This window comes from Pseudooceanicola sp. (genome assembly GCF_041987405.1).
In the GTDB taxonomy this organism is placed as follows: domain Bacteria; phylum Pseudomonadota; class Alphaproteobacteria; order Rhodobacterales; family Rhodobacteraceae; genus Pseudooceanicola.
Genome location: NZ_JBHIWR010000006.1, coordinates 55,199 through 165,416 on the forward strand (window position 1 = coordinate 55,199; position 110,218 = coordinate 165,416).

Annotated in this window: 110 protein-coding genes and 2 tRNA genes (2 of these 112 cut by a window edge); 45 read left to right on the forward strand and 67 right to left on the reverse strand. The window is 65.2% G+C overall.

Annotation, left to right across the window (positions count from 1 at the left end):
• A protein-coding gene (locus ACFC2Y_RS14935) for a DUF1045 domain-containing protein (RefSeq protein WP_375176107.1) crosses the window boundary here: on the forward strand, positions 1-162 show its final stretch. The gene continues 525 nt to the left of window position 1, outside the view; 162 of the gene's 687 nt are visible here — the last part of the coding sequence; its start codon lies off the left edge, out of view; it ends in the stop codon at positions 160-162.
• Positions 163-385: 223 nt separating this feature from the next.
• On the opposite strand, the gene ACFC2Y_RS14940 is transcribed toward ACFC2Y_RS14935, so the two are convergent.
• Complete coding sequence (locus ACFC2Y_RS14940; RefSeq protein ID WP_375176108.1) at positions 386-1,219, reverse strand: SDR family NAD(P)-dependent oxidoreductase; 834 nt, start codon at positions 1,217-1,219, stop codon at positions 386-388.
• 139 nt (positions 1,220-1,358) lie between these two features.
• Here ACFC2Y_RS14940 and ACFC2Y_RS14945 point away from each other — a divergent pair, with 139 nt between their 5' ends.
• A complete protein-coding gene (locus ACFC2Y_RS14945) occupies positions 1,359-2,621 on the forward strand; it encodes a TetR/AcrR family transcriptional regulator (RefSeq protein ID WP_375176109.1) in 1,263 nt (420 codons plus the stop codon).
• Here ACFC2Y_RS14945 and ACFC2Y_RS14950 read toward each other — a convergent pair whose 3' ends face one another.
• Positions 2,622-4,139 carry a flavin-containing monooxygenase gene (locus tag ACFC2Y_RS14950; protein ID WP_375176110.1) on the reverse strand — a complete coding sequence of 506 codons (1,518 nt, stop codon included), beginning with the start codon at positions 4,137-4,139 and terminating at the stop codon, positions 2,622-2,624. It lies immediately after the preceding gene.
• 183 nt (positions 4,140-4,322) lie between these two features.
• Between ACFC2Y_RS14950 and ACFC2Y_RS14955 the strand changes: the two genes are divergently transcribed.
• Positions 4,323-5,216 carry an alpha/beta fold hydrolase gene (locus ACFC2Y_RS14955; protein ID WP_375176111.1) on the forward strand — a complete coding sequence of 298 codons (894 nt, stop codon included), beginning with the start codon at positions 4,323-4,325 and terminating at the stop codon, positions 5,214-5,216.
• Between the two features lie 98 nt (positions 5,217-5,314).
• Here the strand turns inward: ACFC2Y_RS14955 and ACFC2Y_RS14960 are convergent, their stop codons facing one another.
• The 9 genes from ACFC2Y_RS14960 to ACFC2Y_RS15000 all read right to left on the reverse strand — a co-directional run bounded on the left by ACFC2Y_RS14960 (position 5,315) and on the right by ACFC2Y_RS15000 (position 14,196).
• On the reverse strand, positions 5,315-6,205 hold the full coding sequence (locus ACFC2Y_RS14960) for an acyl-CoA thioesterase (RefSeq protein ID WP_375176112.1): 891 nt from the start codon (positions 6,203-6,205) through the stop codon (positions 5,315-5,317).
• Positions 6,206-6,355: 150 nt separating this feature from the next.
• Positions 6,356-7,336: an ABC transporter ATP-binding protein gene (locus tag ACFC2Y_RS14965; protein ID WP_375176113.1), complete on the reverse strand. Its 981-nt coding sequence runs from the start codon at positions 7,334-7,336 to the stop codon at positions 6,356-6,358.
• Entirely contained in the window at positions 7,333-8,319 is a 987-nt protein-coding gene (locus tag ACFC2Y_RS14970) for an ABC transporter ATP-binding protein (RefSeq protein WP_375176114.1), read from the reverse strand. The genes ACFC2Y_RS14965 and ACFC2Y_RS14970 overlap by 4 nt, the downstream gene beginning before the upstream one ends.
• A gap of 11 nt (positions 8,320-8,330) precedes the next feature.
• Positions 8,331-9,242: an ABC transporter permease gene (locus ACFC2Y_RS14975; RefSeq protein WP_375176115.1), complete on the reverse strand. Its 912-nt coding sequence runs from the start codon at positions 9,240-9,242 to the stop codon at positions 8,331-8,333.
• Positions 9,235-10,188, reverse strand: a complete 954-nt coding sequence (locus ACFC2Y_RS14980; RefSeq protein ID WP_375176116.1) for an ABC transporter permease — start codon at positions 10,186-10,188, stop codon at positions 9,235-9,237. The genes ACFC2Y_RS14975 and ACFC2Y_RS14980 overlap by 8 nt, the downstream gene beginning before the upstream one ends.
• Before the next feature lie 94 nt (positions 10,189-10,282).
• Positions 10,283-11,839, reverse strand: a complete 1,557-nt coding sequence (locus ACFC2Y_RS14985; protein ID WP_375176117.1) for an ABC transporter substrate-binding protein — start codon at positions 11,837-11,839, stop codon at positions 10,283-10,285.
• Between the two features lie 435 nt (positions 11,840-12,274).
• Positions 12,275-12,742 carry a DUF2948 family protein gene (locus ACFC2Y_RS14990; protein ID WP_375176118.1) on the reverse strand — a complete coding sequence of 156 codons (468 nt, stop codon included), beginning with the start codon at positions 12,740-12,742 and terminating at the stop codon, positions 12,275-12,277.
• Entirely contained in the window at positions 12,739-14,007 is a 1,269-nt protein-coding gene (gene murA / locus ACFC2Y_RS14995) for a UDP-N-acetylglucosamine 1-carboxyvinyltransferase (RefSeq protein ID WP_375176119.1), read from the reverse strand. The genes ACFC2Y_RS14990 and murA overlap by 4 nt, the downstream gene beginning before the upstream one ends.
• Positions 14,008-14,043: 36 nt before the next feature.
• Complete coding sequence (locus ACFC2Y_RS15000; RefSeq protein ID WP_375176120.1) at positions 14,044-14,196, reverse strand: hypothetical protein; 153 nt, start codon at positions 14,194-14,196, stop codon at positions 14,044-14,046.
• 105 nt (positions 14,197-14,301) lie between these two features.
• On the opposite strand from ACFC2Y_RS15000, the gene ACFC2Y_RS15005 reads away from it, so the two are divergent.
• Positions 14,302-14,376: transfer RNA gene (locus tag ACFC2Y_RS15005), tRNA-Thr, on the forward strand.
• Between the two features lie 190 nt (positions 14,377-14,566).
• Here ACFC2Y_RS15005 and ACFC2Y_RS15010 read toward each other — a convergent pair.
• The 4 genes from ACFC2Y_RS15010 to ACFC2Y_RS15025 all read right to left on the reverse strand — a co-directional run bounded on the left by ACFC2Y_RS15010 (position 14,567) and on the right by ACFC2Y_RS15025 (position 18,626).
• Positions 14,567-15,331: an ABC transporter permease gene (locus tag ACFC2Y_RS15010; protein WP_375176121.1), complete on the reverse strand. Its 765-nt coding sequence runs from the start codon at positions 15,329-15,331 to the stop codon at positions 14,567-14,569.
• Positions 15,331-16,131 (reverse strand): ABC transporter ATP-binding protein, encoded by an 801-nt coding sequence (locus ACFC2Y_RS15015; protein ID WP_375176122.1) that lies wholly within the window; start codon positions 16,129-16,131, stop codon positions 15,331-15,333. The genes ACFC2Y_RS15010 and ACFC2Y_RS15015 overlap by 1 nt, the downstream gene beginning before the upstream one ends.
• Positions 16,132-16,171: 40 nt before the next feature.
• Positions 16,172-17,176, reverse strand: a complete 1,005-nt coding sequence (locus ACFC2Y_RS15020) for an ABC transporter substrate-binding protein (protein WP_375176132.1) — start codon at positions 17,174-17,176, stop codon at positions 16,172-16,174.
• A 178-nt stretch (positions 17,177-17,354) separates the two neighbouring features.
• Positions 17,355-18,626 (reverse strand): cytochrome P450, encoded by a 1,272-nt coding sequence (locus tag ACFC2Y_RS15025; RefSeq protein WP_375176123.1) that lies wholly within the window; start codon positions 18,624-18,626, stop codon positions 17,355-17,357.
• Between the two features lie 141 nt (positions 18,627-18,767).
• Between ACFC2Y_RS15025 and ACFC2Y_RS15030 the strand changes: the two genes are divergently transcribed.
• Positions 18,768-19,406: a glutathione S-transferase family protein gene (locus tag ACFC2Y_RS15030; RefSeq protein WP_375176124.1), complete on the forward strand. Its 639-nt coding sequence runs from the start codon at positions 18,768-18,770 to the stop codon at positions 19,404-19,406.
• A 35-nt stretch (positions 19,407-19,441) separates the two neighbouring features.
• On the opposite strand, the gene ACFC2Y_RS15035 is transcribed toward ACFC2Y_RS15030, so the two are convergent.
• The 5 genes from ACFC2Y_RS15035 to ACFC2Y_RS15055 form a co-directional block, all read right to left on the reverse strand.
• Positions 19,442-21,343, reverse strand: a complete 1,902-nt coding sequence (locus tag ACFC2Y_RS15035) for an acyl-CoA synthetase (RefSeq protein WP_375176125.1) — start codon at positions 21,341-21,343, stop codon at positions 19,442-19,444.
• Between the two features lie 215 nt (positions 21,344-21,558).
• Entirely contained in the window at positions 21,559-23,370 is a 1,812-nt protein-coding gene (locus ACFC2Y_RS15040; RefSeq protein WP_375176126.1) for an ABC transporter transmembrane domain-containing protein, read from the reverse strand.
• Positions 23,371-23,885: 515 nt separating this feature from the next.
• Positions 23,886-24,695, reverse strand: a complete 810-nt coding sequence (locus ACFC2Y_RS15045) for an SDR family NAD(P)-dependent oxidoreductase (protein WP_375176127.1) — start codon at positions 24,693-24,695, stop codon at positions 23,886-23,888.
• Positions 24,696-24,864: 169 nt separating this feature from the next.
• Positions 24,865-24,938: transfer RNA gene (locus ACFC2Y_RS15050), tRNA-Gly, on the reverse strand.
• Between the two features lie 59 nt (positions 24,939-24,997).
• Positions 24,998-25,654, reverse strand: a complete 657-nt coding sequence (locus tag ACFC2Y_RS15055; protein WP_375176128.1) for a glutathione S-transferase family protein — start codon at positions 25,652-25,654, stop codon at positions 24,998-25,000.
• Positions 25,655-25,755: 101 nt separating this feature from the next.
• Between ACFC2Y_RS15055 and ACFC2Y_RS15060 the strand changes: the two genes are divergently transcribed.
• On the forward strand, positions 25,756-26,970 hold the full coding sequence (locus tag ACFC2Y_RS15060; RefSeq protein ID WP_375186452.1) for a polyhydroxyalkanoate depolymerase: 1,215 nt from the start codon (positions 25,756-25,758) through the stop codon (positions 26,968-26,970).
• An 83-nt stretch (positions 26,971-27,053) separates the two neighbouring features.
• Here the strand turns inward: ACFC2Y_RS15060 and ACFC2Y_RS15065 are convergent, their stop codons facing one another.
• From ACFC2Y_RS15065 to ACFC2Y_RS15075, 3 genes are all read right to left on the reverse strand, one after another.
• Positions 27,054-27,863 (reverse strand): DUF1963 domain-containing protein, encoded by an 810-nt coding sequence (locus ACFC2Y_RS15065; RefSeq protein ID WP_375186155.1) that lies wholly within the window; start codon positions 27,861-27,863, stop codon positions 27,054-27,056.
• 123 nt (positions 27,864-27,986) lie between these two features.
• Complete coding sequence (locus tag ACFC2Y_RS15070) at positions 27,987-28,883, reverse strand: AEC family transporter (protein ID WP_375175396.1); 897 nt, start codon at positions 28,881-28,883, stop codon at positions 27,987-27,989.
• Positions 28,884-28,951: 68 nt separating this feature from the next.
• Positions 28,952-30,025 carry a DUF475 domain-containing protein gene (locus ACFC2Y_RS15075; protein ID WP_375186453.1) on the reverse strand — a complete coding sequence of 358 codons (1,074 nt, stop codon included), beginning with the start codon at positions 30,023-30,025 and terminating at the stop codon, positions 28,952-28,954.
• A 283-nt stretch (positions 30,026-30,308) separates the two neighbouring features.
• Here ACFC2Y_RS15075 and ACFC2Y_RS15080 point away from each other — a divergent pair, with 283 nt between their 5' ends.
• Positions 30,309-30,920 carry a hypothetical protein gene (locus ACFC2Y_RS15080; RefSeq protein WP_375175398.1) on the forward strand — a complete coding sequence of 204 codons (612 nt, stop codon included), beginning with the start codon at positions 30,309-30,311 and terminating at the stop codon, positions 30,918-30,920.
• A 50-nt stretch (positions 30,921-30,970) separates the two neighbouring features.
• Here the strand turns inward: ACFC2Y_RS15080 and ACFC2Y_RS15085 are convergent, their stop codons facing one another.
• Positions 30,971-31,633, reverse strand: coding sequence for an SOS response-associated peptidase (locus ACFC2Y_RS15085; RefSeq protein WP_375175399.1), 663 nt, complete (start codon positions 31,631-31,633; stop codon positions 30,971-30,973).
• Positions 31,633-31,941 (reverse strand): DUF1992 domain-containing protein, encoded by a 309-nt coding sequence (locus tag ACFC2Y_RS15090; RefSeq protein WP_375175400.1) that lies wholly within the window; start codon positions 31,939-31,941, stop codon positions 31,633-31,635. Before ACFC2Y_RS15090 ends, ACFC2Y_RS15085 begins: the two co-directional genes overlap by 1 nt.
• 161 nt (positions 31,942-32,102) lie before the next feature.
• On the opposite strand from ACFC2Y_RS15090, the gene ACFC2Y_RS15095 reads away from it, so the two are divergent.
• Entirely contained in the window at positions 32,103-32,390 is a 288-nt protein-coding gene (locus tag ACFC2Y_RS15095) for a GNAT family N-acetyltransferase (RefSeq protein WP_375175401.1), read from the forward strand.
• A 21-nt stretch (positions 32,391-32,411) separates the two neighbouring features.
• The gene (locus ACFC2Y_RS15100) at positions 32,412-33,374 is read left to right on the forward strand and encodes a pirin family protein (protein WP_375175402.1); all 963 of its coding nucleotides are present in this window, start codon (positions 32,412-32,414) and stop codon (positions 33,372-33,374) included.
• Between the two features lie 63 nt (positions 33,375-33,437).
• On the opposite strand, the gene ACFC2Y_RS15105 is transcribed toward ACFC2Y_RS15100, so the two are convergent.
• Positions 33,438-35,009 carry a bifunctional metallophosphatase/5'-nucleotidase gene (locus ACFC2Y_RS15105; protein ID WP_375175403.1) on the reverse strand — a complete coding sequence of 524 codons (1,572 nt, stop codon included), beginning with the start codon at positions 35,007-35,009 and terminating at the stop codon, positions 33,438-33,440.
• Positions 35,010-35,181: 172 nt separating this feature from the next.
• On the opposite strand from ACFC2Y_RS15105, the gene ACFC2Y_RS15110 reads away from it, so the two are divergent.
• From ACFC2Y_RS15110 to arsC, 3 genes are read left to right on the forward strand one after another with little or no spacing between them, the layout of a single operon-like run.
• A complete protein-coding gene (locus ACFC2Y_RS15110; protein ID WP_375175404.1) occupies positions 35,182-35,520 on the forward strand; it encodes a DUF952 domain-containing protein in 339 nt (112 codons plus the stop codon).
• The gene (locus ACFC2Y_RS15115; protein ID WP_375175405.1) at positions 35,517-36,575 is read left to right on the forward strand and encodes a quinone-dependent dihydroorotate dehydrogenase; all 1,059 of its coding nucleotides are present in this window, start codon (positions 35,517-35,519) and stop codon (positions 36,573-36,575) included. Before ACFC2Y_RS15110 ends, ACFC2Y_RS15115 begins: the two co-directional genes overlap by 4 nt.
• Positions 36,572-36,916: an arsenate reductase (glutaredoxin) gene (gene arsC, locus ACFC2Y_RS15120; RefSeq protein WP_375175406.1), complete on the forward strand. Its 345-nt coding sequence runs from the start codon at positions 36,572-36,574 to the stop codon at positions 36,914-36,916. Before ACFC2Y_RS15115 ends, arsC begins: the two co-directional genes overlap by 4 nt.
• Before the next feature lie 79 nt (positions 36,917-36,995).
• Here arsC and ACFC2Y_RS15125 read toward each other — a convergent pair whose 3' ends face one another.
• The 3 genes from ACFC2Y_RS15125 to ACFC2Y_RS15135 are packed head-to-tail and all read right to left on the reverse strand — an operon-like array spanning position 36,996 to position 39,305.
• Positions 36,996-38,321, reverse strand: coding sequence for an MATE family efflux transporter (locus tag ACFC2Y_RS15125; protein ID WP_375175407.1), 1,326 nt, complete (start codon positions 38,319-38,321; stop codon positions 36,996-36,998).
• Positions 38,314-38,844 (reverse strand): PaaI family thioesterase, encoded by a 531-nt coding sequence (locus ACFC2Y_RS15130; RefSeq protein WP_375175408.1) that lies wholly within the window; start codon positions 38,842-38,844, stop codon positions 38,314-38,316. The genes ACFC2Y_RS15125 and ACFC2Y_RS15130 overlap by 8 nt, the downstream gene beginning before the upstream one ends.
• On the reverse strand, positions 38,841-39,305 hold the full coding sequence (locus ACFC2Y_RS15135; RefSeq protein ID WP_375175409.1) for a PaaI family thioesterase: 465 nt from the start codon (positions 39,303-39,305) through the stop codon (positions 38,841-38,843). The genes ACFC2Y_RS15130 and ACFC2Y_RS15135 overlap by 4 nt, the downstream gene beginning before the upstream one ends.
• Before the next feature lie 143 nt (positions 39,306-39,448).
• On the opposite strand from ACFC2Y_RS15135, the gene ACFC2Y_RS15140 reads away from it, so the two are divergent.
• From ACFC2Y_RS15140 to ACFC2Y_RS15170, 7 genes are all read left to right on the forward strand, one after another.
• Positions 39,449-39,862: a MerR family DNA-binding transcriptional regulator gene (locus tag ACFC2Y_RS15140; protein WP_375175410.1), complete on the forward strand. Its 414-nt coding sequence runs from the start codon at positions 39,449-39,451 to the stop codon at positions 39,860-39,862.
• Positions 39,863-40,081: 219 nt separating this feature from the next.
• Positions 40,082-40,486, forward strand: a complete 405-nt coding sequence (locus tag ACFC2Y_RS15145; protein WP_375175411.1) for a MerR family DNA-binding transcriptional regulator — start codon at positions 40,082-40,084, stop codon at positions 40,484-40,486.
• Between the two features lie 24 nt (positions 40,487-40,510).
• Positions 40,511-42,289, forward strand: a complete 1,779-nt coding sequence (locus ACFC2Y_RS15150; protein ID WP_375175412.1) for an acyl-CoA dehydrogenase C-terminal domain-containing protein — start codon at positions 40,511-40,513, stop codon at positions 42,287-42,289.
• A gap of 148 nt (positions 42,290-42,437) precedes the next feature.
• Positions 42,438-42,650, forward strand: a complete 213-nt coding sequence (locus tag ACFC2Y_RS15155; protein ID WP_043748131.1) for a hypothetical protein — start codon at positions 42,438-42,440, stop codon at positions 42,648-42,650.
• A 301-nt stretch (positions 42,651-42,951) separates the two neighbouring features.
• On the forward strand, positions 42,952-43,587 hold the full coding sequence (locus ACFC2Y_RS15160) for a glutathione S-transferase family protein (protein WP_375175413.1): 636 nt from the start codon (positions 42,952-42,954) through the stop codon (positions 43,585-43,587).
• Between the two features lie 38 nt (positions 43,588-43,625).
• Positions 43,626-44,837 carry an acetyl-CoA C-acetyltransferase gene (locus tag ACFC2Y_RS15165; RefSeq protein ID WP_375175414.1) on the forward strand — a complete coding sequence of 404 codons (1,212 nt, stop codon included), beginning with the start codon at positions 43,626-43,628 and terminating at the stop codon, positions 44,835-44,837.
• A 14-nt stretch (positions 44,838-44,851) separates the two neighbouring features.
• Positions 44,852-47,035: a 3-hydroxyacyl-CoA dehydrogenase NAD-binding domain-containing protein gene (locus ACFC2Y_RS15170; RefSeq protein ID WP_375175415.1), complete on the forward strand. Its 2,184-nt coding sequence runs from the start codon at positions 44,852-44,854 to the stop codon at positions 47,033-47,035.
• 669 nt (positions 47,036-47,704) lie between these two features.
• Here ACFC2Y_RS15170 and ACFC2Y_RS15175 read toward each other — a convergent pair.
• The gene (locus ACFC2Y_RS15175; RefSeq protein WP_375175416.1) at positions 47,705-48,724 is read right to left on the reverse strand and encodes a hypothetical protein; all 1,020 of its coding nucleotides are present in this window, start codon (positions 48,722-48,724) and stop codon (positions 47,705-47,707) included.
• Positions 48,725-48,901: 177 nt separating this feature from the next.
• Here ACFC2Y_RS15175 and ACFC2Y_RS15180 point away from each other — a divergent pair, with 177 nt between their 5' ends.
• Positions 48,902-49,186 (forward strand): SH3 domain-containing protein, encoded by a 285-nt coding sequence (locus ACFC2Y_RS15180; protein ID WP_375175417.1) that lies wholly within the window; start codon positions 48,902-48,904, stop codon positions 49,184-49,186.
• A gap of 180 nt (positions 49,187-49,366) precedes the next feature.
• On the opposite strand, the gene ACFC2Y_RS15185 is transcribed toward ACFC2Y_RS15180, so the two are convergent.
• On the reverse strand, positions 49,367-49,654 hold the full coding sequence (locus ACFC2Y_RS15185) for an NfeD family protein (RefSeq protein ID WP_375175418.1): 288 nt from the start codon (positions 49,652-49,654) through the stop codon (positions 49,367-49,369).
• A complete protein-coding gene (locus ACFC2Y_RS15190; protein ID WP_375175574.1) occupies positions 49,654-50,529 on the reverse strand; it encodes an SPFH domain-containing protein in 876 nt (291 codons plus the stop codon). Before ACFC2Y_RS15190 ends, ACFC2Y_RS15185 begins: the two co-directional genes overlap by 1 nt.
• 270 nt (positions 50,530-50,799) lie before the next feature.
• On the opposite strand from ACFC2Y_RS15190, the gene rpiB reads away from it, so the two are divergent.
• The gene (gene rpiB / locus ACFC2Y_RS15195; protein WP_375175419.1) at positions 50,800-51,249 is read left to right on the forward strand and encodes a ribose 5-phosphate isomerase B; all 450 of its coding nucleotides are present in this window, start codon (positions 50,800-50,802) and stop codon (positions 51,247-51,249) included.
• A 114-nt stretch (positions 51,250-51,363) separates the two neighbouring features.
• Here rpiB and ACFC2Y_RS15200 read toward each other — a convergent pair whose 3' ends face one another.
• Together ACFC2Y_RS15200 and ACFC2Y_RS15205 are read right to left on the reverse strand one after the other, a co-directional pair.
• Positions 51,364-52,017 carry a Hint domain-containing protein gene (locus ACFC2Y_RS15200; RefSeq protein WP_375175420.1) on the reverse strand — a complete coding sequence of 218 codons (654 nt, stop codon included), beginning with the start codon at positions 52,015-52,017 and terminating at the stop codon, positions 51,364-51,366.
• A 157-nt stretch (positions 52,018-52,174) separates the two neighbouring features.
• The gene (locus ACFC2Y_RS15205) at positions 52,175-52,828 is read right to left on the reverse strand and encodes a Type II secretory pathway, pullulanase PulA (protein WP_375175575.1); all 654 of its coding nucleotides are present in this window, start codon (positions 52,826-52,828) and stop codon (positions 52,175-52,177) included.
• A gap of 453 nt (positions 52,829-53,281) precedes the next feature.
• Between ACFC2Y_RS15205 and ACFC2Y_RS15210 the strand changes: the two genes are divergently transcribed.
• The 4 genes from ACFC2Y_RS15210 to ACFC2Y_RS15225 all read left to right on the forward strand — a co-directional run bounded on the left by ACFC2Y_RS15210 (position 53,282) and on the right by ACFC2Y_RS15225 (position 58,411).
• Positions 53,282-54,022: a sulfite exporter TauE/SafE family protein gene (locus ACFC2Y_RS15210; protein WP_375175421.1), complete on the forward strand. Its 741-nt coding sequence runs from the start codon at positions 53,282-53,284 to the stop codon at positions 54,020-54,022.
• A 65-nt stretch (positions 54,023-54,087) separates the two neighbouring features.
• Positions 54,088-55,716 (forward strand): AMP-binding protein, encoded by a 1,629-nt coding sequence (locus ACFC2Y_RS15215; RefSeq protein ID WP_375175422.1) that lies wholly within the window; start codon positions 54,088-54,090, stop codon positions 55,714-55,716.
• Positions 55,717-56,235: 519 nt separating this feature from the next.
• Positions 56,236-57,261, forward strand: coding sequence for a hypothetical protein (locus ACFC2Y_RS15220; RefSeq protein WP_375175423.1), 1,026 nt, complete (start codon positions 56,236-56,238; stop codon positions 57,259-57,261).
• A 64-nt stretch (positions 57,262-57,325) separates the two neighbouring features.
• Complete coding sequence (locus ACFC2Y_RS15225; RefSeq protein WP_375175424.1) at positions 57,326-58,411, forward strand: bifunctional transcriptional activator/DNA repair enzyme AdaA; 1,086 nt, start codon at positions 57,326-57,328, stop codon at positions 58,409-58,411.
• Between the two features lie 95 nt (positions 58,412-58,506).
• Here ACFC2Y_RS15225 and ACFC2Y_RS15230 read toward each other — a convergent pair whose 3' ends face one another.
• From ACFC2Y_RS15230 to ACFC2Y_RS15255, 6 genes are all read right to left on the reverse strand, one after another.
• Positions 58,507-59,877 carry an SPOR domain-containing protein gene (locus tag ACFC2Y_RS15230; protein ID WP_375175425.1) on the reverse strand — a complete coding sequence of 457 codons (1,371 nt, stop codon included), beginning with the start codon at positions 59,875-59,877 and terminating at the stop codon, positions 58,507-58,509.
• An 88-nt stretch (positions 59,878-59,965) separates the two neighbouring features.
• On the reverse strand, positions 59,966-60,598 hold the full coding sequence (gene upp, locus ACFC2Y_RS15235) for a uracil phosphoribosyltransferase (protein WP_375175426.1): 633 nt from the start codon (positions 60,596-60,598) through the stop codon (positions 59,966-59,968).
• Entirely contained in the window at positions 60,595-61,587 is a 993-nt protein-coding gene (locus ACFC2Y_RS15240) for an adenosine deaminase (RefSeq protein ID WP_375175427.1), read from the reverse strand. The genes upp and ACFC2Y_RS15240 overlap by 4 nt, the downstream gene beginning before the upstream one ends.
• A 158-nt stretch (positions 61,588-61,745) precedes the next feature.
• Positions 61,746-62,936 (reverse strand): phosphopentomutase, encoded by a 1,191-nt coding sequence (locus ACFC2Y_RS15245; protein WP_375175428.1) that lies wholly within the window; start codon positions 62,934-62,936, stop codon positions 61,746-61,748.
• The gene (locus ACFC2Y_RS15250; RefSeq protein WP_375175429.1) at positions 62,936-64,240 is read right to left on the reverse strand and encodes a thymidine phosphorylase; all 1,305 of its coding nucleotides are present in this window, start codon (positions 64,238-64,240) and stop codon (positions 62,936-62,938) included. The genes ACFC2Y_RS15245 and ACFC2Y_RS15250 overlap by 1 nt, the downstream gene beginning before the upstream one ends.
• Entirely contained in the window at positions 64,240-64,632 is a 393-nt protein-coding gene (locus ACFC2Y_RS15255) for a cytidine deaminase (RefSeq protein WP_375175430.1), read from the reverse strand. The genes ACFC2Y_RS15250 and ACFC2Y_RS15255 overlap by 1 nt, the downstream gene beginning before the upstream one ends.
• Positions 64,633-64,833: 201 nt before the next feature.
• On the opposite strand from ACFC2Y_RS15255, the gene ACFC2Y_RS15260 reads away from it, so the two are divergent.
• Positions 64,834-67,125, forward strand: a complete 2,292-nt coding sequence (locus tag ACFC2Y_RS15260) for an NADP-dependent malic enzyme (RefSeq protein WP_375175431.1) — start codon at positions 64,834-64,836, stop codon at positions 67,123-67,125.
• 237 nt (positions 67,126-67,362) lie between these two features.
• Positions 67,363-69,252 (forward strand): propionate-CoA ligase PrpE, encoded by a 1,890-nt coding sequence (prpE, locus tag ACFC2Y_RS15265; RefSeq protein ID WP_375175432.1) that lies wholly within the window; start codon positions 67,363-67,365, stop codon positions 69,250-69,252.
• An 89-nt stretch (positions 69,253-69,341) separates the two neighbouring features.
• Here prpE and ACFC2Y_RS15270 read toward each other — a convergent pair whose 3' ends face one another.
• Positions 69,342-69,539, reverse strand: coding sequence for a CsbD family protein (locus ACFC2Y_RS15270; protein WP_375175433.1), 198 nt, complete (start codon positions 69,537-69,539; stop codon positions 69,342-69,344).
• A 99-nt stretch (positions 69,540-69,638) separates the two neighbouring features.
• A complete protein-coding gene (locus tag ACFC2Y_RS15275; protein ID WP_375175434.1) occupies positions 69,639-70,400 on the reverse strand; it encodes an NAD kinase in 762 nt (253 codons plus the stop codon).
• A 190-nt stretch (positions 70,401-70,590) separates the two neighbouring features.
• On the opposite strand from ACFC2Y_RS15275, the gene glyA reads away from it, so the two are divergent.
• Complete coding sequence (gene glyA, locus ACFC2Y_RS15280) at positions 70,591-71,883, forward strand: serine hydroxymethyltransferase (RefSeq protein WP_375175435.1); 1,293 nt, start codon at positions 70,591-70,593, stop codon at positions 71,881-71,883.
• A 206-nt stretch (positions 71,884-72,089) separates the two neighbouring features.
• Here glyA and ACFC2Y_RS15285 read toward each other — a convergent pair whose 3' ends face one another.
• Positions 72,090-72,464, reverse strand: a complete 375-nt coding sequence (locus tag ACFC2Y_RS15285; protein WP_375175436.1) for a hypothetical protein — start codon at positions 72,462-72,464, stop codon at positions 72,090-72,092.
• Positions 72,465-72,554: 90 nt separating this feature from the next.
• Here ACFC2Y_RS15285 and ACFC2Y_RS15290 point away from each other — a divergent pair, with 90 nt between their 5' ends.
• Positions 72,555-73,319 carry an alpha/beta fold hydrolase gene (locus ACFC2Y_RS15290; RefSeq protein ID WP_375175437.1) on the forward strand — a complete coding sequence of 255 codons (765 nt, stop codon included), beginning with the start codon at positions 72,555-72,557 and terminating at the stop codon, positions 73,317-73,319.
• On the opposite strand, the gene ACFC2Y_RS15295 is transcribed toward ACFC2Y_RS15290, so the two are convergent.
• Together ACFC2Y_RS15295 and ACFC2Y_RS15300 are read right to left on the reverse strand one after the other, a co-directional pair.
• On the reverse strand, positions 73,316-73,498 hold the full coding sequence (locus tag ACFC2Y_RS15295; protein ID WP_375175438.1) for a CTP synthetase: 183 nt from the start codon (positions 73,496-73,498) through the stop codon (positions 73,316-73,318). The two genes, ACFC2Y_RS15290 and ACFC2Y_RS15295, sit on opposite strands and share 4 nt — an antisense overlap.
• A 71-nt stretch (positions 73,499-73,569) precedes the next feature.
• Positions 73,570-74,445, reverse strand: a complete 876-nt coding sequence (locus ACFC2Y_RS15300; protein WP_375175439.1) for a DUF1353 domain-containing protein — start codon at positions 74,443-74,445, stop codon at positions 73,570-73,572.
• A gap of 314 nt (positions 74,446-74,759) precedes the next feature.
• Between ACFC2Y_RS15300 and ACFC2Y_RS15305 the strand changes: the two genes are divergently transcribed.
• Positions 74,760-75,236, forward strand: coding sequence for a transposase (locus tag ACFC2Y_RS15305; RefSeq protein ID WP_375175440.1), 477 nt, complete (start codon positions 74,760-74,762; stop codon positions 75,234-75,236).
• A gap of 80 nt (positions 75,237-75,316) precedes the next feature.
• Here ACFC2Y_RS15305 and ACFC2Y_RS15310 read toward each other — a convergent pair whose 3' ends face one another.
• Together ACFC2Y_RS15310 and lepA are read right to left on the reverse strand one after the other, a co-directional pair.
• Positions 75,317-75,811, reverse strand: a complete 495-nt coding sequence (locus tag ACFC2Y_RS15310; RefSeq protein ID WP_375175441.1) for a hypothetical protein — start codon at positions 75,809-75,811, stop codon at positions 75,317-75,319.
• Between the two features lie 26 nt (positions 75,812-75,837).
• Positions 75,838-77,637, reverse strand: coding sequence for a translation elongation factor 4 (lepA, locus tag ACFC2Y_RS15315; RefSeq protein WP_375175442.1), 1,800 nt, complete (start codon positions 77,635-77,637; stop codon positions 75,838-75,840).
• Between the two features lie 108 nt (positions 77,638-77,745).
• Here lepA and ACFC2Y_RS15320 point away from each other — a divergent pair, with 108 nt between their 5' ends.
• The 3 genes from ACFC2Y_RS15320 (at position 77,746) to ACFC2Y_RS15330 (ending at position 79,418) form a co-directional block, all read left to right on the forward strand.
• Positions 77,746-77,898, forward strand: a complete 153-nt coding sequence (locus tag ACFC2Y_RS15320) for a hypothetical protein (RefSeq protein ID WP_375175443.1) — start codon at positions 77,746-77,748, stop codon at positions 77,896-77,898.
• A gap of 84 nt (positions 77,899-77,982) precedes the next feature.
• Positions 77,983-78,777 carry an MBL fold metallo-hydrolase gene (locus ACFC2Y_RS15325; protein ID WP_375186454.1) on the forward strand — a complete coding sequence of 265 codons (795 nt, stop codon included), beginning with the start codon at positions 77,983-77,985 and terminating at the stop codon, positions 78,775-78,777.
• Positions 78,778-79,112: 335 nt separating this feature from the next.
• Entirely contained in the window at positions 79,113-79,418 is a 306-nt protein-coding gene (locus ACFC2Y_RS15330) for a hypothetical protein (protein ID WP_375175445.1), read from the forward strand.
• 4 nt (positions 79,419-79,422) lie between these two features.
• Here ACFC2Y_RS15330 and ACFC2Y_RS15335 read toward each other — a convergent pair whose 3' ends face one another.
• Positions 79,423-79,869, reverse strand: coding sequence for a low molecular weight protein-tyrosine-phosphatase (locus ACFC2Y_RS15335; protein ID WP_375175576.1), 447 nt, complete (start codon positions 79,867-79,869; stop codon positions 79,423-79,425).
• Between the two features lie 43 nt (positions 79,870-79,912).
• Here ACFC2Y_RS15335 and ACFC2Y_RS15340 point away from each other — a divergent pair, with 43 nt between their 5' ends.
• Positions 79,913-80,605 (forward strand): NAD-dependent deacylase, encoded by a 693-nt coding sequence (locus tag ACFC2Y_RS15340; RefSeq protein WP_375175446.1) that lies wholly within the window; start codon positions 79,913-79,915, stop codon positions 80,603-80,605.
• A gap of 101 nt (positions 80,606-80,706) precedes the next feature.
• Here ACFC2Y_RS15340 and ACFC2Y_RS15345 read toward each other — a convergent pair whose 3' ends face one another.
• The 4 genes from ACFC2Y_RS15345 to meaB all read right to left on the reverse strand — a co-directional run bounded on the left by ACFC2Y_RS15345 (position 80,707) and on the right by meaB (position 83,162).
• A complete protein-coding gene (locus tag ACFC2Y_RS15345) occupies positions 80,707-81,195 on the reverse strand; it encodes a copper chaperone PCu(A)C (protein WP_375175447.1) in 489 nt (162 codons plus the stop codon).
• Between the two features lie 35 nt (positions 81,196-81,230).
• Entirely contained in the window at positions 81,231-81,584 is a 354-nt protein-coding gene (locus ACFC2Y_RS15350; RefSeq protein ID WP_375175448.1) for a hypothetical protein, read from the reverse strand.
• A gap of 101 nt (positions 81,585-81,685) precedes the next feature.
• Complete coding sequence (gene rpmB / locus ACFC2Y_RS15355; protein WP_375175449.1) at positions 81,686-81,973, reverse strand: 50S ribosomal protein L28; 288 nt, start codon at positions 81,971-81,973, stop codon at positions 81,686-81,688.
• Between the two features lie 211 nt (positions 81,974-82,184).
• On the reverse strand, positions 82,185-83,162 hold the full coding sequence (gene meaB / locus ACFC2Y_RS15360) for a methylmalonyl Co-A mutase-associated GTPase MeaB (RefSeq protein ID WP_375175450.1): 978 nt from the start codon (positions 83,160-83,162) through the stop codon (positions 82,185-82,187).
• Between the two features lie 433 nt (positions 83,163-83,595).
• Here meaB and hrpB point away from each other — a divergent pair, with 433 nt between their 5' ends.
• The gene (gene hrpB, locus ACFC2Y_RS15365) at positions 83,596-86,037 is read left to right on the forward strand and encodes an ATP-dependent helicase HrpB (RefSeq protein WP_375175451.1); all 2,442 of its coding nucleotides are present in this window, start codon (positions 83,596-83,598) and stop codon (positions 86,035-86,037) included.
• 268 nt (positions 86,038-86,305) lie between these two features.
• Here the strand turns inward: hrpB and argF are convergent, their stop codons facing one another.
• From argF to ACFC2Y_RS15380, 3 genes are all read right to left on the reverse strand, one after another.
• Entirely contained in the window at positions 86,306-87,232 is a 927-nt protein-coding gene (argF, locus tag ACFC2Y_RS15370) for an ornithine carbamoyltransferase (RefSeq protein WP_375175452.1), read from the reverse strand.
• Positions 87,233-87,329: 97 nt separating this feature from the next.
• Positions 87,330-88,505 (reverse strand): aspartate aminotransferase family protein, encoded by a 1,176-nt coding sequence (locus ACFC2Y_RS15375; RefSeq protein WP_375175453.1) that lies wholly within the window; start codon positions 88,503-88,505, stop codon positions 87,330-87,332.
• Positions 88,506-88,901: 396 nt separating this feature from the next.
• On the reverse strand, positions 88,902-90,368 hold the full coding sequence (locus tag ACFC2Y_RS15380) for an MORN repeat-containing protein (protein ID WP_375175454.1): 1,467 nt from the start codon (positions 90,366-90,368) through the stop codon (positions 88,902-88,904).
• Positions 90,369-90,517: 149 nt separating this feature from the next.
• Here ACFC2Y_RS15380 and ACFC2Y_RS15385 point away from each other — a divergent pair, with 149 nt between their 5' ends.
• Both ACFC2Y_RS15385 and ACFC2Y_RS15390 read left to right on the forward strand, forming a co-directional pair.
• Positions 90,518-92,173 (forward strand): NAD+ synthase, encoded by a 1,656-nt coding sequence (locus ACFC2Y_RS15385; protein ID WP_375175455.1) that lies wholly within the window; start codon positions 90,518-90,520, stop codon positions 92,171-92,173.
• 125 nt (positions 92,174-92,298) lie between these two features.
• The gene (locus ACFC2Y_RS15390; RefSeq protein WP_375175456.1) at positions 92,299-92,784 is read left to right on the forward strand and encodes a flavodoxin family protein; all 486 of its coding nucleotides are present in this window, start codon (positions 92,299-92,301) and stop codon (positions 92,782-92,784) included.
• Between the two features lie 280 nt (positions 92,785-93,064).
• Here the strand turns inward: ACFC2Y_RS15390 and ACFC2Y_RS15395 are convergent, their stop codons facing one another.
• Together ACFC2Y_RS15395 and ACFC2Y_RS15400 are read right to left on the reverse strand one after the other, a co-directional pair.
• Positions 93,065-93,454 carry a metallopeptidase family protein gene (locus tag ACFC2Y_RS15395; RefSeq protein WP_375175457.1) on the reverse strand — a complete coding sequence of 130 codons (390 nt, stop codon included), beginning with the start codon at positions 93,452-93,454 and terminating at the stop codon, positions 93,065-93,067.
• 161 nt (positions 93,455-93,615) lie between these two features.
• Positions 93,616-94,332, reverse strand: a complete 717-nt coding sequence (locus ACFC2Y_RS15400) for a response regulator (protein WP_375175458.1) — start codon at positions 94,330-94,332, stop codon at positions 93,616-93,618.
• A 147-nt stretch (positions 94,333-94,479) separates the two neighbouring features.
• Here ACFC2Y_RS15400 and mce point away from each other — a divergent pair, with 147 nt between their 5' ends.
• Together mce and ACFC2Y_RS15410 are read left to right on the forward strand one after the other, a co-directional pair.
• Positions 94,480-94,884: a methylmalonyl-CoA epimerase gene (mce, locus tag ACFC2Y_RS15405; protein WP_375175459.1), complete on the forward strand. Its 405-nt coding sequence runs from the start codon at positions 94,480-94,482 to the stop codon at positions 94,882-94,884.
• Positions 94,884-95,168 (forward strand): DUF1467 family protein, encoded by a 285-nt coding sequence (locus ACFC2Y_RS15410; protein ID WP_375175460.1) that lies wholly within the window; start codon positions 94,884-94,886, stop codon positions 95,166-95,168. The genes mce and ACFC2Y_RS15410 overlap by 1 nt, the downstream gene beginning before the upstream one ends.
• A 178-nt stretch (positions 95,169-95,346) precedes the next feature.
• On the opposite strand, the gene ACFC2Y_RS15415 is transcribed toward ACFC2Y_RS15410, so the two are convergent.
• The 3 genes from ACFC2Y_RS15415 to ACFC2Y_RS15425 all read right to left on the reverse strand — a co-directional run bounded on the left by ACFC2Y_RS15415 (position 95,347) and on the right by ACFC2Y_RS15425 (position 98,086).
• Positions 95,347-96,048 (reverse strand): EI24 domain-containing protein, encoded by a 702-nt coding sequence (locus tag ACFC2Y_RS15415; protein WP_375175461.1) that lies wholly within the window; start codon positions 96,046-96,048, stop codon positions 95,347-95,349.
• Positions 96,033-96,611 carry a nitroreductase gene (locus tag ACFC2Y_RS15420; RefSeq protein WP_375175462.1) on the reverse strand — a complete coding sequence of 193 codons (579 nt, stop codon included), beginning with the start codon at positions 96,609-96,611 and terminating at the stop codon, positions 96,033-96,035. Before ACFC2Y_RS15420 ends, ACFC2Y_RS15415 begins: the two co-directional genes overlap by 16 nt.
• A 356-nt stretch (positions 96,612-96,967) precedes the next feature.
• Entirely contained in the window at positions 96,968-98,086 is a 1,119-nt protein-coding gene (locus ACFC2Y_RS15425) for a class II histone deacetylase (protein ID WP_375175463.1), read from the reverse strand.
• 63 nt (positions 98,087-98,149) lie between these two features.
• Here ACFC2Y_RS15425 and ACFC2Y_RS15430 point away from each other — a divergent pair, with 63 nt between their 5' ends.
• Positions 98,150-98,413, forward strand: coding sequence for a DUF167 domain-containing protein (locus ACFC2Y_RS15430; protein ID WP_375175464.1), 264 nt, complete (start codon positions 98,150-98,152; stop codon positions 98,411-98,413).
• 6 nt (positions 98,414-98,419) lie between these two features.
• On the opposite strand, the gene ACFC2Y_RS15435 is transcribed toward ACFC2Y_RS15430, so the two are convergent.
• Positions 98,420-98,662 (reverse strand): hypothetical protein, encoded by a 243-nt coding sequence (locus ACFC2Y_RS15435; protein ID WP_375175465.1) that lies wholly within the window; start codon positions 98,660-98,662, stop codon positions 98,420-98,422.
• Positions 98,663-98,785: 123 nt separating this feature from the next.
• Between ACFC2Y_RS15435 and ACFC2Y_RS15440 the strand changes: the two genes are divergently transcribed.
• The 3 genes from ACFC2Y_RS15440 (at position 98,786) to ACFC2Y_RS15450 (ending at position 100,186) form a co-directional block, all read left to right on the forward strand.
• Positions 98,786-99,499, forward strand: a complete 714-nt coding sequence (locus tag ACFC2Y_RS15440; protein ID WP_375175466.1) for a M48 family metallopeptidase — start codon at positions 98,786-98,788, stop codon at positions 99,497-99,499.
• A gap of 135 nt (positions 99,500-99,634) precedes the next feature.
• Positions 99,635-99,916 carry a DUF6455 family protein gene (locus tag ACFC2Y_RS15445; protein WP_375175467.1) on the forward strand — a complete coding sequence of 94 codons (282 nt, stop codon included), beginning with the start codon at positions 99,635-99,637 and terminating at the stop codon, positions 99,914-99,916.
• Positions 99,917-99,931: 15 nt separating this feature from the next.
• Positions 99,932-100,186: a DUF6455 family protein gene (locus tag ACFC2Y_RS15450; RefSeq protein WP_375175468.1), complete on the forward strand. Its 255-nt coding sequence runs from the start codon at positions 99,932-99,934 to the stop codon at positions 100,184-100,186.
• 344 nt (positions 100,187-100,530) lie between these two features.
• On the opposite strand, the gene rimO is transcribed toward ACFC2Y_RS15450, so the two are convergent.
• Complete coding sequence (rimO, locus tag ACFC2Y_RS15455; protein ID WP_375175469.1) at positions 100,531-101,916, reverse strand: 30S ribosomal protein S12 methylthiotransferase RimO; 1,386 nt, start codon at positions 101,914-101,916, stop codon at positions 100,531-100,533.
• A gap of 142 nt (positions 101,917-102,058) precedes the next feature.
• On the opposite strand from rimO, the gene ACFC2Y_RS15460 reads away from it, so the two are divergent.
• Complete coding sequence (locus ACFC2Y_RS15460) at positions 102,059-103,999, forward strand: AsmA family protein (protein ID WP_375175470.1); 1,941 nt, start codon at positions 102,059-102,061, stop codon at positions 103,997-103,999.
• 21 nt (positions 104,000-104,020) lie between these two features.
• On the opposite strand, the gene ACFC2Y_RS15465 is transcribed toward ACFC2Y_RS15460, so the two are convergent.
• From ACFC2Y_RS15465 to modA, 4 genes are all read right to left on the reverse strand, one after another.
• Positions 104,021-104,782, reverse strand: coding sequence for a tyrosine-protein phosphatase (locus tag ACFC2Y_RS15465; protein ID WP_375175471.1), 762 nt, complete (start codon positions 104,780-104,782; stop codon positions 104,021-104,023).
• A gap of 77 nt (positions 104,783-104,859) precedes the next feature.
• Positions 104,860-105,930, reverse strand: coding sequence for a molybdenum ABC transporter ATP-binding protein (gene modC, locus ACFC2Y_RS15470; protein ID WP_375175472.1), 1,071 nt, complete (start codon positions 105,928-105,930; stop codon positions 104,860-104,862).
• Positions 105,927-106,616: a molybdate ABC transporter permease subunit gene (gene modB, locus ACFC2Y_RS15475; protein WP_375175473.1), complete on the reverse strand. Its 690-nt coding sequence runs from the start codon at positions 106,614-106,616 to the stop codon at positions 105,927-105,929. The genes modC and modB overlap by 4 nt, the downstream gene beginning before the upstream one ends.
• The gene (gene modA, locus ACFC2Y_RS15480) at positions 106,616-107,380 is read right to left on the reverse strand and encodes a molybdate ABC transporter substrate-binding protein (protein ID WP_375175474.1); all 765 of its coding nucleotides are present in this window, start codon (positions 107,378-107,380) and stop codon (positions 106,616-106,618) included. Before modA ends, modB begins: the two co-directional genes overlap by 1 nt.
• 111 nt (positions 107,381-107,491) lie before the next feature.
• Here modA and mnmH point away from each other — a divergent pair, with 111 nt between their 5' ends.
• Positions 107,492-108,538: a tRNA 2-selenouridine(34) synthase MnmH gene (gene mnmH / locus ACFC2Y_RS15485; protein WP_375175475.1), complete on the forward strand. Its 1,047-nt coding sequence runs from the start codon at positions 107,492-107,494 to the stop codon at positions 108,536-108,538.
• Between the two features lie 4 nt (positions 108,539-108,542).
• On the opposite strand, the gene selD is transcribed toward mnmH, so the two are convergent.
• On the reverse strand, positions 108,543-110,218 hold the 3' portion of the coding sequence (gene selD, locus ACFC2Y_RS15490) for a selenide, water dikinase SelD (RefSeq protein ID WP_375175476.1). The gene runs 472 nt beyond the window's last position; the window shows 1,676 of its 2,148 coding nt (coding positions 473-2,148); the start codon falls outside the window, past its right edge; its stop codon occupies positions 108,543-108,545.

A 110,218-nucleotide genomic window follows, 5' to 3' on the forward strand; every position in this document is an offset into this window, starting at 1 on the left:
GGGTCGCTGGACGGGTCGGTGGTGGAGCCGATCCAGGCGCGACTCATGGATGCAATTGCGCCTTTGCTGGACGGGCCGGTCGACATATCCAACCTGAGTCTCGTCGGAGAGCTGCCGGACGGGCGCCTAAGAAGCCTGCAGAGGCTGCCTCTGGGAGCCTGAATTTTTGGCGCCGCCCAAGTGGGTTAGCCCCTCTTTGGACCAGAAAGTCAAAAAAAACGCCCCAAAAACGTTAAGAATCGGTTAAAGTGCACATATAGGAATCGGCAAGCACTTTTTGACATCATGCTCCGCGGCGGCCATTGGCCGCCGCAATTCGTTTCCGGGGCGGCGATTGCCCGCCGCATCGCATTCCAGGACAGACGATTGCCCGCCGCCATGCGTCTCAGGGTCGGCCCTGTTCCGCTCGATACTTCGCAATGACCCTGGCCGCCTCCTCCGGGTCCGGGCGCGGGCCGAAGGGATGCGAGGCCGACATGCCCCCACAGACCGGCACCGCCTGCCCCGTCATGTAGGACGACATCGGCGAGGCGAGGAAGAGCGCCACCGACGCGATCTCCTCTGGCTCGCCCCCACGCTCCAGCGGCACGCGCCCGCCGATCCCCGGCACCCCGCCCACGGCGCGGTGATAGTCGTAGATCGGCCGCGTCATCTCTGTCTCGATCAGGCCCGGGCAGATGGCATTGATCCGGACCCCGGTCCCCGCCAGCGCGTAGGAGGCATTCCGCACCAGGTTGATCACCCCGGCCTTGGAGGCGCTGTAGGCCATCGGCCCCGCATTGGCCCGCATCCCCGCGACCGAGGCCGTGGCGATGATTGCCCCGCCGCCACCTTCGGCCATCTTCGGCGCGGCATGTTTCACCGCCAGGAACGGGCCGATCAGATTGACGCGCAGCACCTCGGCCCAGATCTCTGGCGTATGCTCCTCGGTGCCCCGCACGCCGCCGGTGATCCCGGCATTGGCGAAATAGACATCCAGCCGCCCGCCGATCTCCTCCGCCCGGGCAATCGCGGCGAGGACATCCTCTTCCCGTCCCGCGTCCATCTCCATCGGCGTGATCCGGTCATCCGCCACTTCCGCCACGCCGGGACTGCGGTCGCAGGCCAGGACCTGGGCCCCCGCCTCTGCAAACATCCGCGCCGAGGCCCGCCCGATCCCCGAGGCCGCGCCGGTGACGATGGCCACCTTGCCCGTCATATCCGTTGTTGGAATGGTCATGCTGTTTCCTCCTTCATGCCGAAACCATAATCGCTCGCGCACACCCCGTGAATCCGGGTCGCACCCGGCCCGGCCATGTTGCCGCGATGCGGCGGTTGTGCCGCGTGACACCGTGCCAGCCGCTTGCTATTGCTAGAAAATGACGACGCCGACTGCCTCCGCGCCCATATCGCCGCCCCCGGCCCAGACCGAACGGACCGCCCCGTCGGACCGCTTCCGCGCGAAACGGGACCGCATCCTCGACGCGGCCTCGCAGGTGATCAACGAACGCGGGCTGCGGGGTCTGACCTTCGTCAGCGTGGCCGAGGCGGTGAATATGAACACCACCTCCATCACCTACTACTTCAAGCGCAAGGAACTCCTGGCCGCCGCAACGCTGCAACGGACCATCGACAAGATGCAGGTCGGCGCCGAAATGGCCCTGCGCGAACCGACGCCGGAGGCACGGGTCAAACGGCTGCTGACCTACGTCATGGAAGAAAGTGCCGAGGAACGCATCGGCCACCGCCGCCCCCTGGCGCGCCTGTCGGATATCCGCTCGCTTCAGGAACCCCTGCGGACGGAGCTGAACAACCGCTATATGGATCTCTTCCGCATGGTGGTGAAGTTCTTTGACGATCTGCCCTCCTCGCGGCGCGATCTGAACTGGGCCCGCACCTATGTCCTGTTGGACTCCCTGCACTGGGCCCGTGTCTGGCTGAACAAATATTCCGTCGGCGACTACGAACGCGTCCACGCCCGCCTGATGGAGCTTTACCGCCACGGCTATGCCGGGGAAGGGCAGACCTGGGATCCCGCCCGACTGGACGTGCCCAACAGCGACACCGAAAGCACCGAGGTCAACCGCGAGACCTATCTGCGCGCCGCCACGATCATGATGAACGAGCGCGGCTACCGCGGCGCTTCCGTCGAACGGATTGCCGGGGCGCTGAACCTCTCCAAGGGGTCCTTCTATCATCACCTCGATGGCAAGGACGGGCTGGTCACCGACTGCTTTGATCGCTCCTATACCCGGGTCAGCCTGACACAGCGCGCCGCCATGGCGCTGGAGGGCAGCTGGTTCGACCGGCTGACCGCCGCCACCGCCGCCCTGACCGATGTGCAGTTCGAGGCGACCTTCCCCCTGCTCCGCGTCACCGCGCTCAGCGCCCTGCCGCGCGAATTGCGCCTGCCGATCCTCGAACGATCCGACCGCATTTCGCAGCGTTTCGCGGGCATGATGATCGACGGGATCACCGAAGGCTCCATTCGTGCGATTGACCCGCTGATTGCCTCTCAATGCCTGATCGCCTCGCTCAATTCGGCCTTCGATTTCCGGCTCTGGGCCGAGCATCGTCAGGACCGCGACACCGCCGTCCGGCTCTATTCCAGCGTCCTCGCCTTCGGCATGCTGGATCGCTGATTACTCCGCCGCCATCTCTACCGCATCCGGGGCGCGCTGCTCTGGCGGAAACTCCACCGCCTCGCCCTTGGAGAAGCTGAGCGAGCCGTCATCCACCGCCCCGCGTTTCAGCGTCTTGCGGTCCCAGAAATACTCCTGCTCGTGCACCCAGGGAAAGGCCGTGCCGTGTTTCGGCAGTCGGTCCCGCACCCGCAGGAAATAGCCGCTGGTGAACTTGATCGCATTGGAGATCGTGCCGAAATCCTCGGACGAGGCGCGCGGCACAACCTGGGTGTAGCCCTTGGCATCCATATGCTTGATGAGCCGCATCGCATATTCCGCCACAAGATCGACCTTCAGCGTCCAGGAGGCATTGGTGTAGCCGGTCACGTAGATTAGGTTGGGCATGTTGGAATACATGAACCCCTTGTAGACCAGCAGCTTGCCCGGGCTTACCGCCTGCCCGTCGACGCTGAAATCTGCGCCACCAAGCGTCTCCAGAACCAGCCCCGTCGCCGTCACGATGATATCCGCCTCCAGCTCCGGTCCGTCGGCCATGCGCAGCCCTGTCTCGGTGAAGGTCTCGATTTCGCCGGTGACCATGGTGGCCTTCTTCTGACGCAGCACCTCGAAGAGGTCGCCGTCCGGCACCGCACATATCCGCTGCTGTCCGGGCCAATAGGGAGGCGTGAAATGATCCTGCCAGTCCGGCAGTGCATCCTTGAGCTCCTTGCCGACCATGCCGACAAGAAGTTTCTTCATCCCCTTGATGTCACTGATGAACTTCTTGCGCCGCAGCCGCCCGGTCCAGATCACCTTCCACCGGGTCAACCAATAGCCCAGCTTGCCCGGGAACAAGGTCTTGAGGACGTTACCGACCTTGTCCTTCGAGGGTCTATTTACAACGTAAGTCGGGGTGCGCTGCACCTGCCAGACATGTTCGGCCTCCTGCGCCAGCGTCGGGGTCAGCGTGACCGCCGTGGCGCCGGAGCCGATGATGACGATCTTCTTGCCCGCGTAGTCCAGGTCTTCGGGCCAGAACTGCGGATGCACCAGCGTTCCCTTGTAGCTGTCATAGCCCGGAAACTCCGGCAGATACCCTTCGTGATGGCGGTAATAGCCCGCGCAGGACAGCACGAAGCGCGCGGTCATGGTGATCTCTTCCCCCGCGTGATCGACCGTCAGAACCCACATCTGATCGGCGGTCGAATAGTCGGCGCGCAGCACCTTGTGCTCGTACCGGACATGCGGGTCGATCCCGTAGTCGCGCGCGGTTTCCTTCACATAGTCGAGGATCGCCGGGCCGTCCGCGATCGCCTTGGCATCCTTCCACGGCTTAAAGGCGTAACCCATGGTGTGCATGTCGCTGTCCGACCGGATACCGGGATACCGAAACAGGTCCCAGGTCCCGCCCATGCGCGGCTTGGTCTCCAGCACGACAAAGCTCTTCTCCGGGCAATCGGTCTTGAGATAACGGGCCACGCCGATCCCCGACAGCCCGGCCCCGATGATGATGACGTCCCGATCCGGCTTTGCCATGTCACATACCCATTCTTCAAACTTTCACCTGTATAGCCACAGACCCCCGCCGGTTCCAATGCGAAACTTTATTTCGCGATGTGAATTTTCCCCATGTTTTCCTCTTCCGGCCCTCATCAATTCCCCCTACTCTCCGCGCCAAGGACCAGACCGGTCCCATTGGCGGCAGGAGGAGACCCAGGAATGCCCACAGCACAGGTGAACGGAATCGAGATCTGGTATGACGTGATCGGACCGGACGACGGCAAACCGATCCTTCTGATTTCCGGTGTCGGCACCCAGAGCACCCGCTGGAAGGACGATTTTGTGGCCGAGCTGACGGCCCGTGGCTATCGCGTCATCAAGATGGACAACCGCGACATCGGGCTGAGCCAGAAGTTCACAGATCACGGCATCCCGGATTTCAAGAAGGTCCTCACCGACAAGGCTATGGGCCGGACGCCCGACCTGCCTTACACCCTGTCGGACATGGCGGCCGATGGCGCGGCCCTGCTGGACCATCTGGAGATCGACAAGGCGCATATCTGCGGTTTTTCCATGGGCGGCATGATCGTGCAGCTGATGGCGATCGAACACCCCGACAAGGTCCTGTCGATGACCTCCGTCATGTCGAACACCGGCAACCCCGACCTGCCCCGCGCCACCGATGCCGCCATGGCCGCCCTCACCCGGCCCCGCCCTGATGCGCTGGTCGACCGCGAACGCGCCATCCAGTCGCGGATCGAGACCGACAGGGTCATCGGCTCCCCCGCCTATCCGATCCCGGAGGAGGAGCTGCGCGCCCATGCCGAGGCCGACCTCGACCGGTCGATCCACCCCACGGGCTTCTCCCGCCAGTATGCCGCGATCCTCGCCACCCGCGACCGCCGGGCGGAACTGCAGAAACTGACCATGCCCGTCTCGGTCATCCACGGCGTCGCCGACCCGCTGGTCCCGGTCGAGGGCGGGCGCGACACCGCCGCCAACTGCCCGACCGCCGAGCTGATCGAGATCGAGGGCATGGGCCACAACTTCCCGCGCGAGGTTTACGAACAGGTGCTGGACGGGATCGACCGCGCGGTGAATCGGGCGGGGTGATCACCGCGCTCCAAAGCGCAGAGACGCAAAAGGCGGGGTGAAACCCCGCCCTACAAATATTGTCACGTGGCTGTAGGGTGGGGTTTCACCCCACCACATCACTTCGGCAGTTTCTGCCGCGTCATGCCTTCCTGTGCCAGGGTCGCCACCAGCCGTCCGTCGCGGGTAAAGAACCGCCCGCGCGTCAAACCGCGGCCGCCCCCGGTCCATGGGCTTTCCATGCAGAAGAGCAGCCAGTCATCCACGCGGAAGTCACCGTGGATCCACATCGAATGGTCCAGCGAGGCAACGCGCATCCCGACCGTGTGGAAGTTGATCCCATGCACCGCCAGCGCCGCCCCGATCAACCCCATGTCCGAGGCATAGACCAGCGCCCCGCGATGCAGGTTCGGATCATCGGGCAGCGGCGCCTTGGTCTTGATCCAGCGGTAGGTTTCTCCCTTCACCGGCGTGTCGATGAAGGGCGGCAACGGCTGGCAGGGGCGCATTTCCACCGGGCGGTTCCAGCGCATGAAGCGGCGGAAGCTGTCCGGCAGCTCCCCCTCATAGGTCTCGACCATCTCCTTTTCGCTCATGCAGTCCTCGGGCATGGGCACATCGGCGGGCATTTCGGTCGCATGGCTGAACCCCTCTTCCTGCACCTGGAAGGAGGCCGCGAGGTTGAGGATCGGTTGTCCGTTCTGGATCGCGATGACCCGGCGGGTGGCAAAGGAATTGCCATCCATGTCCCGCTCTACCCGGTAGAGCACCGGCTTGGTCGCATCGCCCGGGCGCATGAAATAGGCGTGCAGCGAATGGTTGACCTTGCCCCCGTCGACCGTCTGGATCGCCGACATCAGCGCCTGGCCCAGCACCTGCCCGCCGAACATCCGCCCCTCGCCATTCGGGGTCTCGATCCCGCGGAAGAAATTGTCCTCGATCCGCTCGACATTGAGGATCTGGACAAGCTGGTCTGGCATCGGATGCTGGGTTTCTGCTGTGTCGGTCATCTTGGTCTCTTTGATCTGGCTCCCCGATAGGTCCCGCCAAATCGTCAGGAATGCAAGGCCATTCTGCACCTGCAAAAACCCCGACACAGGATCGCGGGCAGGCCCGCGATGGCCTTCGGCGAGGATATTTGCGGCAAAAAGAAGAGGCCCTCAGGCCTCCTCTAGATGCGGATGATGACAGGCCACAACCTGCCCGGCGGCGGCGGGCCGAAGGTCCGGCATCTCCTGCGCGCAGATCTCGCTCGCCCGAGGGCAGCGGGTGCGGAACGGGCAGCCCGAAGGCGGGTTCACCGGCGAGGGCAACTCCCCCGGGACCAGGTCCATGTGATGCGCGGGGGCATCGGGATCAGGTTCCGGCACCGCCGAGAGCAGCGTGCGGGTATAGGGATGCACCGGGTTGCGATATATCGTCTCCGCATCCGCCAACTCGCACAACCGCCCCAGATACATGACCGCCACCCGGTCGGAGACATGTTTCACCACGGCCAGATCATGGCTGATGAACAGCATCGTCAGCCCAAGCTCTTTCTTGAGCTTTTCCAGAAGGTTGAGAACCTGAGCCTGGACCGAGACATCCAGAGCCGAGACCGCCTCGTCACAGACCAGAAGATCAGGCTGCAAGACCAGCGCCCGCGCGATGGAGATCCGCTGGCATTGCCCGCCGGAGAATTCGTGCGGGCGTCGGTCCATCGCCTGTTCGGCGTTGATCCCGACCGTCTCCAGCATCTCCGCCACCCGCGCCTCGCGCTCGGCCTTGGTCCCGATCCCGGCGATTTCCAGCGGGGCGGAGACGATCTCGCGGATGGTCATGCGCGGATTGAGCGAGGCGATCGGATCCTGAAAGATCATCTGGAACCGCCGCCGCGCCTTCTGCAGGGACTTGCCCCGCAATCCGGTCAACTCCTCCCCATCCAGGTAGACCTTGCCACCTGTCGGGCGCGGCAGCTGCATCACCGCCCGCGCGGCCGAGGATTTGCCGCAGCCGGATTCCCCGACGAGACCCAGGGTTTCGCCCTTGCGCACATGGGCGGTGAACTGGGTCACCGCATGGACCTTCTTGCCGCCCCGCAGCGGGTATTCGACGGTCAGCTCTTCGATGGACAGGAAGTTGTCCGGGGCCTGCACGTTCATGCCGCGACCTCCTCGCCCAGGGGCTTGATACAGGCCCATTGATGATGCTCGCTGCCTTCGAGCATCGGTTTGCCCGCATCGCAGGCGGCCTCCGCATATTTGCAGCGCGGCGCAAAGGGGCAGCCCGGCGGCGGGTTGATGATGTCCGGCGGCCGCCCCTCGATCGCGTCGAGCTTGCGGTGCGGCGGGTCGGTGATCTTGGGGATCGAAGACAGCAGCGCGGCGGTATAGGGCATCCGCGTCTTGTGGAAGAGATCGCGCACCGGCGCCTTTTCAACGATCCGGCCCGCATACATCACGGCCACATCGTCACAGCGCCCCGCCACCACGCCCATGTCGTGGGTGATCAGGATCATGGCCATGTTCCGCTCGCGCACCATCCGGCCGAGCAGGTCCAGGATCTCCGCCTGCACCGTCACATCCAGCGCCGTGGTCGGTTCATCCGCGATCAGCAGGTCGGGCTCGCAGGCGATGGCGATGGCGATGGCCACGCGCTGGCGCATGCCGCCCGACAGCTGGTGCGGATACTGGTCCACCCGCACATCCGGCTGCGGCAGGCCAACGGCGGTCAGCAGCTCCACCGCCTTTGCCCGCGCCGGGCCGCGCTTCATGCCCATGTGGAACATGAGCACTTCCATGATCTGCTTGCCGATCGTCAGCACCGGGTTGAGCGAGGTCATCGGGTCCTGAAAGATGATCGCCACCTCCGGCCCGCGCAGCCGCCGCAACTCCTTTTCCGACATCCGGGTCAGGTCGCGGCCGTTGAGGATCACCTTGCTCTCCTCCGGCACCACGGCATTGCCCGGCAGGAGCCGCATGATCGAGCGGGACAGGACGGATTTGCCCGACCCGGATTCGCCCACGACGCCAAGCGTCTTGCCCCGTTCCAGCGTGAAGCTCACGCCATCCACCGCCTGCGCCATGCCGCGTCCTGTGAAGAAGGCGGTCTTCTGGTTGCGCACGTCGAGAATGATTTCTCCCATCTGACCCTCCCTCAGATCGCGCCTTCGCGGACATCCGCGAGACGGCGGCGGATCGCATCGCCGACAAGGTTGAAGCTGAGCACCGTCATGAACATGACGATGGTCGGATACATCGCGATATGCGGCATGGTCGACAGGACCTCCCGCCCCTCCGCGATGATCCCGCCCCAGCTAGGCGTCGGCGCCTTGACCGACAGACCGAGGAACGACAGCGAGCCTTCGATCACGATGGCGATCGGGATGTCGATCAGGATGAAGGCGATGAGCGGCCAGATGATGTTCGGAAAGACCTCCTTGCGCAGGATGCGGAAATCGGACGCGCCCATGGCCTTGGCCGCCAGCACGAACTCCCGCCCGGCATAGTTCAGCGTTGCCGCCCGGGTGATCCGCGCCGCCGTCGGAATAAAGAGCAGCCCGAGCGAGACGCAGACCATGAAAAGCGAGCCGCCGAAAACGACCGAGAATAGGAGCAGGATGACGAGGCCCGGGATAGCCAGCCAGGCATCGATCAGGATGCCGATCACCTCGTCCGCCCAACCGCGGTAATAGCCCGCGATCATGCCCAGGATCATCCCCAGACCGACCCCGATGAAGGGGGCGGCAAAGCCCACGGTCAGCGACACGCGGCCGCCGTAGATGATCCGGCTCAGCAGGTCACGGCCCAGGTTGTCGGTGCCCAGGGGATGCCCCTCCACCGGGGGCGACTGGATATAGGCCCAGTCGATTTCGTCCGCCGGTGGCAGCCCCCAGAGCGGCGCGAAGATACAGGCGATGGCCACGATGATCAGCCAGACCATGGGCACCCAGAAATAAGCCCCGAAGCGACGCGATTTCTTGTGCAGCGCAATGGCCAGCGCATTGCGGTCGATCTCGGGCTTGTCGCCCTTCTCCGACCGCTGTCCCGAAGAGGTCACGTCAGCCATGGGCGCCTCCTGTTCTCACACGCGGGTCGAGGTAGGCATAGGCGATATCGACCAGGAAGTTGGCGGTCACGAAGGCCAGCGCAAAGAAGGTCACGCAGCCCTGGATGACGATGAAGTCGCGGGTGTAGACCGCGTGGATCAACAGCCGTCCGACACCGGGAATACCGAAGATCTGCTCGATGATGATCGTGCCGCCCAGAAGGCGCGCGACCTGAAGGCCAAGCAGCGTGATCATCGAAAAGGACGAGGGCCGCAGCGCATGCACGATCAGGATGCGCAGGTTCGACATGCCCTTGGCCCGGGCCAGCGCGATGTAGTTTTCCTGCAGGACCGAAATCATCTCGGCCCGCAGTGTTCGCATCAGGATGGTCCATTCGACGAGGGCCAGCGACAGCGCCGGCAGGATCATCGGTTTGAGATTGGCCCAGAGCCCTTCTGACAGGGGTTCATATCCCGTCGCCGGCAGCCAGCCGAGGCCAAGCGCCATGACAAAGATCAGCAGGATCGCCGTCATGAAGGACGGCATGGAGACCGAAGCAAAAGCCAGGGACCCGATGATCTGATCCGCCCGCCCGTTTGGCCGGAAGGCCGATATCACCCCCGCCGGGATCGCGAGGCAAAGCGCGATGAGTTGTGCCAGCAGCATCAGTTCGAAGGACACCGGGAAACGGTCGGTCACGGCCTCCCAGACGTCTTCGTCGCTGATGAAGGACCGGCCCCAGTCGCCGACAAAGACCCCGCCAACCCATTCGAAGTACCGCAGCACCACGGGTCGGTCGAGGCCGAGGTCTTCCCGGATGGCCTGAACCTGCTCTTCCGACGAGTCCATGCCCGCCATTTCATAAGCCACATCGCCCGGCAAAACATTGACGAGCAGGAAGGTAATAAACGTCACGACCCCGAGCACGATGGCCAGACGCCTGAGCCTGTAAAGTAGATAGCGCATTGCGATCCCCGGTTGCGGACAGTGAGTGTGCCCGCCAGAAGTCAGAAGCCCCGCCGATGCACCCTCATGCACCGGCGGGGCGATGTCCGCTGGATCAGGACTGTTCGTCGATCCAGGCGCGGGTCACGTCCACGGCACCGCGGTAAGGTGCCGGGACACCTTTCACACGCGGCGTGGTAAAGGCGTAGTACTGCCCGCCGCCACGATAGAGGACGCCGCCATCGTCGTTCATCATCGAGACCATTTCACACTGCATGTTCAGACGATCCTCCATCGAGGTCGCAACACGCATCTTCTTGGCCAGCTCCGCCAGTTCCGGATTGTCGAACCCGGTCAGGTTGTAGGAGCTTCCCGGCGTGACATAGGCAAAAAGCTGCGGACCCATGTCGGCCCCGTCAGCGATCCGCCAGCCGGTGATGTCGAACTCACCCTTGAAGGTGCGCGCCACCAGGGTGGACTGGTCCACCGGTGCCAGTTCGATATTGATACCGGCCGCTTTTGCGGTCTGCTGATAGATCTCGCCCAGTTCACGCCCGCGCGGGGTGGTAGTGTGGATCATGGTCAGCGTCGGGATCTCCGTCGCGCCTGTCTCGGCCTTGTAGGCCTCAAGATACTCCTTGGCTTTTTCAATGTTGAACTCGCGGTAGTTCGCGTCACCGCAATCCTTGATCGGACCAAGCGGATGGGTCACCGCCGGACGCGTGTTCTGCCAGGAGATCTTCACCAGAGCATCCTGGTTCCACGCATGGGCCAGTGCCTTGCGCAGGTTCGCGTTCGACAGCGGTTCCTTGCGACCGTTCAGCAGGTTGATCGCCGCCCCTGCCCCGACCGTGGTCAGGGTGACAAGCTTGTCATCCTTCTGCGCCTCGACGATCGACGGGCCGCGGTCCGTCCACATCACGTCCACTTCACCGGAACGCAGCGATGCGAAACGGGTCTGGGTGTCCGGCAGGATGCGGAATGTGATCTTGTCGAGGTTGATCTCGTCCGCGTTCCAGTAATCCGGGTTGCGTTCGACGATGATCCGGTCGCCCGAGGCCCATTCGACGAACTTGAACGGCCCGGTGCCGACGGGGCTGCGGTTCTGCGTATCCGCCTCGACCGCCTCTTTCGCCGGGATCGGCCCGGACATGGAGGTCGTGGCCAGATAGGGCAGCAGCGCCATCCACGGATGCGCCAGATGGAATTCGACGGTCAGCGGGTCGACGGCGACGACCTTCTCGATGGACGCGATGAAGGACCGCGAGGCGGACTTCATCTCGGGATCGAGGATACGATTGTAATGCGCGGCCACGTCTTCGGCATCGAAATCGCTGCCGTCATGGAACTTCACGCCTTCGCGCAGCTTCAGCGTCCAGACGGTCTGGCTGTCATCGACCGACCACTCTGTCGCCAGCAGCGGCTCGAACTCGCCGGTGTCCGGATTGTAGTCGAGCAGCGGCTCCTGCATGGAGCGCATCACGATTTCACCGGTCTGGCCAAGCACGCCGCCCTTGACGGTGTCGAAGCCCCGCACATCGGTTTCGATAGCGACGGTCAGTTCACCGCCCTTCTTGGCCATTCCATGGGACTCGGCAAAAGCCGCCGTCCCCGCCAGCATGGCGAGCGCCGTCGTCGCGGCAAGTTTAAAAGGCAGACGGGTGGTCCGCATCCTGAATTCCTCCCTGAGATTTTCTCGAACCGCTCTCCAGGCGGTTGAAGGAATATTGATCGTGATTTGCCCCCCTGTGAATACCCTATCTTCAAATTTTTCCCTTTTTGCGGGGATTTGCATGACAGTGTCAGCTTTTGGCCTGCTAAACTGCGGAACTATATTGCGCTGTGCGGACATTCAGGAGAATTGCACAAAGTCGTTATTTTATATGACCTTAAAGAGATCACATTTGATCGGAACGGACCCTCAGCCCCCTACCATTCCGCATGACGGAAGGCCCGGAAATCCCGCTGCAACGCAGCGTAAACTGAATGCATACGCAGCAGAATAGCACCATACCCGATATTGGAATCCGAAATCTTGCCAGGCCGAGTCGGCCCGTGGGCGTCCCGCAAAGCGGAATGCCGGTACGATTCCAAAGGTGTTTCCAGCTCAATCGTGCTGCGGCGTCCGCCCCGACACGGCCCCATAGGGCCGGGTCACATCGCGCAACCGCGCTTGCGGCGCCTCCACCGTGATCCGGATCGCGCCATCCCCCGCAAGGGTCAGCAGCACCGCCCCGCCCGGGGCCTCCTCCGCCGCCTCGAAACTCACCGACAGCAGCGACAGAACCAGATCCTTGTCCGAACGGTCCAGGCCCAGGCTGGCCACGGACACCACATTCTCGATTGCCAGGATCGCGCGCACCCGCTCCGGCCCGTGGCGCTCGGCCCCCGCATCTTCCCATCTGAACCGGTTCAGCAGGATCGAGAACCGCCGCGCCCCCCGCTCCCAGCTCATATCGCCGACACCAAAGACCGCGTCCTGCGCCAGCGCCGAGAGGACCGTCAGATCCTCCGCATCCTCGGCCCCGAGGTTCAGGGGCGCCTCGCGCCCGTCGTCAAATCTGGCGTCGCTCATGCCCCGGTCACCCGTTCGATCTTGGCCCCGCAGGCCGAGAGTTTCTCTTCCACGCGCTCATACCCACGGTCCAGGTGATAGACACGGCTCACCACCGTCTCTCCCTCCGCCGCCAGCCCGGCCAGGATCAGGCTGACCGAGGCCCGCAGGTCCGTTGCCATCACCGGCGCGCCCTTGAGCCGCCCGACACCGGTCACCGTCGCCGTTCCGCCATGAACGTCGATCTGCGCGCCCATCCGGATCAGTTCCGGCGCATGCATGAACCGGTTCTCGAATATCTTTTCTTCCAGCACCGACACCCCGTCCGCCGTACACAGCAGCGCCATCATCTGCGCCTGCAGGTCGGTCGGAAAGCCCGGGAACGGCTCCGTCGTGACATCCACCGCCCGCACCCGGTCGCCCCGACGCTTCACCTTCAGCCCCCCGGGCGTTTCGGTCACCTCGACATCCGCCGCGTCCAGCTTCTCGGCAAAGGCCGCCACCAGATCCATCCGGCCGCCGAGGCATTCCACCTCACCACCACAGATCGCCGGGGCCAGCATATATGTCCCCAGCTCGATCCGATCGGTCACCACCGGATGGGTCGCCCCGCCCAGGCGGTCGACGCCCTGCACCGTGATCTCCGACGTGCCGTCGCCCTCGATCTGCGCGCCCATGCGGCGCAGGCAATCCGCCAGGTCGACGATTTCCGGCTCCCGCGCGGCATTCTTGATGACCGTGGTCCCTTTGGCCAGCGTCGCCGCCATCAGCGCGTTCTCCGTCGCCCCGACCGAGACAAAGGGGAACTCGACCACCCCACCCTTCAGACCGCCGGGGGCCTTGGCGTGGACGTAGCCTTCCTTCAGCTCCAGCTCCGCCCCCAGGGCCTCCAGCGCCTTGAGATGCAGATCCACCGGCCGCGCACCGATGGCACAGCCGCCGGGCAGCGACACCACCGCATGACCGAACCGCGCCAGCATCGGCCCCAGTACAAGGATCGAGGCCCGCATCTTTCGTACGATGTCATAATCGGCCTTGTGGTTGTCGATCCCATGCGACGACATCGCCAGCACCCGCCCATCGTTCAGCGCCGTCACCTCCGCCCCAAGCGACTGCAGCAGCGTCGACATGGTGCGGATATCCGACAGGCGCGGCGCATTGGTCAGCGTCAACGGCTCTTCCGATAACAAGGTCGCCGGCATCAGCGTGAGGCAGGCATTCTTCGCCCCCGCAATGGGAATGGCGCCGTTGAGCGGGCCGTTGCCCGTGACGATGATCTGATCCATGTGACTGCCTTTCGCCTCGCCGCCCCGTCAGGGCCGCTATTTATCTGCTTTCCCCTCGCTCCCGGCGGCCCGGGCTTTCGCCTGCGCCTTGCGCCGCGCCAGGTTCGCCTTGAGCGCCGCTTTCAGCCTGTCATCGCGGCTTGCAGCAGGCTTGGCACCGGCTTTGGAGGGGGTGTTTTTCTCACTCATGGCCCCTGTGTAAATCAGTCCGGAAAAAGCGTCCAGATTGCGCTTGCATCAGGTCGCGATACCCACTAATCACCCGCCACGGCCCGGACGCCTCCGGTCAAACGGGCTGCTGTAGCTCAGAGGTAGAGCACTCCCTTGGTAAGGGAGAGGTCGAGAGTTCAATTCTCTCCAGCAGCACCATCTCTTTTTGCCAAAGGCAAAAAGCGAACGACATCAACGACAGCGCAACGTCCAGCGGCACGTGGTTCGCAGAACCACTGAGTTCCCGCGCCAAAACATTTACCCCAGGAACGCCCGGAACGAAAAAGGGCCAGCTCCCGCCAGCCCCTTCACCTTACCAGAAATACTCCCGCCGGAGGCATCGGCCCCGTTACCCCTGCGGCCGCTCCGCCCATCCGGCAAAGATCTTCTCCAGCGCAACCACGGCGTAGTAGAGAACGATCCCCAGCACCGCCAGCGCGATCAGCACCGCGAACATCAGCGGGTAGTTGGAGTTCGTCTGACCCGACAGGAACAGCGCCCCCAGCCCCCGCCCGTGGGGCGAGATAATTTCGACCAGGTTCGTACCGATAAAGGCAAGTGTGACCGAGACCTTCAGCGCTCCGAAGAATTCCGGCAGGGTCTTTGGCAGGGCGATCTTGCGGAAGATCGTCACCCGCGACGCGCCGAGGGAGCGCAGGATGTCGCGGTATTCCGGCTCCAGCGTCGACAGCCCGATCCCGACCGACACCGCGATCGGGAAGAAGGAGATCAGAAAGGCCATCAGCACCGTGTTGAAATTGTGCTGCCCGATGAAGAGTAGCGCCAGCACCGGCACCAGGGTCGCCTTAGGGATGGCGTTGAAGCCGACCAGCAGCGGATAAAGCGCATCTCGTGCGATCCGGCTGAAGCCCATGATCATGCCCAGAAGCGTGCCAAAGATCACCGCCAGCAACAGCCCCGCCACCGTGCGCCAGAGGGTTTGCCAGCTCCCTTCGAGGAACAGCCCCCAGAACCGGGTATAGGCCTGCGGCAGGTCCGAGGGTGAGGCCATGACGTAATCCGGCCAGCCGTTCACCCAGACGATGAACTCCCAGAAGGCGACGAAGGCCGCGATGGCCAGGATCGGCACCCCGATTTTCTGCAGGTTCTGCATCACTGCGCCTCCGCCGGTTGCCGCCCCTGAGCGATCTGGATCTGTTCGCGCAGCACGGCCAGCATCTCGGCGCATTCGGGGGTATAGAGCCCTTCCAGCTGCCGCAGCCCGCCGTCGCCGGGATACTTCACATCCAGCACATATTGCGTTGTGGCCGGGCGGCCCGACAGCACGATCACCTGGTCGCCCAGATAGACGCTTTCGCGCAGGTCATGGGTGATCAGCACCGCGGTAAACGGCTCCTGCGCGCGCAGGGCGTGCATGGTCTGCCACAGATCCTCGCGCGTGAAGGCATCCAGCGCGCCAAAGGGTTCATCCATGATCAGCACATCCGGCTTGTGCACGATCGACCGGCAGAGCGAGGCACGCTGGCGCATACCGCCCGACAGCTCCGACGGCCGCTTGTTCTCGAACCCATCCAGACCGACCAGCTTCAGCAGCTCCATGGCCCGGGCCGTCCGGTCCCCGCGTGGCATCGAGGGCGCGACGATTTCCAGCGGCAGGATCACGTTGTCGAGGATCGTTCGCCATTCCAGCAGCACCGGGTTCTGAAAGGCCATGCCCACGGTTTTGCGCGGGGATTTGACCAGCTCGCCATGCAGCCAGACCTCGCCGGTGTCGGGCTTCATCAGCCCCGCCACCAGCCGCGTCAGGGTGGATTTGCCACAACCCGAGGGGCCGACCACGGCGGCAAACTCGCCTTCGGGCACGTCGATGTTCAGATTGTCCAGAACCGGCAGCGGGCCGTTCGGGGTCTTGTAGGCGTGGGTCACGCCCTTGATCTCGATGAGGTTCGTCATGATGAAACGGGGGCGGCACCCTGGCGCCGCCCCCCTGCCCTTACTTCAGCATCCGGCTGCCGGCATCCGGCAGATAGCTGCTGTCGAAGTATTTGGAGGCATCCGGTTCCGACTGGAACTCGTAGACCGATTTGGTCTGTTCGATGGCCGAAGCCATCCGGTCCGCGTCGATCCCGCCCATGCCGTTCTCGGCGACGTAATCGGTCAGCACATTGGCGTCGATGGACATTTGCAGACGCTCTGTCTCCAGCCCGGCATCCGCCGCCGGGTTCCGCTTGATCAGCGCATCCACCGCCTTGGCCGGATCGGCAATGGCGGATTTCCAGCCCATGGCGACGGCCTTGAGGAAGCCGGTGACCGCCTCGGGGTTGGCTTCGGCGAAGTCGGTGTTGACGATGATCGCGTTGCCATAGAGGTCGACGCCATGGTCGGCCATCAGGATCACGCTCTGATCTTCCATCGGCACGCCGAGCCGCTTGAGATTCAGCGTGGAGGAGAAGGAGAAGCCGGTCACGGCCGCCACCTTGCCCTCGGCCAGCATCGGCTCGCGCGTCGGGAAGCCGACCGGCTCCACCGTGATCGCGCCGACATCCAGGTCGTTCTCGGCGGCAAAGATCGGGAACTGCGCCCAGGCCCCATCCGGCGGCGGGGCGCCCAGCACCTTGCCTTCCAAGTCCTTCGGTGCTTCGACGCCAAGCGACTTGCGGCCCACGACGGCGAAGGGCGGCTTGTCATAGACCATCATGACGGCCGTCACCGGCGCATCGGGGTTCTGGTCGAGGAAGCGCATCAGGCTGTTGATATCGGCAAAGCCGATCGGATAGGCACCTGTCGCGACCTTGGGAATGGCGTCGAGCGAGCCCTTGCCCTCGGAAATTTCGACCGTCAGGCCCTCGGCGGCGAAGAACCCTTCGTCAATGGCCGTGAAATAGGGGGCGGCGGGGCCTTCGAACTTCCAATCCAGCGCGAAGGGCATATCGGTCTCGGCGGCGGCCGCCCCGGCCATCCCCATGACCGAAACGGAGGCAGCAAAGGCTGCGGACATCAGTCTGTTGAACAATTCTCTCTCCTGTCTTTGAACCGCGTATATTTGCGCTGACTCATGGGGGTTGGGGAACGTGGATCACCACGCGCCCCGCCCCTTCATCGCCTAAAGAGGATGCGCTGCCTATTTAAGTAGCAGATAGCCCCGTTTTTGACCAAACGATCAATAGCCGGAACGATCAGATTTTTCGCGGTATCCGCACCATCAGGTTTTCGTACCCACGCACAAAGACGGAGAAGGTTCGCTTGGGCTCCTCCAGCACCTCGATCACCGGGAAGCGCTGCAGGATTTCCTCCCACAGGATCTGCAGCTGCATCTCCGCCACACGGTTGCCGAAGCACCGGTGGATGCCGAAGCCGAAGCTGAGATGCGACCGCACGTTCTTGCGCGTGATGTCATAGGCGTTCGGGTTCTCGAAATGCCGCTCGTCCCGGTTGCCCGACAGATACCACATTGCCACCCGGTCTCCCTTGCGGATCACCTTGTCGCGCAGTTCCACGTCCTCTTTCGCCGTCCGCGCCATATGGGCCAGCGGCGTCTGCCAACGGATGGTTTCCGACACCATCCCCGGCACCAGACCATGATCACCGCGCAGAAGGTCATACTGATCCGGATTCTGGTTCAGCGCATAGACCGACCCCGACAGCGTGTTGCGCGTCGTGTCATTGCCGCCGACGATCAGCAGGATGACATTGCCGTAGAAGATATGACGCGGCATGGAGGAGGTTTCCTCCCCCTGCGCCAGAAGCGAGATCAGGTCGAACCCGTCCTCCCGCGTCTCCCGCTCGCGCCAGAGCGCGTCGAAGGCGGCGAAACAGGCGTCCATCTCCTCCTTCTTGTGCTCCCAGCTTTTGACCGGGCCATTGCCGGGCGAGCCGGTGATCATGTCGGACCAATGGGTCAGCTGCCGACGGTCTTCGAACGGGTAGTTGAAGAGCGTGGCCAGCGTCATCGCCGTGAATTCCTTGCTGACCAGATCGACCCAGTCGAAGGGCTCACCGACCGGAAGGCTGTCCAGCAATTTGCCCGCCCGCTCGCGTAGCAGAACGGACAGTTTTTTCAGGTTCGGCGGCTGAACGACCGGCCCCACGGCCTTGCGCTGCGGGCCGTGATCGGGCTGATCCATGGTGATGAAACCGGCCCCGTCGTTGGATTGGTATCGGTTGAACTCGATCGCCTCCGCCGTGCGCAGCGTGATCGCCTCGGCCGAGGAAAACCGTTTGTGATCAAGGTCCACGGCCGCGATATCCTCGTAGCGGGTGATAGACCAATGCGGTTCGTAATTGCCGGTCTCGCACCAGTGCACCGGGTCCTCGTTGCGCAGCCGCTCAAAGAACGGGAGTTCTGCGCCGGTGGCAAACAGGGAGGCCCGGGCCGCCGTGAACTCCGCCAAAGGCGCGGCCAGCGCTTCCGCCTGGCTTTCCGACAATTGTGCGATGACATTATCCATGGCTCGACCTCCCTCCGATACGTGACGTGCGCGTAAACCATAGGAGCGTGAAGACCCGTCCCGATCAAGCCCCCCGGCAAAAGAGCGCCACGTCAATTTAACATATTTGCTAAATATCTCATTTCGGGCTAAGCAGGCCCCATGACCGATTTGACCCTTGTTACCTTCGACTGGGTCCCCGATCTGCCGCGCGGGTATGTGCGCGACCTGCGGATCAGATGGGCCCTCAATGAAGCCAACCTACCATATACCGTGGCCTCCGTCCCATTCCGCGACAGGACAGACCCCGCCTTTGAGGCCCACCCCTTTGACCAGGTCCCCTGGATCGAGGATGCGGGACGGCCCATCTTCGAAAGCGGCGCGATCCTGCTTTACCTCGGTCGCAAGAGTACCGCCCTGATGCCCGAGGATCAGGCGGGCCGCGACGCGGTCACGCAATGGGTCCTGGCCGCGCTGAATTCGGTCGAAATGGCCGTGCTGCCCTGGACCCTCTATCGCTTCGTCGGCGACAAAGAGGACACCCCGGGCCGCGCCATGCTGGAACAGTTCCTGACCGGGCGACTGACCCACATGGAACAGGTGCTGGCACATGGCGGCTGGCTGACCGGCCAGTTTACCGTGGCCGACATTCTGATGTCGGATGTTCTGCGGCTGGCGGACAGGTTCGACGCCCTCGCCGACTTTCCCGCCTGCCGCGCCTATGTCGAGAAAGCCAAAGGCCGCCCGGCATTCCAGGCGGCCCATGATGACCAGATGGCCCATTTCGCGGCGGCGGATTGACCCGCCGCCCCTTTTGATCCCGGCCTAATCCCGGATCACTCCGCCCATTGCCAGGGCCGGGTGAACTTGCCCAGAAGGGCGGTGATGGCCATCTCGTCCACCTCACCGGTCTTCCTGACCTTGGCGGTCAGGCCCAGCTTCTTGTCGTCGACCACATCGACGACCTCGGCCTCCACCATCGCTTCGGCGAGCGCGGCATTGTAGACCCGCTTGATCGCGCTCTTGCGCAGATCCGGCTTGAAGACCTTGCCAACAGCGGTCTTGGGCAGTTCGTCCATCACCTCGACATATTTCGGGAAGGCCGCGCGTTCGTGGATGTGCTTCTCGGCAAAATCCTTCAACTCTTCCGGCGTCACGCTGGCCCCGGAGACCAGTTCGACATAGGCGCAGGGCATCTCGCCCGAATGCGCATCGGGCTGCCCGATCGCACCGGCAAAGGCCACGGCATCATGACGCAGCAGCGCCTCTTCAATCTCCGCCGGGTCGATGTTGTGACCACCCCGGATGATCAGATCCTTGGCCCGCCCGGTGATGTAGAGATACCCATCCGCATCAAACCGACCAAGGTCGCCCGTGCGCAAATACTGCCGGTTGCTGCCCGGCAGCGCATGGTAGAGGTCGCGGTTCTTCGCCTCTTCGGTATAAGTCGCGTTTTCGAAGACACCGGGGTTGGAGACACAGATTTCCCCCACCTCGTCGGTGGCACATTCCCGCACCTTGCCATCTTCGTCCGTTTCCAGAATCCGCACGTCCGTGTAGGGGAAGGGAATGCCGACGGACCCGATTTTTTTGGTCCCGTCCACCGGGTTGCAGGAGACAAGGCAGGTCGCCTCGGTCAGGCCGTAGCCCTCCACGATGGTCACGCCGGTTGCCTTCTCGAACCGGTTGAACAGCTCCTGCGGCAGAGGTGCGGAGCCGGAGAAGGAGGTCTTCACGGTTGAGATATCCGCATCCACCGGGCGCTGCATCATCGCGGAAATCGCGGTCGGCACGGTGATGATGAAGGTGATCTTCCAGCGCTCGCAGAGCTTCCAGAAGTTGTCGAACACCCCGTCCCCGCGATAGCCCGAGGGCGTCGGGAAAACCACATGCGCCCCGGATTTCACCATCGACATGAAGATCACATGGCAGGCGAAGACGTGGAAGAGCGGCAACGGACAGATCACATTGTCCTCTTCGGTATAGAGCAGCTCATGCCCGATCCAGCCGTTGTAGATGATGCCGGAATTCTTGTGCTGCGCGACCTTGGGCATCCCCGTGGTGCCGCCGGTGTGGAAATAGGCCGCGACGCGGTCTTCCTTGCGGTCCTCGAAGGTCAGCGTCTTGGGCTGCTTGGCCATCTCCGCGTTGAAATTCTTGACCCGCGCGTCGTGCTCCACCGGGTTTTTCGGCCGCACCAGCGGCACGATCCAGCTTTTCGGCGGGGACAGATAGCGGTTCAGGTCGATTTCCAGCAACGTCTTGACGTTCGGCGCGAAATCCACCGCCTTGGCGGTCTTCTGTGCCACGTCGGACTGCGGGAAGCTTTTCAGCGTCACCACCACCTTGGCATTGGTTTCGCGCAGGATCGCCGAGATTTGTTCAGCATCCAGCAGCGGGTTGATCGGGTTCACGATGCCCGCGACCATGCCGCCCAGAATGGCAATCGCCGTTTCATTGCAGTTGGGAAGGATCAGCGCGACCACATCCCCCTCTTCCACCCCGAGCGAGCGGAACAGGTTCGCCGCCTGACAGGTCTGATCGTGCAACTGCTGCCAGGTCAGCGTTTCCGCCTTGTCGGTCGGCCCCGAGGTCAGCTGAAACGAGATCGCGTTGTGCGAGGGAAACTTCGCCGTGGTTCTCGCCAGCATGTCATAGACCGTGACCGGCAGATCGCGGTCCTCCCACGGCATGGCATTCTGAATGGCCAGATTGTCGGCCAGCGACGTCATTCCCATAGGCTATCCTCCCGTTGCCTGCATCGGCGCACCGATGTTGCAAGACCATGTGCGACAATCGCCTGCAACGCAAGGTTGACGGCACGTTCAAGCCCTTTTGACGCAAAGAATTTGCCCGCCGTGACCCGGAAAGCAATGGGCCGCCCCGGCCCCCCCGGTATTGGAGGGAGGATCGCTTCCGCGCTTCCGTCGCCAGCGGCGGCCCCCGAAACCAGTCAGGAGCCGCTTTGCCCCCCCGCGCCGCCTTCGGTAAATTGCAGCCTCGCCAGCCGGGCGTAAAGCCCGTCTTGCGCCACCAGTTCATCATGTCGCCCCTCGGCGACGATCCGGCCCTTTTCCATCACGACGATACGATCGGCCTTTTTCACCGTGGACAGGCGGTGCGCGATGACGATGGTTGTCCGCCCCTCCGCGACCGTTTCCACCGCCTGCTGGACCAGCCGCTCGCTCTCCGCATCCAGGGCCGAGGTCGCCTCGTCCAGCAGCAGCACCGGCGCATCCCGCAGGATCGCGCGGGCAATCGCGATGCGCTGTTTCTGCCCGCCCGACAACATCACCCCGCGTTCGCCAAGCGGGCTGTCATAGCCATCCGGCAGGGCCATGATGAACTCATGCGCCGCCGCCGCCCGGGCCGCGGCCTCCACCTCCGCATCGGAGGCATCGGGCCAGCCGAAACGGATATTGTCCCGCGCCGTCGCGGCAAAGATCACCGGGTCCTGCGGCACCAGCGCCACCGCCCGGCGGAAGGATTTGCGCGCCAGCCCGCGCAGATCGGCCCCGTCCAGCCGCACCACCCCCGTCTCCGGATCGTAGAAGCGCAGGATCATCTGGATCACCGTCGTCTTGCCCGCGCCCGACGGCCCGACCAGCGCCACCGTCTCGCCCGGCTTCACGGTGAGCGTGACATCATCCAGCGCCGCCACCCCGGGCCGCGAGGGATAGTGGAAGGTCACCCCGTCAAAAGTGATCTCGCCCCGGATCGGCTCCGGCAGGTCACCGGGCACCTCCGGATCCGTCACCGCATCCTTGACCCCCAGCAATTCGACCAGCCGTTCCGTCGCCCCGGCGGCGCGTTGCAACTCGCCCCAGATCTCCGACAGAGCCGCGACGGAGCCCGCGACCATGACCGAATAGATCACGAACTGCACCAGCGCCCCGGTCGTCATCTCGCCCTGGCGGACATCATGCGCGCCGATCCAGAGGACCCCGACAATCCCGGTGAAGATCAGGAAGATCACGATCACCGTCATCACCGCCCGCGCCGTGATCCGGCGCAGGGCGGAGCCATAGCTTTCCTCCGTCACCTCGTCGAACTGCGCCCGAGACCGGTCCTCATGGCTGAAGGCCTGCACCGTCTGCACCGACAGCAGCGCCTCCGACGCGTTGCCGGAGGACTGCGCGATCCAGTCCTGGTTCTCCCGGCTCAGCACCCGCAGCCGCCGCCCGAGCGTCAGGATCGGCACGATCACCACCGGCACGATCAGCAGGACAAGCCCCGTCAGCTTGGCCGAGGTGAAGAGCATCAGGATGAGGCCGCCGATGAAGATCAGCATGTTGCGCAATGCGATCGAGACCGAGGACCCGATCACCGACTGGATCAGCGTGGTGTCCGTGGTGATCCGGCTCAGCACCTCGCCGGTCATCACCGTCTCGAAAAAGGCGGGCGACATGTTGATGACCCGGCCGAAGACGGCCTTGCGGATATCCGCCACGACCCGTTCGCCCAGACGGGTCACCAGTGCGTAGCGCATCCCTGTGCCCAGGGCCAGCAGCGCGGCAAAGCCCACAGCCGCCCCGAAATACTTGTCCAAGAGGCCGGAGGCATCGCCACCAAAGTTGTCCACCACCCGCCGCACGGCCAGCGGCAGCATCAGCGAAACCGAGGCCGTCAGGATCAGCGCCACCACAGAGGCCAGCATCATCAGCTTGTACGGCCGCAAATAGGGCCACAGACGTGCCAGGGCGCCGATATCGCGGCTCTTTTCGCGGTCTTCCGCGCCCGGAATGGCGGTCGGCTGTCGAGCCATGGCTGTCCTTACCCCTTGCTTGGCACCGCCGATGGCGGGCCACGGCTACATGGCCGGGGCCGACGCCCGGGTCAACCCGCAGCGGGAGGACGGGGTGTCGCGGGTCGGCCCCGCCAACGAAGTGCTTCCGAGGGGCCCGGAGATGCCCCCAACCCTCTTCAGGTCCCAGATACCCGGGGGAGGCGCCGAAGGCGACGGAGGCAGCGGCCCCAGCCGTTCTGACTAATGTGGAAGGTTCCTACGCAAGCTCTTGTGCAGTCAGACGTCTATTGGGTTCAGGCTTCGAAGTTTTTGTCGCAACACTGATCAAACGCACCGCGCGGCGGCAACGCCGGGCAGCGCGACCCGCCCCGTCGCACCGGAGGTGCGCCAAAACAGGCTGGCACGCCTCTGGCGTGACGGGCGGCGCTTTCGCGCCACCCTCGGGTCGGTCGCTGCCCTCGGCAAGGACTTGATCCCGTCGAGAACCACACTAAACAGAACGGCGGGGGCAGCGCCCCCACAACCCCGGTCCGTTAGGCCCGATGCCGCCCCGCCGTCGCCCCCGCATCCACCGGCAGCACAGCCCCGGTGATCCAGCGCGCCGCGTCTGAGGCCAGGAAGGCCACCGCATGGCCCACGTCCCAACCCGTTCCCTCGACCTGCAGAAGCGACCGGTTCTTGCGGCTCTCCCGCAGATCGTCGGACATGCCACGCGTATAGACCATTGGCGTATAGACCATCCCCGGACAGATACAGTTCACCCGCACCCCGTCGCGCCCGTGATGTGTCGCCATCGCCCGGGTCATCTGCACCACCGCGCCCTTGGAGGTCGGGTACAGCAGCTTGGGATGCCCGCCGATCAGCCCCGCGACGGAGGAGATATTGACGATCGAGCCCACCCCCTTCTCGATCATGCCGGGCAGGCAGGCCCGCGCCATCAGCACCATCGACGAGACATTGACCGCCATGGCCCGGTCCCACTCCGCCATATCCACATCCAGCGCCGTGCCATCCGGCCCGCCGATGCCGACGTTATTCACCAGAATATCCGGCACGCCCAGATCGGCGGTAATCGCCGCGACTGCCTCGGTGCAGGCGGCCTCCTCGGTGATGTCGCAGATGTAACAGCGGGCCTCGCCGCCCTCCTCCACGATCATGCGGCGGGTTTCCTCCACCCACTCCGCGTTCTCGTCGATCAGCGCCACCTTGGCCCCATGCCGTGCCAGAAGGATCGAGGCCGCGCGCCCGTTTCCGATCCCGTCCGCCCGGCTGCCCGCGCCCGTGACCACCGCCACCTTGCCCGCAACCGAAAAGGCCGACGGCACCTCCGTTCCACCTGTCATGTTCTTTCTCCGCTGTCCGACCATGTCCTGATTGCCTCCCCGCCCCATAAAACGGACAGGTCTCGCCGGAAATCTGACTTACCGTTGAGTAGAATCCAAGCGAAAACACGACAGACCAAGACCAGCCCGTAGATGGGCCCGATCAGATCACCATGTCGGAAAGAAGGTCTGGAGCGGGTAGCGGGAATCGAACCCGCACGACTAGCTTGGAAGGCTAGGGCGCTACCATTACACCATACCCGCGCACCAGTGCGTGGGATATTCCACACCCGCAGGCACAGGTCAAGCAGGTGTCATGCCCCTCAGAACTCCACCTCGAGCTCCAGGATTTCCTCCGGTTCCGCCCGGGCGCCCTCAGTCCATTCCACCATCAGCGGCCAGGACAGGATCGTCTCCACATAGGCGGTCAGAGTATCGTCCAGCGCCACCGAATAGGTGCGGAAGCGGGTGCAGACCGGGGCATACATGGCATCCGCCACCGTGGGCGTCTTGCCGAACAGGAACGGCCCGCCCGAAGCATCCAGGCACTGATGCCAGATCTCCTTCACCCGTTCGATGTCGGGCCGCGCGCCGGAAAAGATCTTGAAGCTCTCATGCCGCGCCTTGAGGTTCATCGGCAGGGCCGAGCGCAGATTGTAGAACCCCGAATGCATCTCGCCCGAGACCGACCGGCAGAGCGCCCGCTCCGCCGTCTCCTTGGGGAAGAGCCCCGCGGCGGGGAAGCATTCCTCAAGATACTGCGCGATCGCCAGCGTGTCCCAGACCGCCACATCCCCGTGTTCCAGACGCGGCACCCGGACCGAAGGCGACAACAGCAGCAACTCCTGCCGGTAGGCCGCATCTTCGGGGTCGACCATCTTTTCCGTGAAGTCGAGCCCGGACATCTTGCACATCAACCAGCCCCGCAGCGACCACGAGGAATAGTTCTTCGATGAAATCGTGAGCGTCGCGTCAGACATTGGGGCCTCCTCATGCGGCATTGCAGCATTTCTGCAAATTTTTGTCGCATGGCGATTTGGTTCTGGCTAGCCTGAAACCCGAAACAGGAGGCAAGACTGCCGTGCTTTATGCAACTTATCAGGGACTTGATGATTTTTTCGCCCCTTTGCGGACCCTGGCCCGCCTCGGGATGGCCTTCAGCCCGCTGTCTGACGGTCCCTTCGCCAGCTTGCTGCGCCGCAACACGGCCCTGCTGGAAATGATCTCGCGGTTCGAGCTGACGCATACGCGGCCCTCCTTCGGCATCAAATCCGTCCGCGTCGGCAACCGCGACCTGCCGGTGAAGGAGGAGATCGCCTTTGACCTGCCCTTCGGCCAATTGGTCAAGTTCAGCCGCGACAGCGACACCCCCCTGCCCCGCATCCTGCTGACCGCGCCGCTCTCAGGCCATTTCGCCACCCTGCTGGCGGGCACGATCAGGACGCTGCTGCGCGACCATGATGTCTATATCACCGACTGGAAGAACGCCCGCGATGTGCCCCGGGATGCCGGGATCTTTGGCGTCGAGGATTATATCGAATACCTCATCCGCTTCATGGAACACATCGGCCCCGGCGGCCATATCGTCGCCGTCTGCCAGCCCTGTGTCCAGGCCCTCGCCGCCGTTGCCGTCATGGCGGAGGAGAAGAACCCCGCCACCCCTCTGACCATGACGCTGATGGCCGGCCCGATCGACGTCCGCGAAAGCCCGACGGAGGTCAACCACCTCGCCTTCGACAACCCGCTGTCGTGGTTCCAGAACAATGTGATCCACACCGTCCCCTGGCGCTTCGCCGGCGGCGGGCGGCGGGTCTATCCCGGCTTTGTTCAGCTGACGGCCTTCATGAACATGAACATGGACCGGCACCAGGCCCAGCATCAGAAGCTGTTTGACCTGCTGGCCGAGGGGAAGACGGAGGAGGCCAGGAAGATCAAGGATTTCTACGACGAATATTTCGCCGTCCTCGACCTGACCGAGGAGTTCTACATCGAAACCATCGACCGCGTCTTCCAGAAGGCGGAACTGGCCACGGGCGACTTCATGTACCGCGGCCGCAAGGTCGACCCGGGCGCGATCCGCCACACCTCCCTCCTGACGGTCGAGGGCGGCCGCGACGACATCTGCGGCCTCGGCCAGACCTCTGCTGCACACGACCTCTGCACCTCCCTCCGCCCGCACCTGAAACGCCACCACCTCCAGGCCAACGTCGGCCACTACGGGGTGTTCAACGGGTCGAAGTGGAACAACGAGATCTATCCGGTGGTACGGAATACGATATTGGCGATGGAGGGGTAGCCGATCCGGGAGCGGTTGACGTTGTCTAATAGCCCGGTTCGAGGCCAGAGTGCCGGATGCTGCGCAATAAGCAAACGGCGGTTCTAGTAGCAATCCCCCCTGATCACCCATGAATCCAAAGTCTTGAATAAGTAGAATGAACCTGAGTCAACGAAAGACATTTTGCCCTTAAACGTCGAGTCGACTTGAAAGAGAAATTGCGCATCTTTGGGCCAGTCAGAACCCTGAATCCATGTTGGCCAACCTCCAACTTTGACTGGATACCTACTGCACAGTTCAAAATATCTGTCAGACCAGTATTTGCTCTTAGAAAACCAATCATCTGCATTCGCTTGCGCAACATTTGTGGGGACTTCATCTACCATGTCTTGCCAGACTGGTTGTTCAAGAATCGTTTCACGCCAGAATATTGGAAAGGTTGGTAGGTCAGAGCTTTCCCTGTAACCGAACCCAAGAGGAACAAGGTTCTCAAAGTCGGTGTACGCCCGAACAAGAAACCCGTTCCCGTTTTCCGCTCCCCAGAAAGAGGAAGATTGCAGGTCCATCCAGATATTAATGAGTGCAAATCCTTCAAAGGCGGGCGGAATCTCTGGCAACTCATCAACACGAATTTGCAATACAGGGTGCATAATTTTACCCGACTGGTTGCAAATAGGTACGTCTTCACCCGGGGCACCTAGAAAATTACCACCCCACCAACTCGCAGCTCGGTTATCCTGTTGGGGTTTGCCTCCACCGATCTCACCGAAAATTGCAGGCTTCGCCAGTTCATCTAACCTATGCATCGCTATATTCATTTCTTTCGACGTGGCTTCGATGACCCTTGGACGAACGACTTTCGGATCGGAAGCTGTTCGGGAGAATATTGCTTTTATGAGATTAATAATTTGCATAGCATCGTTTCATCGTTTCTTCCCTTCGAACGTATATGCACAGGTGGTGAAACGATAGCCATCATTCGAGCGCTCATCATGAATGGCAGAAAGTCCGCATAGCCACCATTCCACACCATTCCCTCACCCCAACACCATCAACCACACCGGCAGCGTAAAGCACCCCAGAAACGTCGTCTGCGCGATCAGGGTCGCCACGGCCTCCCGGTCCGCGCCGAAGACCGACGCCAGCACATGCGCCGCCGCCGCCGAGGGCAGCGCGGCGAAGATCACGAGCACCGTGCGATAGGCCTCCTCCACCCCCAGCACCCCGGTCACGGCAAAGGTCACCGCTGGCAGGATCACCAGCCGGATCGCATTGATCGCCAGCGTAAACGGATCGAGCCGCGCCAGCGCCTCCAGCCGCAGCGCCGCGCCGATGGCAATCATCGCGACCGGCAGGGCCGCCTGCGACAGCCGCTCCACCGGGGCCAGCACCAGATCGGGCGGGCGCAGCCCGAGAATCGACAGGGTGATCCCGGCGAAGGACGCAAGAAAGAACGGGTTCAGCAGGATTTGACGAACCATCTGGCCAAAGGACAACCCGTTGCCCCGCGACAGCCCCGCCACGGCGAGGATATTGGCCACCGGCACCGCCAGCCCGATGGCGATGGACAGGATCGCGCGGTACTCCTCCGGGAAGCCCTGGATAGCCACGAAACCGAGCGCGGTGTTGAACCGCCACGAACACTGCCACATGCCTGCGAAATCCAGAAACCGCTCCGGCCCCAATGGCCGCGCCAGCCATGCCAGTGTCAGCCCAAGACCCATGATCGCCCAGACCCCCGGCCCGATCAGCAGCAGATCCGCCGCGGTCGGCGTGCGCCCGAGTGTCGCCAGAAAGACCAGCGCCGGGAAGAGGACGAGGTAGTTGAGCCGGTCGATCCCCTGCCAGGCCGCGACGCTCAACTGCCGTCGCAGGGCAACCCCGAGGAGGATCAGCGCGAAATCCGGCAGCAGGGCAAGAAGGACGGGGGACAAGGGCGGCTCCGCTAGATCAGGGTAATCCCCTGATGCGCCGCCCCGCCCCCCTTGGCAAGCCCGTCAGCCTAGCCGCTGTTGCGCCGGTTCCACCGCACCGAGGACCAGAGCGACATCCCGATCAGCGCCGCGCCCCCCAGCCCGGTGACCACCTCGGGGATATGGAAGAAGGACTGCACATACATGATCACCGACAGGATCAGGATCGCGTAGAAGGCCCCGTGCTCCAGAAACCGGTACTGCGCCAGCGTGCCCTTTTCGACCAGCATGATGGTCATCGAGCGCACATACATCGCCCCGATGCCCAGCCCGATCGCGATGACGAAAAGGTTCTTGGACAGGGCAAAGGCCCCGATCACCCCGTCGAAGGAAAACGACGCATCCAGCACCTCGAGGTAAAGGAAGGCGCCCAAGCCCCCCTTGGCCCCTTCGACCAGGGTTGCCTTGCGGTCGAGGATCCCGCCCAGCACCTCCACACACAGAAAGGTCACCAGCCCCCAGATCGCTGAGGACAGGAAGACGCGCGACTCCGCGTCGTCATGCATCTTGGTAAAGGCCAGCACGATCAGAAGGACCGCCGCCACCTCGATCCCGCGCACGGCGGAATAGCTGGCCATCTTGCCCTCGATCCATTGCACCCAGTGGATGTCCTTCTCATGATCGAAGAAGAACGAGAGCCCCACCATCATCAGGAAGGTCCCCCCGAAGGCCGAAATCGACAGATGGGCGCCCTCCATGATGTGGGCGTATTGCTCCGGCTCGCTCGCCGCCAGTACCAGCGCCTCCCAGGGGGAGACCTTGGCGGCCACGACGACGATCAGCAGGGGAAACAGGATGCGCATCCCGAAGACGGCGATCAGGATGCCCCAGGTCAGGAAGCGGTGCTGCCATTCCGGCGTCATCGTCTTCAGCTTGTTGGCATTCACGATGGCATTGTCGAAAGACAGGCTGATCTCCAGCACCGCGAGCACGGTGCAGATGAAGAAGATCGTCGCCATGCCTTCCAGCGTGCCGGTCTGCTGCCAACCCAGGACACCGCCCATGAGCAGGCCTGCCGCCGTCACGATGAAGGCCCATTTGAAATAGTGCATCATGCCACGCGCAGGGCCCCGCTGCGGCTCGGATCTGGTGTCGTTTGTCATCTGAAACTGCTTGGCGGCAGGTAAGCGTTCAGTGCCGACATCGCATATACGCCGCCCGAATATGCCAGAGGGGCCCGGTCACCGGTAACTTCAGCGGCCGTAGCCGCGTCGCCAATATCGGCAACCACACCCCACAGGTCAATGGGCGGACGGAGCGGCTGTTTCGAGAATGAAAACACTCTCTTTTTCATCGAATTGCGGCAGGCTCACCCTCAATACGCCACCAGTTCGCCGTAATTTCCCCTCATGTTGACCCGGAAACTTAATCCCCGGAGGTGATTCCATGATCATCACTATGTGGCGCGAAACCCTGCGCCCCCTCTGTCTCGGCCTCATCCTGTCCGCCTTTTCCCTGGGCGCGTCGGCAACACCTGCCTCCGCCGATATTGCGCAGGCCCTGTATTGCCTGTTCTACGGGTGCGACTGGGACGACGAAGAAGAGGTCGAGCATGTCGACCCCACGGGCGTGATCCATACTGTCTTCATCGTTGGCGATGCCTTCTTCCCCGAAGAAATTCACGCCAGCCCGGGTGACGAGCTGAAGTTCTACAACCTCCGCAGCTCCTCCATCCGGGTGAAGGCCGACGACGGATCCTGGACCAGCACCAACATGAGCAAGAACCAGTCCTGGTCCCTGATCCTGCAGGCGGACACTGAACTGCAATTCCGCAAGAACGGCTACAGCTCCCCCTACATGTATGGCGAAGTCTTTCTCGAAGACCCGCCTGCATCTGTGGCCTTTGGCGATCTGATCGACCCTAGCGGCAATGTCATTGGCAAAGGTGGCGAGGTCGCCTATGTCGCATCAGGTTTGGGCCGTACGCTGGCCGGTGTCTCGGGGAACGTACAGGATGTCGGTCAGGGTCTGGGCAATCTGCTGGGTCTAGGCAACTGATCGACGGCTTCCGGCCCACTTTATCCCGGGGGGCCCGGCAAAGGTCCTGATCATGTGGCCATGGGCGCGATCAGCTCCGGCCCGCTCGCCCGATTGGAATTCACCTCGGTTCCGACGCGGTACATCGCATAGACATCATCCGGCGCGGCACGCATAAGGCGGGCCGCGCCTTTTCCGTTCTCGCCCAGCCACAACGCCCAGTCCTCGGGCTCCAGCAGCACGGGAATGCGATGGTGGATCGACGCCATCTGCCCTTCCGCCTCCGTCGTGACGATGGCACAGGCAGTCAGCGCCTCGTCATCCCGCGCCCAGTCCTGCCAGATCCCGGCCATGACCATGGGCGCCCCGTCGCGGCGATGCACGAACCAGGGCAGCTTCTGGTTTCCTGCCCGGTCCCATTCGTAGAACCCGTCCATCGCGATCAGGCAGCGCCGTTCCCGGGCGGCCGCGCGAAAGGCCGGCTTCTCGGCAATGGTTTCGGCCCGGGCATTGATCAGGAGCGGGCCGTCGGTCGGGCTCTTGTACCAATGCGGGACAAAACCCCATCTCATCGCGCTCAGCCGCCGCCCGCTTTCGCCAAGCGAACAGACATTGACCAGTACGGTCGGACAGACATTGTAATTGGGCGCGGGGGCCAGATCATTGGCGGGGGCGGCATTGAACAGCTGCGCCATCGCATCGGGGGGCAGGGTGACGGCGAACCGTCCGCACATCAGCCGGTCCAGCCCTTCCGGGCCATGGCGATCCGCGCGTCCATCATGGACATCTCTTTCATGATCTCCATGCGGCGGTCCGGGTTGCCCTCGGCCGCCAGCTCTGCCCGCAGGTCTTTCAGCTTGCGCGACAGGGTCACGAACTCTGGCTCTGCGTGGTTCTCCTCCATCACCCGGCGCAGGAGGGCGTTTTCCGGGTCATCGACACGCGGCAGAGGTTTGCCCGCCCCCGGCAGGTTGTCGAAATCGCCGTTTCTTTCCGCCTCGGCGATCTTGGCCGAGATGAGGTCGAGCAGAGGATGGTCCATGACAGCAGTATATAGGCGGCCGCGCGGAATTGAAAAGTGCGCCCGCGCACCCGACAAACCCCGGCGAAAAGCGGCCCTGCGCACCATCTGTGCGGAAATAGCGGGATGCAATCCGCGCCAAACACCTCACTTTCATGCAAGCTGACCACAGGAGGATCACCATGGGCACCATCGACGTTACGAGAGAGGATCATGACACCAAGGGTCGTTACGTTGCGACAGTGGACGGTCACGAGGCCGAACTGACCTATTCGCGGATGAGCGACACGCAGATTATCGCCGACCACACCGGCGTGCCGGAGGCCTTGAAAGGGCGCGGCGTCGGTCTGGAACTGGTCAACGCCCTGGTGGCGGATGCTCGCGCCCGCGGCTTCAAGATCGTGCCGCTGTGCCCCTTCGTGCGCGCACAGCTTGCCCGTCACCCTGAATGGTCCGACGTCTTCGTCTGACAAGGCAGAGAGGAACCACACATGAGCTGGAATCCCACCCACGCCCCGGAATGCGAAAGCGACGCCGGCCTCGACGCGCTGGAAACCGTCATCGTGCCGCGCGCCCGCGATCTCGGCGGGTTCGAGGTGCGTCGCGCCCTGCCCTCCCCGGACCGTCAGATGGTCGGGCCCTTCATCTTCTTCGACCAGATGGGCCCGGCGGAATTCATCACCCAGCAGGGCATCGACGTGCGCCCGCACCCGCATATCGGCCTCGGCACGGTCACCTATCTTTACAAGGGAGAATTCGAACACCGCGACAGCCTTGGCACCCATCAGATGATCCACCCCGGAGAGGTGAACTGGATGCTGGCCGGGCGGGGTGTCACCCATTCGGAACGCACCAGCGAGGAAACCCGCAGCCGACCGCACAGTCTGCTCGGAATTCAGACATGGGTCGCCTTGCCCGAAGATCGCGAGGACATGGAGCCGGACTTCGAACACCACGGCGCAGACGCCCTGCCCTTTCTCGAAGATGGCGGGTCTTCGGCCCGTCTGATCCTCGGCACGGCATGGGGGGCCCGTGCGCCCGTCACCATGCAGTCGGAGATCTTCTACGCCGACGTGACCCTCGCCCCCGGCGGTCACCTGCCGCTGCCGGACGAGCACGAAGACCGCGGGCTCTACGTGATCGAGGGTGAGATCGAGATCGCGGGCGACCGCTACGAGGCGGGCCGCATGATGGTGTTCCGCCCCGGCGACCGGATGTCGGTCTGGGCCGGGCCGCGCGGGGCACGGCTGATGGCGCTTGGCGGCGCGACGCTGAACGGCCCGCGCTACATGTGGTGGAACTTCGTCTCCTCCTCGCCCGACCGGATCGAAGACGCCAAGACCGCGTGGAAAGCCGCCGACTGGGACAACGGCCCCTTCCGCCTGCCGCCCGGCGACACGTCGGAGTTCATCCCGATCACCGACGACATGGACCGGATGAAGATCAAACGGTGAGACTGCAAAAAAGGAAAAGGCGCGCCGAGAACGGCGCGCCCTGTGGGCTCTTGGGAACCCGGGTTACTTCTTGGAGATCCGCCCGTCCGTGTAGGGCGTGTAGGGCGCATTCGCGGCCAGGTATTCCGCCGTCACATCTGCCAGGTCCGGACCGAAGTCATAGGCATTGGGCGAGTCCTTGAACATCGCATATCCGTCACCACCATTCCGGACATAGTTGTTGGTCACGGCGAGATAGGTCTTCTCCGGGTCGATCGGCACGAAGTCCTCGCCCTCCTTGACCATTACGTCGGAGACCCGCGACCCGGCCTCTGCCGCCGCGTCGAAGGTGAACTTGAGGCCCGCGACCTGCGGGAAGCGGCCTGCGCCATCCTCGATCTGGCTCACCCCGTTCTCCAGCGCCTCGACGATTGTGGCCCCGGTGGCCTCGAAGGTGGACAGGGTGTTCTGGAACGGCAGCACCGTCAGCACCTCTCCCATGGTCACCTCGCCCGCGTCGATGGAGGCGCGCAGACCGCCGCTGTTGGCGATGGCGATCTGAACGCCCTGGTCGGCCACCCGGTCCAGCATCGCATCGGCGACCAGGTTGCCCATGGAACATTCCTGCGCGCGGCAGACGTCACGGTTGCCTTCGATCGCGTCGGAGGTTTCGGCGACGACCTTGTTGCGGATCTCGTCCAGCGGCGCGGCGGCCTCGGCGATGCGCGACTTGGTGGGCTCGTCCTCGGTCACCGCCGCATCCAAGATGATCGGCTCACCCACGGCTTCGGTGACGACGCCCTCGTCGTTGAAGGTCACGTTCAGCTCGCCCAGGAACTTGCCATAGGCATAGGCCGAAACGATGGCGGTCTCGCCCACCATGGTCGGATAAGGCCCTTCGGCCCGGTCCGAGGTGTTGCTGAGGTAAGTGTTGGTGTGACCGCCCACGATCACGTCGACCCCGGTGGTGTTTTCGGCCACGACCTTGTCCACGCCATAGCCCGAGTGCGACAGCACGATGATCTTGTTCACGCCCTCGGCGGTCAGCTTGTCGACCTCGCCCTGCACCGCGTCGGAAGGATCGGTGAAGACGATGTTCGGACCCGGCGAGGCCAGTTCATCGGTGTCCTGCGGCGTCAGTCCGATCAGGCCGATCTTCTCGCCGCCCTGCTCGATCACCGTGGATTTCATCAGCACGTCCGCCAACTGCGGTTCGCCCGAAACGTCGGCGTTGGACATCAGCACCGGGAACTCGACCGCATCCATGAAGCCGCGCAGCACTTCTGGGCCGTCGTCGAACTCGTGGTTGCCCACGGTCATCGCGGTGTAGCCCATCTTGTTCATCATCTCGGCGGCGAGCTTGCCCTTGTAATAGGTGTAGAAGAGCGTGCCCTGAAACTGGTCGCCCCCGTCCACGAGAATGGAGTTGTTGGAGCGCGCCCGCGCCTCTTCAATCGCGGTCACCAGACGGGCCGACCCGCCAAAGCATTCGCCCGCATCATTGTCCTCCGATGAACAGCCCGAATCGTATTTCGAGATCGGTTCGAACCGCGCGTGAAAGTCGTTCGTGTGCAGAATGGTCAGCGAATAATCGGCCATCGCAGTCCCGGCGGAGAGCGCCAGTGCCGCGACGGAGGAGAGAAAACGGACAGACATCGGAAACCCCTGTTGATTGTGCATAGCCGGAATGCTGCAACGCAAATGGGATCGAGTCAAAGCCGATCTGAGCGCCTCTCCGCCGTCCGGCGGCTGACCAAGGGGCAAGCGCCCGAATAGCAGCCCGCGTCCCCCTCTTGACCGCGAGACATGGCCGGGGCATGCCACGCCCATGCTGATCTACAAGATTTTCCGCGCCGATGAATGGCAGACCCTCCGCGACGATGGCGTCACCGCTGGCGCGCCCGTAGATCTGGCGGATGGGTACATCCATTTCTCCACCGCCACCCAGGCGGCGGAAACCGCGGCCAAACATTTCGCCGACGTCGAGGGGCTGGTCCTCGCCGCGATCGAGGCCGACGATCTGGGCGACGAGCTGAAGTGGGAACTCTCCCGCGGCGGCGCGCTCTTCCCCCATCTCTACCGTCGGCTCACCCTGGCGGAGGTCCTCTGGCATGCCCCCCTGCCGCTGGTCGACGGGCAGCACCAGTTCCCGGACCGGATGACATGAGCACGCTGGAACGCCTTGGCCTCGCCGCCCTGCGCCGGATCGACCCCGAAACCGCACACCGGCTCGCCCTCAAGGCCCTGCGCAGCGGCTTTGCCCCCCTGCCCGGCCCGGTCACCTCGCCCCGGTTGCGTTGCGAGGTCGCGGGCCTTGCCCTGCCCAACCCTGTCGGTCTTGCCGCCGGGTTCGACAAGAACGCCGAATGCCTCACCCCGCTGGCCAGGGCGGGCTTCGGCTTTGTCGAGGTCGGCGCCGCCACCCCGCGCCCCCAGCACGGCAATCCCCGCCCGCGCCTATTCCGCCTGCCGGAGGACGGCGCGGTCATCAACCGCTTCGGCTTCAACAACGCCGGGATGGAAGTGATCGCTGCCCGGCTGGAACAGCGCCCCCAGGGCATGATCCTGGGCCTCAACCTCGGCGCCAACAAGGACAGCGCCGACCGGGCGGAGGATTTCGCCACGGTCCTGTCGCGCTGCGGCCCGCATATCGACTTCGCCACGGTCAACGTCAGTTCGCCCAACACCGAGAACCTGCGCGACCTGCAGGGCGCCGCGGCACTGGAGGCCCTGTTGCAGGGCGTGATCGAGGCGCGCAACTGGCTGCCCCGCCGCATCCCCGTCTTCCTCAAGATCGCGCCGGATCTGACGGACGAGGAACTGGCCGATATCGCGCGCGTTGCCCTCTACCGCGGTGTCGACGCCATCGTGGCCACCAATACCACCCTCTCCCGCGAGGGGCTGACCAGCAGGCACCGCGATGAAAAGGGCGGGCTGTCCGGCACGCCGCTCTTCGCCCGCTCGACCCGGGTACTGGCCAAGTTGCACGAGATCACCGACGGCGCGATCCCGCTGATCGGCGTCGGAGGCATCTCCACAGGGGCCGACGCCTATGCCAAGATCCGCGCCGGAGCTTCTGCCGTCCAGCTCTACACGGCGCTCGCCTATCACGGCCTCACGCGGGCCGCTGAAATCGCGCGGGAGCTTGACCGGCTCCTTGACCGCGACGGTTTCGCAAATACCTCCGAGGCGGTCGGCACCGGACGAAAGGACTTCCTGTGATACTCTGGCACAATCAGCGCTGCACCAAGTCGCGCCAGACCCTCGCCCTGATCGAGGGCCGCGGCTACCAGCCCCGCATCCGCCCCTATCTGAACGATCCTCCCTCGGCAGAGGAGATCCGCGATGTCATCGCCCGCCTCGGCGTCAAACCGATCGCCATGATGCGACGGCGCGAGAAACGCTTTGCCGAACTGGGCCTGAGCCCCGACAGCCCGGACGAGACACTGATCGCCGCCATGGCAGAAAACCCGATCCTGATCGAACGGCCCATCCTGATCTACGGCGACCGCGCCGCCATCGGCCGCCCGCCCGAAGCCGTCCTGCCGCTCCTCAGCGAGTGACGCTCAGGCGCTTTCTTTTTGCCGAAAACATCCTGGGGGACGTCGCGCAGCGGCGGGGGGGCAAAGCCCCCTCTACCCCCTACGCCGCCTCCGCCGGACTGTCTGCATCCGCCTCCAGTGAAGGATAGCGCAACGCCAGGGTGATCCCCCGCGCGGCGAAGGAGATCAGCAGGGCCATCCACAGCCCGTGGTTGCCGTAGATCGGAACCAGCGCCCAGATCGCGGCGCAATAGATGACAAAGCTCACCGCCATCATGTTGCGCATGTCACGCGACCGGGCGGCGCCGATGAAGATCCCGTCGAACATCCACGACGCGCAGCCGACAAGCGGCGCGGCCACCATCCAGGGCAGGTACTCCCGCGCGGCCAGACGGACCTCGGGCGCCTTGGTCATCAGGTCGATGATCAATCCGCCCGCCAACAGGAAGACCAGCGCCAGCACAACGCAGATCGCCACGCCCCAGATGCTGGACATGACCGCCCCGCGCCGCAACCCGGCGCGGTCGCGCCGCCCCAGGGACTGGCCGACAAAGGCCTCCGCCGCAAAGGCAAAGCCATCCATCGCATAGGCGGTGATGAAGGTGAACTGCGTCAGCACCTGGTTCGCGGCCAGCTGCACATCGCCGAAATCCGAGCCGAAATAGACGAAGGAGACGAGGATGATCTCCAGCAGCAGCGACCGGATCAGGATATCCCGGTTCACCACCGCCATCCGCACCAGCCGCACCCGGTCGAACACCCGGTCCCAGTCCCGCCAGGCCGGCACGCGAAACGCCGCCCGGCAGAGCCAGAGCCCGACCAGACAGCCCGCCCATTCCGCGATGAAGGTCGCCACCGCCACCCCCGGCACGCCCCAGTCGAAGCCCAGCACGAACAGCACATCGAGCGCCATGTTCAGCCCATTCATCACCAGCTGGATCACCAGCACCGCGCCCGTACGTTCCTGCGCGATCAGCCAGCCGGTCAGCCCGAAGACCGCAATCGCCCCCGGGGCCGACCAGATGCGGATGGACATGTATTGCCGCGACAGCTCCTCCACCTCCGCCGAGGCCGGGGACAGCGCGAAGGCCGCGCCAAAGATCGGCCATTGCAACAGGATCAGCGCCAGCCCCCCCGCCATGGCGATCAGCAGCGCGCGGGTCAGCAGCGCCGCCACCTCGCCCGCCTGACCGGCGCCCAGGGCATTCGCTGTCAGCCCGGTCGTGCCCATGCGCAGAAAGCCGAACATCCAGTAGATCGCCGTCAGTGTGATCCCGCCGATGGCCACGGCCCCGATAGGCGCCGCCTCTCCCAACTGGCCCACCACGCCGGTATCCACCGCCGACAGCAGCGGAACCGTGGCATTGGACAGGACGATCGGCAGGGCGATCTTCAGCACACGCCGGTGCGTGATCGGGTCAGCCATTCTCCGGTCCGGGTCTGCGCGCGACCAGGAAGTGCCCCATGGCATGGGCAAAGGGCCGGTCGCGATTGTCCTGCCAGGCTTCGACCTGCACACTGGCGTAACGGCGGCCAGAGCGGGTGACCCGCGCCCGCGCATAAGCGTCCCGTGGCAAACCGGACCGCAAGTAATCCACGGTGAAATCAATCGTCTTGGGCAAACGCGGCAATGGCCGGCTCACCATGTCGCCGGGGTCGCGCGCGCCGTTCTCCATCTCTTCCCAGATCATCGACCAGCCCAGGCCCACGATCGCCGTAATCTCCAGAAAGCCCGCCGTCACCCCGCCATGCAACGCAGGCAGCAGCGGGTTGCCGATCAACTCGTCCTTGAAGGGCAGCACCGCGGTCAGCTCATCCCCCCTGCGGTCGAACTGCACTCCGAGGAACTGGATATAGGGCACCCCCGCCACCAGCGATTGCAGCGCCGTGTCGCGCCGCTTCTTGACGTCCTGTACCGGTTCCGGCCGGTTCCCTCCCCCCGCGCTCATGATTTCGGCGTGAAGGTAAAGGCGCCGGTGGCCGTGGCGACAGGCCGGTCGCGGTCGTCATCCAGCGCCACCGCCCGCACGAAAGCCACGCTGCGCGTCGCCTGATAGCAATGGGCCTGCGCCACGATGGTCTGCCCCGGCGTCGCCGCGCGCATGTAGTCGATCCGCAGATCCAGCGTCGCCGTCCCCCCGCCACTGTCGGGATGGGCGATCACCGCCGCCCCGGCGGCCGAGTCCAACAGCGCCGACACCGCCCCTCCGTGCAGCACCCCGGTGTCCGGATCCCCGATCAGCCGCTCGTCATAGGGCATGGAGAATTCGGCCCGCCCGCCCCCGATGGAGTTCAGCGCGATATTCAACGCCTTGGCATGGGGCAGCGCCTCCATGAACTGACGCGCGATGCGCAGCATGTCCTCGGGGCTGGTACTGGCGGATGGATCTGGGGGGGATGTCGTCGCCATGGCGTCTCCTTTTGCTCCATATGATCGGCAATATTGCCGCAGGGCAACCCGATAGCCGACGCCACGCTTGCGGTTCCCCCTCCGCCCCGCCAGAATGACCCCGCGTCACAATTGAACAGCTGAACACCACGACGGAGGTCGGCATGAGCGAGAGCCGTCTCAGTTTCAAGGAGATGTGCGAAAGGTTCGACGTAACCCCGCGCACCCTACGGTATTACGAGTATATCGAGTTGCTGAGCCCGGAACGCGAGGGCCGGTCGCGTTTCTACCATCCCCGCGATTGCGCGCGGATGAAGCTGATCCTGCGCGGCCGCAAATACGGGTTCTCCCTCGAAGCGATCCGGCAATGGCTGGACATCTACGACGAGGAAGGCTCCGACGCGCAGATGCAGACCTGGGTCGAAAGCGCAGATGCGCAACTGCTGGAACTGGAAAGCCAGCGCAGGCAGATCGACGAAACCATAGCGGAGCTGCGCGCCCTGCGCGACCGCACCGCCGCGTCCCTGGAGGCCTATGGCGAATCAACCGACGCGGTCAGTGACATCGTCGAGAAATAGCCATGCGGGTGCCCCCACGGCAGTCTACCTCGCCCGAAACGGCCGGATTTGGCGCAGCCGGCCTTTAGAAAAGTTTCACAAAACACGGCTCCGAATTGGCTGATCTTACGTCAACCTGAAAATGACGCGACGTATCGCTTACGTTAACGTCAACCTGCGTTGTAATGAGGGCCAGGATCTGATTTTTGACCACCCGATCAAAACTGATGGGCAATGGTTATGGAATCCGACCGACTGATGACGATCCGCGAGATGTGCGACACCTTCGAGGTGACCCCGCGCACCCTGCGGTTTTACGAAGCGAAGGAGCTGCTTTTTCCGATCCGCGAAGGCCAGAAACGGCTCTTCACCCGGCGTGACCGGGCGCGGCTGAAACTGATCCTGCGGGGCAAGCGGTTTGGCTTCAGCCTCGAGGAACTGCGCCAGCTGCTTGACCTCTACGACATGGGCGACCAGCAACATACCCAACTGGTCAAGACCTATGAAATAGCGGAACAGCGCCTCGCCGATATGGAAGCGCGCCGTGATGAGCTGAACGAGGCAATCGCGGAGCTGAAGGAGCAAATGGACTGGGGCGCCAGCATTATCGCGTCCCTGAACACCGAGACCAAGGCGGCCGAATAACCTCGGCCAGAACGGGAGAGAGAGATGCCGACATTCACCGCACCTGTGAAAGACATGCAGTTTGTTCTGCATGACGTGCTTCAGACGTCCACGCAGGATGTGCCGGGTTACGAAGACCTGGACCGCGATTTCACCGCCGCGATCCTGGAGGAAGCCGGCAAGATCTCTACCGATGTCTTTGCACCGCTGAACGCCGTCGGCGACCAGCAGGGTGTGACGCTGGAAAACGGTGTGGTCCGGACCCCCGAGGGCTTCAAGGCCGCGTTCGACCAGTTCCGCGAAGGCGGCTGGACCGGCCTCGACTGCGATCCGGAGTACGGCGGCCAGGGCCTGCCCTACCTGCTGTCCACGGCCACCGGTGAAATCTTCTCCGCCGCCAACATGGCCTTCATGATGTATCCGGGCCTGACCCACGGCGCCTATTCCGCCATCCACGCCCACGGCTCGGACGAGCAGAAGCAGACCTATCTGCCCAAGATGGTCACCTGCGAATGGACCGGCACCATGAACCTGACGGAACCGCACTGCGGCACCGATCTGGGCCTAATGCGCACCAAGGCCGAACCGCAGGATGACGGCAGCTACAAGATCACTGGCCAGAAGATCTTCATCTCCGCCGGCGATCACGACATGTCCGACAACGTCATCCACCTCGTGCTGGCGAAAATCCCCGGCGGCCCCGAGGGGATCAAGGGCGTTTCGCTCTTCATCGTGCCGAAGTTCATCGTGAAGGACGATAATACGCCGGGTGAGCGTAACGCGGTGTCCGTCGGCAAGATCGAGGAGAAGATGGGCATCCACGGCAATGCCACCTGCGTGATGAACTACGACGGCGCTGTCGGCTACCTCCTGGGCGAGGAGCACAAGGGCATGCGCGCCATGTTCACCATGATGAACGAAGCGCGTCTCGGCGTCGCGATGCAGGGTCTGAGCCAGGCCACCGTCGCCTATGAAAACGCCCTCGCTTACGCCAAGGATCGCCTGCAGGGCCGTGCCATCACCGGTGCGGAAAACCCCGACGGCCCCGCCGATCCGCTGATCGTCCACCCGGATATCCGCCGCTCGCTGATGGATCAGAAAAGCTTCATCGAGGGCGCCCGCGCCTTCGGCCTCTGGTCCGCCTCGCTGATCGACCGCTCGCATCGCAACGGTGATGCGGAGGCCGAGGGCCTCGTCTCGCTGATGACCCCGGTTCTGAAGGGCTTCCTCACCGACCAGGGCTTCGACATGACCGTGCTGGCCCAGCAGGTCTACGGCGGCCACGGCTATATCGAGGAATGGGGCATGTCGCAGTTCACCCGCGACGCCCGGATCACCATGATCTACGAAGGCGCCAACGGTGTGCAGGCCCTCGACCTCGTCGGCCGCAAACTGGCCGCTGGCGGAGGCAAACCCGCCATGGCCTTCTTCGAGGAGATCAAGAGCTTCATCAAGGCGAACTCCGATGACGAGGACCTGAAGGCCAACTTCATGGAGCCGCTGAAGACCGCCTCCAAGCAGCTGCAGGAAGCGGCCATGTTCTTCATGCAGCAAGGCATGAAGAACCCGAACGAGGCACTCGCAGGGTCCTATGACTTCATGCACCTCTTCGGCCATGTCTGCCTGGGCTACATGTGGGCCCGCATGGCCGTCGCCGCGAAATCCGCGCTGGACGGCGGGGCCGAAGACCGCGACTTCTACGAAAGCAAACTCGCGACAGGCCGCTACTACATGGCCCGCCGCCTGCCCGCCTGCGCCATGCATGTGGCCCGGATCACCTCCGGCGCCGCCCCCGTCATGGCGCTCGACGCGGCCAACTTCTGAGCCGGGACCAACCCGCGCCACGACTGCGACAGGGAGGCTTCGGCCTCCGCTCACGGACCCGGCGGCAGATGTCGCCAAGACCGGCCAGGGGTATTTCCGCGGGGATGCGGGAATACCCCATACCGGCCACCGGACCAGAGGAGGAGACATGCCCAAACGCTTCCGCCTGACCCGCCGTTTCCCGGTCGCCATGACCGAAGACGGCTACCGCCGCCTGAAACGTTTCGCGCAGGAGGCCGGGCTGGACGAGGGCGAGGCCCTGTCCTTCCTCTTCGAGAACTTCGACAGCGTCACGGATGAGGACAACCTCACGCATCGCCTGCGGCTGTTCAATTCCGAACTGGAGGACCGCAAGAGATGAGCGATCCGCGCACAGGTCAGGTCGTCACTTTGCAGTTGCGGGCGAAGGCCTCCGGCGGGAGTATTTTCGGGAAAGATGAAGTTCGGGAACACGCTCAGGTCCACCCCGTCCCTCGGGGCAACCTGGTTACCTGCGCGGGACGGGGCTTCACCTTTCACGTCCATCGGCTCTCCAGCCTGTGACGCGCCATGAGGTTTGTCGAAACCAGTAAAGGAAGGATGAACCGCCCCTTCATCTTTCCGAAAATACTCCGGGGGCGTGGGGCTGGCCCCCACGGTGAAACGGTCCAGGGAGGACACCAATGATCAAACTCTACTGCTTCGGGGAAAGTGGCAACGCCTACAAGGCCGCCCTGCCCCTCTCGCTCTCCGGTCTCGACTGGGAACCCATCAAGGTCGATTTCTTCGGCGGCGAGGCCCGCAGCCCGGAATACACCGCCCTGAACAACATGGGCGAGGTTCCGGTGCTGGTCGATGGCGACACCACGATCACCCAGTCCGGAGTGATCCAGATGTATATCTCGGAAAAGACCGGGAAATTCGGCGGCACCACCAAGGAAGAGGCGCGCGAGGTGACACGCTGGATGTTCTGGGACAATCACAAGATGTCCTCGCAATGCGGCACGCAGCGCTTCCTGATGAACTTCCTGCCGGAGGAGAAACGCCCGCAGGAGGTCATCGGCTTCATGGCCGGTCGCCTCAAGGCGGCCTTCAAGACGCTGAACGCCGCGCTCGAAGGCCGCGACTGGCTGGTCGGCTCCGGCCCGACCCATGCGGATTTCTCCTGCTGTGGCTATCTCTTTTACCCGGAACCCTTCGGCTTCGACCGCGCCGACTGGCCGAACATTGACCGGTGGCTGTCGAACATCGAAGCGCTCGACGGCTGGAAACACCCCTATGACCTGATGCCCGGTCGGCCCTCCGACCGCGGTCTTTAAGGTCGCACACCGCCTATCCCATACCCAAGGAGGCAGATATGACAGACGCCTATATCTATGACGCGGTCCGCAGCCCGCGCGGCAAGGGCCGCGCCGACGGATCGCTGCACGAGGTGACCTCGGTCGCACTTGGCAAGCAGATGCTGAACGCGATCAAGGAGCGCTCGGGCCTCGACGGTCACGCGGTCGAGGATGTGATCTGGGGCAATGCGACCCAGGCGATGGAACAGGGCGGCTGCCTGGCGCGGACCACCGTGCTGGCCTCGGACCTCGACGAACGGATCCCCGGCCTCTCGATCAACCGCTTCTGCGCCTCCGGCATGGAAGCGGTCAACCTGGCCGCCAACCAAGTCAGGGGTGGCGCGGGCCAAGCCTATATCGCGGGCGGCGTCGAATGCATGTCCCGCGTGCCCATGGGCTCGGACGGGGCGGCGGTTGCCGTCGATCCGACCGTGGCGATGGACAGCTATTTCGTCCCGCAGGGCATCTCCGCCGATATCATCGCCACCGAATACGGGTTCTCCCGCGATGACGTCGACAGCTTTGCCGTGGAAAGCCAGGCGCGCGCGGCCGCCGCTTGGGCCGACAACCGGTTCGAGAAATCCATCGTGCCGGTGCGCGATGTGAACGGGCTGACCATCCTGGACCGCGACGAATACATGCGCCCCGGGACGGATATGCAGTCGCTCGGGTCCCTGAAGGCCTCCTTCAAGGACATGGGCGAGGTCATGCCGGGCTTTGACAATGTCGCCAAGCTGAAATACCCGCATCTGGAGCGGATCAACCATGTGCACCATGCCGGCAACTCCTCCGGCATCGTCGATGGGTCTGCCGCCGTTCTGGTCGGGAACAAGGAATTCGGTGAGAAATACGGGCTGAAGCCCCGCGCCGTGATCCGCGCCACCGCCAAGATCGGCACCGATCCGACGATCATGCTGACCGGCCCTGTCCCTGCCACGCAGCGCATCCTCGAACAGTCCGGCATGTCGATCTCCGACATCGACCTTTTCGAGGTGAACGAGGCGTTTTCTTCGGTCGTACTGCGCTTCATGCAGGCCTTCGACGTGGATCATGCCAAGCTCAACGTGAACGGCGGCGCGATTGCCATGGGCCATCCGCTCGGCGCCTCGGGCGCGATCATCATCGGCACACTGCTGGATGAGCTGGAGCGCACCGGCAAAGGCACCGGCCTTGCGACGCTCTGTGTCGCGTCGGGCATGGGTGCGGCCACAATCATCGAACGCGTGTAAGGGAGGTCTTTCAAATGGCTGAATTCACGATGGAAAAAGGCGCCGATGGCGTCGCGATCATCACCTGGGACCTGCCCGGCAAATCCATGAACGTCCTGACCACGACCGGCGCGGAAGAGCTGGACGCGGCGATCACCGACGCGCTGGCGGACGATGCGGTCAAGGGGATCGTCATCACCTCTGGCAAGGATGCCTTCGCGGGCGGCATGGACCTCAATGTCCTGGCCGGCATGAAAGAAGAGGGCGCACAGGGCGTCTTCGACGGCGTCATGCAACTGCACCACATGCTGCGCAAGATCGAACGCGCGGGGATGGAGCCGAAGACCAACAAGGGCGGCAAGCCGATTGCCGCGGCGCTTCCCGGCACCGCTATGGGCATCGGGCTGGAACTGCCCCTTGCCTGCCACCGGATCTTTGTCGCCGACAATCCCAAGGCCAAGCTCGGCCTGCCCGAGATCATGGTCGGCATTTTCCCCGGCTCTGGCGGCACCACCCGTCTGGTGCGCAAGCTGGGCGTCATGGGCGCCTCGCAGTATCTTCTGCAGGGCAAGTCGGTCGATCCGAAGAAGGCCAAAAGCGCAGGGATCATCGACGAGGTGGTCGAAGATCCGGTCGCGGCTGCCAAGGAATGGGTCCTCAGCGAGCCGAAGATCGTCAAGCCGTGGGACGAAAAGGGCTACAAGATGCCCGGCGGCGCGCCCTACCATCCGGCGGGTTTCCAGACCTTCGTCGGCGCCAACGCCATGGTGAACAGCCAGACCTGGGGCGCCTTCCCGGCGGCCAAGGCGCTGCTGTCGGCCGTCTACGAGGGCGCGATGGTGCCCTTCGACACCGCGCTGAAGATCGAGGCGCGCTGGTTCACTTCCGTCATCCTCAACCCGTCCTCGGGCGCGATGATCCGGTCGCTCTTCCTCAACAAGGAAGCGCTTGAAAAAGGCGCGAACCGTCCCGAGGCCCCGGATCAGACCGTGAAAAAAGTCGGCGTCATGGGCGCAGGCATGATGGGCGCGGGGATTGCGCTCGTCTCGGCCCAGGCCGGGATTGAGGTGGTGCTGATCGACCAGAAGCAGGAGGCCGCCGACAAGGGCAAGGCCTATGTCGAGAGCTACTTCGAGAAGGGCATCAAGCGCGGTAAATCCACGCCGGAGAAGGCCGAGGCGATCCTCGCGAAGATCAACGCGACCACCGATTACGACCAGCTCAAGGATGCCGACCTGATCATCGAGGCCGTGTTTGAGGACATGGGCGTGAAGGCCGAAGTGACGAAAAACGTCGAGGCCGTGGTGCCCGAGGACTGCATCTTCGCCACCAACACCTCCACCCTGCCGATCACCGATCTTGCCAAGGCCTCCAAACGGCCGGAGCAGTTCATCGGCATCCACTTCTTCTCGCCGGTCGAGAAGATGGCGCTGGTGGAGATCATCAAGGGCCGCGAAACCGGGAACCGCGCGGTGGCCAAGGCGCTCGACTACGTGCGCCAGATCCGCAAGACGCCGATTGTCGTCAATGACGCGCGCTTCTTCTACGCCAACCGCTGCATCATCCCCTACCTCAACGAAGGCGCCCGCATGGTCGCCGAAGGGGTGGAACCGGTGCTGGTCGACAATGCCGCGCGCCTTCTGGGGATGCCCGTCGGCCCGCTGCAGCTGATCGACGAGACCTCCATCGACCTCGGGGTGAAGATCGCCAAGGCGACGAAAGAGGCGCTTGGCGACAAGTACCCCGCCGACAACAAGCCCGTCGATGACCTGATGTTCGCGCTTTATGATCAGGGTCGTCTGGGCCGCAAATCCAATGCGGGCTTCTACAGCTACGACGAGAAGGGCAAGCGGGAAGGCATCTGGGAGGGGCTCGACGCCCTCACGCCCACGCTGGACGAGCAGCCTGACGTCACCGAAGTGCAGCATCGCCTGATGTTCGCCCAGGTGCTGGAAGCCGTCCGTGCGCTGGAAGAAGGCGTGCTGGAGGACATCCGCGAAGGCGACGTCGGCGCGATCCTAGGCTGGGGCTTCGCCCCCTGGTCCGGCGGTCCGTTCAGCTGGCTCGACATCCTCGGCGCGGAATACGCGGCCGAGCGTTGCGACCAGTTGGCCCAGAAGTTCGGGCCCCGCTTCTCCTGCCCCGATCTGCTGCGGGAGATGGCCGCGAAGGGTCAGAGCTTCTACGGTCGCTTCGGCGAAGGCAAACAGGCCGCCTGACAAGCACCGACGAGTCCCGGCCACCGCGCCGGGACGCCGAGGCGGCGAGGGTCTCAAGGGGCCCGGTCGTCAATCGCAAACCGACGGGAGGCCCCGGCGCAAGGCCGGGGCAGCCTACCCGTCGCACCAAGTCCCGGCCCCGGCGCCGGGACCCCGACGTTGCGAGGTTCTCAACGGACCCGGTCGGGGATCGCAAACCAACGCGAGGCCCCGGCGCATGGCTGGGGCAGCCTTTCCGACACACCAAGTCCCGGCCCTCGCGCCGGGACCCCGGCGCGGCGAGGTTCTCAATCGACCCGTTCGGTGATCGCAAACCGACGCGAGGCCCCGGCGCAAGGCCGGGGCAGCCTACCCGTCGCATCAAGTCCCGGCCCCCGCGCCGGGACCCCGCACCGCATCCCGGCCCCACGCCAGGACCGACACATCAGCCGCCCCGTTCCCCCCGGGGCGGCACCTCTTTCCGGGAACCGCACAGCCAGCACGAACAAGGCCGCGCATGGGTCGAAGCGAGCTTGCCCAGTTGCCGCCGCGAAAGCGCGACATCGCCATGCCAGATCGCGGCGATCCGGGCGACCTTTGCCCGGACACGCACCGCATCCTGTCTCCGTCTTGCCCGCATGACTGCCTCCGTCTGCGCCGCCGGATGATCCGGCATCCGCGCAAGAGGCCTCAGTACATCGCCCGCGCGCCGTTGAGGAAGAGGAATGTGCAGATCCCGGTCAGCAGGATCGCGGAAATCCACCGCCCGGCCCCCGACATCGGCGGCTCCGTCATCCCCAGCACCGCGCGGCAGATCAGAACCCCCGGCACGTTCAGCAGCGCGAAGCCGAGTGCGCCGCCGAATATCCCGCCAAGCGATGCCCCGGCCTCTACCCCGCTGCGACCGCCGACCGCATCCAGGAAACGCCCCCCGAACTGCAGGAAGTAAAAGACGCAGGCCGTCGCAAACAGGGCCAGAAACACCGCGATGCCCGAGGACAGCAAGGTCGGCACGAACCGCCGCCCCGCCATGACCCGCATGATGAGGGCAAAGACCAGCGCGGCCTGCACGGCGATAACGATCCCCGCAATGCCGGTCCAGAGCATCCACTGGATCAGCACGATGTCCGGCAGCGGGACCCCGATGATGTACCCGATGACAAACACCAGAAGGATCACAGCCGAGGGCGCGACGACATTCCGCTGCACGTCGAGGAAGCTTTCGCCGCGGCTGCGTCCGGTCATCCGCGCATAGAACGCCGCCCCGATCCCGCCGCCGACCCCGGCCGCCAGCGCAAGGCTGAAGAGCACGCTGAAGACACCGCTCGCCCCCAGAAGCAGGAAGGCCGAGCCCAGAAAGACCAGAACCACCCAGAAGGACGCGGCCAGCATCGGAACGAACAGCGCCCGCATCGGCACCGCCTCCCCTTTCGCGCGTAACCGCCGCGCCTCAAGCGCCGCACCTGCCAGTGCGACGAACCCCGCCACCGGGGTCACCGCAAGGGCAAAGACGATGAGCGGCGCAAAGAGCAGGCCCGCAGCTGCCAGCCCGCCGCCAGCCGAACCACCACCAGCCTGATCCGGTTTCGGTCCGCTCAGGTCAAAGCGCTGCATCCGGCCCTGGCGGAACTGTTCTCGGGCAAAGGCGCCCTCACCCGAAAAGGATTTGCCCCGCAGCCCGTCCTGAAAGTTACTGTCGTGATTGTACATGTGGATCCAGCTCCATGCCCCGCGTCCGCGAGATGGCCGTAACACCACGGAATCCCTGTCAGACTGCGCATGCTAGGCGCCGCTCGGACAGGCTGGCAAGAGGCCGGACCGACACCGCGCCTTCCCTCGTGTCGCTATCCGTCCTAAACTGGCAATAAACAAACAGAAGCAGTGCCCATGACCCGTCCTATTGCCCTCCTCGCCGCGGGGCTGATCGCCCTGGCCACCCCCGCCCTCGCCGCCGATCGTCATGAGGTCTACGGGGTCGCGGAGGATGACATGCTCAAGATGCGGGCCGGGCCCGGCACCGGCTATGACGTGATCGTCGGCCTGCCGAACGGGGCCGAGGTCCTGGTGCGCGACTGTGAACGCACGGGCAGCACGGTCTGGTGCCGTGTTTCGCTCCGCCAGGCGCGCGGGCTCAAGGGCTATGTCTCCAAGGCCTACATCCGGGAAAAATAGCGCCGATCAGCGCGGCGCGACGGCAGCCCGGCACACCGTGACCGGGAAATTCCGGGATCGTGCTTAAATTAACGGCCGCAAACCAGCGAAAGGCGCCCGCCCCCTCACAAACCCCGGCCCTGCGCCGGGGTCTCTCTCCGATGCCAATAAACCACAGCCCCGGGCCAGCTATCCGCCGCCTCAATCGTCGTTCACATCCCGCTCGAAGATAGTGACCTGCCCGCGACGAACGCCGACCACACGCCGCAACACGACCCAGGCCAGCGCCGACACTAATCCAAAGACCACCAGGAGCACCGCCAAGGACCCCGAGATGGCCGTTGCCGCCGGCCCTCCGACCAGCAAGAGCACCCCGATCGCGAGCGCCCCGATGGAAAACCCGAGGAAGATGAAACCTGGCGCCAGCACCTCGATGATCCCCAGGACGAGGGCCGCCGCAATCCAGACCCACCACACCGACCAGACCATCACCGCCGCCCCTTGAGCAGATCGAAGGCATTGCCGAAGGCTTCCAGCGCCGAGGACGGAACGACAATCGTCTGCTTGCCACTGCCCTCGCCCAGGGCCACAAGCGATTCCACCTGCTTCAGCGCGACCTGATACTGCGCCGCCTCCAGCCCGTTGTCGGCAATGGCGCTGGCCACGACGCCGGTCGCATAGGCTTCGGCATCGGCCTGCACCCGCCGCGCCTCCGCAGTCTTCTGCGCGGCGTAGAGATCGGCATCCGCTTTCAACTCGATGGCCCGCTTCTTGCCTTCCGCCTCGGTCACCAGCGCCCGCCGCGCCCGTTCCGCATTCAACTGCTGCAACATGGCATCCCGGGTCGCCTGATCCAGGTTGACGTCAAGGATTTCGGCCCGCGTTACCTCAATCCCCCAGTCATCGACCGCATCCTCCACGCTGGTCTTGATCGTGCCGATCAGGGCCGCCCGGTTCGATTGCACCTCGTCCAGTTCCATCTTGCCAATCTCGGCCCGGACGATGCCGGCCACCGTCGTGGCAATAGCCCCGTCGACATCCCGGATCCGATAGACCGTCTTCTCAGGCTGCAGAATGCGGTAGAAGACAGAGGTTTCGACCTGCAACAGCACGTTGTCCGCAGTAATCGCATCCTGGCTGGCCGTGGGCAGCTGCCGCTCCAGGATGGACACCCGATGCGCGATGCGGTCGAGAAACGGGATGATGAAGTTGATCCCCGGCCCGAGTACCGCGCGCAGCCGCCCGAACCTCTCCACGACATGTTTTTCCGACTGCGGGACGATTTTGACGCCCAGCCAGATCGTCAGCAGGATGAGGATGGCCAGCAACCAGATCCAGAGGCTCGCCACATCGCCAAGGGCCATCAATACCTGTTCGAAATCGTTCACGGGTCCTACTCCTCTGAGACTGGATGCAGTATGGCCGCAAACCCGGCGGCGCGAAACAGATTTGCGTCGGCATATCACTGACCGGAGCGTGTTTCCGGCAAGGACAGGGCGCGTCCTCCAACACCGCGGGCACGCCCGGGCCTGACACCCCGGCCTGACATGGGGCCGCACCGGCGGATTGGGGTCTGGACTACACGCGGCGCTGGCCTAAAAGGACAGGCGCAGCACCAGCCAGAGGCCCGCCCCATGTCCACCGAAAAGACCCTCGTCCTGTCCAGCGATCACGCAGACATCAACCTGCGCCGCACCATCGCCGCCCATGCGGAGGCGCAGGGATGGGTGGTGACGGATATCGGACCCCAGACCAGTGAAAGCACCCATTATCCCCTGCATGGGGAGGCGGCCGCGAAAATGGTCGCCTCCGGCGCGGCGCGGCTTGGCATCGTGATCTGCGGCACCGGTCAGGGCATCATGATGGCCGCCAACAAGGTCAAGGGCATCCGCTGCGGGGTCTGCCACGACACGTTTTCCGCCCGGATGATCCGCCAGCACAACGACGCCAACATGCTCTCCATGGGCGCGCGGGTCATTGGCGAGGGTCTGGCGCTGGATATAGTCGACGCCTTTCTCAGCGCCGAATTCGAAGGGGGCCGACATGGCACCAGGGTGGATATGATCAAGGCGATGGAAGACTGACCCACTAACGGAGCCAAAAAAACGGCCACGGCGTGCACCGTGGCCTCAGGTCCCCTGACCGGAGCGGCAGGGTATGGTGGGCCGCCCGACCGGCGGCCCGGGGACAAGTGTCGATCAGGCCGCCATGGCCAGACCGCCGTCCAGCTCGTCGCGGATCGCGGAGACGAGCGCGGCATCGGTCCAGGATTTGATCGTACGGTATTCACGACCGCCTTCGGGGCGGGTCAGCATACCTTCGAGGTCGGTCCGCGCGGGGCAGATGCACATCGCGCCGGAGGCCGCGAAGACAACCTCGTCATTGTCGAATTCAAGCGTCACAACATAGGCCGGCGCATCGGGGGTCACGCGGTGGATGCCGCAGACACCTTCCAGATCCTTGGCCTGGATCAGGACGAAGGGATCGCCCAAGACGCTCTCAGCCGTATCGCTTTCGATCAGCACGGCCTGGTGCGGCAGCAGAACCATGTCCTGTGCATTGCCGATGGCCCCGGCAGGCACGAAGAGCGGCTGCATGGCGCGGGGGCAGTCGCCTTCGGCAAACCACAGCGGCTCGCGACGGACGGCACGGACCTGCTGAAGACCATTGTCGAACGTCACCACGCGGGCACCGGGTTCGATCGTCTCGATCCGCTGGAAGCCCATGGCCGTGGCGATCTTGGTCCCCTCGACCAGACCGGAGCATGCGCCAATCGCTGCGCCATCATAGGCACCGGAGATTTCGGTCATTCGGCGGGCCAGCTCTGCGCCTTTGGTGAATGCGTTGGTCATGTTCTACTCCCGTCCTCGGCGTTTTGCCGTTTCACCAATTCATTAAGAGGGCACAGAGGGGCCGGAACGGGTTGGAAATGGGGCAACTTCGGGACTTTGGCCGTATTTGAGCCACGGTCGCGACGCCTGCGGGGAATTGTCCGATCAGCAGCGACAGTCAGAGGGGATCGAAGGCATAACCGAAGCGGGTCACGTCCTCCGCACAGTCCTCCCCCAGGATCGCCGAATCGCTTTCGCTGTAAAACTGCCGGTAATCCGCGCCCATGCCGGTCACGTTTTCCCGTGGCAGCTCAAAGCGGAAGCCCAGGTGGTCGAACAGCGGCGCGGCATCCTCGGCAAAATGCTCCACCCGCAGGAACAGCGCGGGGCGCTCCTGACCCCGGGCATCGGTGACATAATGCCGGGCCGGGCTGGCGCGAAAGCTTTCGCGGATCAGCGGCTGGCTGAGAAAGGGGCTGAACGCCATCGCCTTGGCGATCCGCACCGCCGGGTGGTCGAACTCCTGCCGCCGGAGCCAGTGATAATAGCTGACCGCCCGCGCCCAGGGATTGCGCACCAGCGCGAATATCAGCAGATCGTCCAGCTCCTCCGGGCTTACCAGCCCGTCGAGATCCGCCAGTGTGGAATGCTTCCAGAGCCGCCCGCGCGTCTCGATCCCCTTGACCCGCCCCCGCCGGTTCCGCGCCTTGGGCGTGTCGCCCAGCATGATGTCATCCTTCATCGCCCGATCCTCCAGCGCCAGCGCCAGAGAGGTGCCCCCGGTCTTGGGGATATGGATGAAGAGATAACGACGGCCGCGCGACAGGATCATGCCGCGAGTTAGGCGGAAGCGGTTGGCGGAGGCAAGTGTTTCGCCAAGCGCGTAACGTCTTCCCAAGCCGCGCGAGGTCCCGGCACATGGCCGGGACAGTCCCCGCCAGGCCCCGCCCCCCGCGCCGGGGCCTCTCACAACGAGCGCAACACGCCAACCGCCCTCCACACGACATCTCCCCTCGCCACGCGAGGTCCCGGCGCAAGGCCAAGACAGCCCCCGCCATGCCCCGGCCCCCGCGCCGGGGCCTTTCACAACGAGCGCAACACGCCAACCGCCCTCCACACTACATCTCCCCTCGCCACGCAAGGTCCCGGCACAAGGCCGGGACAGCCCCCGCCAGGCCCCGGCCCCCGCGCCGGGGCCTCTCGCCACGAACGCACCCAACCACCGCCCCCCATTGCCCCCGCCCAAACCCTGCCCTACCAAGTCGCGACCGATCCAAGGACCCAAATGGACCCCACGCCCCTCCTCTTCCTCGCCGCCCTGATGGTTGGCACCGCCAAGGGCGGGCTGGCCACGATGGGATCGCTGGCGGTGCCGCTGGTCGCGCTGACGATGAACCCGGTCGTGGCCGCCGCCACGCTGCTGCCCGTCTATATCGTCACCGACTGGGTCAGCGTCTGGCTCTACCGCCGGGAGTATTCGAGGGAGAACCTGCGCCTTTTGCTCCCGGCCATGCTGCTTGGCGTGGGGATCGCGACGCTGATCGTCACCGTCGCCCCCGAGGCGCTGCTGCTGATCTTCACCGGGTTGATCGGCCTGTGGTACTGCCTGCGATCCTGGCTGCGCAGCAGCCCGGCGCAAAAGACCGAGCCCAGACCCCTCCCGGCGCTCGCCTGGGGCACTCTGGCCGGGATCGCCAGTTACCTCACCCATTCCGCCGGACCGCCGACCCAAGCCTATCTGCTGCCGCAACAGATGCCCAAGCTGATCTATGCGGGCACCGTGGCGATGATCTTTGCGGTGGTGAACCTGTCGAAACTGCCGGGCTATGCGCTGGCCGGGCAGTTCGACGGGCTCAACTGGACGCTGATCCCCTGGCTGATCGGCTTCGGGGTGCTGGGCACCGGGCTGGGGCGCTGGCTGACCGGCGTGCTGCCTCAGGCGATCTATGTCCGCGTGATCGAGATCCTGCTCCTTGCCCTGTCGGTGATCCTGCTGATCCGGGGCACGACCGCCCTGCTGCTCTGAGGGGAATTCCCTCGCCCTCATATCTGCGCTATTCCGATTGGCGGAATGACGAGGGAGGGACCGCCATGGGCTGGATGGCCGACGAAACCGGACTGGAGAAATGCGCGGCCAACTATGTGCCGCTGACGCCCCTGTCGAACCTGCGCCGCGCCGTGAAGATCTGGCCAGGGCGCGAGGCACTGGTCTACGGCAGTTTCCGCAAGACCTATGCGCAGTATTACGAACGCGTCACCCGCCTGGCCTCCGCCCTGGCGGGCATGGGCATCAAGCCGGGCGATGTCGTGGCCACGATCCTGCCCAACCTGCCGCCCCATGCAGAGGCGCATTTCGGTATCCCCGCCTGCGGCGCCATCATCAACGCGATCAACACGCGGGTGGAGCCCGATACCATCGCCTATATCCTCGATCACGGCGGGGCCAGGGTCGTGCTCTGTGACAGCCAGTTCATCCACGTCCTGGCCGAGGCGATCGAACGGATGGAAGGCCCCGCCCCCGTGATCATCGAATGTCCCGACGATCAGGCGGGCGTGCATGCCCAGACCGACCATGTCACCTATGAGGAACTGCTGACCAAGGGCGACCCCAGCTTTGACTGGATCATGCCCGAGGATGAGTGGGAAAGCATCGCGCTCAACTACACCTCCGGCACCACCGGGCGGCCCAAGGGCGTCGTCTATCACCACCGTGGCGCGCATCAGAACGGCATGGGCCAGATCCTCAGCTGGCAGATGACGCATTACCCGCGCTACCTGACCATCGTCCCGCTGTTTCACTGCAACGGCTGGTGCCACACCTGGATGATCCCGCTGCTTGGCGGCACGGTCGTCTGCTGCCGCGACATTACCGCCCCCGCTCTCTTTGCCGCCTTCGCGGACGAAGGCGTCACCCATTTCGGCGGCGCGCCGATTGTGCTGAACATGCTGGTCAACGCGCCCGAGGATCAAAGGCGCGAATTTCCCCAGACGGTGGAGGTCTTCACCGCCGGCGCCCCGCCCGCCCCCGCCACACTGGCCAAGATCGAGCCCATGGGCTTCAACGTCACGCAGGTCTACGGGCTGACAGAAACCTACGGCCCCGCCACCGAATGTACCTGGGACGACGATCTGTGGGGCGAGTTAAAAGGTGACGACCGCGCCGCGATCAAGGCGCGGCAGGGCGTGGCCATGCCCGCCTATGAACACATCACCACCATGACCTCGACCATGGAGCAGATCCCGATGGACGGCACCGCGACGGGTGAGATCATGATGCGCGGAAACGGCGTGATGAAGGGCTACTACAAGAACCCCAAGGCCACGCAGGAGTCTTTCGCGGGCGGCTATTTCCACACCGGCGACATCGCCGTGCAGCATCCCGACGGCTACATGCAGATCGCCGACCGGGCCAAGGACATCATCATCTCGGGCGGGGAAAACATCTCCTCCGTCGAGGTAGAGGGCGTGCTGATGGCGCATCCCGATGTGCTGCTCTGCGCCGTGGTTGCGAAACCGGACGAGAAATGGGGCGAGGTTCCCTGCGCCTTTGTCGAGCTGAAGGACGGCCGTACTGGCGACGAGGCGGCGTTGATCGCCTTCGCCCGCGAACGGCTGGCCGGGTTCAAGACCCCCAAGAAAATCGTCTTCCAGGAGTTGCCCAAGACCTCGACCGGCAAGATCCAGAAGTTCGAACTGCGTACGATTGCCAAGGGGTTGTGAGACGAGGCGGGCGTTCCCCAGCTGTTCTGACTAATGTGGAAGGTTCCTACGCAAGCTCTTGTACACTAGGAAGTCTTGCCGGTTCAGTCTTCGAAGACATTCTCGCAGCACCGATCAAACGCACCGCCCGGCGGCAACGCCGGGCAGCGCCGACCCGCCCCGTCGCACCGGAGGTGCGCCAGAGAAGGCTGGCACGCCTCTGGCGTGACGGGCGGCGCTTTCGCGCCACCCTCGGGTCGGTCGCTGCCCTCTGTAAGGACCTGATCCCGTCGAGAACCATACGAAACAGAACGGCTGGCGCGCATTCCCTGCCTCGCTTTGCCCTGTGGCTGACACCATGCCAGGGGGGCCGCTGCGGGCCACGCCGACCCGAGGGGCGGCGCAGGACATCGCCTACTGTGGAAAACGACCCAAGCCCAGATCCCCCGCCCGCCCTGACCGGGTCCAAACGGTCACGCGGAATTGCTCCCCCATCACCAGCGTGTTAACCTGACTTATGAGGCGGAGCAGGCCCGGACGATGACAGTGGAGACGCAGTATCAGCAGCTCGTGGCGACGGGATTGTGGCGCGAGGCGCCCGAGGTCCAGCGCCGCGAAGTCACCGTGACCATCGGCGAAGAAACCCTGATCCTGTCCGACGACCAGGCCCGCGCCCTCACCCACTGGTCCCTCCCCGCCCTGCAACGCGCCAACCCCGGCGCCTTCCCCGCCATCTACCACCCCGACGGCGACCCCGGCGAAACCCTGGAACTCGACGCCTCCGAGGCGGAGATGATCCGCGCCCTCGACCGTCTGCGCAGCGCCATCGAACGCCGCCGCCCGCATCCCGGGCGGTTGCGCCTCGTCCTGCTCAGCCTGATGCTGATCGCCGTGCTGGCGGGCGGGATATTCTGGCTGCCCGACGCGCTGCGCCGCCACGCCGTGTCGGTCGTGCCCCAGGGGAAACGGATCGAGATCGGCCTCGCCCTGAGGGAGGAGATCACCCGCGTTTCCGGCCGCCCCTGCGACTGGGCCGAAGGTCAGGAAGCGCTGAACCGCCTGGGCCTGCGCATCGCGCCCAAGGACCGGGCCCTGCGCCTGCAGGTCGTGCCCGGGGCGGTGCCGGATGCGCTGTTCCTGCCGGGTCGTGTCATCCTGCTGAACAAGACGTTGTTCGAAGACTACGACGAACCCGATGTCGCCGCCGGTTTCATCCTGGCCGAACTGCTGCGCGCCGCCTCTTCCGATCCGCTGGAGGAACTGCTGGCCTATTCCGGTGCGCGATCCTCCTTTCAGCTGCTGACCATCGGCGATCTGCCCCGTGGCGCCCTGCGGGATTATGCCGAACACCTGCTGACCGACGCCCGGCCGCGGCCGGATATCGAGGCCCTGCTGAACCGTTTCGCCACGGCGCAGGTCCGCTCCACCCCCTATGCCTATGCGTTGGATGTCACAGGCGAAAGCACCCTGCCGTTGATCGAGGCAGACCCCTATGGCGACGAGGCCCCGCCGCCCCTGCTGCCCGATGCTGACTGGCTGCGCCTGCAGGAAATCTGCGGCGGCTGACACCCGCGACATTGGCGCCCGATTTCCGGCGGCACCACGCGGGGGAATCGCCTAACCTGCCCGCATGATGTTCGACCTGCCCGATTCCCAGACCTGCTACGCCACCTTCTTCGAGGATGCCGCCGCCGCGCGCGGGCATCTCTGGGTCGGCGTCACCTCCACCGGCATCTTCTGCCGCCCCGGCTGCCCTGCGCGCCGTCCGAAACCGGAAAACTGCCGATGGTTCGGCACGATCCACGATTGCCTCGACGCCGGGTTCCGCCCCTGCAAACGCTGCCGCCCGACCGAACCGCAGGGCGCCGACCCGCTGGTCGCCCGCCTGTCCCGCGCAGTCGAAGACGCACCGGACCGCCGCTGGACCGAAGGGGATGTCAGCGCTCTGGGCATCGACCCCTCCACCGCGCGCCGCGCCTTTCGCCGCGCCCTGGGGATGACCTTCCTCGATTATGCCCGGATGCGACGCCTTCAGGCAGGGTTCAGAGAGTTGGAGCGCGGCGCCCGCGTGATAGATGCGCAGCTTGAGGCCGGGTTCGACAGCGGCTCCGGCTTCCGCTCGGCCTTCGCCCGGCTGCTCGGCCTGCCGCCCGACGCCCTGACCCGCACCAGCGCCGATGCCCTGCTGCGCGCCGACTGGATCGACACAGACCTCGGCCCGATGATCGCCGTCGCCGACGACCACAGCCTGCATCTGCTGGAATTCGCCGACCGCCCGGCCCTGCCCCGCGAACTGGCGCGCCTGCACAAGGCCGTCAAAGGGCGGCTTGGCCTCGGCCGCACCGCCCCGATCGACCAGGCCGAGGCGGAGCTCAACGCCTACCTGTCCGGCCAGAGCGCCCGGTTCGCCACCCCGCTAACCTATCACGGCACGCCCTTCACCCGAACGGTCTGGGACGCCCTGCGCGAGATACCGGCCGGACAGACCCTCAGCTACGCCGCCCTGGCCAAGCGCATCGGCCGTCCCCAGGCCACCCGCGCCGTCGCCCGCGCGAACGGGGCCAACCAGATCGCCGTGCTGATCCCCTGCCACAGGGTCATCGGATCGGACGGATCGCTCACCGGCTACGGCGGCGGCCTCTGGCGCAAGGAGCGCCTGATCGACCTGGAACGCGCCTATGGCGCCGGACACTTGGAACAGAGCGAAGCGGTTTAGCTCTGCCCGGCGCACTGCCGGACAGAGCCTCTGACCTGCCTATCAAAAGAACATCCGAGCGCACCGGCCGTCTCAGCCCGGGCAACACAACCCCATCACCGACGCGGGAAGGCCCCCGGGAACCCGGCGCGATGCGCGGCCGCCAGAGCATTGCCAAGCGCGCGGTCACTGCTGAACGGCCCCGCCATCACGACCTCGCCGCTTGCGCTGCGCCGGATCAGCACCGGCAGGCCGGTTGCGGCCAGACGCTGCGCCGTGGCCTGCGCATTGGCGGGCGTGCGGAAACTGCCGACCTGGATGAACTGCCCCGACAGCGCCACGCGCTTGACCTCGGGCGCTGCACTGCGGGTCGAGACGCTGGCGGCCGCAGCACTGGGCGGCACGATCTCCACCGGCACCAGGCGGCGCGGCACGGTCTTGGTCCAGACCATTTCCATCTGCCGCTTGCCGGCGAGGGTCTGTTCCGCACGGCGCGGATTCAGACGGTCATCCTCCCAGATCGGGCGATAGCCCTTGGGGATGGTGACATCCTGGCTCATCACCCGTTCCTTGTAGACCGGCTCCGGCAGGACGCGGGCCTGCGGGCTGATCTGATGCGTCGCCGTCGTCCGCGCCCGGATCACCCGGGTGACCGTCACCGGCGCGGCAGAGGCGGCGCGTTTTTCATAGCTGGGGACCGCGGCCACGGTGGCCGAAGGGGCGGCATAGCCCGGGGCCACGACGCGCGGTGCGCCCCCGATCACCTGCCCCGCCCGGGGCGCGTAATCCGCCTGCGGGCCACAGCGCACGGCATAGCCGCCATTGCCCTGGGCGACATAGCGCTGGCCGACCGGCGAGAGGGTGCTGCACAGGCTGGTGACCCGCGTTGTCGCACGCGGCGCCTCAGTGACCGGAACCACCACGCGGGGCCGGGCCTCGACCACCGGCGCGGCAGGCACCCGGATGACCGGCGCGCTGGCCTGGGGCGCGACGCGCCGGACCGGTCCCGTGACAGAGGAAGAGGTGATCACCTGCGGTGCAGGCGCAGGCGCGGGCGTCACGACGCGGGCCTGAGCGGGGGCCGGCCGCGTGGTCGGCGGCTTGCGTGCCGGGGCCACGGTCGCGGTGCGCGCCGGGGCGGCCTCCGGCGTGGCAGAGGTTTCCGGCACGGCGGCAATGATCTCGGTCGCCTGGGATCGCGACATCGGCGGTGCCGTCCGGGTCGCCCCGGCCACCTGCGTCGGCTGGAAACCGCAGACGGGGCTACGATTGCGCGCCAGACGCGGCACCCAAGTCACCTGCCCGTCAAAGCCCGCACGGATATAGACGCAACCCCGGCTGTCGACATACTGCTTGCCGGAGTAACTCGCCGGGGGATATTCCGCCGGACCATCCTTCGGACTGATGAGCTGCTGCGCCGCGGCAGGCCCGGCACATATGAGCGACAGCAAGAGCGCCGACGACAGATTTCGCGAAAACGGATTCATCCTAGCCCCCCGGGTACATGCAGCGATCCTGCATGAATCGCATCAGCGAGTAAAGGGAGCTGCGCTGATATCCGGGGCGAAACAGGGCCTATTTGGTGCCGAACATCCGGTCGCCCGCATCACCTAGTCCTGGCACGATATAGCCTTGCTCGTTCAGGCGCTCATCCAGCGCCGCCGTGACGACGGGCACATCGGGATGCGCCTCCTTCATGCGCGCCACGCCTTCGGGGGCCGCCAGAAGGCACAGGAAGCGGATGTTCTTCGCCCCGGCGTTCTTCAGCAGGTCAATCGCCGCGACCGAGGAATTGCCCGTTGCCAGCATCGGATCGACGGCGATGACCATGCGATCCTCCAGATTCTCCGGCACCTTGAAATAATATTGCACCGGCTGCAGCGTCTTCTCGTCCCGGTAGAGCCCGACAAATCCGACCCGCGCTGCAGGGATCAACTCCAGAATACCGTCCAGCAGACCGTTGCCCGCCCGCAGGATGGAGATCAGAGCCAGCTTGCGCCCCTCCAGGATCGGCGCCTGCATCTCTTCCAGCGGCGTCTTTGTGTCCTGCATGGTCAGCGGCAGATCGCGGGTGATCTCATAGGCCAGCAGCAGCGAAATCTCCCGCAGCAGTTGCCGGAAGGACTTGGTCGAGGTCGTCTCGTCCCGCATCAGGGTCAGCTTGTGCTGCACGAGGGGATGATCGACGATGGTCAGATGCTGGCTCATTCCGGGTGGTCCTTCAGTCTGTCGGCAAGGCGTGCCTTGGTATCGGCGTCACAGAAGGCCGCGTCCAGTGCATTGCGCGAGATTTCCAGAAAATCTGCCGTCCCCCAGCCAAAGGCGCGGGCCAGTTCCTCGTACTCCCGCGTCATCGTGGTGTGGAAAAACGGCGGATCATCGGTCGACACCGTGACCTTCACCCCCCGCTCGCGCAGGGCCTGGATCGGATGGCGGTCCCACTTGGGATAGAGGCCAAGTACCACATTAGACCCCGGGCAGACCTCCAGCACCACACCATCCTCGGCCAGCCTCTCGACCAGCGCCAGATCCTCGATCGCGCGCACCCCATGGCCGATCCGCTCCACCCCGATGTCATCCAGCGCCTGCCGGACCGAGGCCGGGCCGCCCCATTCGCCCGCATGGGCGGTCAGCCGCAGCCCCGCCTCCCGCGCCAGATCGAAGGACCAGGCGAAATCGCCCAGGGCGCCCTTGCCCTCATCCCCGCCGATGCCGAAACCGGTGATCCAGTCCCCCGCCGTCTCCGCCGCGCACAACGCCGAGGCCTTGGCCTTCTCCGGCCCGAAATGGCGGATGCAGGTGACGATCCCGCGCATCACGATGCCGTCCTTCGCCTCGGCCTCCGCTGCCGCCTCCTGCATGGCGTGCAGATAATCGCGCCAAGCCTCGACATCCGAGCCGCCGCAGAAATCTGGCGAGATGAACATCTCCGTGTAAATCACGCCATGGGCGGCACTTTCCTCCAGATTGGCCCGCACCAGCCGGGCGTAATCCTCCGGGCTTTTCAGGACGGAGGTCGCCGCCTCATAGACCGACAGGAAATGCACGAAATCGCGGAAATCATAGCTGCCGTCTTCCTTGAAGATCTTCGACAGGTCGACGGATTTCTCCTGCGCCAGCCCGCGGATGAAGGCAGGTGGAGCCGCGCCTTCGATGTGCAGATGAAGCTCCAGCTTCGGGAGTTCTCTCAATGTCATACCTTGTCCTTTCTATCGGGCCGCCCCTGCGGCGCGTCCCGAGCCTCCGGCGGGGATATTTGAGGCAAAAAGAACCTGCAGGTCATTCTTTTTGCGAACAATATCCCGGGTTGGCGACAAAGCCTGCTTCGTCGCAGGGGCAGCGCCCCCTCGTTCCCTCAGTCCCAATCCACTCCCAGATGCCGCGCGGCCAGATGCGCCACCCCGGTGAAGGGGATCACCCCCAATTCGCCTGCGCCCCGCCCCGCAACCAGCACCGGCACTCGTTCACGGGTGTGATCCGTGCCGGTCCAACTGGGATCATTGCCGTGATCGGCGGTCAGGATCATCATGTCCCCCGCGCCCAGTGTCGGCAGGATCGCCCCGATCCCCGCATCGAACCATTCCAGCGCCCTTGCATAGCCTGAAATATCGCGCCGGTGGCCATAGAGACTGTCGAACTCGACAAAATTGGCGAAGGTCAGGCTGCCGTCCTCGGCCTCCGCCACGGCGCGCGCGAGGTGGCCCATCAGCTCTGCATCAGAGCCTTTGACCACATCGTCGATCCCGGACATGGAGAAGATGTCCCCGATCTTGCCGATCGCATGGACCGGGTTCCCCGCCGCCTGAACCCGGTCGCAGAGCGTGGGGGCCGGCGGCGCAATGGCGAAGTCCTTGCGGTTGCCAGTGCGTTGGAAATCCTCAGGCGACGTGCCGACAAAGGGGCGGGCGATGACGCGGCCGACCTTCATCCTATGCAAACTGGGGGCAAGCGCTTTGCAAAGGTCCAGAAGACGCTGTAACCCAAAGGTTTCTTCATGCGCCGCGATCTGGAAGACGCTGTCGGCCGAGGTATAGCAGATTGGCTTCCCGCTGCGCATATGCTCTTCGCCCAGTTCGGCGACGATCGCGGTGCCCGAGGCATGGCAATTGCCCAGGATGCCGTCGACGCCGGCGATGCGGCAGACCTCTGCCACCAGATCTTCGGGGAAGGCCGGGGTTTCGTCGGGGAAGTAATGCCAGTCCCAGGGGACCGGCACGCCGGCCAGTTCCCAATGGCCCGAGGGGGTATCTTTGCCCGGGCTCACCTCCTCCGCCGCGCCCCAGGTGCCGGTCGGCTCGGCCTCCAGCCCCGGAACCTCGGCTCCCGACGCCAGGCGCACCGCCGCCCCCAGGCCAAGCGCATCGAGATGCGGCAGGTGAAGCGGGCCGCTGCGCCCCTCCTCCGCCCGGCCCTCGGCACAGGCCTGGGCGATGTGGGCGACGGTATTGGACCCGGTATCCGGCACATCCCCGTTGAAGAAGCGATCCGCATCCGGTGCCCCGCCAATGCCGACGGAATCCATCACGACCAGAAACACCCGCGCCATCAGCCGATCCCCTCATGGATCAGCGACGGCACCTCCGGCGCCTCGTCCGACAGGGTGACCGCCCCTATCACCGCCCGCACCGCCATGGTCGCGCTATCCATCCGCGTGGCATGGACCCGCCCCAAGGGCTGACCTTTGACCACCTTGGTGCCAAGCGGCAGCATGTCCGACAGGCCCACGGCGAAGTCGACCTCGTCCGTTTCGACCTTGCGCCCGCCGCCCAGGTCGACCACCGCCAGGCCAAGCGCCTGACCATCCATCGCCGCGACATAGCCATCCGCAGGCGCCGGGATCTCGCGGATCACCGTGGCCTCGGGCAGGAACCGCGAGGGGTTGTCGATGAAATGCACCGGCCCGCCCATGGCCGCCACCATGCGGCCAAATATCTCTGCCGCCTGACCGGAGGCTATGGCATCCAGGATCTTGCTCGTGCCATCGCTGACATCCTTCGCCAGCCCGGCCCCCTCCAGAACCACGCCGCCCAGCATCGCCGTCAGCTCCAGCAGTGGCCCCTTGGCCCGGCCCGACAGCACATCGCAGGAGGCCGCAACCTCCAGCGCATTTCCCAGGGCGGGCGCCAAGGGCTGGCTCATGTCCGAAATCACCGCCGCCGTCCGGCAACCCGCCTCATTCGCGGTCGTCACCAGCGCCTCGGCCAGGGATTTCGCCTCGTCCATGGTCTTCATGAAGGCGCCGGAGCCGATCTTGACGTCCAGCACCAGCCCCTCCAGCCCCGCTGCCAGCTTCTTCGACAGGATCGAGGCGGTGATCAGATCGAGGCTTTCCACCGTCGAGGTCACATCCCGCACCGCATAAAGCCGCTTGTCCGCCGGCGCGATCCCCGCCGAGGCGGAGACGATGGCGCAGCCGGTCTTGCTCACGATATCGCGGAACCGTGCCTCCTCCAGCGAGGTGACGAGACCCGGAATCGCCTCGAGCTTGTCGAGTGTCCCGCCGGTATGCCCCAGCCCCCGGCCGGAGATCATCGGCACATAGGCCCCGCAGGCGGCCAGCGCAGGGGCCAGCACGAGGCTGACGCAATCGCCCACCCCGCCGGTCGAATGTTTGTCAAGCACCGGCCCGGGCAGATCCCAGGCCAGCACATCGCCGGAATCGCGCATCGCCAGGGTCAGCGCGACGCGCCCCTCGTCGCTCATCCCGTTGAGCAGCGCGGCCATGGCAAAGGCCCCGGCCTGGGCATCCGTCACGCTGTGATCGGCCAGGCCCCGGGCGAACCATTGCAGATCCTCGCGGCTTGGCGTGGCGCCGTCCCTGAGGGTGGCGATGATACCACGGGCGTCCATCAGACCTTCTCCATATGGCCCGCGTCGAAGCGGCCCGGCAGGATCTCCGCCAGGGTGAGCGCCAGCTGCTTGCCGTCGATCGTGCCCATGGTCACGACGACTTCCGGCCCGCCGAACTCCACCAGCTTCTGTCGGCAGCCGCCACAGCAGGGCACCGGTTCGGGGCTGTCGGCGATCACCGCGACCTCGGCGATCTCTGTCTCCCCCGCCGCGCACATGGCCGCGATGGCCCCGGCCTCGGCGCAGGTGCCTTCGGGATAGGCGACGTTTTCGACATTCACCCCGACAAAGATGTTGCCCGCCGTGGTGCGGATCGCCGCCCCGACCTTGAACTTGGAATAGGGCGCATAGGCATTGCCCCAGACATCACGCGCCGCTTGCATCAGGTCCATCACTACCTCCACTTTGGGAGTCGCAGTCTTTGCCGCATGCGGCGGCATTGCAAGGGGGGACGCGGGGTCGCCCCGGGCGCGGCCCGCATCACCAGGCGGCGGAGGGCCAGAAAAGGCGAAAGTGACGGGGCGGGGTCACACGATCTTCCCCCAAGGCAGGAAATAGTTTAACGCTGAACCATCTGCGGCGGAGGAGTCGGTATGTCCACGGAACAAGGTTCGAACAGCAGGGAATCCCTGCGTCAGGCAGCGCTCACCTATCACGAGGTCCCGCGCCCCGGCAAACTCGAGATACGCGCGACCAAGCCGTTGGCCAACGGGCGCGACCTGAGCCTGGCCTATTCGCCCGGCGTCGCCGAAGCCTGCCTCGAGATCAAGGAGGATGGCACCAATGCCTCCCGCTACACCGCGCGCGGCAACCTTGTCGCGGTGGTCTCCAACGGCACCGCCGTGCTGGGGCTGGGCAATATCGGCGCGCTGGCCTCCAAACCGGTGATGGAGGGCAAGGCCGTCCTCTTCAAGAAATTCGCCGGGATCGACTGTTTTGACATCGAGGTAAACGAGCCCGACCCGGAGAAACTGGCCGACATCGTCTGCGCGCTGGAGCCGACCTTCGGAGCGATCAACCTCGAAGACATCAAGGCCCCCGATTGCTTCGTGGTGGAGAAGATCTGCCGCGAGCGGATGAACATTCCCGTCTTCCATGACGACCAGCACGGCACCGCCATCGTCGTCGGCGCGGCGGCGACCAATGCGCTGCATGTCGCGGGAAAGGACTGGGCGGACATCAAGGTCGTCTCCACCGGCGGCGGCGCGGCGGGTATCGCCTGTCTCAACATGCTGCTCAAGTTGGGGGTCAAACGCGAAAACGTCTGGCTCTGCGACATCCACGGGCTGGTCTACGAAGGCCGGGCCGAGGATATGAACCCGCAGAAGGCCGCCTATGCCCAGCCCTCCGACAAGCGCGCCCTGGACGAGGTGATCGACGGCGCGGACCTCTTCCTCGGCCTCTCCGGCCCCGGCGTGCTGAAGCCCGAGCAAGTCGCCCGCATGGCGCCCAAGCCGATCATCTTCGCCCTCGCCAACCCCACGCCGGAAATCATGCCGGACGAGGCGCGCGAGGTCGTACCGGATGCCATCATCGCCACAGGACGGTCGGATTTTCCCAATCAGGTCAACAACGTCCTCTGCTTCCCCTTCATCTTCCGTGGCGCGCTGGATGTCGGCGCGACAACGATCAACGACGAGATGAAGATCGCCTGTATCGAAGGCATCGCCGCCCTCGCCCGCGCCACCACCAGCGCCGAGGCCGCGGCGGCCTACCAGGGGGAAAAGCTGACCTTCGGCGCGGAGTATCTGATCCCGAAACCCTTCGATCCGCGCCTGTCCGCCACCGTCTCCACCGCCGTGGCAAAGGCCGCGATGGACTCGGGCGTCGCCACCCGCCCGATCGAGGAGCTGGAGGCCTACCGCGAAAAGCTCCGCTCCTCCGTCTTCAAATCGGCCCTGCTCATGCGGCCCGTCTTCGACGCCGCCCGCACCGCCTCCCGCCGGATCGTCTTTGCGGAAGGCGAGGATGAGCGCGTGCTGCGCGCCGCCCAGGCCGTGCTGGAAGAGACAACGGAACAGCCGATCCTCATCGGCCGCCCCGAGGTGATCGAACATCGTTGCAATCGCGCCGGGCTGAAGATCCGCCCCGGCACCGATTTCCACGTTGTGAACCCGGAAAACGACCCCCGCTATCGCGATTACTGGGGCAGCTATCATCAGATCATGGCCCGCCGAGGCGTCACCCCCGACCTCGCCCGCGCGATCATGCGCACCAATACCACCGCCATCGGCGCGGTCATGGTGCAGCGGGACGAGGCCGACAGCCTGATCTGCGGCACCTTCGGCGAATACAACTGGCATCTGAACTACGTCAGCCAGGTGCTGGGCAATACCGAATTGCGCCCGCATGGCGCCCTGTCGCTGATGATCCTGGAGGACGGGCCGCTCTTCCTCGCCGATACCCATATCCACGCTACCCCCTCGCCCGAACAGATCGCCGAGGCCACGATTGGCGCCGCCCGCCATGTCAAACGCTTCGGATTGACGCCTGTCGTCGCGCTGTGTGGCCGATCGCAATTCGGCAATCAGGAGACCGAAAGCGCGCAGCGCCTGCGCGCCGCGATCGACATCCTGGACAGCCGCCCGCGCGACTTCGCCTATGAGGGCGAGATGAACATCGACACCGCCCTCGATCCGGAGCTGCGCGAGCGCGCCTTCCCCGACAGCCGGATCAAGGGCACGGCGAATATCCTGATCTTCGCCAATGCCGATGCGGCCTCGGGCGTGCGCAATATCCTCAAGATGAAGGGCGGCGGGCTGGAGGTTGGACCGATCCTCATGGGGATGGGCAACCGCGCCCATATCGTCACCCCCTCGATCACGGCGCGCGGGCTGCTCAACATGGCTGCCATCGCGGGCACGCCGGTGGCGCATTACGGGTGAGCGAGCGACGAATCCGGCCCGGGCCGGGTTTGCCACGTCGCGACCCAAAATTTGCAAAGTCGCATAAGTTTCCCTGCGGAAATTCATTCCACAGGGTTCTTTGCAAAAATTTGCAGCCCCCTCTGTAAGGTTTCTGCAAACTTTCCGCGCCAAAGCGCCGCGCCCCGCACCTTGAAACTTGCGTGAAAGAAGACCTCTATCCTACCACGGCGCACGTGTCGGAGGAGGAGGACCACCATGGGATACAAGGACGTCTACGCCAAGTGGCAGAATGACCCCGAAGCCTTCTGGATGGAGGCGGCGGAAGCGATCGACTGGGACCGCAAGCCCAGCAAGGCGCTGGATGACAGCAACGCGCCCCTCTACGAGTGGTTCACCGACGGCATGGTCAACACCTGCTGGAACGCCGTGGATCGTCACGTCGAACAGGGCCGTGGCGAACAGACCGCCATCATCTACGACAGCCCGATCACCCACACCAAGCGCGAGATCTCTTACGTCGAGCTGCGCAACCGGGTCGCCACCCTGGCCGGCGCCCTGCGCGCCAAGGGCATCGAAAAGGGTGACCGCGTTATCATCTACATGCCGATGATCCCCGAGGCGCTGGAAGCCATGCTGGCCTGTGCCCGCATCGGTGCCGTGCATTCGGTCGTCTTCGGCGGCTTTGCCTCGCACGAACTGGCCGTACGCATCGACGACTGCACGCCCAAGGCCATCATCGCCGCCTCCTGCGGGCTCGAACCAGGGCGCACGGTGCATTACAAGCCGCTGCTGGACGGCGCCATCGAACAGGCCGAACACAAGCCCGATTTCTGCGTGATCTTCCAGCGCGAACAGGAGGTTGCGGAACTGACAGAAGGCCGGGACGTCAACTGGCACGGCGTCCAGTACGGCGTCGAACCCGCTGACTGCCTGCCGGTGGAGGGCAACCACCCGGCCTATATCCTCTACACCTCCGGCACCACCGGCCAGCCCAAGGGCGTTGTCCGCCCGACCGGCGGGCACCTCGTCGCGCTGAACTGGACGATGAAGAACCACTACAACGTCGATCCCGGCGACGTCTTCTGGGCGGCCTCGGACGTGGGCTGGGTGGTCGGTCACAGCTATATCTGCTACGCCCCGCTGGTCCACGGCAACACCACCGTGGTCTTCGAAGGCAAGCCCGTCGGCACCCCCGATCCCGGCACCTTCTGGCGCGTGATCTCCGAACACAACGTCCGCAGTTTCTTCACCGCCCCCACGGCCTTCCGCGCGATCAAGCGCGAGGACCCCAAGGGCGAATACGTCAGGAAATACGACCTGTCGTGCCTCCGCGCGCTCTATCTCGCGGGCGAACGCGGCGATCCGGATACGATCAACTGGGCGAAGGACATCCTCGGCGTTCCGGTGATCGATCACTGGTGGCAGACCGAACTCGGCTACCCGGCGGTCGGCAATCCCATGGGGATCGAACTGCTGCCGGTCAAGGTCGGCTCCCCCTCCGTCGCGATGCCGGGCTATGATTTCAAGGTGCTCGACGACGAGGGCAACGAACTGCCGCGCGGCGAATTGGGCGCCATCGTCACCCCCCTGCCGCTGCCGCCCGGGACCTTCCCGACGCTCTGGAATGCCGAGGACCGTTTCCGCAAAAGCTACCTCGACCACTTCCCGGGCTACTACGAAACTGGCGACGCGGGCATGGTGGACGAGGATGGATACCTCTGGATCATGGCCCGCACCGACGATGTCATCAACGTCGCCGGACACCGCCTGTCGACCGGCGGGATGGAGGAGGTTCTGGCCAACCACCCCGATGTCGCCGAATGTGCCGTCATCGGTGTGAAGGACGAACTCAAGGGCCAGCTGCCCGTTGGCTTCCTCTGCCTGACCAAGGGCGTGAACCGCCCACATGACGAGATCGTCAAGGAGGTGGCCAAGATGGTGCGCGATGCCATCGGCCCCGTCGCTGCCTTCAAGCTGGCGGTGGTGGTGGATCGCCTGCCCAAGACCCGATCGGGAAAAATCCTGCGCGCCACCATGGTCAAGATTGCCGACAGCGAAGAGTTCAAGGTGCCCGCGACTATCGACGATCCGGCCATCCTGGACGAGATCAAGGCAGCGCTGCAAACCATCGGCTACGCGAAATAAGCCTGACCCACACCCCGGCCACGCGCCGGGGACGCACATGAGAACGGGCGGGAAAATCCCGCCCGGTCCGATAACGTTATTGCGAAAGATCAGTGCCGCGCGGCAAAGTCGTCCACTTCGCGTTCGGCCTCGTCCTTGGCATAGCCGTAGCGTTCCTGCAGCTTGCCGACGAGCTTCTGATGATTGCCTTCGACCACGTCGAGGTCGTCATCGGTGAGCTTGCCCCACTGGGCCTGTGCCTCACCCTTGAATTGCTTCCAGTTGCCTTCGATCTGATCCCAGTTCATGGCTGTTCCTCCATCTGGTTTCCATATGGGAACCCAACGAAATCGCGGCGCAGAGGTTCCAAGACTTCAGCGCGCATCAGCCGGGAATCGCCGCCGCGTCTAAAGGAACTGTTCCCGGATCAGCCGCTCCTCCAGCCCATGTCCGGGATCGAACAGCAACCGGTGCACCACCTTGGGTTCCGACACGATCTCGACCGAGTGCACATTGGTCACCGAGCGGCTGTCCGCATCCGCCATGACGGGCCGCTTCTCCGGCTCCAGCACATCGAACCGCACATGGGAGGCCACCGGGATCAGCGCCCCCCGCCACCGTCGCGGCCGGAACGGCGCAATCGCAGTCAGCGCCAGCACATCCGCATCTATCGGCAGGATCGGACCGTGCGCGGAGTAGTTGTAGGCGGTCGAGCCGGCAGGCGTGGCCAGCAACGCGCCGTCGCAGACCAGCTCCTCCATCCGGATCTTGCCATCGACGGAAATTCGCAGCTTCGCCGCCTGCGGCCCCGCCCGCAGCAGCGAGACCTCGTTGATCGCCAGCGCCTCTGTCACCTTGCCATCGGCCCGCGTCGCCCGCATCGCCAGCGGGTTGATCAGCGCGTGCTCCGCCGTCTCCACGCGCTCCATCAGGTCGTCGTCGTGGTATTCGTTCATCAGAAACCCGACCGTGCCCCGGTTCATCCCGTAGACCGGCGCATGCAGATGCTGCGTGCGATGCAGGGTCGACAGCATGAATCCGTCCCCGCCGAGCGCGATGATCACATCCGCCTCATCCTCGGGCACCGATCCGTATCGCGCCGCCAGATCATCCCGCGCTTCTCGCGCCCGGGGGCCCCGGCTGGCCACAAAGGCCAGTTTCTTCACCATTCCGCCGTTCCCCTGCCGAGGTTACCGATGTCGTCCATACCCTTCCGAAACAAGCATAAAGTTCCGCCCCGTGCCAGCCCTGCCGCAATCCGGGCGCAAAGCGTCACTTTCGCCCCTTCCGCCTCTTCAGTCTTTTCGGTAAGCACCCAGCCAAAGATGCCCCCGCAACAGCGCGACAGGAGACCCGGCCATGAAGGACATCAAGGACGCAGGCTTCTTCACCGAAGCCCTCGAAACCCGCGACCCGGAAATTTTCGGCGCGATCCGCAACGAGTTGGGCCGCCAGCGCGACGAGATCGAGCTGATCGCATCGGAGAACATCGTCTCCGCCGCCGTGCTGGAAGCGCAGGGCTCGGTCATGACCAACAAATACGCCGAAGGGTATCCGGGCAAGCGCTACTACGGCGGCTGCCAGTTCGTCGACGTAGCCGAGACGCTTGCCATCGAGCGCGCCAAGGAGCTTTTCGGGGCGAACTACGCCAACGTCCAGCCCAACTCCGGCAGCCAGATGAACCAGGCGGTCTTCCTGGCGCTGCTGCAGCCCGGCGACACCTTCATGGGCCTCGACCTGAACTCCGGCGGTCACCTGACCCACGGCAGCCCCGTGAACATGTCCGGCAAATGGTTCAACGTCGTCTCCTACGGCGTGCGCCAGCAGGACGAGCTGCTGGATATGGAGGACGTCCGCGAGAAGGCGCGCGAGCACAAGCCCAAGCTCATCGTCGCAGGCGGCACCGCCTATTCCCGCGTCTGGGACTGGCAGGCCTTCAAGGACATCGCGGACGAGGTCGGCGCCTACCTCATGGTCGACATGGCCCATATCGCGGGCCTCGTCGCGGGTGGCGTCCACCCCTCGCCCATCGGCATCGCTGATGTCGTCACCACCACCACGCACAAATCGCTCCGCGGCCCGCGTGGCGGCATGGTGCTGACCAATGACGAAGCCATCGCGAAAAAGATCAACTCCGCCGTCTTCCCCGGCCTTCAGGGCGGCCCGCTGATGCATGTCATCGCCGCCAAGGCCGTCGCCTTCGGTGAAGCGCTGCGCCCGGAGTTCAAGGACTATGCCGCCCAGGTCGTCAAGAACGCCCAGGCCATGGCCGACCAGCTGATGAAGGGCGGGATCAACGTCGTCTCCGGCGGCACCGACAACCACCTTTGCCTCGCCGACCTGCGTCCCAAGAAGGTGACCGGCAAGGCGGCGGAGGCGGCACTGGGCCGTGCGCATATCACCTGCAACAAGAACGGCGTGCCCTTCGATCCGGAGAAACCCTTCGTGACCTCCGGCATCCGCCTCGGCGCACCTGCGGGCACCACCCGCGGCTTTGGTGAGGAAGAGTTCCGCCAGATCGCCGACTGGATCGTCGAGGTCGTCGATGGCCTCGCCGCCAATGGCGAGGACGGCAACGGCGAGGTCGAAGCCAAGGTGAAATCAGAGGTCTCCGCCCTCTGCGCCCGCTTCCCGCTCTACGCGGAGATGTAAGGGCAGGAAGGCAAGGCCGAGGGCGACTGCCCTGGCGTTGGCACCCAGAAACAGACGTCATCCCCGGGCTTGACCCGGGGATCTCCGGCCGCGCCGCGCCTGACGCACGAGCTTCTCGGATCAAGTCCGAGGAGGACCCGGGCCAAACCGTGAAGCCGACGGGCGGGGGCACCCAGCCGCCAGTCCGACCCCCTGCACAGCCCCCGTCAGATCAGCCCGCGCCAATGGGCAAAGGCCAGGAACAGCCCCAGAAACAAAAGCACGTTGAATACCGCCGCGGCCAGCGCGCCCAACAGCCACTGCTTGCGCAGCTCGCCGACGTCGACGGACTTCGCCCCGGCAATCAGCCGATCGAACGCGAGGTCCAGCTTTCGGCTGTCCAGCTGCTGCTGCAGTTTCGGATGGCCCGCCAGCCCCTGTGCCGACAGGATCTCTGCCCCCGCCTTACGCGCCCTCAGCGGCAACCGGCGCCCCGCCCGGGACAACGCCTGGCGCAAATCCCTGGGCGAGCCGCCAAAGGACTTCTTCAGGGCCCTCAGGGCCTCCTGAACTCGCCGGTCGAATCTGGCCTCGTCGAACATCGCGCCGCACCTCTGACATGAAACTACATGGCTGCCTCGCAGCGCTCAACTGCGCTGGCATCTCCGCCCCGCTGGAATTACGCTGTCCCCATGCTCAATACGATCCGCTTCGACGGCCCGCCCGGCTCCACCCCGCTTGTCATCGCACATGGCCTCTTTGGCTCGTCCCGCAATTTCGCCGGGGTCGCGCGCAAATTGTCTGACACCCGCACCGTCGTGACGCTGGACATGCGCAACCACGGCGACAGCCCCTTCATGGACAGCCACAGCTATTTCGACCTCGCCGACGACCTGTCCGAGGTCATCCAGAGCCTGGGCATCGCCGATCTGCTGGGCCATTCCATGGGCGGCAAGGCAGCGATGGTCCTGGCCCTGACCCGGCCGCAGGGCCTGCGCCGCCTGATCGTCGCCGACATCGCCCCGGTCGCATATGAGCACAGCCAGATCGACAAGATCGACGCGATGGAAAGCGTCGATCTGGACACCACGACCCGCCGGTCGGAGGCCGATCGCCACCTCGTTTCCCTCGGGATTTCCCCGGCCTATGCCGGGTTCTTCACCCAATCCCTCGACCTGCCGAACAAGCGGTGGCGGCTGAACCTGCCCGTCCTGCGTCGCGAGATGGACAAGCTCACCGGTTTTCCGCAGATCGACGCGACCCACGAGGGCCCGACCCTCTTCCTCTCCGGCGGCGCGTCGGATTACGTCACATCGGCGCACCGCGACAGGATCAAGGCCCTGTTCCCCAAGGCCATGCTGGCGAAACTGCCCGGCGCGGGGCATCTGCTGCATGCCGACAAGCCGGAGGAGTTCCTCGCCGCGATCTCTGCCTTCCTCGCCGCGGGGGACGATTAGGCGGAATAGATCTTCTTGGCCACCAGATAGGTCACCGGCAGCGCCGCGAGAAACCCGAGCGCCGCGCCAATGACAATCGGCCACAGCCTGTCCTGCCCGCTCACCAGGGCGACAATCACGGCGGACCCGGCAAGGGTCGTGCCGATCAGCGAATACAAGATGGATGCCAGGCGCAGCATGGCGGGACCTCCGGGTGTGGTTACACGGGGATCTGATAGCCATATCCGAATGTATCCAACCTTGATCTGGATCAGCGGTTCAAACCCATACTCGCACTCACGCTCACGCTGAGGGAGCCGACCGAACTGCCACTCGTGCTGTCGTCACCTCCCCGATAGCTATCATCGGGGTCCGGGCCGGAGACATCGCCAACCGCACCGGCGGGATATTGGCTTAACAGGTCCGCCACGGCCTCCTCCACCATGCCCTCGATCCCGGAAATCGACGGATCGCCCGCCTCGATCTCCGCCACGATGGCCCGCAGCTTCGCCTGCAGCTCCGCCTCGGGCACATGCCAAAGTTCCGGCCGGTCGATCCCGCCTCGGACATTGCGGCTGGACAGGGTTTCGCGCCGACCTTGGCCCGTGACCTCCGGATGGGGCCGCACCAGTAGCCAGCGCGGCCCGCCCATGTAGACCGCCGCGAACATGGTCTTCGCCCGCTTTTCGGCTGTCCCGCCAACGCGCAGCGCCTCATAGAACATGCGGTGCGTGTCGCGCCAGGGACGGGTGTGGAAATAGGGCGTACCCTCGTTCCCGACACCGCAATAGCTGTCATGGATCGCCGCCGCCATGGCAAAGGCCGGGTCCGTGGGCTGCCCCACCACGGCGACAAAGGCCGGCGGGATCGAGGCACCATCGGTCAGGATTCCCTGCGGCGCGACCCAGACCCGCTGCTGCCGGTCGACAAAGGTCAGATCCTGCGCCAGCGGCCGGAAAGGATAGGGCCTGCGCGGCAGCTGCACCACATCCGAGGCCAGCCGCAACGGCGCGTTGACGAAGGCACAGAAAGGGCTGGTCGCACGGGCACAGAGCCCCGCATCCGAAGCGGTCGAGAGGGTGTTTGTGGCCGCACAACCCGCGAGGAGCGGCAGCGCGGCGGAAAGACATAGGATAAAAGGCTTCATGGGCTGGGTCCAGGAGGTCATGCCGGAAATAAAGCGGCATGGTCCCACGCATGAGGGCTTCGGGCAAGTGGGCAATGTTGCGGAGGCTGCGGAGGGACTCAGGCTTCGGGTGCATTGAGGGCTGCGCCTGCCTGGGCGGGTGCAGCGCGGCGGTCAGCCGGGCGGGTCGGGCTAGTAATCTCAAGAAGATTGCGACAAAGCCTCGCGTAGGGTGCGTGCTTGCACGCACCACACCTTGAAGCAAACGCCAGCGGTGCGTGCGAGCACGCACCCTACGTAACAGCCGGTTAACCATAGCCCGACATAGTGGCGGAATGCCGAATTACCGCCGCCCGAGGCTCCCCGGGGCCACGATCTTTTTCACCGTCGCCCTGGCCGACCGGTCGAGCGACCTGCTGACCCGCCGCATCGACCTCCTCCGGTCCGCCGTCCAGACCACCCGCAGGGCCCATCCTTTCGAGATTAAGGCCTGGGTCGTTCTGCCCGAGCACATGCATTGCATCTGGCGCCTTCCCGACGGTGATGCGGATTACGCCCTGCGCTGGCGCCAGATCAAGACCCGCGTGTCCCGCGCCTGCCCCATGGGTCCGCGCCGCCCCAGCCACATCGCCCGCGCCGAACGTGGGATATGGCAACGCCGGTTCTGGGAACATCATGTGAGGTCGGAGGCGGAGGAAGCGGCTCTGACGGAGTATTGCTGGTGGAATCCGGTGAAGCACGGGCTGGTCGAACGGGCACGGGATTGGCCCTATTCATCCGTGCATCGAGACAACCGTTTCACCGACCCGTAGGGTGCGTGCTTGCACGCACCATTGGCGCGGATTGGTTAAGGTTGGGCGGTTGGTGCGTGCAAGCACGCACCCTACGGTGCCTACCGGTTAAGGGCTTTTATGGAACACTCCCAAAGGACCCGCCGACCGTGGGCCCGTGCGGAATGAGGCATATTGGGGAAAGACGACAGGCATCGATAATCTTCGCCATTCGAGTACAGTGTCATGCACTCGACGGTTTTTTCACCTGTTTCCTTGTAATGCCACTTTGGGTACTCGATACATATCTGCTCTCCCTTGATCGAAACAAGCTTGGCGTCTTGGGTGCGATAAGCGCTTCCACCTATCACTCCAAAAGCCTTGCCATCAGGTCGAAGAATTATTCCCTTGTTGGAAGAGTTCACAAAAGCGATGGAGTTTCGCCGTGAGGCCTTCAGGTATTCCGCCGGGCTTGGAATAGCCGTTGGGACATAACCCTTTGGGATTACCAGTTCCTCCTCCGCAAGAAAATGCTTGTAGCTTTGCGCAACAGCCACAGCCGGACTAAAGGTCAACGCCACAACAATGGCAGACAATCCATTTATCAACTGAAACATTCTAGCCCACCTTTTCCCAACCGAACCTAACTATCCATCTTCAACGCACTTATAAACGCTTCCTGCGGAATATCCACCTTCCCGAACTGGCGCATCTTCTTCTTCCCGGCCTTCTGCTTGTCCAGCAGCTTCCGCTTCCGCGTCGCGTCGCCGCCATAGCACTTGGCGGTCACGTCCTTGCGCAGGGCAGACAAGGTCTCCCGCGCGATCACTTTGCCGCCGATGGCCGCCTGGATCGGGATCTTGAACATGTGGCGCGGGATCAGCTCTTTCAGTTTCTCGCACATCGAGCGCCCGCGCATCTCCGCCCGGTCGCGGTGGACCATCATCGACAGCGCGTCGACCGGTTCGTCGTTCACCAGAATCGACATCTTGACGAGGTTGTCCTCGCGATAACCGATCAGCTGATAGTCGAAGGAGGCATAGCCCTTGGTCACAGACTTCAGCCGGTCGTAGAAATCAAAGACCACCTCGTTCAGCGGCAGGTCATAGACCACCATCGCCCGGCTGCCCGCATAGGTCAGCTCCATCTGGATACCGCGGCGATCCTGGCAGAGCTTGAGGATATCGCCCAAGAATTCGTCCGGCACGAGGATCGTCGCCTTGATCCGCGGCTCCTCGATCCGGTCGACATGGGTCATGTCGGGCATGTCGGCGGGGTTGTGTAGCTCGATCATCTGACCGTCGCGCATGTAGACATGGTAGATCACCGAGGGGGCGGTGGTGATCAGCTCGATGTCATATTCGCGCTCGATCCGGTCGCGGATGACTTCCAGATGCAGGAGACCCAGGAAACCGCAGCGGAAGCCGAAGCCGAGCGCGGCGGAGGTTTCCATTTCATAGGAGAAGGAGGCGTCGTTCAACGCCAGCTTCTCGATCGCGTCGCGCAGGTCCTCGAATTCGGCACTGTCCACCGGGAAGAGGCCGCAGAAGACCACCGGGACAGAGGGTTTGAAGCCGGGCAGCGGCTTTTCGCAGCCCTTCTTCTCCGTCGTGATCGTGTCGCCGACCTTGGTGTCGCGCACCTGCTTGATCTGCGCGGTGAGAAATCCGATCTCGCCCGGGCCCAGTTCGGTCACGTTCTGCATGGCGGGACGGAAGACGCCAATCCGGTCGACGGCATATTTCGCCCCGGTCTGCATCATCTTGATCTGGTCGCCCTTTTTCAGAACGCCATCCATGATCCGGACAAGCACGACAACGCCGAGATAGGGGTCATACCAGCTGTCCACCAGCATCGCCCTGAGCGGCGCGTCCCGCTCGCCCTGCGGCGCGGGCAGACGGGCGATGATCGCCTCCAGCGTTTCGGGGATGCCGACGCCGGACTTGGCGGAGACCAGCAGCGCCTCGCTGGCGTCGATGCCGATCACATCCTCGATCTGTTCCTTCACCCGCTCGGGCTCGGACGCGGGCAGGTCGATCTTGTTCAGCACCGGCACGATCTCATGATCCGCGTCGATCGCCTGATAGACGTTCGCCAGGGTCTGCGCCTCCACGCCTTGCGTCGAGTCGACCACCAGCAGCGACCCCTCGACCGCCCGCATGGAGCGCGAGACCTCGTAGGCGAAGTCCACATGTCCGGGCGTGTCGATCAGGTTCAGCACATAGGTCTCGCCATCCTGCGCGATATATTCGATGCGCACGGTGTTGGCCTTGATGGTGATCCCGCGTTCCCGCTCGATGTCCATCGCATCGAGGAGCTGTTCTTTCATCTCCCGTTCCGACACGGTATTCGTCGATTGAATCAGACGATCGGCCAGGGTGGATTTCCCGTGGTCGATATGGGCAACGATGGAGAAGTTGCGGATATGTTTGAGGTCAGTCATGAGGCGGTCAGATAGCAGAGGTTTGAGGGGCGTGGAAGATGGCTTGATAGGCCCGGAACAATTGTCCTTCCTCGGCGCCCGGCTACCTCTGCCTCAAGGAGGCAAGACATGAACATGGGGTCCTGGACAGCGATCGGGGTAGGCACCGGAACCGCCTTTGGTGTCGCCATGGACAACATCGCTATGGGGGTCGCCCTGGGGGCCGCGATCGGCGTGGCGCTTGGCCTCGCCCTCGGCGGCGGAGGGGGAAACGACGAGTGATCCCCCCGGCGATGACGCATTCGTGAAAGGCCCATCTGCGCCGCCACACTACCCTTCCCGATATCCAAACAGGGAGGGACGACCATGCCGACGAGACGCAAAGTTCTAATGTCCGGATTGATGACGGGCGCCGCAGCCGCCGGAGCCAGCCTCATCCGGCCCTATGCTGCCCTGGCCGAAAGTCACGGCGCCATGGGCGGCGATATGTTCAAGACCGCCAATGGCGAGATCGCGATCCACCCCATTTCTCACGCCTCCTTCGTGATGGAGACACCGGCGGGCGTGATCTACAACGACCCGGTCGGCGGAGCGGAGAAATACGAGGATTATCCTGCCCCGGACCTGATCCTGATCACCCACCACCACGGTGATCACTACGATCAGGCAACGCTCGACGGGCTGTGGCATGACAACGTGACGATGATCGCCAACCCGACGGTCTTTGAAAAGCTGTCCGAGGAGATGAAGGCCAAGACGACCTCCATGTCCAACGGCGACAGCGGCGAGGGCCGCGGCCTGCCGATCGAGGCGATCCCGGCCTACAACCTGACCGAGGACCGTCTGCAGTATCATCCGGAAGGGCGCGACAACGGCTATATCCTATCTGTCGACGGGCTGCGCATCTACATCGCCGGTGACACCGAAGACATCCCCGAAATGCGCGCGTTGACGGATATCGACATCGCCTTTGTCCCCTTCAACCTGCCCTACACCATGGACGAGAGCCAGGCCGCCAGCGCCGTGGCGGAATTCGCCCCCAAGGTCGTCTATCCCTACCACTACCGCGACAGCGATCCGGAGCTTTTCACCCGCCTGCTGAACGAGGCCGGGTCGGAGACAGAGGTTCGGATCGGCGGCTGGTACGGCTCCACGACCTGAAGGGGCACCGGGGGCACCCCGCCCCCGGCCTGCATTGTGGATGCCAAGGGCGACCATCGCTCTGGACAATGACCGCTCTCAAGACCCGACGATAAGTGCCCAAAGCCCGACGGCAACGCCGGGCGGTCTCCCCTCGCCCCGTCGCGACTTCCCCCAAGATCGCACCGCCAATAGGCGGACATTTGCCCGCGCCACATTGCCCCTGTGGAAAAGTTGAAAAATTCGCCGGAGTCAGGCATAAGCACGGCGTTCGCCTATGGCGGACGGGCAAAGAAAACGCAGTAATGGCCGGGGCAAACCCGGTCCGGGGACACAAATCGGGACTTAGGCACGACATGCGCATTTCGATTGTAGCGGCGACCGCCGCGCTTTTCCTTACATCCATACCAGTTCAGGCCGGACCGATCAGCCGCGCCTGCATGGATTCCGACCGCAACGCCCGCAGCTATGCGCTGTGTGGCTGCCTGCAGCAGGTCGCCAACCAGACGCTGGACCGCGGCGATCAACGCCTGGCGGCCAAGATCTTCCGCAAGCCGCAGATGGCACAGGACATCAAGATGTCCGACAGCTCCTCGCATGAGGTTTTCTGGCGGAAATACCAGAACTTCGGCGCCGCCGCGACGCAGAGCTGCTCCTCCTGATCCCTCAGGACCTAAGCAGACCCTCTGCACAGGCCTCGATCAGATCGAGCGCCCCGTCGAAATCGCGCGTGTAGTAGGGGTCAGGCACGGCCTCTGCCCCGCGCTCCGGCGCGAAATCCGTGAAGAGCCGCACCGGCGTGTCCGCCCCGGCGGGCCGATGCGCCTCGACATCGCGCAGGTTGGCCGAATCCATGCAGAGGATCAGGTCGAACCGCGCGAAATCGCCCGCCGTGAATTGCCGCGCGCGCAGGTCCGAGAGGTCGTACCCGCGCCGCCCGGCCGACGCCTGCATCGGACCATAAGGCGCATCGCCCACATGCCAGCCGCCGGTGCCGCAGCTGTCCAGAACCAACCCCGGGTCACGCCCTTCGGCCATGGCCCGCATCACGCCCTCCGCCGCCGGAGAGCGGCAGATATTTCCCAGACAGACAAAGAGGATGCGTTGCGGCACGGCCATGGGCTATCCTTATCCCGGCCAGGCAACAGGAGCAAACATGGAGCAGATCGTCATCCTCACCGGCGCGGGCATCTCCGCCGAAAGCGGCATGGGCACCTTTCGCGGCGCGGGCGGCCTTTGGGAGAACCGCCGGGTGGAGGAGGTCGCAACCCCAGAAGGCTTTGCCGCCGATCCCGCCCTCGTCCACGCCTTCTACAACGCTCGCCGCCAAAAGGCCGCCCGGGTCGAAGCCAACGCTGCCCATCAGGCCATCGCCCGGCTGCAACGCGACTTTCCCGGCCTTGTCACGCTGGTGACGCAGAACGTCGATGCCCTGCATGAAAAGGGCGGCTCGGAGCAGGTGCTGCATATGCATGGCCGCCTCGCCGGGGCTCTCTGCGCGACCTGCGGTCACAGATGGGATGCCCCCGTCGAAATGCAGCCCGGCCATCCCTGCCCCGCCTGCACAGCGCCCGAAGCCCGGCCCGATGTCGTCTGGTTCGGCGAGATGCCCTATCACATGGAGGAGATCTTCGAGGCGCTGTCGGCCTGCACGATTTTCGCCGCCATCGGCACCTCCGGCAATGTCTACCCGGCGGCGGGCTTCGTGCAGGAGGCGAACCGCGCAGGGGCCCATACGGTGGAGATCAACCTGGAGCCCTCCGCCGTCGTGTCGGACTTTGCCGAAACCCGCTTCGGCCCTGCCACACAGACCGTCCCCGCATGGGTGGCGGAACTGCTGTCAAACTGACCCGCCTGCCCCGGCCCCGCGCCGGGGCCCCTCTCCGATACACGCAGAGGAGACCCGTGGGAGGTCCCGGCGCGGGGGCCGGGACACAGCCGAAGGTCTGCTCAGTTCGAGTGCTTCATCTTGGAGTGGTCCATCGACCCATGGTCCATACCGCCCTGCCGCTCCAGATCGACCGGCACCTCGACGGTGATCTCCCCGGCCTTTTCAAAGACTAGAGTGACCGGGATCGTCATGCCCTGTTCGAAGGTGGTGGTCAGCCCCATGAACATCACATGATCGCCCCCGCGTTGCAGCAGATGGGACTCTCCCGCAGCGACGACGATGCCGCCGTCGACTTCGCGCATCTTCATCACGCCATCGGCGCCTTCGATATGAGTGTGCAATTCGACCCGCTTGGCCACATCTGCGCGGGCGGCGATCAGGCGGTCGTCCTCATCCCCGGTGTTCTTGATCTCCATGAAGGCCGCACCGGCCATCGCCGTCGGACCGGAGGACCGGGCATAGGCGTCGTGGATCATGATTTCGGCCCAGGCGGCAGAGGTCAGGGCAAGGGTGGAAAGCCCGGCAAGGGCAAAAGTACGGAATGTCATGTCGTGTCCTTTGATCTGAGTGTTTCCTGCGAAAGTCAGATGACGGACGGCGGCCCCCGCGCCAGTGCCCCCGGCAGATCCAGCGAGCGTGCCGTGATGCTGATCGGCCGGGCCCGCAGGATGGAGATCGCCAGATCGACCGGCAGGGCAAGCGCCCCCGGCGTGTCCAGGGCGAGAATCAGCGATAGTGCGAAATCCGGGCAGTAGACGGGCGCGCCTGTCGGTTGCCCCTCCGCATCCACATACACCATGACCGGGCCGGAGCCGGTGCAGAGTTCCACCTGCCCGGACGGTCCGGGCGCCGCATGAGCTACGGCCGCTGCCTGTCCGGTCAGGACGATCAGCAGGCTCAGGACCCAGGCCCAGATATGACGGCGCAAAAGGCTCATGCCCCCTCGCTACGCCGCTTTGCGGGAAAAGGGAATTGCGACAAACGGAAACAGCCCCGTCCCTATACAGGAACGGGGCTGCGAAATCCGTCGCGGAAAGATCAGGCCTCGGCCTGGGTCTTTGCGATTTCTTTTTTGACTTTCAGTGCGTTGGCGGACAGCTCGCTGTCTTTCGCCTTGGCCAGGAACTTGTCCAGGCCACCGCGGTGATCCACGGTGCGCAGGGCTGCGGCGGAAATACGCAGCTTGATGTTGCGGCCAAGCGCTTCGGAGCGCAGGGACACGTCATTCAGGTTCGGCAGAAACCGGCGGCGGGTTTTGTTGTTGGCATGGCTGACATTGTTGCCAGTCATCGGGCCTTTACCGGTCAGTTCGCAGCGGCGCGACATGGGGTCACTCCTCGTCTCATCTGTCGGGGCGAAGGGTCGCGCCCACTTTCGGAAAACAAATGGGCACAGCCTTTGCGGGCGTGCCCCCAATTCAGTTCGGGCCTGATACGCGCCTTCCCGCGACTCGTCAAGACCCGCTACCGCGCTTTTGGCACCTGCTCCGGAACGGCCCCCGACCGGCCCTTTCATTTTTGTCCAAATACGCCCGGCATTACCGGTTCAGCCGGTCCAGCATCTCTTCCGAGGCCGCCGTCGCCGTCATCTCCCCGGACGCCACGGCCTCCGCCAGCCGCGCCATCTCTTCCCGCGCACCAGGGGCCTCCAGCCGGGCCAGCAACCCCTGCTTCACATCCTCGCCGAACCAGTAACGCGCCTGCTCCGCACGCCGCGCTTCAAAGAGCCCCGCCTCGCGCCGCCAGGCGGTCAGCGCCTGCATCTCCTCCCAGGCCTTGTCCAGCCCGGTTTCCTCCACCGCCGAGACGGTCATCGCCTTGGGGAACCCCTCCGGGTCCTGCGGCCGTTTGCGCAGCAGACGCAGCGCGCCCGCGTAATCCGCACAGGTCCGGGTCGCGGTGGATTTCAGCTCTCCATCCGCCTTGTTGACCAGAATCATATCCGCGATTTCCATGATCCCGCGTTTGACACCCTGCAACTCGTCGCCCCCCGCCGGGGCCAGCAGCAGCAGGAAAAGGTCCGTCATCTCGGCCACCATGGTCTCCGACTGGCCGACGCCGACGGTCTCCACCAGAACCACGTCAAACCCCGCCGCCTCGCATAGCGCCACCGCCTCGCGCGAGCGGCGCGCGACGCCGCCCAGCTGGCTTTGCGAGGGCGAGGGCCGGATATAGGCCAGCGGGTCGCGCGACAGCCGCTCCATCCGGGTCTTGTCGCCCAGGATAGAGCCGCCTGACCGGGCCGAGGAGGGATCGACCGCCAGAACCGCCACCCTCAGTCCGCGCGCGGTCAGCATCATGCCGAAGGCCTCGATAAAGGTGGATTTGCCAACCCCCGGCGTCCCGGATAGCCCGACCCGTAGCGCCTGCGGCCCGTCACGTCGCGCCAGCGTCTCCAGCAGCTCCACCGCCTGCCCCCGGTGATCGGCTCGCCCCGATTCCACCAGCGTGATCGCCCGCGCAAGGCTCCGTCGGTCACCCGATGCGATCTTGTCAGCCAGCGCTGCGATGTCCATGCGGTCCCCCGTCTGATCCGTCCCGATGTATGCCCCGCCCCCCGGCGGGCGGCAACCCGGTTGGGGGAGGGACGCTACAGGGGATGGCAGAATGAAACGTCCTTCGGCAAAACACGAATGGATCGGCGGCTACGACGAAGCACCCCTCCTTCTGACCGCTGGCTCCAACCAATGCCTTTTCGAAGCGTCGACCAAGGGTCCCGCCCGGCGGCACGCCGGGCAGCGCCGACCCGCCCCCATGGGGCGGCGCTTTCGCGCCACCCCGCGGGTCTATGCTGCCCTATGCAATACACACCAATCTTGGATCCAGATTGCGGAAGCCAATGCGCCGCCCTCAGTGCGTTCGCACGCCGCCAAAATCACATGCCTTCATTCAGCCCATCAGCCCGCAACCCATCTGGCATCCGCCCCCACAATCCCCGATAAGACCGCCATGAGCCGCACGCCCCTGCCCATTGACGACGCCCTGCCCGGGCTGATCACCGCCCTGAGCGACCATGGCCGCGCCGTCCTGCAGGCCCCGCCCGGCGCGGGCAAGACGACGCGGGTGCCACTCGCCATGCTGGAGGCCGGGCTGACCGGCAAGAAGATCGTCATGCTGGAACCCCGCCGCCTGGCCGCGCGCGCCGCCGCCGACCGGATGGCCACCACCCTGGGGGAGGAGACGGGCCAGACCGTCGGCTACCGCATCCGGGGCGAGGCCAGGACCTCCAAATCCACGCGGATCGAGGTGGTGACCGAAGGCATCCTCACCCGGATGATCCAGTCCGACCCCGAACTGACCGGCATCGGCGCGGTGATCTTCGACGAATTCCACGAACGTTCGCTCAACGCCGACCTCGGCCTTGCCCTGTCGCTGGAGATCGCCGGTGCGCTGCGCGATGACCTGCTCCTGCTGGCCATGTCCGCCACCCTCGACGCCGCGCCGGTGGCCGCGCTGATGGAGGCGCCGATCCTGACCTCGGAGGGGCGCGCCTTTCCGGTCGACATCCGCTACCTGGACCGCCCCGCGCCCAGGGACGCGCGCATCGACCAGATCACCGCCGAGGCCGTCCTCGCGGCCCTGCCGGAGACCGACGGCGGCATCCTCGTCTTCCTCCCCGGGGAGGGCGAAATCCGCCGCACCGAGGCCCGCCTCAAGGACCGCCTGCCAAAGGACACCCACCTCCACACGCTCTTCGGAGCGATGCCCCTGCCCGCGCAACGCGCCGCGATCCGCCCGGCGGAAAAGGGCCGCAAGATTGTCCTCGCCACCTCCATCGCCGAAACCTCGCTCACCATCGAGGACGTGCGCGTGGTCATCGACGCGGGCCGCGCCCGCCGCGCCCGCTTTGATCCCGGCTCCGGCATGTCGCGGCTGGTCACCGAACGCGTCTCGAAGGCCGAGGCGACACAGCGCGCGGGCCGCGCAGGCCGGGTGGCCGAGGGCACCTGCTATCGACTCTGGACGAAGGGGGAGGACGGCGCCCTGCCCGCCTTCGCCCCGCCGGAGATCGAGACGGCGGACCTCGCCCCCCTCGCCCTCGACCTCGCGCAATGGGGCGCGGGGCCGGAAGGCGTGCCGCTGCTGACCCCGCCCAACCCCGGCACCTATGCGGAGGCGCAGGCCCTGCTGACCGACCTCGGCGCGCTGGATGAGGCGGGGTTGATCACCGACCATGGCCGCGCCCTCGCCCGCCTGCCGACCCATCCCCGCCTGGCCAATATGCTGGCTCGTGCCGGAAAACAGGCGGCGCCCCTTGCCGCCCTCCTGGCCGACCGCGATCCCCTGCCGCGCAGCGCCCCCACGGATCTGACCCTGCGGATCGAGGCGCTGACCGACCTGCGCCGCTACAGCGACCGCCACCCCTGGCAGCCGGACCGCGGCGCCCTCGCCCGCATCCGCGAAGAGGCCCGGCGCCTCGCCCGCCTCGCCCCCGACGCGCCCGACATGCCGCTGGCCGAGATGGCCGCCCTCGCCTATCCCGACCGCATCGGCCAGCGCCGCAAGGGCGATCAGCCGCGCTATGTCCTGTCGGGCGGCAAGGGTGCGGTCCTGCCCGAGGGCGACACCCTGTCGGGCGCCCCCTTTCTCGTCGCCACCGACCTCGACGGCGACCCGCGCGAGGCAAGGATCCGCCAGGCCGTGCAGATCAGCGCCACTGAGATCCGCGCCGTCTTCCCCGACCGCACCGCCTGGATCGACAGTTGCGCCTGGTCGAAACGCAACCGCCGCGTCGTGGCCCGTCAGCAGGAAAGACTGGGGGCCGCCGTCCTGGACGACCGGATCTGGAAGGACGCCCCGCCGGAGGCCGTGGCCGAGGCGATGCTGGACGGGGTGCGCGATCTGGGCCTGACGATCTCCGACAAGGCGCGGCTCTTCCTCGCCCGGGCCAGGCTGGCCGGGGCCGATGCGGGTCTGCCTGCCTTTGACGATGACACGCTGATGGCAGAGCTGGAGGACTGGCTGCTGCCATACCTGCAGGGGGTGAAGGACGCGGCGGGCTGGCGGAAATTCGACATCCTGCCTGCGCTCAAGGCCCGGCTCGACTGGGGTCAGAGCCAAACACTCGACCGTCTCGCCCCCGCCTCCTTCACCACGCCCTTGGGCCGCAGGATCCCGATCGACTATGCCTCTGACCCGCCGGAAATATCGCTGCGATTACAGGAGCTTTTCGGCCAGACCACGCATCCGGTGGTGGGCCGGACGCCCCTCAAGGTCACGCTGCTGTCGCCTGCCGGGCGGCCGATCCAGACCACCGCCGACCTGCCCGGCTTCTGGGCGGGCAGCTATTCCGACGTGCGCAAGGACATGCGCGCGCAATACCCCAAACACCCCTGGCCCGAGGACCCCACACAGGCCGATCCGACGCTCAGGGCGAAACCGCGGCGGTAAACACCGCCGCGCCCCGGCCGCCGCGCCGGGGCCTCGCTGGTGCAGGGCGGGTCACCGCACCCGAATGCCCCGCTGGACCAGAGCGGCCCCGGCGCGGGGGCCGGGGCGTGGCGACCCGGACAGCGCTCCAACCGATCCGCAAGCCCCGTCCTGCCCCGGCCTCGCGCCGGGGCCTCCCCGACGTACGCCGTGTCACCACACCCGAACGCCCCGCTGGAACAAAGCGGCCCCGGCGCGGGGGCCGGGGCATGGCGGGGCTTCGGCGCCTCTAGGCCTCCAGGCACCAGCGCATCACGGCTTTCTGCGCATGGAGCCGGTTCTCAGCCTCGTCGAAGATCACCGATTGCGGGCCGTCCATGACCGACGAGGTCACCTCCTCCTCGCGATGCGCGGGCAGGCAGTGCATGAAGAGCGCGTCTTTCCCCGCCGCCTCCATCAGCCGGTCATTGACCTGGTAGGCGCGCAGCAGGTTGTGCCGCCGCTCGCGCGAGGACTGCGCGTCATGCATCGACACCCAGGTGTCCGCGACCACGAGGTCCGCGCCGTCGACCCCCCGCCAGGGGTCGCGCTGGATCGTGAAATCAACCCCGGCATCCCGCGCCATGTCCACGAACTCGCGATCCGGGTCCAGCTGCTGCGGCCCACAAAAGGTCAGCGAGAAGTCGAACTGCTGCGCTGCGTGCAGGAAGGAGGCAAAGACATTGTTGCCGTCGCCCATCCAGACCACCTTTTTGCCCTGGATCGGGCCGCGATGTTCCTCGAATGTCATGACATCCGCCATGATCTGGCAGGGGTGGGTCCGGTCGGTCAGCCCGTTGATGACGGGAACGGAGGCATACTCCGCCATCTCCTGCAGCACGGATTCATCGAAGGTCCGGATCATGATCATGTCGACATAGCGCGACAGCACCCGGGCGGTGTCTGCGATCGTTTCGCCATGGCCCAGCTGCATGTCCTGTCCGGAAAGAACCATCGTCTGGCCGCCCATCTGGCGCACACCCACGTCGAAGGACACGCGCGTCCGGGTCGAGGGTTTTTCAAAGATCAGTGCGACCATGCGGCCGTCGAGGGGCAGCTCGTCATCCGGCGCGCCCTTGGGCCGTCCGGCACGGGCGTCCTTCATCTGACGGGCGTCGTCGATCATCTGCCTGAGGTCGGATTGTGTGGTGGTGTGAATGTCGAGAAAATGGTTCATCGGTCGGTCCTGTGGCGGGTCGGGGGAGAGGGGCTCTGCCCCTCCCGCGGCCATTTGCGATGGCCGCGACCCCGGAGTATTTCTGGCAAGATGAAGATCAGCCCCTGGCGATCTGTTTCGCGGTCCTGTCGAGGCGGGCGATGGCTTCGGCGATTTCATCCTCCGAGAGCGTCAGCGCGGGCAGCAGGCGTACGACATTGTCGGCGGCGGGCACCGTGATCAATTCCTCCGCATAGCCTGCCTTGACGAAATCCGCCGGGGCCACCTTGGTTTTCAGCCCGAGGATGAAGCCCTGCCCCCGCACCTCTTCGAAGACATCGGGGTTGTCAGCGACCAGCCCTTCGAGCTTCTGACGCAGGGTCGAGGCCTTGCGCCGCACCTCGTCGAGGAAGCCTTCTTCGGTGATGGCGGAGACCACCGCCAGCCCCACGGCACAGCCAAGCGGGTTGCCGCCATAGGTCGAGCCATGTGTGCCTGCGACCATGCCCGAGGCCGCATCCTCGGTCGCCAGCACCGCGCCGAGGGGGAAGCCCCCGCCGATGCCCTTGGCCACCAACATAACGTCGGGTGTCACCCCCGCCCATTCATGGGCAAAGAGCCGCCCAGACCGCCCCATGCCGCACTGGATCTCGTCCAGGACCAGCAGCGTGCCGGTCTCGTCGCAGAGTTTGCGGATCGCCTTCATCTGATCGTCGGGCAGCACATGGATACCGCCCTCGCCCTGGATCGGTTCGATCAGGATGGCGGCGGTCTTGTCGGTCACGGCGGCCTTCAGCGCCTCCATGTCGCCGAAGGGCAGCTGTTTGAACCCCGGCAGCAGCGGCCCGAAGCCCTTGACCATCTTTTCGGTCGGTGCGGCGGCAATGGCGGCGGAGGAGCGGCCGTGAAAAGCGCCGGTGAAGGTGAGGATCTCCACCCGGTCCGGCTGGCTCTTTTCGTACCAGTACTTGCGCACCATCTTAACGCCCAGCTCGGTCGCTTCCGTGCCCGAGTTGGTGAAGAAGACCGTATCGGCAAAGGTCGCATCCACCAGCTTGTCGGCCAGCGCCTGCTGCTGCGGGATCTCGTAGAGGTTCGAGACATGCCAGAGCTTCTGCGCCTGATTGACCAGAGCATCCACCACCACCGGGTTGGAATGGCCAAGCGCGGCGACGGCGATACCGGAGCCGAGGTCGAGGAAACGACGCCCGTCCTCCTCTATCAGCCAGGAGCCTTCGCCCTTCACGAAATGAAGGGGCGCACGGGAATAGGTCGGCAGAACGGACGGGATCATCGCGTTATCCTCTTATACAGGAAGCCCTGAGGAAGCATAAGCCCCGGGGCAAAGTCAACAATCTAGGGGTATGATGCGCCCAATGGCGCGGACAGGCAGGCGGGACGTCAGGCGCGGGTGCGTCGGCGTCGGATCGAAGGGATATGGGCCAGCCTTGTCATGCGGGTCTCTTAGCGGGTTGTCGTGGCGAAGGGAAGCGGCATTTGACAGGCGGCTCGTGTAGATAAACCGCTGTCTCCAGCGGATTTACGGGCCTGGGCGACGCTAGAGACCTGTCATCCCCGGGCTTGACCTGAAGATCTCCCTGTCAAGCGCTGCTCGCTTCGGCAGGAGACCCTCGGGGCAAGCCCGAGGGTGACGGTTAAACCGCGAACGGCGTGATTGAAGGGGAACCCCCTATTCCGACGCGGCCTGCGCCCCGTCTTCGGTGGCGCCATCCTCGGTCGCCTCGCCTTCCTCGGCCCTGAGCGCCCCGTTGACCCAGTCGCCCTCTTCCTGCTCGCCCGAGACATATTTCATTACGCCCTGCCCCTGGCGGCGACCGGCCTCGAAGTAGCCTTCGTAGACATCGCCGTTGGCATAGGTCGCAACCCCCTGCCCGGTGATCTCTCCGTCTTCCCAGCCGCCGGTATAGGTGAAGCCGTCGGGCATGGTGATCGTGCCCTGCCCATGCCGCTCGCCACCGACAAAGTCGCCCTTGTAGATGGTGCCGTCGGGATAGGTCGCCTTGCCCTCGCCCTGGCGTTCGCCACCGACCCACTGGCCCTCGTACCGGTAGCCGTCGGGGTAGGTCATCACGCCGTACCCCTCGTTCTGCGCCGCCACGAACTCGCCCTCATAGGTCAGCCCGCTCGGATAGGTGGCCAGACCCTTGCCGTCGATCAAACCGTCCTTCCACTGGCCCTCGTAGGTGGCCCCGTCCGGATAGGTGATCTTGCCGATGCCGTTCGCCAGGTCATCGCGGAACTCTCCCTCATAGACCGACCCGTCCGGATAGGTCACGCGGCCCATCCCCTCGATCTTGCCGCGCACCCAGTCGCCTGCGAAAATATAGCCGTCGGTCCCGGTGAAGCGTCCCTGGCCATGGCGCATGTCATCGGCAAAATCGCCCTCGTAGACATCGCCGTTGGCATAGGTGACCTTGCCCCGGCCCTCGCGCCGCCCCTCGACCAGCGCGCCTTCGTAGACATCGCCATTGGGCTGGGTCAGCGTGCCGATCCCGTCGATCTGCCCGTTCTGCCAGGTGCCCTCGTAGATCAGCCCGTCCGGCATGGTCAGCTTGCCCTGCCCTTCGCGCGCGCCGCGCACGATCTGGCCGACATAAACGGCGCCGTCAGGATAGGTGATCGTGCCCTGGCCCTCCTTGACGCCATTGACCCATTCGCCGTCATAGACATAGCCGCCGGGCGCGGTCATCACGCCCTTGCCGTGATGCATCGCGTTGAAGAACTCGCCCTCGTAGCTGGTGCCATTGGCGTAATGCGCGACACCCCGGCCGTTGATCTTGCCCTCGTCCCAGTCGCCCTCATAGGTGCCGCCATCGGAAAAGGTGATCTTGCCCACGCCCTGCGGCTTGCCCTTGGCAAATTCGCCTTCGTAGACCGAGCCATTGGGAAACTTGGCGATGCCGCGGCCGCGGATCTCGCCCTCGACCCAGTCGCCGGTGTATTCGTAGCCATTGGGCAACGTATAGGTGCCGGTGCCATGCTGCAGCCCGTCCTTGAACGTGCCCTCATAGACGCCGCCGTCGTCATATTGCTTGGTCTGGACCTCCTGCGCCTGCGCAGCGGTCGCCAGTGCCAAGGACATTGCAAATGCCGTACCGGATAGAAGCCTTCCAAAGGACTGTCGCGTCATGGTCATGTTCTCTCCCTGCCCCGGTATCTTTGCGCACCGGGCCGCGGAAAACCTATTCGCCGACACCCCGCGCCGCAATGCCTTTCGCCCAAATCACCTTTCCCTCACGAACACGTGCCGGTAAGCAGGCGCAAGGATAGACGAAAAGGCCCCATATGACCGACCGCTTCCGCATCACGCTGGCCCAGTTGAACCCGACCGTGGGCGATATCGCGGGCAATGCCGCGAAGGCCCGCGACGCCTGGATCCGGGGCAAGGAGGCCGACGCAGATCTGGTCGCCCTGCCGGAGATGTTCATCACCGGCTACCAGACCCAGGACCTGATCGAGAAACCGATTTTTCACCAGACCGCCATCGCCGCGATCGAACAACTGGCCCAGGACTGTGCCGACGGCCCCAGCCTGGCGATCGGCGGCCCCGCGCTGGAAGGCGCCGGGCTCTACAATGCCTATTACATCCTGACCGGCGGCAAGATCGTCAGCCGGATCCTCAAGCACAACCTGCCAAACGAGACGGTCTTTGACGAGGTGCGCCTGTACGACAGTGGTCCCCTGGGCGGGCCCTATTCGGTCGGCAACACCCGCATCGGCAGCCCGATCTGCGAAGACGCCTGGCACCCGGACGTACCGGAAACCCTGGCCGAAACTGGGGCGGAGTTCCTGTTGGTGCCCAATGGATCGCCCTATTATCGTGGCAAGATGGACACCCGTTACAACCACATGGTCGCGCGGGTGGTCGAAACCGGGCTGCCGCTGATCTATCTGAACATGGTGGGCGGACAGGATGACCAGGTCTTCGACGGCGGCACCTTCGGGCTGAACCCCGGCGGCAAGATGGCCTTTCACATGCCCGTCTTCGACGCGCAGATCGCCCATATCGACCTGACCCGCAACGCCGAGGGCTGGCAGATCGAGCCGGGCGAGATGGCCCATATGCCCGACGCCTGGGAACAGGATTACCGCGCCATGGTCCAGTCCCTGCGCGACTATTGCGGCAAGACGGGCTTCGGCAAGGTGCTGCTCGGCCTGTCGGGCGGGATCGACAGCGCCATCGTGGCCACCATCGCCGCCGATGCCCTGGGGCCGGAGAACGTGCGTTGTGTCATGCTGCCGTCCGAATACACGTCCGAGCACTCGCTGGAGGACGCCAAGGCCGTGGCGGAGAACCTCGGCTGTCGCTACGACTTCGTCCCGATTTCGCAGGGGCGGCAGGCGATCACCGACACGCTCGCCCCGCTCTTCGAAGGCACGAAGCCCGATGTGACCGAGGAAAACATCCAGTCCCGCCTGCGCGGGCTACTGCTCATGGCGCTGTCGAACAAGTTCGGGGAAATGCTGCTGACCACCGGCAACAAGTCCGAGGTCGCCGTCGGATACGCCACGATCTACGGCGACATGGCGGGCGGCTACAACCCGATCAAGGATCTCTACAAGACCCGTGTCTTCGAACAATGCCGCTGGCGCAACGCCAACCACCGCGACTGGATGATGGGCCCGGCGGGAGAGGTCATCCCCGACCGCATCATCACCAAGCCCCCCTCGGCCGAACTGCGCGAGGACCAGAAGGACAGCGATTCCCTGCCCGATTATCCGGTTCTGGACGCGATCCTGGAAATCCTCGTGGACCTGGAAGGTTCGGTGGAGGACTGCGTCGCCGCAGGCTATGACCGCGCCGATGCCAAACGCGTGGAGCATCTGATTTACATCAGCGAATACAAACGCTTCCAGTCCGCCCCCGGCACCCGCCTGACCAAACGCGCCTTCTGGCTGGACCGCCGCTACCCGATCGTGAACCGCTGGCGGGACGGCTGAGCCATGCCCCGGCCCCCGCGCCGGGGCCGCCGCCCTGGCAAGCACAGCCCCGCTGTGGTCCCGGGGCCAGCCCGGGACACGGACCGGTTGCTGACATCCCCTCCCCGGACCCCTATCATCCGCCCATGCCCCGCCTTCTCATCGTTTACCACTCCTTCACCGACGGCACCCGCCAGATGGCCGAAGCCGCCCATGCCGCCGCGCAGCCCGAGGTCGACACCACCCTCCTCACCGCTGCCGAGGCCGGGCCCGACGACCTCCTTTCAAACGACGGCTATCTCTTTGCCGCACCGGAAAACCTCGCCGCCATCGCGGGCGTGATGAAGGACTTCTACGACCGCTGCTACTACCCCGCCCTCGGCCGGATCGAGGGCCGCCCCTATGCCCAGATGGTCTGCGCCGGATCCGACGGCGAAAACGCCGCCCGCCAGACCGCGCGGATCGCCCAGGGCTGGCGCTTGCGCGAAGTCCAGGCGCCGCTGATCATCTGCACCCATGCGCAGAGCCCCGAGGCGATCCTGGCGAAGAAGACGATCCCCGAAGACGACCTCGACCTTTGCCGCGAGTTGGGTGCCGCCCTTGGCGCGGGCTTGGCCATGGGGGCCTTCTGACGGGCGGTACATTGAGTGTGCCAAACCTGCGCAACGGCGGTCAGTCGCGATCTTGGCCAAACCTGCTGTTTCCGCGCGAAACTTGTCCAGAAGAGCGCCAGACTTTCATCGCCGACCTCCGCCCCCCGTGATTGTAGGACATCGCGCCGTCAATACCCCGCCGCGCCGCTTACCCTGCCGCGCCGCTGCGCGAGCGCCGCGACCCGACCGAAGCCCCGCACGCACCATCAGGGCGCGACGACGCCGAGGTAACAGGTCGCAGCCTGGCCCACATCGCCCGCTATTCCCACCACTGGTCGATCGTGGCGATATCCTCATCCGACCAGCCAAAATGATGCGCAAACTCATGCACCGTGACATGGGCGATCAGATCCTCCAGCGCCACATCGCCCCGGTCCCGCCATTCCGCCAGAATGGGACGACGAAACAGCCAGACCGTATCCGGCTCGCCCGACGGATCCCAAAGGTGCTTTTCCGTCAGGGGGATACCCTCGTAAAGCCCCGTCAACTCCAGCGGGTCCCCCATATGGAGGTCGGAGAGCACTTCCGCCTCCGGCATCTCCGCCACCAGAAGCCGCACCGCGCGCGCGTGGCGCCGGAACGGGTCGGGCAATTCCTCCACCACACGGCGGGCCACAGCCATGAAGGCATCGAGAGACTGATCTTCCATCCGCCGGATATGACCTGTCACGGGGCGGGCGACAAGCCTCGGCGATCATGCGGCTGGGCTGGATCAGAGGCGCCTACGACGGCGAACCACGCAGTCTTTAACAGGCAATGGCATTCACAGGCTCACGACATCAGACCCGGCAACGCCACGGCCTTGCGCCCTCAAATGGTCACACGCTCCCCGATGCGGTCCTGGACAAGCCCGACAAGCCGCCGAACCTGGGCCACGCTCGGCCCGTCGCAGGTTCGGTCCCGTCGCAGTGAGTCTACCGCGTCAAGCAGCACGTCATCCCGCGCCGCCCGCGCCACCCCGCTGAGGAACTGGGTCACATAGCCGACGGTCCGGTCATCCACCCCCTGCCCCAGCTTGCGCGCGATCGCGGCCATGTCATCGCGATAGGCCAGCGCATCGGGGCGCACATCCTCCGGATCGACGACCCGGGGCCCGATAGGCCGCCGGTCTTCGGGCAGTTGGCGCAAGATCTCCGACTGGAACTTGGCCAGTTTGCGGATCGGTTTGAGGAGGAACCCATCCGCCCCGGCCTCCCGCGCCGCGTCGCGCCACCTGTCCTCGCCCGACATGGCCATCAGCACATCGACCCGCGGCGTGGCGCGTGTCATTTCCGAGATCAGGTCAAGCCCCGATCCGTCTGGCAGCCCCACATCCACGATCAGCGCCGTGGGCCGGTAGACCTGCAGATGTCGTCGCGCCGAGGTGAGGCAGTCCGCACGGCGGATCCGCGCGCCCGATCGGACACACATCAGGCGCATCGCCTCGCTGGCGTAGCGGCTGTCCTCCACCACGAGGATTGTCATCCCCAATAGCGGGCGCGTCGGCGTTGGAACGTGGTCTCTTGGCAGCAGTTCCTGGTCGTCCATCCGGGTCTCCTTTCTGGAATTCATACCCCTTGCGATCAGGCTAGGCGGCGAATCTGAAAAGGACGTTAACGCACCGCGTCCCCGTGTCCCGCTTGCGCCTTGCGCCACGGCACAGCATATAACGCCAAACCAACGAGGAGAGCCGCCATGATCGGACGTCTGAACCATGTCGCCATCGCCGTCCCCGACCTCCAGGCCGCGGCGGACCAATACCGCAATGCCCTGGGCGCCAAGGTCGGAGCGCCGCAGGACGAACCCGATCACGGCGTGACCGTGATCTTCATCGAACTGCCGAACACCAAGATTGAACTGCTCTACCCGCTCGGCGAGGGCTCGCCGATCCAGGGGTTTCTGGACAAGAACCCTTCGGGCGGCATCCATCACGTCTGCTACGAGGTCGACGACATTATCGCCGCCCGCGATCACCTGAAATCCACCGGCGCGCGCGTGCTGGGCGACGGCAACCCCAAGATCGGCGCCCATGGCAAGCCGGTGCTCTTCCTGCATCCGAAGGATTTCAACGGCTGCCTCGTGGAGCTGGAGCAGGTCTGATGGGCCCCACCTCCGCCCTCGTCCTCTTTGCGGTCATCTGGTTCATGACCCTGCTCTGCGTCGCGCCGATCCGGCTCAAGACGCAGCAGGATCTGGGCAAGGTGACGCCGGGCACGCAATCCGGTTCGCCCGAGGTGCATCACCTCAAGGCGAAACTCTGGATCACCACGGGGATCTCGGTGGTGCTCTTCGTGATCATCGGCGGGATCATCGTCTCCGGCTGGATCACGGTCGAGGATCTCGACTGGTTCAATCGCATGGAAGATCGCTACCCGGACAACTGACCTGTCGCCCCCGGCGACAGGTCATCCCGGACCTGATCCGGGATCTCCCGCCCCGAGCCCATTCGCCTGCCACGGCCTCCCCGGACTTGATCCGGGGTATCCAGTCACACGAAGGAAAAAGTGTCAGGAGATCCTCGGGTCGAGCCCGAAGATGACGCCCCCCAAGCACAATAAGCCTCTATCGCCGGTCCAGCCGGTGGTAGATATGCGTGAAGGTCGCCGCGCCGATAATCGGGATCAGCAGGTTCACCAGCGGCACAGACAGCGGCATCGCCATCAGGATACCGGCCACCCAGATCGTCAGGAAATGCTTCTGCCGCAGCCGCTTGGCCCCCTCGCGCCCGACACGGCGCATGGCGGCCAGGGTGAAATACTCCCGCCCCAGGAGAAATCCGTTCATCCCCCAGAAGATGAAGAGCGCGAAGGGCGCGAAGAAGGCATAGATCACCAGGGCCAGCAGGTTGGCCACGACGATCACCCCCAGAAAACCGATCGAGTCGATCACTGCATCCCCGAAGGGTACCCGCTCCGCCGGGGGGAGCGCGGGGTAATGGCGCGCCTCCACCGCATCGGCCACGTCATCGAGAAACATCGAGGTGATCGCCGAGGCCACCGGCACCATCAGAAAGACCGACAGGATCAGCATGACGCCGAGCGAGGACCAGGTCAGTAGGTCATTCAGCCAGGTCACCTCGCCGACCAGCGGCAGGGTCGCCTCCTCTCCCACGCTCCACTGCAGGAAGCCGAGGAAGGCAGCGTAGACCGCCACAAGCAGCGCCACGGTCAGCACCAGACCAAAAAGCAGCACCCGGCGAAACCGCGGATCGCCCAACTGGCCGAGCGCCGCGAAAAAGGAGGAGAAAATTACGCCGAAAGCCACGTCGTGATCCCCTTCACATCCGGGCGCTGCCGCTCTGCCGGGGTGGAGGCGAAACTGCCGATGTGCACGATCCCGGCCACGGTTTCGCCGGGAGTCAGGCCCAGCCCCTCCTCGACAAAGCCCCGGTCGAAGGAAATCCAGCCGGTCACCCAGCCCGCCCCCCAGCCAGAGGCCAGCGCGGCATTCACCAGGCTCAGACAGACCGCGCCAGCAGACAACGATTGCTCGTAAGGCGGCACCTTGGCGGCCTCCACCGGGCTTTCCACGACGACCACCGCCAGGTTGCCCCGGTCGAACTGCCCGCGCCCCTTGGCGACGGTTTCGTCATCCTTGCCAAGGGCCCGCCCTCGCGCCTCCGCCAGATCGGCCAGCCGCGCCATCGCCGGTTTCTCAATCACCAGGAACCGCCAGGGCACCAGCCCCCCGTGATCGGGCGAGCGGGCGGCATAGGTCAGCAGTTCCTCGACCTCGTCCCGGGAAGGCACGGGCGAGGTCAGCAGCTTGGGCGGATGCGAGCGGCGGGTGGCAAGAAATTCGAGGGCGGCCTGGTTCTTCTGGGGCATGGGGTCTCCGTTTGTCCTGGCGTTATGTCGGCGCTGGCGGACGAAGGGTCAAGAGGTCCGCACCCTCGGTCGCGTAGCGCCACACCGTAGGAAAGCCGCCATTTTACGCAAAAATGTCCGGGAGAACCCAGATCATAACGCTTCGGCACCTAATCAGACGCACGATGTTCGCCGCAGGAGGAACCATGACGCCGGCCAATCCGACCCAGAGTATCGCGCACAAGCTGCGCATCACCGATGCGGACATCCGCGAACGCGAAGCGCTGCTCGGGAGGACAGCGGCGGACGAGGTCAACCTGGCCAGACACCGTCCGGCCTTTGAACCGCAGGTGGATGGCCGCGCTCGCGCCCCTCGCTCAACCGGGCCAGCCCGTGCCGAACACCTTGGCCATGCCGCCGATCAGCCCGCCGAAAAAGGCATCCATCTGCCCATTGGGCTGTCGTGCCGCCACGGTCGCCGCCATCGGGTCTTCCGCCACATGTGACGACCCGGACAACACCTCCAGCACGCGATGCCCGCAGAAGGGCACATAGGCCTCGGAGTAGCCGCCCTCATGCACCAGCAGCAGCCGCCCGTCGCAGAGCCGCTCTGCCGATCGCTTGATCTGGCGGGTCATCTCGCCAAAGGTTTCCGCCGTGCAGAGCATCCGCGCGATCGGGTCGAAGATCCCCGCGTCAAAGCCGCAGGCGACGATGATCACGTCCGGATCGAACCGCTCCAGCGTAGGTTGGATGATCCTCTCCATCACCTCCAGATAGGCGTTGTGACCCGCACCGGGCGGCAGCGGGATGTTCATGTTGAACCCCTCCCCCCGTCCGCGCCCCCGGTCGGAGGTATCGCCGGTGTCCAGCGGATAGTTCTTCTCCTGGTGCACCGAGATCGTCATCACATCGTCGCGGTCGTAATAGATGTGCTCCGTCCCGTTGCCGTGGTGCACATCCCAGTCCACCACCGCCACACGGCCCGCCAGCCCCTCGGCCTGCGCGGCCTCGATGGCGATGGCGATATTGGCCAGAAGGCAGAACCCGTTGGGCCAGTCCGGCAGGCAATGATGCCCCGGCGGGCGCGACAGGGCATAGGCGTTGTCGACCCGCCCCCGCATCACATCCAGCAGCGCCTGTTTCGCCAGCCCGGCCGACAGCGCGGCGATCTCGTAGCCATCCTTGGCAAAAGGGGTGCGCAGGCCCAACTCGCCGCCGCCCGCATCGGACATGGACTTGAACTTGTCCAGATAGGAGGCCGGGTGCACCCGCAGCAGATCCTCGCGACTGGCGGCATCGGCAGAGGTCATCATCAGATCCCGCGTGATCCCCGTGACCTCCATCAGGTTACGCAGACGACGCTTGGTTTCCGGGCTCTCCGGGATGCCGCCCGCGGCCAGGGGCTGCACCAGACCACCAAGCGGCAGGGTCAGCGCGTAATTGCCCCCCGCGTGCCAGAAACACCTCTCGTCCCAGTAGAACCCTGTCGTCATGCTTGTTCCTCCGCCTCTCCCGCGCGACAGTGGCCTGCCCGGGGACACACCGCAAGAGGACCCATGTCAAAGGATCTGCCCGATCTCAGCCACCTTGCCACGCCGGGGACGGAGATCGAGGTGCGCGTGACCCCGAAGGCCGCCCGCGACCGGATCACCCACGACGACACCGGCCTGCGCGTCTACACGACCACCGTGCCGGAGGATGGCAAGGCCAATGCGGCTGTGATCAAACTGCTGGCCAAGGCGCTCGGCCTGCCGAAAAGCCGACTGACCCTCATCCGCGGACAGACCGGCCGGGACAAGCTGTTTCGCATCCTGGGGTGAGGCAGGTCAGTCCTGTTTCGACGGGATCAGTGTATAGCTGCCTTCCGGCAGGTTCATCGCCGCCGCGAGATCGCGAAGCTGAGCCATGGACAGGGTGATCTTCTGCACATTGTCCAGACGCGCGTCGTATTGTTCCACGGTGACGCATTCCGCGAAGGCATTGATCGACACATCCTCCTGCAACGGCGCATCGCCGTCGTCGACCAGGGTGATGATGGTGGAATCAAACTCGTGCTCGATGGTGAACATGGGAGGAGCCTAGCGTGATCCCCATGAGGTGCAAGCGCCGAAGCCCGCCGCGACGTCACGGACGATGTTGCATATTGCCAGCCGCCTGCGAATGCCGATAGGTCAAAGGGCAAAGGGGTGCCAATGAACCGTTCCGTCTCTCTCAAAACGCTGCTTCTGCCGCTGCTGATCGCCTTGGCGGGCTGCGACGTCCCCGTGCCGGGCGGGACCGCCCCGGCAGACCGCACGCCGCCGCCCCTGACCACGCCCGACGCCCGGGCGGCTGCGGACCGTTTCGTCCGCGTCGCCAACCGTGTCGAACCCGCCGCCGAAAACCAGTGCCGACGCACGGCCCCCGACCTCAACTGCGATTTCAACATCGTCGTGGATGACGATCCGAACGCCCCGATCAATGCCTTTCAGCTGCGCGACAAGACCGGTCGCCCGGTGATCGTGGTGACGGTGCCGATGCTCACCTATGTCCGCAATGATGACGAAATGGCCTTTGTCCTGGCTCATGAGGCGGCACATCACATCGCCCGCCACCTGGATCGCCGCCAGCAGGCGACAGAGGCCAGCGCCCTGATCTTTGCCACCGCCGCCGCGCGGGGCGGGGCCTCGGGCGCGGCGTTGGAAACCGCCGCGCGGGTTGGCGCGGTGCTCGGCTCCCGCGTCTATGCAAAGGATTACGAGCTCGAGGCCGATGCCATCGGCGCCCGCATCGCGCGCTCCGCCGGGTTCGACGCGATCAACGGCGCGCGCTATTTCGAACGCTCGCCCGATCCCGGCAACCGCTTCCTCGGCACGCATCCGCCCAATGCCAACCGGGTCGAAGCCGTCCGCGCTGCCCTGCGCTGACCCGCAGGCCCCGGTCCTTCCCGCTACGTGCCATCGGACCGGAGTTTGATCCGGATCAAAGTCGGACTCGATTCGGCCCTGTAGGTCTTTCCTCGAACCACAACGGGCGGCACCGGCCGCAGGGAAGGATCGACAATGGCGGCATTGGGCCCGGCACTGGGTGACGTGACAGACCACCTGCAGCTAGTCCGGCGCATGGCGCGGGCCAGCGGCAGCGATCTGGCCGAAGCCATGCTGGAGGGCCAGCTGACCAGTGCCGACTGGTCGCAGATGGTCACCAATTGCCGCGCCTGCATCTCTGTCGAAAGCTGCCGCGCTCGTCTGGCGCAGCTCGAGATGACCTCAGACCGGGCGAACGCCCCGAACTATTGCGAGAACCGCGCGAGTTTTGACCGGCTGGCCCGGCACCCCGCGTAACAAAAGGACCGAACCATGGGCTTCTTCCGCCGCATCGAACAACGCGAACCGCTCTTCCGCGGGATGGCCGACCGTCTGGGCGTTGATTTCGGACGCTGGATATCGACCTGTCCGGACCATGCGGGCGACTATCGCACCGCGGTTCTCAGCTGCATGGCCTGCACTTCCGAAGGGTCCTGCCAGGACTGGCAGTCGCGAACCGACCGCGCGGCACAGGCCCCCAACTATTGCCGCAACCGCCGCATGCTGGACGCCCTGGCAAAGGCATAGGTTTCGGGACGGAATACCGGATCAGGAGACACGTGGCCGTTCGGGGGAATGGCGCCGCGTGGGGCAGTCTCCGACCCGGTCAGGCGCCGGCGCATCAAAGGGGACAATGCGTCGGCGTCTTATTTTATTGAACTCCGCTTGCGCCCCGGCCCCGCGCCGGGGCCGCTCGCATTCGAGGGCGCCGCGGGGTTGGCTGGCATGCAGCAATAACAAGGCGGTCCCGGCGCGGGGCCGGGACAGACGTTCCATCCATGCCCCGGCCCCCGTGCCGGGGCCTCTTCCAGCAAAAGCGCAAGCACCGGAAACCAAGGGGTCCCGGCGCGAGGCCGGGATATGGGCGTCGGTCAGACCCGCCGTCCCCAGAGGTCATACTCGCTGGCCTCGTCCACCTCGACCGTGACGAAATCACCCGGCGCCAGCCCCTCCGTCCGCTCGTCGATGAAGAGATTGCCGTCGATCTCCGGCGCATCCGCCTTGGTCCGGCAGATGGCCACGCCATCCTCGTCGATCTCGTCGACGATCACCTGTTGCAGCGTGCCGACCTTGGCCGCCAGCTTCGCCTCGGAGATCGCCTGGGCCTTCTCCATGAAGCGGTCCCATCTGTCCTGCTTGACCTCCGGCGCGACGTGATCGGGCAGATCGTTCGACCGTGCCCCTGCGACGTTCTCGTACTGAAAGCACCCGACGCGATCCAGCTGCGCCTCGTCCATCCAGTCAAGCAGGGTCTGAAACTCCGCCTCCGTCTCGCCGGGATAACCAACGATGAAGGTCGAGCGCAGGGTGATGTCCGGACAGATATCCCGCCACTCAGCAATCCGGTCCAGCGTCTTTTCGGCAGCCGCCGGGCGGGCCATCCGGCGCAGGGTGTCGGGATGGGCGTGTTGGAACGGAATGTCGAGATATGGTAAGATACCCCCCTCGTTCATGAGGGGTATCAGGTCTTTTACGTGCGGATATGGATAGACGTAGTGCAGCCGCACCCAGGCGCCAAGCTGCCCCAATTCGCGCGCAAGGTCGGTCACATGGGCCCGCACCTCCCGTTCTTTCCAGGGGCTGGTGTCATGCCGCCGGTCCACCCCGTAGGCCGAGGTATCTTGGCTGATCACCAGCAGTTCCTTCACACCCGCCTCGACCAGTTTCTCGGCCTCCCGCAGCACCGCGTGGACGGGGCGCGAGGCCAGCCGCCCACGCATGTCCGGAATGATGCAGAACTTGCACTTGTGATTGCAGCCTTCTGAAATCTTCAGATAGCTGTAGTGCCGCGGCGTGAGCGAGACGCCCGAGGCGGGCAGCAGGTCGATGAAGGGATCGGGCGACGGCGGCACCGCCCCGTGCACCGCGTCCAGCACCTGCTCGTATTGATGCGGTCCGGTCACCGCCAGCACCTTGGGGTGCACGCCGGTGATATACTCCGGCTCCGCCCCCAGACAGCCCGTCACGATGACCTTGCCGTTTTCCTTCAGCGCCTCGCCGATCGCCTCCAGGCTCTCGGCCTTGGCTGAATCGAGGAACCCGCAAGTGTTCACGATCACCGCCGCGGCCCCGGCATAGTCGGGCGAAATCGCATAGCCCTCGGCCCGCAGACGGGTCAGGATACGTTCACTGTCCACCAGCGCCTTGGGACAGCCAAGCGAAACCATCCCGATGGCGGGCTGCCCCTCGCGGCGCGACTCGTCGAAACGCGGGGCCGGGGCAAGATCGGGGCGAAGGGTCGGTGGATTCTGGGACATCCCGCCGCCTATACGCGCTTGCCGGTTTTTTGCAACTGTCAGAGTCGTGATCCGGGCGGCCACGCCCCACTTCTCCTTGTGGCGGCGCGGGCAGGTGCTAGGGTCGGCGCCCAAGGGCGGTCAGCCAGGCGCAGGAGGGGACATGCGGCTCATTCGGCTTCTTATCGGTGCACTTCTTGTCTTTGCCCTGCTCGTCGTGGGCGGGCTCTTCCTTCTGCCCGGTCGCCAGATCGCCAAGCTGGCGGCGGATGAGCTGACCCGCCGCACCGGCCGGGACGTGCAGATCGCCGGCGAGGCTAGGGTGACCCTCTGGCCGGATCTTGGCGTTACGGTTGACGCGCTCTCCATCGCCAATGCCGACTGGTCCGAAAACGGCCCCCTCTTCCGTGCAAACTCCGTCACTATCGGTGTCGATGCCGCCGCGCTGATCCGGCGCGATATCCGTATCCGCACCCTTCATGCCGACACGCCGCAGATCCTGCTGGAGCGCAACGCCGATGGACGCGGCAACTGGGAGCTGGCGCCCCCCGCCGCGCCCGCTGCGGACGCCCCCGCCGCCGCCCCGGCCCCTGCAGCAGCACCTGCGCGCAAGGCACCGCCGACCTTCACCCTGGACCGAGCCGAGATCACCGATGCGGCGATTTATTACCTCGACCGCAAGACCGGGACGGAGATCAACCAGCGCGGCATCGACCTGTCGCTCGCCTACCCCGAGGCCGGGGGCCCGGCCGAAATCGACCTGACGATGCGCCCGAACGGCGAACCGGTCCGGCTGTCCGGGGCGATCGGCGATCCGGTGGCCCTGGCGGGGGCCGAGATCTCCACCATCGCGCTGGATGTCACCGCCCCCGGGGCCAACGGCCGGTTCGACGGCCGCGCCTCTGTCGTGCCGGAGGCCCAGGGCCAACTCACCCTCAACATATCCGACAGCGACGCCCTCGCCCGCGCGCTTGGCCAGAGCGCACCGGGTCTGCCCGCCGGAATGGGCAGGGCGCTGACCCTCGACACCGCGATGACCCTGACCGCAGAGGGCATCCTGTCCCTGCGCGACGCGCTGATCGCCTCCGGCCCCAACCGCCTGGCTGTGGCGGCGGATCTGACCACCGGCGGCGCGCGCCCGACGCTGACGGCCAAAGTCGTCGCTGAAGCCCTGGCGCTTGCCCCGTCGGGGACAACCGGCGAAGGCACCGAAGCCGCAACAGGCTGGTCCAACGATCCCATAGACGCCTCCGCCCTGGGCCTGCTGGACGGCCAGATTTCCTTCGCCGCGAAATCCATCGACCTCGGCACCACAACGCTTGGCAAGACGCGGCTGACGATCAATATCGACCGCGCCCGCGCCGTGACGACCCTGCAGGAGGTGCAGGCCTTCGGTGGCGTGCTGACCGGCGAATTCGTCGCCAACAACCGCAACGGCCTCTCGGTCGGCGGCGACCTGAAAGCCACGGATATCGCGCTGAACACCATGCTCACCGAACTGGCGGGCATCACCCGGTTTACCGGCGAGGCCTCGGCCAGGCTGCGTTTTCTGGGCATCGGGCAGACCCAGGCCGCGATCATGAACTCCCTCTCCGGCGAGGGGCGGATCGAGACGGGGCGCGGCACGATCGACGGGATCGACCTGGACCGGCTGTTCCGCGGCGGCGATCCGACCGGCGGGACGACCATCTTCGATGCCACCACCGCGACCTTCACCATGCAGGACGGCGTGCTACGCAATGACGACCTGCTGATGAAGCTCGCCGGGATAGAGGCCAAGGGCGTCGGGACGGTCGGCTTTGGCCAGCAGCAGATCGACTACCTCTTCACCCCCGTCAGCCTGACCGCCCGCGATGGCCGGGGCCTGGCCCTGCCCGTCCGCATCCGTGGCGCCTGGGCCAGTCCGAAGATCACCGTGGATGTGGAACGCGCGATTCAGCTGAACGCGCAGGAAGAAAAGACCAAGGTCGAACAGAAGATCCGCGATGAGGTGGCGAAGAAGCTGGGGGTGGAACAGCAGGAAGGCGAAAGTACCGAAGACGCCCTCAAGCGCAAGCTGGAGGAAGAGGTCAGGGACGGGTTGCTGAAACTGCTGAAGCCATAGCGCCCTGACCCTGACGGCGGGTCAGATCCCGCCGCCGGTCAACCGCGCGGCCAGCCGTGCCCGCAGCGCCGCGTCGATCCCGATCTGGTCCAGATAGGCAACCGGCCCGCCATATACGGTATCCAGATGCTCCAGCACCCGGCGCATCGTGTCGGGCGCGCTGGCCAGGATCTGCTCCGTCCGCTCGGGCGACGCGCCCCGATCCCGGATCGCCCCGCGCAGCCGGTCCATCAGCGAGGCGCCAAGCCGTTCCGTTAGCGCATATTCCGCCACCACCACATCCCGCGCCACGCCCGCGTTGGACAAAAGCAGCGCCGCGATCAGCCCGGTCCGGTCCTTCCCGGCGGTGCAGTGGAAATAGACGCCGCCCGGCGCCGCTGCGGCGATGGTGCGCAGCACCCGGGCGATGTTGTCCTGACAGTCGTCCAGCGCCCGCACATAACGGATGCCCATGTTGAACTGTCCCCCGGCCTCTTCCGCCATCTGGTCCAGCGGGGCGAGCCCGTCGAAGAGCGGGATATTCACGTAGATCACCCGCGAATCCTCGGCCAGCGGATTGGGCGCCGAGGCGATCTCGTCATCCCGGCGCAGGTCGATCACGGTGGCCAGCCCGCGCGACAGGAGGTCCTCGTGATGCTCGGTCTCGATCCCGGTCAACGCGCAGCCACGCCAGACCGCATCGGCTTGCGTGACCTGCCCGCTGTCGGTCTCATAGCCGCCAAGGCAGCGGATATTGTGGACGCCGGGATACGGCAGGGCTTGGGTTTCAAGAATGATGCTCATCGGGACCTCCGGCGTTTGGCGGCACGGTACGGAAATCCGCCGGGATGACAAGTGTCAGGCGGCCTTCCCGTTTTGGATCAGCCGCGCCCGACCGCCCCGCGCGCCACCGCCACGGATTTCAGCACCGCATAACAGGGCTTGCCCGGCGCCAGCGCCAGCGCCTCCGCCGAACGGCGCGTGATCCTTGCCAGCAGCAGATCCTCTCCCGCGCGCAGCTGCACCATCACCCCGGGGCCCTGCCCCTGGTGCAACCCGGTGACATGGGCCGGAAGAATATTTAGCGCCGAAACCTCCTCCGGCCGGGTCAGGGCCAGCATGATGTCCTGCGCCTCGATCCGGACGCGGACCGGATCGCCCGGCTCCCCCTCCAGCGCAGGCAGCAACAGCGCGCCGCCGGAGACCGCGACCTCGGTCAGCCCATCCTCGTGCTGTTGCCGTATCTGCCCGCTCAGCAGCGCCCCCGCCGTGCGCGGGCCGAAGATCGGCGCAAGCTCCGGATCCGCAAAAAGGTCGGCCGCTGGCCCCGCGCGGACAACCCGACCCTCCTCCATCAGCACCAGCGTCGTGGCCAGGCGCGCGACCTCCTCCACCGAATGCGAGACATAGAGGATCGGCAGGCCCACCTCGTCGCGCAGACGTTCGAGATAGGGCAGGATCTCCTCCTTCCGGGCGACATCCAGCGCCGCGAGGGGTTCGTCCATGACCAGAAGCTGCGGGTCAGACAGCAGCGCCCGACCAATCGCAACCCGCTGCGCCTCACCACCCGACAGGCTTTGCGGACTACGCGACAGCAGATCGCCGATCCCCAAAAGATCGCAGACCCGTGTCAGCCCCGCATCACCCCGTGCGCCGTAAAGCAGGTTCTTCCTGACGCTCAAATGTGGGAATAGTCTAGCATCCTGAAACACATATCCGACTTTCCTCATGTGAATCGGAACAAACGTTCCGATCGCAGCATCGTTCAGGACTCGTCCATTCAGAACAATCCTTCCGTCACGCGGTTTCAGCAACCCCGCGACCGCATTCACCACACTGGTCTTGCCCGCCCCCGACCGACCGAAGAGCGCCGTCACCCCGTCCGGCGCATCGAAATCGACCTCCAGCAGGGTGTCGCCCAATTGGTGTCGAAGCGAGACCGACAGGCTCATGACCCACCCCTGCGCGTCATGGCCCGCGCCAGTGCCTCGGACGCCACCAAGGCGCCCGTGGCCACCAGCACCGACACCAGCACCAGCCGCAGCGCCGCCCCGTCCCCGCCGGGCTGTTGCAGGAAGGCATAGATGGCGGAGGGCAGGGTCCGCGTCTCGCCCGGGATATTCGACACGAAGGTGATCGTCGCCCCGAACTCGCCCATGGACTTGGCAAAGGCCAGGACCGCGCCGGCCAGAACGCCCGGAAGGATCAGCGGCAGGGTTACCGTGGCAAAGACTCGCAGGCGCGAGGCCCCGAGGGTTGCCGCCGCCTGCTCCAGCTTTGGGTCGACCGCCTCCACCGCCAGGCGGATCGCCCGCACCATCAGTGGAAACCCCATGACCGCCGCCGCCAGCGCCGCCCCGGTCCAGCGAAACGCAAAGACCACGCCGATCGCCGCCAGCGCCTCTCCAACCGGGGCGACGGGCGAAAAGGTCAGCAATAACAGATAGCCGACCACCACGGGCGGCATGACCAGCGGCAGATGCACCAGCACATTCAGCAGCCCCCGCCCCCAGAACCGCCCCCGCGCCAGCGCCATGGCCACGGCGACCCCCGGCGGCAGCGACAGAAGCGTCGCCCATATCGCCACTTTCAGCGACAGGGCGACCGCAGCCCATTCCTCGGGGCCGAGCCAGCCCATCAGGGGGCCACGGCCATGTCGAACCCGGCCTCGTCAAAAATGGCCTGCGCCTCCGGCCCGCTCAGATAGGCCAGGAAATCTTCGGCAGGCGGGCGGGCAAAGGCGATGAGCGCCCCGGGATAGGTGATCCGCGAATGCGTCTCCGGCGGGAAGATCGCGCGCCGGTTCACCTCCGGTTCCGCCCGCGCATCGGTGGTGTAGACGATCCCCCAGGGCGCTGCGCCGGTGGCGACTAGCGCCAGGGCGGCGCGGGTATTGTCCGCCTCCGCCAGCGAGTCCTTGACCTGATCCCAGAGCCCGAGCGAGGCCAGTGCCTCTCTGGCATAGATACCAGCTGGCACGGCTGTGGTCAGAGCGACCGCCAGCCGCCCGCCCTCCAGCAGTTCGCCCAGGTCCAGTTCCGGGGTCAGCGGCACCTCTTCACCCCCGTCATGAGAGATCAGCGCCAGCCGGTTTTCCCACAGATCGCGCCGCGTCTCGTTCCGGATATGGCCTAGCGCGGCCAGGTGATCCATCCAGCCCTGATTGGCCGAGAGGAAGACATCCGCCGGCGCGCCCTGTTCGATCTGCCGCGCCAGGGCGGAGCTGCCGGCGTAGGAGATGACGACCTCATGCTCCGTGGCCTCCTCGAACTTGGCCGCCGCCGCATCCAGCGGCCCGGCCAGGCTGGCGGCGGCAAAAACCAGCAGCCGGTCGGCCCGGGCCTGAAGCGGCAGGGCAAAGAGACCGGCAATCGCCAGAAAAGTGATGAGTGTTCGGACCATGACCGGCCTATGTCATCCGAGGGGGGCACCGATTTCAAGATCAAAGGCGCCTCACACTTGCGATAGGTTACCGCCGGGTGCATACCGCTTGAACCCTTTCGGAACCCCGCCATGCCCGTCACGCTGAAATCCCTCCGCGATCTGGCCGCGCTGCCCTTCGACAGCGTGATCGACGTGCGCAGCCCCTCGGAGTTCGCCGAGGACCATATGCCCGGCGCGATCTCCCTGCCGGTGATGAGCGACGCGGAACGCGCCCGCGTCGGCACCATCTACACGCAGGTCGACCCCTTCCAGGCGCGCAAGATCGGCGCCGCGCTGGTGTCGCGCAATGCCGCCCGGCACCTCGAAGGGCCGCTGTCAGAAATGCCCGGCGGGTGGCGTCCTCTGGTCTATTGCTGGAGGGGCGGCCAACGCTCCGGCTCCTTCGCGGTGATCCTCGGCCAGATCGGCTGGCGTACGGACACTGTCGAGGGCGGCTATCGCAGCTATCGCCGCCTCGTGGTGCGCCTGCTGCATGACGACCCGTTGCCGTGGAAAACTGTTCTGATCGACGGCAATACCGGCACGGGCAAGACACAGCTCCTCCATCACCTCGCGGCCCAGGGCGCGCAGGTGATCGACCTGGAGGGGCTGGCGGCGCATCGCGGGTCACTCTTCGGCGGCCTCTCCGGCCCTCAGCCTGCGCAGAAGATGTTCGAAAGCCGCCTCGCCGCCGCGTTAGTTGCGCTCGACCCGGCCCGCCCGGTCTTCATGGAGGCCGAAAGCAACAAGGTGGGCGACCTGCTGATCCCCGGCTCCGTCTGGAAGGCCATGATCGCCGCCCCGCGGATCGAGGTCACGGCGCCCCTGCCCGACCGTGCCGCGCATCTGATCGACACCTATGGTGAACTCACCGCCGATCCGGCGGCTCTGACCGCCATTCTCGACCAGTTGCGACCTTATCATTCCGCCGACCGGATCGCGCACTGGCAGGCCCTCGCCGCCGCCCGCGACTTCCACCAGCTCTGCACCGGGCTGATGCACGACCACTACGACCCGCGCTACGCCAAGAGCAGCACCCGCAAGGCCGCCGCCATCGCCCGGATCGCAATGCCCGACCTCACGCCCGCCACGCTTGAGCGGACGGCCCGCCGGATGATCGACGAACATGGCGGGTAAAACCTCAGACCAGCGTGATCCCGACCGGACCTTCCGTCATCCGCCCGATCTGCACGGCCTCAATCCCCTGCCCGGTCAGATCCGCAATCACGCCCGCCGCATCCTCCGCCCGGACAGCGGCCAGGAACCCGGCGGCGGTCTGCGGATCATGCAGCAGGGCAGCACGCGGGCTGTCGGGACCAAAGACCGGCGCATTCGCCCGGTTGGCCTCGTAAAGCGTTGATCGAACGCCCTTTTCCGACAACTCCAGCGCCCCGGAGAAGAGCGGGATCCGGTCCAGATCGACCTCCACCCCCAGCCCCGAAGCCCGGCAGATGGCCATCAGATGCCCCGCCAGGCCAAAGCCCGTGACATCCGTCAACGCATGAGCGTCGCGCAACGCCGCCACCGCGCCGGGCCCGGCGGCCATGGAGGACCAGAGCGTCGCAATATGCGCCCCCCGCGCCTTGCCCTGCATCTCACCCGCCAGCAGGACACCCGTGCCGATCCTCCCGGTCAGGATCAGCGCATCCCCCGCCTGCGCGCCTGCGACGGTTATCGGGTCCTCCGGGCACAGGCCTGTCACGGTGAAGCCGATCGTCAGCTCCGCCCCCATGGTCGAATGGCCCCCCAGGATCACCGCCCCGGCGTCGGAAAAAACCTCCCCCGCCGCCGTCATGATCTCCGCCAGCATGCGGGCCTGCAGGGCATCGCTGGCGCGCGGCAGGATAATCTGGGCCAGCGCCGATTGCGGCTTTGCCCCCATGGCGCGCACATCGCCAAGCGCATGATGCGCCGCGATCCGTGCCATCAGCCCGGGATCGTCCGTGAACGCCCGCAGGTGATCCGTCGTCAGCACCTGCCGCATATCGCCAATGCGTAACACGCCCGCGTCATCGCCCGGCCCGGTCTCCACGTCCGCGCGCGGGGGCTGCGGCAGGCCCGCGATGACCTCCGACAGGACCCCGGCCCCGACCTTGGACCCGCACCCGGCGCAGAGCGGGGCCGCCCCCATGATCGCCGCCACCCCCGGCGCCGCATCCGCCGGGATCGGCGGCGGTGCCATGACCGGCAGATCGGTCAGACGGCGCATGAACTTGCGGTCGATATGATCCTTCCAGTGCCAGACCAGGCTGCCGGCCGGAGCCAGCGGCAGGGCGGGCCATTTCTCTGCCACCGCGCGCGGCCCACCAAGCGACACAAGACGCAGGAACCGGCGCTGCGGGCGGAAGTTGCGCAGCGCCCAACCCAGAGTACGCGCCCGCAGGTTGTGCACCAAAACTTTCGCCGCCCGCACCGCATAGACCCCGGCCTTCGGGCGCGGATCATGGGTCAAATGCGCGCAATCCCCGGCCGCGAATATGTCATCATGGCCAATCACTTGCAGCGTCGGCCCCACCTTGATGAACCCCTCGTGCAACGGTAGCCCGGTGCCTTCCAGCCAGGGCTGCGGGGTTGCGCCCCCGGCCCCGACCGTCAGCGCCGACGGCATTCGACGCCCGTCGGCCAGCGCCACCTCGGTTTCGGTGACCTCCACCGCCGTGTCAGTGACGAACGCGATCCCCGCCCGGTCCAGTTCCCGCATGAGCCGCCGTTCCATCGCCGCCCCTACCCCGGCCAGTCCGGAGCGTCCAATGACCCGCACCTCCGCCCCTGCGCCAAGGCGATGTTTCATCGCCAGTGCCAGCTCCACCCCGCCCA

Coding starts and splice junctions, on each gene's coding strand:
- ACFC2Y_RS14940 (WP_375176108.1), bottom strand. CDS start 1,219: ATGACCATTCCAACAACGGATATGACGGGCAAGGTGGCCATCGTCACC.
- ACFC2Y_RS14945 (WP_375176109.1), top strand. CDS start 1,359: ATGACGACGCCGACTGCCTCCGCGCCCATATCGCCGCCCCCGGCCCAG.
- ACFC2Y_RS14950 (WP_375176110.1), bottom strand. CDS start 4,139: ATGGCAAAGCCGGATCGGGACGTCATCATCATCGGGGCCGGGCTGTCG.
- ACFC2Y_RS14955 (WP_375176111.1), top strand. CDS start 4,323: ATGCCCACAGCACAGGTGAACGGAATCGAGATCTGGTATGACGTGATC.
- ACFC2Y_RS14960 (WP_375176112.1), bottom strand. CDS start 6,205: ATGACCGACACAGCAGAAACCCAGCATCCGATGCCAGACCAGCTTGTC.
- ACFC2Y_RS14965 (WP_375176113.1), bottom strand. CDS start 7,336: ATGAACGTGCAGGCCCCGGACAACTTCCTGTCCATCGAAGAGCTGACC.
- ACFC2Y_RS14970 (WP_375176114.1), bottom strand. CDS start 8,319: ATGGGAGAAATCATTCTCGACGTGCGCAACCAGAAGACCGCCTTCTTC.
- ACFC2Y_RS14975 (WP_375176115.1), bottom strand. CDS start 9,242: ATGGCTGACGTGACCTCTTCGGGACAGCGGTCGGAGAAGGGCGACAAG.
- ACFC2Y_RS14980 (WP_375176116.1), bottom strand. CDS start 10,188: ATGCGCTATCTACTTTACAGGCTCAGGCGTCTGGCCATCGTGCTCGGG.
- ACFC2Y_RS14985 (WP_375176117.1), bottom strand. CDS start 11,839: ATGCGGACCACCCGTCTGCCTTTTAAACTTGCCGCGACGACGGCGCTC.
- ACFC2Y_RS14990 (WP_375176118.1), bottom strand. CDS start 12,742: ATGAGCGACGCCAGATTTGACGACGGGCGCGAGGCGCCCCTGAACCTC.
- murA (WP_375176119.1), bottom strand. CDS start 14,007: ATGGATCAGATCATCGTCACGGGCAACGGCCCGCTCAACGGCGCCATT.
- ACFC2Y_RS15000 (WP_375176120.1), bottom strand. CDS start 14,196: ATGAGTGAGAAAAACACCCCCTCCAAAGCCGGTGCCAAGCCTGCTGCA.
- ACFC2Y_RS15010 (WP_375176121.1), bottom strand. CDS start 15,331: ATGCAGAACCTGCAGAAAATCGGGGTGCCGATCCTGGCCATCGCGGCC.
- ACFC2Y_RS15015 (WP_375176122.1), bottom strand. CDS start 16,131: ATGACGAACCTCATCGAGATCAAGGGCGTGACCCACGCCTACAAGACC.
- ACFC2Y_RS15020 (WP_375176132.1), bottom strand. CDS start 17,176: ATGTCCGCAGCCTTTGCTGCCTCCGTTTCGGTCATGGGGATGGCCGGG.
- ACFC2Y_RS15025 (WP_375176123.1), bottom strand. CDS start 18,626: ATGGATAATGTCATCGCACAATTGTCGGAAAGCCAGGCGGAAGCGCTG.
- ACFC2Y_RS15030 (WP_375176124.1), top strand. CDS start 18,768: ATGACCGATTTGACCCTTGTTACCTTCGACTGGGTCCCCGATCTGCCG.
- ACFC2Y_RS15035 (WP_375176125.1), bottom strand. CDS start 21,343: ATGGGAATGACGTCGCTGGCCGACAATCTGGCCATTCAGAATGCCATG.
- ACFC2Y_RS15040 (WP_375176126.1), bottom strand. CDS start 23,370: ATGGCTCGACAGCCGACCGCCATTCCGGGCGCGGAAGACCGCGAAAAG.
- ACFC2Y_RS15045 (WP_375176127.1), bottom strand. CDS start 24,695: ATGACAGGTGGAACGGAGGTGCCGTCGGCCTTTTCGGTTGCGGGCAAG.
- ACFC2Y_RS15055 (WP_375176128.1), bottom strand. CDS start 25,654: ATGTCTGACGCGACGCTCACGATTTCATCGAAGAACTATTCCTCGTGG.
- ACFC2Y_RS15065 (WP_375186155.1), bottom strand. CDS start 27,863: ATGCAAATTATTAATCTCATAAAAGCAATATTCTCCCGAACAGCTTCC.
- ACFC2Y_RS15075 (WP_375186453.1), bottom strand. CDS start 30,025: ATGACAAACGACACCAGATCCGAGCCGCAGCGGGGCCCTGCGCGTGGC.
- ACFC2Y_RS15080 (WP_375175398.1), top strand. CDS start 30,309: ATGATCATCACTATGTGGCGCGAAACCCTGCGCCCCCTCTGTCTCGGC.
- ACFC2Y_RS15085 (WP_375175399.1), bottom strand. CDS start 31,633: ATGTGCGGACGGTTCGCCGTCACCCTGCCCCCCGATGCGATGGCGCAG.
- ACFC2Y_RS15090 (WP_375175400.1), bottom strand. CDS start 31,941: ATGGACCATCCTCTGCTCGACCTCATCTCGGCCAAGATCGCCGAGGCG.
- ACFC2Y_RS15095 (WP_375175401.1), top strand. CDS start 32,103: ATGGGCACCATCGACGTTACGAGAGAGGATCATGACACCAAGGGTCGT.
- ACFC2Y_RS15100 (WP_375175402.1), top strand. CDS start 32,412: ATGAGCTGGAATCCCACCCACGCCCCGGAATGCGAAAGCGACGCCGGC.
- ACFC2Y_RS15105 (WP_375175403.1), bottom strand. CDS start 35,009: ATGTCTGTCCGTTTTCTCTCCTCCGTCGCGGCACTGGCGCTCTCCGCC.
- ACFC2Y_RS15110 (WP_375175404.1), top strand. CDS start 35,182: ATGCTGATCTACAAGATTTTCCGCGCCGATGAATGGCAGACCCTCCGC.
- ACFC2Y_RS15115 (WP_375175405.1), top strand. CDS start 35,517: ATGAGCACGCTGGAACGCCTTGGCCTCGCCGCCCTGCGCCGGATCGAC.
- ACFC2Y_RS15125 (WP_375175407.1), bottom strand. CDS start 38,321: ATGGCTGACCCGATCACGCACCGGCGTGTGCTGAAGATCGCCCTGCCG.
- ACFC2Y_RS15130 (WP_375175408.1), bottom strand. CDS start 38,844: ATGAGCGCGGGGGGAGGGAACCGGCCGGAACCGGTACAGGACGTCAAG.
- ACFC2Y_RS15135 (WP_375175409.1), bottom strand. CDS start 39,305: ATGGCGACGACATCCCCCCCAGATCCATCCGCCAGTACCAGCCCCGAG.
- ACFC2Y_RS15140 (WP_375175410.1), top strand. CDS start 39,449: ATGAGCGAGAGCCGTCTCAGTTTCAAGGAGATGTGCGAAAGGTTCGAC.
- ACFC2Y_RS15145 (WP_375175411.1), top strand. CDS start 40,082: ATGGAATCCGACCGACTGATGACGATCCGCGAGATGTGCGACACCTTC.
- ACFC2Y_RS15150 (WP_375175412.1), top strand. CDS start 40,511: ATGCCGACATTCACCGCACCTGTGAAAGACATGCAGTTTGTTCTGCAT.
- ACFC2Y_RS15155 (WP_043748131.1), top strand. CDS start 42,438: ATGCCCAAACGCTTCCGCCTGACCCGCCGTTTCCCGGTCGCCATGACC.
- ACFC2Y_RS15160 (WP_375175413.1), top strand. CDS start 42,952: ATGATCAAACTCTACTGCTTCGGGGAAAGTGGCAACGCCTACAAGGCC.
- ACFC2Y_RS15165 (WP_375175414.1), top strand. CDS start 43,626: ATGACAGACGCCTATATCTATGACGCGGTCCGCAGCCCGCGCGGCAAG.
- ACFC2Y_RS15170 (WP_375175415.1), top strand. CDS start 44,852: ATGGCTGAATTCACGATGGAAAAAGGCGCCGATGGCGTCGCGATCATC.
- ACFC2Y_RS15175 (WP_375175416.1), bottom strand. CDS start 48,724: ATGTACAATCACGACAGTAACTTTCAGGACGGGCTGCGGGGCAAATCC.
- ACFC2Y_RS15180 (WP_375175417.1), top strand. CDS start 48,902: ATGACCCGTCCTATTGCCCTCCTCGCCGCGGGGCTGATCGCCCTGGCC.
- ACFC2Y_RS15185 (WP_375175418.1), bottom strand. CDS start 49,654: ATGGTCTGGTCGGTGTGGTGGGTCTGGATTGCGGCGGCCCTCGTCCTG.
- ACFC2Y_RS15190 (WP_375175574.1), bottom strand. CDS start 50,529: ATGGCCCTTGGCGATGTGGCGAGCCTCTGGATCTGGTTGCTGGCCATC.
- rpiB (WP_375175419.1), top strand. CDS start 50,800: ATGTCCACCGAAAAGACCCTCGTCCTGTCCAGCGATCACGCAGACATC.
- ACFC2Y_RS15200 (WP_375175420.1), bottom strand. CDS start 52,017: ATGACCAACGCATTCACCAAAGGCGCAGAGCTGGCCCGCCGAATGACC.
- ACFC2Y_RS15205 (WP_375175575.1), bottom strand. CDS start 52,828: ATGATCCTGTCGCGCGGCCGTCGTTATCTCTTCATCCATATCCCCAAG.
- ACFC2Y_RS15210 (WP_375175421.1), top strand. CDS start 53,282: ATGGACCCCACGCCCCTCCTCTTCCTCGCCGCCCTGATGGTTGGCACC.
- ACFC2Y_RS15215 (WP_375175422.1), top strand. CDS start 54,088: ATGGGCTGGATGGCCGACGAAACCGGACTGGAGAAATGCGCGGCCAAC.
- ACFC2Y_RS15220 (WP_375175423.1), top strand. CDS start 56,236: ATGACAGTGGAGACGCAGTATCAGCAGCTCGTGGCGACGGGATTGTGG.
- ACFC2Y_RS15225 (WP_375175424.1), top strand. CDS start 57,326: ATGATGTTCGACCTGCCCGATTCCCAGACCTGCTACGCCACCTTCTTC.
- ACFC2Y_RS15230 (WP_375175425.1), bottom strand. CDS start 59,877: ATGAATCCGTTTTCGCGAAATCTGTCGTCGGCGCTCTTGCTGTCGCTC.
- upp (WP_375175426.1), bottom strand. CDS start 60,598: ATGAGCCAGCATCTGACCATCGTCGATCATCCCCTCGTGCAGCACAAG.
- ACFC2Y_RS15240 (WP_375175427.1), bottom strand. CDS start 61,587: ATGACATTGAGAGAACTCCCGAAGCTGGAGCTTCATCTGCACATCGAA.
- ACFC2Y_RS15245 (WP_375175428.1), bottom strand. CDS start 62,936: ATGGCGCGGGTGTTTCTGGTCGTGATGGATTCCGTCGGCATTGGCGGG.
- ACFC2Y_RS15250 (WP_375175429.1), bottom strand. CDS start 64,240: ATGGACGCCCGTGGTATCATCGCCACCCTCAGGGACGGCGCCACGCCA.
- ACFC2Y_RS15255 (WP_375175430.1), bottom strand. CDS start 64,632: ATGGACCTGATGCAAGCGGCGCGTGATGTCTGGGGCAATGCCTATGCG.
- ACFC2Y_RS15260 (WP_375175431.1), top strand. CDS start 64,834: ATGTCCACGGAACAAGGTTCGAACAGCAGGGAATCCCTGCGTCAGGCA.
- prpE (WP_375175432.1), top strand. CDS start 67,363: ATGGGATACAAGGACGTCTACGCCAAGTGGCAGAATGACCCCGAAGCC.
- ACFC2Y_RS15270 (WP_375175433.1), bottom strand. CDS start 69,539: ATGAACTGGGATCAGATCGAAGGCAACTGGAAGCAATTCAAGGGTGAG.
- ACFC2Y_RS15275 (WP_375175434.1), bottom strand. CDS start 70,400: ATGGTGAAGAAACTGGCCTTTGTGGCCAGCCGGGGCCCCCGGGCGCGA.
- glyA (WP_375175435.1), top strand. CDS start 70,591: ATGAAGGACATCAAGGACGCAGGCTTCTTCACCGAAGCCCTCGAAACC.
- ACFC2Y_RS15285 (WP_375175436.1), bottom strand. CDS start 72,464: ATGTTCGACGAGGCCAGATTCGACCGGCGAGTTCAGGAGGCCCTGAGG.
- ACFC2Y_RS15290 (WP_375175437.1), top strand. CDS start 72,555: ATGCTCAATACGATCCGCTTCGACGGCCCGCCCGGCTCCACCCCGCTT.
- ACFC2Y_RS15295 (WP_375175438.1), bottom strand. CDS start 73,498: ATGCTGCGCCTGGCATCCATCTTGTATTCGCTGATCGGCACGACCCTT.
- ACFC2Y_RS15300 (WP_375175439.1), bottom strand. CDS start 74,445: ATGAAGCCTTTTATCCTATGTCTTTCCGCCGCGCTGCCGCTCCTCGCG.
- ACFC2Y_RS15305 (WP_375175440.1), top strand. CDS start 74,760: ATGCCGAATTACCGCCGCCCGAGGCTCCCCGGGGCCACGATCTTTTTC.
- ACFC2Y_RS15310 (WP_375175441.1), bottom strand. CDS start 75,811: ATGTTTCAGTTGATAAATGGATTGTCTGCCATTGTTGTGGCGTTGACC.
- lepA (WP_375175442.1), bottom strand. CDS start 77,637: ATGACTGACCTCAAACATATCCGCAACTTCTCCATCGTTGCCCATATC.
- ACFC2Y_RS15320 (WP_375175443.1), top strand. CDS start 77,746: ATGAACATGGGGTCCTGGACAGCGATCGGGGTAGGCACCGGAACCGCC.
- ACFC2Y_RS15325 (WP_375186454.1), top strand. CDS start 77,983: ATGCCGACGAGACGCAAAGTTCTAATGTCCGGATTGATGACGGGCGCC.
- ACFC2Y_RS15330 (WP_375175445.1), top strand. CDS start 79,113: ATGCGCATTTCGATTGTAGCGGCGACCGCCGCGCTTTTCCTTACATCC.
- ACFC2Y_RS15340 (WP_375175446.1), top strand. CDS start 79,913: ATGGAGCAGATCGTCATCCTCACCGGCGCGGGCATCTCCGCCGAAAGC.
- ACFC2Y_RS15345 (WP_375175447.1), bottom strand. CDS start 81,195: ATGACATTCCGTACTTTTGCCCTTGCCGGGCTTTCCACCCTTGCCCTG.
- ACFC2Y_RS15350 (WP_375175448.1), bottom strand. CDS start 81,584: ATGAGCCTTTTGCGCCGTCATATCTGGGCCTGGGTCCTGAGCCTGCTG.
- rpmB (WP_375175449.1), bottom strand. CDS start 81,973: ATGTCGCGCCGCTGCGAACTGACCGGTAAAGGCCCGATGACTGGCAAC.
- meaB (WP_375175450.1), bottom strand. CDS start 83,162: ATGGACATCGCAGCGCTGGCTGACAAGATCGCATCGGGTGACCGACGG.
- hrpB (WP_375175451.1), top strand. CDS start 83,596: ATGAGCCGCACGCCCCTGCCCATTGACGACGCCCTGCCCGGGCTGATC.
- argF (WP_375175452.1), bottom strand. CDS start 87,232: ATGAACCATTTTCTCGACATTCACACCACCACACAATCCGACCTCAGG.
- ACFC2Y_RS15375 (WP_375175453.1), bottom strand. CDS start 88,505: ATGATCCCGTCCGTTCTGCCGACCTATTCCCGTGCGCCCCTTCATTTC.
- ACFC2Y_RS15380 (WP_375175454.1), bottom strand. CDS start 90,368: ATGACCATGACGCGACAGTCCTTTGGAAGGCTTCTATCCGGTACGGCA.
- ACFC2Y_RS15385 (WP_375175455.1), top strand. CDS start 90,518: ATGACCGACCGCTTCCGCATCACGCTGGCCCAGTTGAACCCGACCGTG.
- ACFC2Y_RS15390 (WP_375175456.1), top strand. CDS start 92,299: ATGCCCCGCCTTCTCATCGTTTACCACTCCTTCACCGACGGCACCCGC.
- ACFC2Y_RS15395 (WP_375175457.1), bottom strand. CDS start 93,454: ATGGAAGATCAGTCTCTCGATGCCTTCATGGCTGTGGCCCGCCGTGTG.
- ACFC2Y_RS15400 (WP_375175458.1), bottom strand. CDS start 94,332: ATGGACGACCAGGAACTGCTGCCAAGAGACCACGTTCCAACGCCGACG.
- mce (WP_375175459.1), top strand. CDS start 94,480: ATGATCGGACGTCTGAACCATGTCGCCATCGCCGTCCCCGACCTCCAG.
- ACFC2Y_RS15410 (WP_375175460.1), top strand. CDS start 94,884: ATGGGCCCCACCTCCGCCCTCGTCCTCTTTGCGGTCATCTGGTTCATG.
- ACFC2Y_RS15420 (WP_375175462.1), bottom strand. CDS start 96,611: ATGCCCCAGAAGAACCAGGCCGCCCTCGAATTTCTTGCCACCCGCCGC.
- ACFC2Y_RS15425 (WP_375175463.1), bottom strand. CDS start 98,086: ATGACGACAGGGTTCTACTGGGACGAGAGGTGTTTCTGGCACGCGGGG.
- ACFC2Y_RS15430 (WP_375175464.1), top strand. CDS start 98,150: ATGTCAAAGGATCTGCCCGATCTCAGCCACCTTGCCACGCCGGGGACG.
- ACFC2Y_RS15435 (WP_375175465.1), bottom strand. CDS start 98,662: ATGTTCACCATCGAGCACGAGTTTGATTCCACCATCATCACCCTGGTC.
- ACFC2Y_RS15440 (WP_375175466.1), top strand. CDS start 98,786: ATGAACCGTTCCGTCTCTCTCAAAACGCTGCTTCTGCCGCTGCTGATC.
- ACFC2Y_RS15445 (WP_375175467.1), top strand. CDS start 99,635: ATGGCGGCATTGGGCCCGGCACTGGGTGACGTGACAGACCACCTGCAG.
- ACFC2Y_RS15450 (WP_375175468.1), top strand. CDS start 99,932: ATGGGCTTCTTCCGCCGCATCGAACAACGCGAACCGCTCTTCCGCGGG.
- rimO (WP_375175469.1), bottom strand. CDS start 101,916: ATGTCCCAGAATCCACCGACCCTTCGCCCCGATCTTGCCCCGGCCCCG.
- ACFC2Y_RS15460 (WP_375175470.1), top strand. CDS start 102,059: ATGCGGCTCATTCGGCTTCTTATCGGTGCACTTCTTGTCTTTGCCCTG.
- ACFC2Y_RS15465 (WP_375175471.1), bottom strand. CDS start 104,782: ATGAGCATCATTCTTGAAACCCAAGCCCTGCCGTATCCCGGCGTCCAC.
- modC (WP_375175472.1), bottom strand. CDS start 105,930: ATGAGCCTGTCGGTCTCGCTTCGACACCAATTGGGCGACACCCTGCTG.
- modB (WP_375175473.1), bottom strand. CDS start 106,616: ATGGGCTGGCTCGGCCCCGAGGAATGGGCTGCGGTCGCCCTGTCGCTG.
- modA (WP_375175474.1), bottom strand. CDS start 107,380: ATGGTCCGAACACTCATCACTTTTCTGGCGATTGCCGGTCTCTTTGCC.
- mnmH (WP_375175475.1), top strand. CDS start 107,492: ATGCCCGTCACGCTGAAATCCCTCCGCGATCTGGCCGCGCTGCCCTTC.